This is a genomic window from uncultured Campylobacter sp. (assembly GCF_937959485.1).
GTDB lineage: Bacteria > Campylobacterota > Campylobacteria > Campylobacterales > Campylobacteraceae > Campylobacter_B.
Genome location: NZ_CALGPY010000005.1, coordinates 57,672 through 173,014, shown reverse-complemented (window position 1 = coordinate 173,014; position 115,343 = coordinate 57,672). Strand labels below are relative to the sequence as shown.

At 47.2% G+C, this 115,343-nt stretch carries 101 protein-coding genes and 12 tRNA genes (2 of these 113 cut by a window edge); 60 read left to right on the top strand and 53 right to left on the bottom strand.

Annotated features, from left to right (window positions below; translation table 11 throughout):
- From Q0380_RS02785 to Q0380_RS02765, 5 genes are all read left to right on the top strand, one after another.
- A protein-coding gene (locus Q0380_RS02785) for an ABC transporter substrate-binding protein (RefSeq protein WP_298959877.1) crosses the window boundary here: on the top strand, positions 1 to 385 show its end. Its footprint begins 575 nt before the window's first position; 385 of the gene's 960 nt are visible here — the last part of the coding sequence; its start codon lies beyond the left edge, outside the window; it ends in the stop codon at positions 383 to 385.
- Complete coding sequence (locus tag Q0380_RS02780; RefSeq protein ID WP_298959874.1) at positions 379 to 1,176, top strand: ABC transporter permease subunit; 798 nt, start codon at positions 379 to 381, stop codon at positions 1,174 to 1,176. The genes Q0380_RS02785 and Q0380_RS02780 overlap by 7 nt, the downstream gene beginning before the upstream one ends.
- Positions 1,176 to 1,865 carry an ATP-binding cassette domain-containing protein gene (locus Q0380_RS02775; RefSeq protein ID WP_298959871.1) on the top strand — a complete coding sequence of 230 codons (690 nt, stop codon included), beginning with the start codon at positions 1,176 to 1,178 and terminating at the stop codon, positions 1,863 to 1,865. The genes Q0380_RS02780 and Q0380_RS02775 overlap by 1 nt, the downstream gene beginning before the upstream one ends.
- Positions 1,858 to 4,110, top strand: a complete 2,253-nt coding sequence (locus Q0380_RS02770; RefSeq protein ID WP_298959868.1) for an NnrS family protein — start codon at positions 1,858 to 1,860, stop codon at positions 4,108 to 4,110. Before Q0380_RS02775 ends, Q0380_RS02770 begins: the two co-directional genes overlap by 8 nt.
- Positions 4,111 to 4,176: 66 nt before the next feature.
- Entirely contained in the window at positions 4,177 to 4,506 is a 330-nt protein-coding gene (locus Q0380_RS02765; RefSeq protein WP_297894722.1) for a cupin domain-containing protein, read from the top strand.
- Between the two features lie 20 nt (positions 4,507 to 4,526).
- Here the strand turns inward: Q0380_RS02765 and Q0380_RS02760 are convergent, their stop codons facing one another.
- From Q0380_RS02760 to Q0380_RS02750, 3 genes are all read right to left on the bottom strand, one after another.
- Complete coding sequence (locus Q0380_RS02760; RefSeq protein ID WP_298959864.1) at positions 4,527 to 4,679, bottom strand: hypothetical protein; 153 nt, start codon at positions 4,677 to 4,679, stop codon at positions 4,527 to 4,529.
- 362 nt (positions 4,680 to 5,041) lie between these two features.
- Positions 5,042 to 6,622 carry a single-stranded-DNA-specific exonuclease RecJ gene (gene recJ / locus Q0380_RS02755; RefSeq protein ID WP_298959860.1) on the bottom strand — a complete coding sequence of 527 codons (1,581 nt, stop codon included), beginning with the start codon at positions 6,620 to 6,622 and terminating at the stop codon, positions 5,042 to 5,044.
- On the bottom strand, positions 6,612 to 8,243 hold the full coding sequence (locus Q0380_RS02750; RefSeq protein WP_298959857.1) for a CTP synthase: 1,632 nt from the start codon (positions 8,241 to 8,243) through the stop codon (positions 6,612 to 6,614). Before Q0380_RS02750 ends, recJ begins: the two co-directional genes overlap by 11 nt.
- A 137-nt stretch (positions 8,244 to 8,380) precedes the next feature.
- Here Q0380_RS02750 and Q0380_RS02745 point away from each other — a divergent pair, with 137 nt between their 5' ends.
- From Q0380_RS02745 to Q0380_RS02735, 3 genes are all read left to right on the top strand, one after another.
- On the top strand, positions 8,381 to 9,829 hold the full coding sequence (locus Q0380_RS02745; RefSeq protein ID WP_297996776.1) for a DUF945 family protein: 1,449 nt from the start codon (positions 8,381 to 8,383) through the stop codon (positions 9,827 to 9,829).
- A gap of 380 nt (positions 9,830 to 10,209) precedes the next feature.
- On the top strand, positions 10,210 to 12,582 hold the full coding sequence (locus Q0380_RS02740; RefSeq protein WP_298959853.1) for a ribonucleoside-diphosphate reductase subunit alpha: 2,373 nt from the start codon (positions 10,210 to 10,212) through the stop codon (positions 12,580 to 12,582).
- A 19-nt stretch (positions 12,583 to 12,601) separates the two neighbouring features.
- A complete protein-coding gene (locus Q0380_RS02735) occupies positions 12,602 to 14,389 on the top strand; it encodes an AAA family ATPase (protein ID WP_298959850.1) in 1,788 nt (595 codons plus the stop codon).
- Between the two features lie 111 nt (positions 14,390 to 14,500).
- On the opposite strand, the gene Q0380_RS02730 is transcribed toward Q0380_RS02735, so the two are convergent.
- The 14 genes from Q0380_RS02730 to Q0380_RS02665 all read right to left on the bottom strand — a co-directional run bounded on the left by Q0380_RS02730 (position 14,501) and on the right by Q0380_RS02665 (position 26,055).
- Positions 14,501 to 16,294 carry a GTP-binding protein gene (locus Q0380_RS02730; protein ID WP_298959847.1) on the bottom strand — a complete coding sequence of 598 codons (1,794 nt, stop codon included), beginning with the start codon at positions 16,292 to 16,294 and terminating at the stop codon, positions 14,501 to 14,503.
- Positions 16,287 to 17,438: an MBL fold metallo-hydrolase gene (locus Q0380_RS02725; RefSeq protein WP_298959845.1), complete on the bottom strand. Its 1,152-nt coding sequence runs from the start codon at positions 17,436 to 17,438 to the stop codon at positions 16,287 to 16,289. Before Q0380_RS02725 ends, Q0380_RS02730 begins: the two co-directional genes overlap by 8 nt.
- A gap of 10 nt (positions 17,439 to 17,448) precedes the next feature.
- Complete coding sequence (locus tag Q0380_RS02720; RefSeq protein ID WP_298959842.1) at positions 17,449 to 18,840, bottom strand: hypothetical protein; 1,392 nt, start codon at positions 18,838 to 18,840, stop codon at positions 17,449 to 17,451.
- A 105-nt stretch (positions 18,841 to 18,945) separates the two neighbouring features.
- The gene (locus Q0380_RS02715) at positions 18,946 to 20,118 is read right to left on the bottom strand and encodes a PAS domain-containing sensor histidine kinase (RefSeq protein WP_298959837.1); all 1,173 of its coding nucleotides are present in this window, start codon (positions 20,116 to 20,118) and stop codon (positions 18,946 to 18,948) included.
- A complete protein-coding gene (locus Q0380_RS02710; protein WP_298959834.1) occupies positions 20,109 to 20,807 on the bottom strand; it encodes a response regulator in 699 nt (232 codons plus the stop codon). Before Q0380_RS02710 ends, Q0380_RS02715 begins: the two co-directional genes overlap by 10 nt.
- A gap of 97 nt (positions 20,808 to 20,904) precedes the next feature.
- Complete coding sequence (locus Q0380_RS02705) at positions 20,905 to 21,819, bottom strand: DUF3137 domain-containing protein (protein WP_298959832.1); 915 nt, start codon at positions 21,817 to 21,819, stop codon at positions 20,905 to 20,907.
- Positions 21,820 to 21,977: 158 nt separating this feature from the next.
- On the bottom strand, positions 21,978 to 22,454 hold the full coding sequence (locus tag Q0380_RS02700; RefSeq protein WP_298959828.1) for a hypothetical protein: 477 nt from the start codon (positions 22,452 to 22,454) through the stop codon (positions 21,978 to 21,980).
- Positions 22,455 to 22,518: 64 nt separating this feature from the next.
- Entirely contained in the window at positions 22,519 to 23,271 is a 753-nt protein-coding gene (locus Q0380_RS02695) for a hypothetical protein (RefSeq protein WP_298959825.1), read from the bottom strand.
- A gap of 40 nt (positions 23,272 to 23,311) precedes the next feature.
- A complete protein-coding gene (locus Q0380_RS02690; protein WP_298959822.1) occupies positions 23,312 to 23,686 on the bottom strand; it encodes a hypothetical protein in 375 nt (124 codons plus the stop codon).
- 48 nt (positions 23,687 to 23,734) lie between these two features.
- Complete coding sequence (locus tag Q0380_RS02685; protein WP_298959819.1) at positions 23,735 to 24,124, bottom strand: hypothetical protein; 390 nt, start codon at positions 24,122 to 24,124, stop codon at positions 23,735 to 23,737.
- A 10-nt stretch (positions 24,125 to 24,134) separates the two neighbouring features.
- Positions 24,135 to 24,656, bottom strand: coding sequence for a hypothetical protein (locus tag Q0380_RS02680; protein ID WP_298959816.1), 522 nt, complete (start codon positions 24,654 to 24,656; stop codon positions 24,135 to 24,137).
- Positions 24,649 to 25,038, bottom strand: a complete 390-nt coding sequence (locus tag Q0380_RS02675) for a hypothetical protein (RefSeq protein WP_298959813.1) — start codon at positions 25,036 to 25,038, stop codon at positions 24,649 to 24,651. Before Q0380_RS02675 ends, Q0380_RS02680 begins: the two co-directional genes overlap by 8 nt.
- 121 nt (positions 25,039 to 25,159) lie before the next feature.
- Positions 25,160 to 25,525 carry an Imm40 family immunity protein gene (imm40, locus tag Q0380_RS02670; protein ID WP_298959811.1) on the bottom strand — a complete coding sequence of 122 codons (366 nt, stop codon included), beginning with the start codon at positions 25,523 to 25,525 and terminating at the stop codon, positions 25,160 to 25,162.
- A 454-nt stretch (positions 25,526 to 25,979) separates the two neighbouring features.
- Positions 25,980 to 26,055: transfer RNA gene (locus Q0380_RS02665), tRNA-Ala, on the bottom strand.
- A gap of 133 nt (positions 26,056 to 26,188) precedes the next feature.
- On the opposite strand from Q0380_RS02665, the gene Q0380_RS02660 reads away from it, so the two are divergent.
- From Q0380_RS02660 to Q0380_RS02630, 7 genes are all read left to right on the top strand, one after another.
- A tRNA-Gly gene (locus Q0380_RS02660) sits at positions 26,189 to 26,263 on the top strand.
- A gap of 27 nt (positions 26,264 to 26,290) precedes the next feature.
- Positions 26,291 to 26,377, top strand: a tRNA-Leu gene (locus tag Q0380_RS02655).
- A gap of 16 nt (positions 26,378 to 26,393) precedes the next feature.
- Positions 26,394 to 26,467 (top strand) — tRNA-Cys (locus Q0380_RS02650).
- 20 nt (positions 26,468 to 26,487) lie between these two features.
- Entirely contained in the window at positions 26,488 to 26,643 is a 156-nt protein-coding gene (locus Q0380_RS02645) for a hypothetical protein (protein ID WP_177387338.1), read from the top strand.
- A 58-nt stretch (positions 26,644 to 26,701) separates the two neighbouring features.
- Positions 26,702 to 26,789: transfer RNA gene (locus Q0380_RS02640), tRNA-Ser, on the top strand.
- A gap of 787 nt (positions 26,790 to 27,576) precedes the next feature.
- Positions 27,577 to 30,318, top strand: a complete 2,742-nt coding sequence (locus Q0380_RS02635) for an insulinase family protein (RefSeq protein ID WP_298959809.1) — start codon at positions 27,577 to 27,579, stop codon at positions 30,316 to 30,318.
- Between the two features lie 672 nt (positions 30,319 to 30,990).
- Positions 30,991 to 33,375: a TonB-dependent receptor plug domain-containing protein gene (locus tag Q0380_RS02630; protein ID WP_298959807.1), complete on the top strand. Its 2,385-nt coding sequence runs from the start codon at positions 30,991 to 30,993 to the stop codon at positions 33,373 to 33,375.
- A 254-nt stretch (positions 33,376 to 33,629) separates the two neighbouring features.
- Here Q0380_RS02630 and Q0380_RS02625 read toward each other — a convergent pair whose 3' ends face one another.
- The 9 genes from Q0380_RS02625 to Q0380_RS02585 all read right to left on the bottom strand — a co-directional run bounded on the left by Q0380_RS02625 (position 33,630) and on the right by Q0380_RS02585 (position 44,453).
- On the bottom strand, positions 33,630 to 34,361 hold the full coding sequence (locus Q0380_RS02625) for a hypothetical protein (protein ID WP_298959804.1): 732 nt from the start codon (positions 34,359 to 34,361) through the stop codon (positions 33,630 to 33,632).
- A gap of 487 nt (positions 34,362 to 34,848) precedes the next feature.
- A complete protein-coding gene (locus Q0380_RS02620; protein ID WP_298959801.1) occupies positions 34,849 to 35,733 on the bottom strand; it encodes a hypothetical protein in 885 nt (294 codons plus the stop codon).
- Between the two features lie 219 nt (positions 35,734 to 35,952).
- Positions 35,953 to 36,198: a hypothetical protein gene (locus Q0380_RS02615; protein WP_298784065.1), complete on the bottom strand. Its 246-nt coding sequence runs from the start codon at positions 36,196 to 36,198 to the stop codon at positions 35,953 to 35,955.
- A gap of 79 nt (positions 36,199 to 36,277) precedes the next feature.
- A complete protein-coding gene (locus tag Q0380_RS02610; RefSeq protein WP_298959798.1) occupies positions 36,278 to 36,892 on the bottom strand; it encodes a hypothetical protein in 615 nt (204 codons plus the stop codon).
- 31 nt (positions 36,893 to 36,923) lie between these two features.
- Positions 36,924 to 37,877: a Dyp-type peroxidase gene (locus Q0380_RS02605; RefSeq protein WP_298959795.1), complete on the bottom strand. Its 954-nt coding sequence runs from the start codon at positions 37,875 to 37,877 to the stop codon at positions 36,924 to 36,926.
- 352 nt (positions 37,878 to 38,229) lie between these two features.
- Positions 38,230 to 38,317, bottom strand: a tRNA-Ser gene (locus tag Q0380_RS02600).
- A gap of 400 nt (positions 38,318 to 38,717) precedes the next feature.
- Complete coding sequence (locus Q0380_RS02595) at positions 38,718 to 40,175, bottom strand: efflux transporter outer membrane subunit (protein WP_298959791.1); 1,458 nt, start codon at positions 40,173 to 40,175, stop codon at positions 38,718 to 38,720.
- On the bottom strand, positions 40,162 to 43,320 hold the full coding sequence (locus Q0380_RS02590; protein WP_298959789.1) for a multidrug efflux RND transporter permease subunit: 3,159 nt from the start codon (positions 43,318 to 43,320) through the stop codon (positions 40,162 to 40,164). The genes Q0380_RS02595 and Q0380_RS02590 overlap by 14 nt, the downstream gene beginning before the upstream one ends.
- Positions 43,320 to 44,453, bottom strand: a complete 1,134-nt coding sequence (locus Q0380_RS02585) for an efflux RND transporter periplasmic adaptor subunit (protein WP_298959785.1) — start codon at positions 44,451 to 44,453, stop codon at positions 43,320 to 43,322. The genes Q0380_RS02590 and Q0380_RS02585 overlap by 1 nt, the downstream gene beginning before the upstream one ends.
- Positions 44,454 to 44,625: 172 nt before the next feature.
- On the opposite strand from Q0380_RS02585, the gene thiD reads away from it, so the two are divergent.
- The 8 genes from thiD to Q0380_RS02545 all read left to right on the top strand — a co-directional run bounded on the left by thiD (position 44,626) and on the right by Q0380_RS02545 (position 51,992).
- Positions 44,626 to 45,726 (top strand): bifunctional hydroxymethylpyrimidine kinase/phosphomethylpyrimidine kinase, encoded by a 1,101-nt coding sequence (gene thiD / locus Q0380_RS02580; RefSeq protein WP_298959782.1) that lies wholly within the window; start codon positions 44,626 to 44,628, stop codon positions 45,724 to 45,726.
- Positions 45,727 to 46,071: 345 nt separating this feature from the next.
- The gene (locus tag Q0380_RS02575; protein WP_298959779.1) at positions 46,072 to 47,373 is read left to right on the top strand and encodes a PQQ-binding-like beta-propeller repeat protein; all 1,302 of its coding nucleotides are present in this window, start codon (positions 46,072 to 46,074) and stop codon (positions 47,371 to 47,373) included.
- Between the two features lie 201 nt (positions 47,374 to 47,574).
- The gene (locus Q0380_RS02570; RefSeq protein WP_298959777.1) at positions 47,575 to 48,987 is read left to right on the top strand and encodes a hypothetical protein; all 1,413 of its coding nucleotides are present in this window, start codon (positions 47,575 to 47,577) and stop codon (positions 48,985 to 48,987) included.
- A gap of 240 nt (positions 48,988 to 49,227) precedes the next feature.
- The gene (locus Q0380_RS02565; RefSeq protein WP_298959774.1) at positions 49,228 to 49,704 is read left to right on the top strand and encodes a hypothetical protein; all 477 of its coding nucleotides are present in this window, start codon (positions 49,228 to 49,230) and stop codon (positions 49,702 to 49,704) included.
- 176 nt (positions 49,705 to 49,880) lie between these two features.
- A complete protein-coding gene (locus Q0380_RS02560; RefSeq protein WP_298959771.1) occupies positions 49,881 to 50,453 on the top strand; it encodes a flavin reductase family protein in 573 nt (190 codons plus the stop codon).
- A 120-nt stretch (positions 50,454 to 50,573) separates the two neighbouring features.
- Positions 50,574 to 51,332 (top strand): SDR family NAD(P)-dependent oxidoreductase, encoded by a 759-nt coding sequence (locus Q0380_RS02555; protein ID WP_298959769.1) that lies wholly within the window; start codon positions 50,574 to 50,576, stop codon positions 51,330 to 51,332.
- A 134-nt stretch (positions 51,333 to 51,466) separates the two neighbouring features.
- Positions 51,467 to 51,604 carry a hypothetical protein gene (locus Q0380_RS02550; protein ID WP_298959767.1) on the top strand — a complete coding sequence of 46 codons (138 nt, stop codon included), beginning with the start codon at positions 51,467 to 51,469 and terminating at the stop codon, positions 51,602 to 51,604.
- Positions 51,591 to 51,992: a hypothetical protein gene (locus Q0380_RS02545; protein ID WP_298959764.1), complete on the top strand. Its 402-nt coding sequence runs from the start codon at positions 51,591 to 51,593 to the stop codon at positions 51,990 to 51,992. Before Q0380_RS02550 ends, Q0380_RS02545 begins: the two co-directional genes overlap by 14 nt.
- A 60-nt stretch (positions 51,993 to 52,052) precedes the next feature.
- Here Q0380_RS02545 and Q0380_RS02540 read toward each other — a convergent pair whose 3' ends face one another.
- On the bottom strand, positions 52,053 to 52,262 hold the full coding sequence (locus Q0380_RS02540; RefSeq protein ID WP_298959762.1) for a 4-oxalocrotonate tautomerase family protein: 210 nt from the start codon (positions 52,260 to 52,262) through the stop codon (positions 52,053 to 52,055).
- Positions 52,263 to 52,451: 189 nt separating this feature from the next.
- Here Q0380_RS02540 and Q0380_RS02535 point away from each other — a divergent pair, with 189 nt between their 5' ends.
- From Q0380_RS02535 to Q0380_RS02525, 3 genes are all read left to right on the top strand, one after another.
- On the top strand, positions 52,452 to 54,224 hold the full coding sequence (locus tag Q0380_RS02535; protein WP_298959760.1) for an aryl-sulfate sulfotransferase: 1,773 nt from the start codon (positions 52,452 to 52,454) through the stop codon (positions 54,222 to 54,224).
- A gap of 129 nt (positions 54,225 to 54,353) precedes the next feature.
- Entirely contained in the window at positions 54,354 to 55,208 is an 855-nt protein-coding gene (locus Q0380_RS02530) for an aldo/keto reductase (RefSeq protein ID WP_298959758.1), read from the top strand.
- A 249-nt stretch (positions 55,209 to 55,457) separates the two neighbouring features.
- Positions 55,458 to 56,111, top strand: a complete 654-nt coding sequence (locus Q0380_RS02525) for a thiol:disulfide interchange protein DsbA/DsbL (protein WP_298959756.1) — start codon at positions 55,458 to 55,460, stop codon at positions 56,109 to 56,111.
- A gap of 318 nt (positions 56,112 to 56,429) precedes the next feature.
- Here the strand turns inward: Q0380_RS02525 and Q0380_RS02520 are convergent, their stop codons facing one another.
- The 4 genes from Q0380_RS02520 to Q0380_RS02505 are packed head-to-tail and all read right to left on the bottom strand — an operon-like array spanning position 56,430 to position 60,096.
- Positions 56,430 to 57,116, bottom strand: a complete 687-nt coding sequence (locus Q0380_RS02520) for a response regulator (protein ID WP_298959754.1) — start codon at positions 57,114 to 57,116, stop codon at positions 56,430 to 56,432.
- 1 nt (position 57,117) lies between these two features.
- Positions 57,118 to 58,767: a sensor histidine kinase gene (locus tag Q0380_RS02515; protein ID WP_298959753.1), complete on the bottom strand. Its 1,650-nt coding sequence runs from the start codon at positions 58,765 to 58,767 to the stop codon at positions 57,118 to 57,120.
- 39 nt (positions 58,768 to 58,806) lie between these two features.
- Entirely contained in the window at positions 58,807 to 59,430 is a 624-nt protein-coding gene (dsbI, locus tag Q0380_RS02510; RefSeq protein ID WP_298959752.1) for a protein-disulfide oxidoreductase DsbI, read from the bottom strand.
- A gap of 9 nt (positions 59,431 to 59,439) precedes the next feature.
- Positions 59,440 to 60,096: a thiol:disulfide interchange protein DsbA/DsbL gene (locus Q0380_RS02505; protein WP_298959750.1), complete on the bottom strand. Its 657-nt coding sequence runs from the start codon at positions 60,094 to 60,096 to the stop codon at positions 59,440 to 59,442.
- Positions 60,097 to 60,330: 234 nt separating this feature from the next.
- Between Q0380_RS02505 and Q0380_RS02500 the strand changes: the two genes are divergently transcribed.
- Both Q0380_RS02500 and Q0380_RS02495 read left to right on the top strand, forming a co-directional pair.
- Complete coding sequence (locus Q0380_RS02500; protein ID WP_298959748.1) at positions 60,331 to 62,178, top strand: aryl-sulfate sulfotransferase; 1,848 nt, start codon at positions 60,331 to 60,333, stop codon at positions 62,176 to 62,178.
- Positions 62,179 to 62,631: 453 nt separating this feature from the next.
- The gene (locus Q0380_RS02495; protein ID WP_298959745.1) at positions 62,632 to 62,769 is read left to right on the top strand and encodes a hypothetical protein; all 138 of its coding nucleotides are present in this window, start codon (positions 62,632 to 62,634) and stop codon (positions 62,767 to 62,769) included.
- 491 nt (positions 62,770 to 63,260) lie between these two features.
- On the opposite strand, the gene menA is transcribed toward Q0380_RS02495, so the two are convergent.
- On the bottom strand, positions 63,261 to 64,163 hold the full coding sequence (gene menA / locus Q0380_RS02490) for a 1,4-dihydroxy-2-naphthoate octaprenyltransferase (protein ID WP_298959742.1): 903 nt from the start codon (positions 64,161 to 64,163) through the stop codon (positions 63,261 to 63,263).
- Between the two features lie 174 nt (positions 64,164 to 64,337).
- Here menA and Q0380_RS02485 point away from each other — a divergent pair, with 174 nt between their 5' ends.
- Positions 64,338 to 65,168, top strand: coding sequence for a pyridoxamine kinase (locus tag Q0380_RS02485; RefSeq protein WP_298959739.1), 831 nt, complete (start codon positions 64,338 to 64,340; stop codon positions 65,166 to 65,168).
- An 893-nt stretch (positions 65,169 to 66,061) separates the two neighbouring features.
- Here the strand turns inward: Q0380_RS02485 and hcp are convergent.
- Positions 66,062 to 67,390, bottom strand: coding sequence for a hydroxylamine reductase (hcp, locus tag Q0380_RS02480; protein ID WP_298959736.1), 1,329 nt, complete (start codon positions 67,388 to 67,390; stop codon positions 66,062 to 66,064).
- Positions 67,391 to 67,868: 478 nt separating this feature from the next.
- On the opposite strand from hcp, the gene Q0380_RS02475 reads away from it, so the two are divergent.
- Together Q0380_RS02475 and Q0380_RS02470 are read left to right on the top strand one after the other, a co-directional pair.
- Positions 67,869 to 71,135, top strand: coding sequence for a S8 family serine peptidase (locus Q0380_RS02475; protein ID WP_298959733.1), 3,267 nt, complete (start codon positions 67,869 to 67,871; stop codon positions 71,133 to 71,135).
- Between the two features lie 155 nt (positions 71,136 to 71,290).
- Positions 71,291 to 71,413 (top strand): hypothetical protein, encoded by a 123-nt coding sequence (locus Q0380_RS02470; RefSeq protein ID WP_298959731.1) that lies wholly within the window; start codon positions 71,291 to 71,293, stop codon positions 71,411 to 71,413.
- Positions 71,414 to 71,718: 305 nt separating this feature from the next.
- On the opposite strand, the gene Q0380_RS02465 is transcribed toward Q0380_RS02470, so the two are convergent.
- The 7 genes from Q0380_RS02465 to Q0380_RS02435 all read right to left on the bottom strand — a co-directional run bounded on the left by Q0380_RS02465 (position 71,719) and on the right by Q0380_RS02435 (position 72,979).
- Positions 71,719 to 71,793 (bottom strand) — tRNA-Asn (locus tag Q0380_RS02465).
- Between the two features lie 14 nt (positions 71,794 to 71,807).
- A tRNA-Leu gene (locus Q0380_RS02460) sits at positions 71,808 to 71,892 on the bottom strand.
- A 49-nt stretch (positions 71,893 to 71,941) separates the two neighbouring features.
- Positions 71,942 to 72,018: transfer RNA gene (locus Q0380_RS02455), tRNA-Arg, on the bottom strand.
- Between the two features lie 15 nt (positions 72,019 to 72,033).
- A tRNA-Arg gene (locus tag Q0380_RS02450) sits at positions 72,034 to 72,110 on the bottom strand.
- A 6-nt stretch (positions 72,111 to 72,116) separates the two neighbouring features.
- Positions 72,117 to 72,193 (bottom strand) — tRNA-His (locus Q0380_RS02445).
- A 5-nt stretch (positions 72,194 to 72,198) separates the two neighbouring features.
- A tRNA-Pro gene (locus Q0380_RS02440) sits at positions 72,199 to 72,275 on the bottom strand.
- Between the two features lie 74 nt (positions 72,276 to 72,349).
- Positions 72,350 to 72,979: a non-canonical purine NTP pyrophosphatase gene (locus tag Q0380_RS02435; protein WP_298959729.1), complete on the bottom strand. Its 630-nt coding sequence runs from the start codon at positions 72,977 to 72,979 to the stop codon at positions 72,350 to 72,352.
- Between the two features lie 105 nt (positions 72,980 to 73,084).
- Between Q0380_RS02435 and Q0380_RS02430 the strand changes: the two genes are divergently transcribed.
- The 4 genes from Q0380_RS02430 (at position 73,085) to Q0380_RS02415 (ending at position 77,806) form a co-directional block, all read left to right on the top strand.
- On the top strand, positions 73,085 to 74,383 hold the full coding sequence (locus tag Q0380_RS02430) for an MFS transporter (protein WP_298959726.1): 1,299 nt from the start codon (positions 73,085 to 73,087) through the stop codon (positions 74,381 to 74,383).
- A complete protein-coding gene (locus Q0380_RS02425; RefSeq protein WP_298959724.1) occupies positions 74,380 to 75,591 on the top strand; it encodes a molybdopterin molybdotransferase MoeA in 1,212 nt (403 codons plus the stop codon). The genes Q0380_RS02430 and Q0380_RS02425 overlap by 4 nt, the downstream gene beginning before the upstream one ends.
- 341 nt (positions 75,592 to 75,932) lie before the next feature.
- Positions 75,933 to 76,442, top strand: coding sequence for a DNA-deoxyinosine glycosylase (locus Q0380_RS02420; protein ID WP_298959720.1), 510 nt, complete (start codon positions 75,933 to 75,935; stop codon positions 76,440 to 76,442).
- A 158-nt stretch (positions 76,443 to 76,600) separates the two neighbouring features.
- Positions 76,601 to 77,806: a toxin-antitoxin system YwqK family antitoxin gene (locus tag Q0380_RS02415; protein ID WP_298959717.1), complete on the top strand. Its 1,206-nt coding sequence runs from the start codon at positions 76,601 to 76,603 to the stop codon at positions 77,804 to 77,806.
- A gap of 1,345 nt (positions 77,807 to 79,151) precedes the next feature.
- Here Q0380_RS02415 and Q0380_RS02410 read toward each other — a convergent pair.
- Genes Q0380_RS02410 through Q0380_RS02395 form a run of 4 tightly spaced genes read right to left on the bottom strand, consistent with a single transcriptional unit; the run spans position 79,152 to position 82,797 of the window.
- The gene (locus Q0380_RS02410; RefSeq protein ID WP_298959714.1) at positions 79,152 to 79,883 is read right to left on the bottom strand and encodes a superoxide dismutase; all 732 of its coding nucleotides are present in this window, start codon (positions 79,881 to 79,883) and stop codon (positions 79,152 to 79,154) included.
- Positions 79,883 to 80,056, bottom strand: a complete 174-nt coding sequence (locus Q0380_RS02405; RefSeq protein ID WP_005870938.1) for a hypothetical protein — start codon at positions 80,054 to 80,056, stop codon at positions 79,883 to 79,885. Before Q0380_RS02405 ends, Q0380_RS02410 begins: the two co-directional genes overlap by 1 nt.
- Positions 80,049 to 82,163 (bottom strand): mechanosensitive ion channel family protein, encoded by a 2,115-nt coding sequence (locus Q0380_RS02400; RefSeq protein ID WP_298959710.1) that lies wholly within the window; start codon positions 82,161 to 82,163, stop codon positions 80,049 to 80,051. The genes Q0380_RS02405 and Q0380_RS02400 overlap by 8 nt, the downstream gene beginning before the upstream one ends.
- On the bottom strand, positions 82,129 to 82,797 hold the full coding sequence (locus Q0380_RS02395; RefSeq protein WP_298959707.1) for a carbonic anhydrase: 669 nt from the start codon (positions 82,795 to 82,797) through the stop codon (positions 82,129 to 82,131). Before Q0380_RS02395 ends, Q0380_RS02400 begins: the two co-directional genes overlap by 35 nt.
- A 131-nt stretch (positions 82,798 to 82,928) precedes the next feature.
- On the opposite strand from Q0380_RS02395, the gene Q0380_RS02390 reads away from it, so the two are divergent.
- The 6 genes from Q0380_RS02390 to Q0380_RS02365 all read left to right on the top strand — a co-directional run bounded on the left by Q0380_RS02390 (position 82,929) and on the right by Q0380_RS02365 (position 86,602).
- Positions 82,929 to 83,624: a Bax inhibitor-1/YccA family protein gene (locus Q0380_RS02390; protein ID WP_298959705.1), complete on the top strand. Its 696-nt coding sequence runs from the start codon at positions 82,929 to 82,931 to the stop codon at positions 83,622 to 83,624.
- Positions 83,625 to 83,718: 94 nt separating this feature from the next.
- Positions 83,719 to 84,240, top strand: coding sequence for a preprotein translocase subunit SecG (gene secG / locus Q0380_RS02385; protein ID WP_298959702.1), 522 nt, complete (start codon positions 83,719 to 83,721; stop codon positions 84,238 to 84,240).
- Between the two features lie 101 nt (positions 84,241 to 84,341).
- Positions 84,342 to 84,899 (top strand): ribosome recycling factor, encoded by a 558-nt coding sequence (frr, locus tag Q0380_RS02380; protein WP_297895901.1) that lies wholly within the window; start codon positions 84,342 to 84,344, stop codon positions 84,897 to 84,899.
- Positions 84,900 to 84,902: 3 nt separating this feature from the next.
- The gene (gene pyrE, locus Q0380_RS02375; protein WP_298959698.1) at positions 84,903 to 85,514 is read left to right on the top strand and encodes an orotate phosphoribosyltransferase; all 612 of its coding nucleotides are present in this window, start codon (positions 84,903 to 84,905) and stop codon (positions 85,512 to 85,514) included.
- Between the two features lie 102 nt (positions 85,515 to 85,616).
- Positions 85,617 to 86,042, top strand: a complete 426-nt coding sequence (locus Q0380_RS02370) for an RDD family protein (RefSeq protein WP_298959695.1) — start codon at positions 85,617 to 85,619, stop codon at positions 86,040 to 86,042.
- Positions 86,039 to 86,602 carry a ribonuclease HII gene (locus Q0380_RS02365; RefSeq protein WP_298959692.1) on the top strand — a complete coding sequence of 188 codons (564 nt, stop codon included), beginning with the start codon at positions 86,039 to 86,041 and terminating at the stop codon, positions 86,600 to 86,602. The genes Q0380_RS02370 and Q0380_RS02365 overlap by 4 nt, the downstream gene beginning before the upstream one ends.
- Before the next feature lie 521 nt (positions 86,603 to 87,123).
- Here the strand turns inward: Q0380_RS02365 and Q0380_RS02360 are convergent.
- Together Q0380_RS02360 and Q0380_RS02355 are read right to left on the bottom strand one after the other, a co-directional pair.
- Positions 87,124 to 87,876 carry a hypothetical protein gene (locus tag Q0380_RS02360; protein WP_298959689.1) on the bottom strand — a complete coding sequence of 251 codons (753 nt, stop codon included), beginning with the start codon at positions 87,874 to 87,876 and terminating at the stop codon, positions 87,124 to 87,126.
- A 109-nt stretch (positions 87,877 to 87,985) separates the two neighbouring features.
- Positions 87,986 to 88,192, bottom strand: a complete 207-nt coding sequence (locus Q0380_RS02355; protein WP_298959686.1) for a hypothetical protein — start codon at positions 88,190 to 88,192, stop codon at positions 87,986 to 87,988.
- Positions 88,193 to 88,201: 9 nt separating this feature from the next.
- Here Q0380_RS02355 and Q0380_RS02350 point away from each other — a divergent pair, with 9 nt between their 5' ends.
- Both Q0380_RS02350 and Q0380_RS02345 read left to right on the top strand, forming a co-directional pair.
- A complete protein-coding gene (locus Q0380_RS02350; protein WP_298959682.1) occupies positions 88,202 to 88,921 on the top strand; it encodes a TerC family protein in 720 nt (239 codons plus the stop codon).
- 35 nt (positions 88,922 to 88,956) lie between these two features.
- Positions 88,957 to 90,387: a hypothetical protein gene (locus Q0380_RS02345; protein ID WP_298959679.1), complete on the top strand. Its 1,431-nt coding sequence runs from the start codon at positions 88,957 to 88,959 to the stop codon at positions 90,385 to 90,387.
- A 343-nt stretch (positions 90,388 to 90,730) separates the two neighbouring features.
- Here the strand turns inward: Q0380_RS02345 and Q0380_RS02340 are convergent, their stop codons facing one another.
- The 3 genes from Q0380_RS02340 to Q0380_RS02330 form a co-directional block, all read right to left on the bottom strand.
- On the bottom strand, positions 90,731 to 91,759 hold the full coding sequence (locus tag Q0380_RS02340) for a DUF3137 domain-containing protein (RefSeq protein WP_298959676.1): 1,029 nt from the start codon (positions 91,757 to 91,759) through the stop codon (positions 90,731 to 90,733).
- A 379-nt stretch (positions 91,760 to 92,138) separates the two neighbouring features.
- Positions 92,139 to 92,699: a Fe-S-containing hydro-lyase gene (locus Q0380_RS02335; RefSeq protein WP_040303892.1), complete on the bottom strand. Its 561-nt coding sequence runs from the start codon at positions 92,697 to 92,699 to the stop codon at positions 92,139 to 92,141.
- Between the two features lie 10 nt (positions 92,700 to 92,709).
- Positions 92,710 to 93,555 (bottom strand): fumarate hydratase, encoded by an 846-nt coding sequence (locus tag Q0380_RS02330; protein ID WP_291940162.1) that lies wholly within the window; start codon positions 93,553 to 93,555, stop codon positions 92,710 to 92,712.
- A 199-nt stretch (positions 93,556 to 93,754) separates the two neighbouring features.
- On the opposite strand from Q0380_RS02330, the gene Q0380_RS02325 reads away from it, so the two are divergent.
- From Q0380_RS02325 to Q0380_RS02310, 4 genes are all read left to right on the top strand, one after another.
- Positions 93,755 to 94,312: a NapC/NirT family cytochrome c gene (locus tag Q0380_RS02325; RefSeq protein ID WP_291940163.1), complete on the top strand. Its 558-nt coding sequence runs from the start codon at positions 93,755 to 93,757 to the stop codon at positions 94,310 to 94,312.
- Positions 94,313 to 94,322: 10 nt separating this feature from the next.
- The gene (locus Q0380_RS02320) at positions 94,323 to 95,723 is read left to right on the top strand and encodes a multiheme c-type cytochrome (RefSeq protein WP_298959672.1); all 1,401 of its coding nucleotides are present in this window, start codon (positions 94,323 to 94,325) and stop codon (positions 95,721 to 95,723) included.
- 280 nt (positions 95,724 to 96,003) lie between these two features.
- Positions 96,004 to 96,420, top strand: a complete 417-nt coding sequence (locus tag Q0380_RS02315) for a hypothetical protein (RefSeq protein ID WP_295150107.1) — start codon at positions 96,004 to 96,006, stop codon at positions 96,418 to 96,420.
- 147 nt (positions 96,421 to 96,567) lie between these two features.
- Positions 96,568 to 96,702 (top strand): hypothetical protein, encoded by a 135-nt coding sequence (locus Q0380_RS02310; protein WP_298959669.1) that lies wholly within the window; start codon positions 96,568 to 96,570, stop codon positions 96,700 to 96,702.
- A gap of 962 nt (positions 96,703 to 97,664) precedes the next feature.
- Here Q0380_RS02310 and Q0380_RS02305 read toward each other — a convergent pair.
- Positions 97,665 to 97,883: a hypothetical protein gene (locus tag Q0380_RS02305; RefSeq protein ID WP_298959665.1), complete on the bottom strand. Its 219-nt coding sequence runs from the start codon at positions 97,881 to 97,883 to the stop codon at positions 97,665 to 97,667.
- A 314-nt stretch (positions 97,884 to 98,197) separates the two neighbouring features.
- Between Q0380_RS02305 and Q0380_RS02300 the strand changes: the two genes are divergently transcribed.
- The 3 genes from Q0380_RS02300 to Q0380_RS02290 all read left to right on the top strand — a co-directional run bounded on the left by Q0380_RS02300 (position 98,198) and on the right by Q0380_RS02290 (position 101,277).
- The gene (locus tag Q0380_RS02300) at positions 98,198 to 98,788 is read left to right on the top strand and encodes a DUF6803 family protein (RefSeq protein WP_298959663.1); all 591 of its coding nucleotides are present in this window, start codon (positions 98,198 to 98,200) and stop codon (positions 98,786 to 98,788) included.
- Positions 98,789 to 99,179: 391 nt separating this feature from the next.
- A complete protein-coding gene (locus Q0380_RS02295) occupies positions 99,180 to 99,869 on the top strand; it encodes a response regulator transcription factor (RefSeq protein WP_298959661.1) in 690 nt (229 codons plus the stop codon).
- Positions 99,859 to 101,277, top strand: a complete 1,419-nt coding sequence (locus tag Q0380_RS02290; protein WP_298959658.1) for a DUF3365 domain-containing protein — start codon at positions 99,859 to 99,861, stop codon at positions 101,275 to 101,277. Before Q0380_RS02295 ends, Q0380_RS02290 begins: the two co-directional genes overlap by 11 nt.
- A gap of 25 nt (positions 101,278 to 101,302) precedes the next feature.
- On the opposite strand, the gene Q0380_RS02285 is transcribed toward Q0380_RS02290, so the two are convergent.
- From Q0380_RS02285 to Q0380_RS02275, 3 genes are read right to left on the bottom strand one after another with little or no spacing between them, the layout of a single operon-like run.
- On the bottom strand, positions 101,303 to 102,025 hold the full coding sequence (locus tag Q0380_RS02285; RefSeq protein WP_298959656.1) for an ABC transporter ATP-binding protein: 723 nt from the start codon (positions 102,023 to 102,025) through the stop codon (positions 101,303 to 101,305).
- A complete protein-coding gene (locus tag Q0380_RS02280) occupies positions 102,022 to 103,032 on the bottom strand; it encodes an iron ABC transporter permease (RefSeq protein WP_298959653.1) in 1,011 nt (336 codons plus the stop codon). The genes Q0380_RS02285 and Q0380_RS02280 overlap by 4 nt, the downstream gene beginning before the upstream one ends.
- Entirely contained in the window at positions 103,032 to 104,114 is a 1,083-nt protein-coding gene (locus tag Q0380_RS02275; protein WP_298959651.1) for an ABC transporter substrate-binding protein, read from the bottom strand. Before Q0380_RS02275 ends, Q0380_RS02280 begins: the two co-directional genes overlap by 1 nt.
- 280 nt (positions 104,115 to 104,394) lie before the next feature.
- On the opposite strand from Q0380_RS02275, the gene Q0380_RS02270 reads away from it, so the two are divergent.
- The 10 genes in view from Q0380_RS02270 to Q0380_RS02225 are tightly spaced (at most 51 nt apart) and all read left to right on the top strand, a layout consistent with a single transcriptional unit that may run on beyond the window.
- Entirely contained in the window at positions 104,395 to 106,470 is a 2,076-nt protein-coding gene (locus tag Q0380_RS02270) for a multiheme c-type cytochrome (protein WP_298063156.1), read from the top strand.
- 51 nt (positions 106,471 to 106,521) lie between these two features.
- Positions 106,522 to 107,295 (top strand): FKBP-type peptidyl-prolyl cis-trans isomerase N-terminal domain-containing protein, encoded by a 774-nt coding sequence (locus Q0380_RS02265; protein WP_005870892.1) that lies wholly within the window; start codon positions 106,522 to 106,524, stop codon positions 107,293 to 107,295.
- Between the two features lie 28 nt (positions 107,296 to 107,323).
- Positions 107,324 to 108,031: a 4Fe-4S dicluster domain-containing protein gene (locus tag Q0380_RS02260; protein WP_298959647.1), complete on the top strand. Its 708-nt coding sequence runs from the start codon at positions 107,324 to 107,326 to the stop codon at positions 108,029 to 108,031.
- Between the two features lies 1 nt (position 108,032).
- Positions 108,033 to 109,004, top strand: a complete 972-nt coding sequence (nrfD, locus tag Q0380_RS02255; protein ID WP_298959645.1) for an NrfD/PsrC family molybdoenzyme membrane anchor subunit — start codon at positions 108,033 to 108,035, stop codon at positions 109,002 to 109,004.
- Positions 109,005 to 109,019: 15 nt separating this feature from the next.
- Positions 109,020 to 111,710, top strand: coding sequence for a cytochrome c biogenesis protein CcsA (gene ccsA, locus Q0380_RS02250; RefSeq protein ID WP_298959641.1), 2,691 nt, complete (start codon positions 109,020 to 109,022; stop codon positions 111,708 to 111,710).
- Between the two features lie 10 nt (positions 111,711 to 111,720).
- The gene (locus Q0380_RS02245; protein WP_298959638.1) at positions 111,721 to 112,554 is read left to right on the top strand and encodes a tetratricopeptide repeat protein; all 834 of its coding nucleotides are present in this window, start codon (positions 111,721 to 111,723) and stop codon (positions 112,552 to 112,554) included.
- A gap of 32 nt (positions 112,555 to 112,586) precedes the next feature.
- Positions 112,587 to 113,708, top strand: a complete 1,122-nt coding sequence (locus tag Q0380_RS02240; RefSeq protein WP_298959635.1) for a nitrous oxide reductase accessory protein NosL — start codon at positions 112,587 to 112,589, stop codon at positions 113,706 to 113,708.
- Positions 113,705 to 113,893, top strand: coding sequence for a hypothetical protein (locus Q0380_RS02235; protein ID WP_297994894.1), 189 nt, complete (start codon positions 113,705 to 113,707; stop codon positions 113,891 to 113,893). The genes Q0380_RS02240 and Q0380_RS02235 overlap by 4 nt, the downstream gene beginning before the upstream one ends.
- A complete protein-coding gene (locus Q0380_RS02230; protein WP_298959632.1) occupies positions 113,883 to 114,992 on the top strand; it encodes an FtsX-like permease family protein in 1,110 nt (369 codons plus the stop codon). Before Q0380_RS02235 ends, Q0380_RS02230 begins: the two co-directional genes overlap by 11 nt.
- Positions 114,989 to 115,343, top strand: partial view of an ABC transporter ATP-binding protein gene (locus Q0380_RS02225; protein ID WP_297900413.1) — the 5' portion only. 323 nt of this gene lie beyond the right edge of the window; the window shows 355 of its 678 coding nt (coding positions 1-355); it begins with the start codon at positions 114,989 to 114,991; its stop codon lies beyond the right edge, outside the window. The genes Q0380_RS02230 and Q0380_RS02225 overlap by 4 nt, the downstream gene beginning before the upstream one ends.

Below are 115,343 nucleotides of genomic sequence, written 5' to 3'. Positions count from 1 at the left end.
GGGTATCGCCGTGCAACGAGGAGCAAATTTAAGCGATATGTGGGCGCAGGCGTTTTCGGTAAAGCCCATCATCCCGCAGGCTGGCATCATCGCAGATACCGATTTTTACGTCGCGAAAAAGGCGGATTTTGAAATTTTAAACGCCGATTTGGCAGACGCGCTTGCGTGGATCAAAGCGAACAAACAAAGCGCCGCGGCGATCGGGACGAATTTCTTTCCCGCGCCGCCGCCTGCGATATTTATGAGCATCGATACGTCGAATTTGTGCGTCAAAAAGCCTAGCGAGATCAAAGACGAGCTTTTGAAATTTTATGAAATTCTGATGGAATTTAACCCTAAGCTCCTCGGCGGCGCGATGCCTAAGGACGAATTTTTTCTATGCTAAAAATCGATAAAATTCGCAAAGCTCAAAACCCCGCGTTTTACGTCATAGACTATCTGTGGGGCGGCTTTGCGAGCCTAGGGGCGGTGTGCTTTTTTATAGCCGTTTGGCAGGTGGCGAGCGAGGCTTACGGGCCGCTTATTCTTCCGGAACCCGCGACTGTTTTTTCTAAGGCGTGCGAAATTTTAAAAAATTTCGCCGCAAACGATCTGGCCTTATCGCTTAAGCGCGCGCTTGCAGGCACCTTCCTCGCGCTTTTTGCGGGGATTTGCAGCGGGCTTGCGGCCGGGTATTTCAAAAGCCTGCGAGCCTTTTTAAACCCGCTAATTACCGTACTTCTCTCGACGCCGCCCATCGTTTGGATCGTGCTTGCGATATTTTGGTTTCATTTCGGCGATACGAGCGTGCTTTTTACCGTCGTTATCGTCGTCGCGCCGATGACTTTTGCGTCCGCGGCGCAGGCGATGGCTAGCGTGAGCGCCGAATACACCGAGCTTTTCGACAGCTACAAAAGCCCAATTTTAAAAAAACTGCGCTACCTCTACGCGCCGCACCTAATCGAGCGGCTGCTCCCTGCGATCTACGTCGCGGTCAGCAACGGCGCGAAGGTGCTTGTGATGGCGGAGCTTTTGGGTGCTAACGACGGCATCGGCGCAAAGATCGCCGAAGCGCGCGTAAATATCGATACGATCGAGGTCATGGCGTATGTGTGCCTAGTCATAGCCTTTACGGCGCTTTTCGATTATCTCGTGACCAAGCCGCTTGAAATTTTACTGATGCCGTGGAGCAGATGATGCTAAAAATTTCAAATCTGCGCTACGAAATTCTGCGCGACGTTATAATTTCCGATTTTTCGCTGCGGCTGCGTGCGGGCGAAGTAAAGACGCTTTTTGGCCCCAGCGGCTGCGGCAAGACCTCGCTTTTGCGGCTGGTCTGCGGGCTGGAGGATAAAAAAAGCGGGCAGATCGAAAACGGCTTTAAGAAAATCAGCTTTTTGTTTCAAGAAAACCGCCTGTTACCAAACCTCACGGCGCTTAAAAATATCGAAATTTTTAGCCCCGCGGGCATGAGCGAAATTTACGCCCTCGCCGCAAAGATCGGGCTAAGTCCGAGCGATCTGAATAAATTCCCGCGCGAGCTAAGCGGCGGCATGCAAAAGCGCACGGCATTTTTGCGCACGATCCTTAGCGGCTGCGATCTAGCGCTGCTTGATGAGCCGTTTGTGGGTCTGGATCGCGATCTGCGCGGCGTGCTGATCGAAATTTTAGTATCAAAGATCGAACGTGAGGGACTTGCCTGCCTTTTAGTGACCCACGACCGCTTCGAAGCTACACGCCTAAGCTACGAGATCATCGAGCTTGATCCCAAAGGGATGGGGCTTAGGCGCGTCGTGAGGCTTGATGAGCCGCTAAGCGCGCGCGACGATCGGTACGAAGAGCGCGTGGTAAGCGAGCAATTCGGGGGAGTGAGCTATTATGAGTAGAAATTTTATCTTTGGTGCGCGTAAGCAGGGAGACTCCGCACAAAATTTGAACTTACGTTGCAGCCTAGGTGCGAACAAGCGGGGCTTTGGCGTGCATCGCGATCCATGCGTATGCAACCACAGGCTTCTGTTGGACGCTAGATGCGACGATTTCGGCGCATGCAAGCATGGGTTCTTACAAAGTATTAGATGTCGCGATGTCGGTGCGTGCGGACACAGGCTCTTGCGAGATACTAAATGTTATGATTTCGTTGCTTGCATAGACAGGCTCTTTCGGGACATCGGGCGCTGCGATCTTAGCGTAAGCGGATATAGCCTTTCGCAGGACGCCTGGCACCGTCGTTTTATCGCACCAAAATATGGGCTGCGCAGCCGTTTGAGCTGCGATTATAGCGTGAGCGTGCTCTTGAACGGCGCAGTGCGCTGCGGTTTTGCAGCACAAAATTCGTCGAAATCTAGCAGAGATATGTACTGCGGCTCTAGCGCGAGTACTTACTTACGGCGCGTTAACGCAAACCGAGATACCCGCTCACGCCGTGACTCCAGCGCGAGTGCTAGCTTGCGACGCAGCTCTAACGCGAACGATCCTTTGCAGCGCGTATCCGACCGCCCCGCTCGTGCCGCCTGCCCGCATTGCAGATTTGGTACGAACCCAGACGCCCGTCTGCGTTGTGGATTTGGCGCAGATTATTTTAAAAATTCAGGCGGAATTTCTACGCGAAATTTCAAAAATTCCGCTCGCAGCTTGGAAGCGGAACCCGTGCAAAGTTTCAAAAATCAAAATTCCGCACATGGCTTCTCACAAAACGGCAGAAGCGCCGAGCCAAATTCTGCACAAGGCTTCTCGCAGAGCATTAAAAATTCCGAGCAAAATTTACCGCTAAACCTCTTACAAAGCGCCAAGAATTCCGATCAAAGTCAAAATTCCAAACCCGCCTCCGCGCAAAGCTATGCCGAGCCAAATTCTGTTCAAAACTTCTCGCAAAGCACTAAAAATTCCGATCCGAATTTCAAAGCTAATTCCATGCAAAATCAAGCAGGGCCCGTTTTGCCACGGGATCCCAAAAATCCGAAGCCGTGCGGGGCGCAGCAGCAAGAGCTAGGCTTTTACGCGCCTAAATTTAAAGATGAGCGCGCTAGGAATTTTTTCTCCCATCCGATGCGCGCTTTCGTTCTTTGCGCCTGCTTTTTTGCGGCGCTGGGCGCGCTTAGTTTTTTAGCGCCAGATGCGCTGGCGATCGATTACGTCGCCGCGCATAAGTTTTACTTTCTGTTTTTGGCGCCCTCGTGCATCTACGCAGCGTTTTTGCTTACCGCGCTGCCCGATTGGACGAACTTCGAGGGCTCGCTAAAGCCCGTCTCGCTTGCTTTTGCCGCCTGCCTGATCGCAGCTTTTATCGCGAGCTTTTTAAATTTGCGGCTTGCGGCTGCGATTACGGGGCTGTTTTGGGCGGTATTTTTCATCTTTGCGGCATGGCTTTTGTGGCTGGATAAAAACTCGAATAATTTTAGCATCCTGGCGGTCCTTGCGGCGTTTTGCGCCTGCTCTGCGGCCTATGGCATAAGCGGGGATGAGAAGTTTTTGCTTAGCTTCGTGCATATCAACGTCGCGGCGATCGCCGTCGTAAGCTACCGCATAAGCGTCGTCATCGGCAACGAAGCGTTAAGGGAGGCGGGGCTAAGCGACGCCGTTTTTATTCCAAATTTTATCTACAAAAATTTAGCCGCTTTCCTCGCCTTTGCCTTGGCGCTCGCGACGCCCTTTTTAAGCGAGCCGGCATGCGGATTTATCGCGCTTGGCATCGGGTTTTTGTTTTTGGCGAAGCTTCGCGAGCTACACTACGCCGAAATTCTAAGCCGCCACTATATGGCGTTTTACTACGCGTTGCAGGCTGCGTGCGCGGCGGGATACCTGTGGCTGGGTTGGGAGCTGATCCGCGGGGGATACGCTGCCGCGCCGCTGCACGTCATCGCGATCTGCTATATGTATGGAGCGATACTTTTCGTAGGGATGATCGCCGGACAGCGCCACAGCGGAATTTCGCCGCTAAATTTTCCGCGCCTAAGCCGCGCGGCGCTCGTTTTGGCTCTGAGCGCGGGAGCTTTAAGAGCCGTTTTTGCGGGCGAGAGCTTTATTTTATACGTGATGATCCCCTCGGCGCTTTTCATCGCCGCGGTCGCGCTATATCTGATAAATTTCATCCCGATCTTTCTGAAAAATCCTTTCAGCGCGGATCCGGATTGATGCTCATCAAAGCGGGCTTGCTAAATTTTAGCTACAATCGATCAAATTTCATTTCAAGGAGAGCTTATGCAACACATCAAAAATATCGACGCCGCTAAGGCCGTAGAGCTTGCTTCGCTAGTCGAAGTATCCCCTCATAAGGTGATTTCGCGCACCCTTGCGCAAAATCCTGCGCTGAATATGACGCTTTTCGCCTTCGACGGCGGCGAGGAGATCAGCTCGCACAAATCCGACGGCGACGCGTTCGTTTATGTGCTTGAGGGCGAGGGCGATTTCACGATCGACGGGCAGAAGCACCGCGTAAAAGCGGGGCAAAGCATCGTCATGCCTGCGGGCTTGCCGCACGCGATCTCCGCGCCGGTGCCGTTTAAGTGGTTTTTAGTGGTGGTTTTTTAACCTCTAAGCTTAAGGACGGGTCAAATTTTAAAATTTAGCCCGCCCGCCGCTTCATAAAATTTTATCCAAAATTCCATTTGCAGGGTCGTTTTGTTTGTTTCCGCCTGCTCCCGCTCGCCTTCGCAAAATTTTAAAATTCCAAAACGTTTAAATTTTACTTTTACCGCGCCCAAAAATTTCGCCGAGTTTGTAAACCGCGCGGGAGCTGAAAATAACACATCGCGTTTGCGCGCTGTGTCTAGCCCCGAAATCGCACGCTTGAGTTCGCATCGCAAGTCAAATCCATAGCTCGCGCGTTAAATTTCAAAGTCGCGTCAAGCATGCAAATGCGCGCCAAGCTAATCGAGCAGATAGGCGCTGTAATAGGGCAATGCGCCAGGCGCGCAATACATATCGGGCGAGTAGAGCAGACGGGCGCTGTAGTAGGGTAAACCCGCCGAGTGCGCAATGCGCGGCCTAGCTCATAGATCGAGAGTTAAATTTAAAGGCCGTGTCCGGAGCGAAATGCACGTCAAAGTAGCCTAAATTTTAAAATTTAGCTTTCGCTCGGGGTTAGCTCCTTGATGATGAGCTCTGGCGTGATCGTGCCGCGGAAGTTGTTTTTGCTAATCGTAAAGATCACGTCCACCCGCTCGCCCGCGCGCGGCAAAAAGTCGTAGTTGAAAAACAGCGCCTCGACGCTGCTGCCGTTTTTATCAAGCGCCATTTTGATATGCTTGCCCTCCTTGCCGATCTCCCTGATATTGCGCGCGCGCGCGCCTTTGATACAAAAGAGCGGGCGAGGATTTTTCTGCCCGTACGGCTCGTAAAATTCTAAAATTTCAAGCAGCTCGAAATCTATCTGCGACGCGTCCAGCTCGCCCAGCAGATCGTCTTGCGCGCTAAAATCGCTCAGATCCTTAGGTGTAATGCGCTCATTTACGCGCCGCTTAAACTCCTGAAGTAGCGCAGGATCGATCCCCACGCCCGCAGCGCCCTTGTGCCCGCCGAAGGTCGTTAAAATTTCGCTTTGCGAGGAGATCAGTTCTAAAATATCGAATTTACCGATGCTGCGCGCGCTTCCTTTGGCGCGCGAGTCGCTTACGCTAAAGACGATCGCGGGCTTTTTGTAGGTCTTGCTTAGGCGGCTTGCGACGATGCCGATGATCCCTTCGTGCCACTGCGGACCCCACACGACGATGACGTTGTCACTCGGATCGACGCTTTTTACGATCTCGTCGTAGAGGTTTTTCTCCTCCTCTTTGCGCGAGTTGTTGATCGAATTTATCGTCTCTAGGTAGTGGTTTGCCTCTCTGATATTTTTGGCGCATAAAAAGTTATACGACATCGTAGCATCGTCCATCCGCCCCGTGCAGTTGATTAGCGGCGCGATCGTGTAGCTGATATCGTCAAATTCGAAATGCTTTTTAAAATAATGCTCTTTAATCGCCTTGAAGCAGGCGCGGTTTGAGCTATTTAGCCGCTTGATGCCGAAGCGCAAAAGCGCGCGGTTCATATCGCGTAGCTCCATCATATCGGCGATTATGGCGATAATGAGGATATCCATTGAGCTTGCCATATCGTAGTTTACGCCGAGGGTTTCTTTTAGCGCGCCTACGAGATACCACGCTACCTGTGCGCCGCAAATTTCGATATTTGGGAAGGTGCAGTCAGGCTGCTTCGGATTGATTATCGCGTAAGCTCTCGGCAGCACGGGCGGGGGCATGTGATGATCGGTGATGATGAGATCGATCCCCTTTTGGGCGCAAATTTCGGCGGCTTCCGTCGCGGAGGTGCCGTTATCTACGGTAATGATGAGATCTACGTCCTCAAGCTCTTCTATAATCTCGCTGTTTAGCCCGTATCCGTCGGTGAAGCGGTTTGGTATCTTAATAACGTACTCCGCGCCTATTTGATTGAAAAAATCGCTCATTATGACGGTGCTTACGATACCGTCGACGTCGTAATCGCCGACTACGGCTATGCGCTGGTTTTCTTCGATGGCAGTTTTTATGCGCAAAGCCGCCTTATAGGTATCCTTTAGCTCGCAGGGTAAGGGAATTTCAGAAATTTTAGTATGCCGATCGTTCGCAAATCTCGATTTTAGAATTTCCCTTATCTCATTTTTACCTAGCATTTTTTATAGATGCTTCGATAAAGCCCAAAATAGCGGGATTTGGGCGCACTAGACGGCTGGTAAATTCCGGGTGAAACTGCACGCCCAGAAAAAACGGATGGTTTTTTAGCTCGACCGCTTCGATAAGCCCGTCGCTCTCGCCGCAGACGATAAGACCGTGCTTTTCAAACTCGGCGCGGTACTTCGGATTGGCTTCGTAGCGGTGGCGGTGGCGCTCGCGGATGGTTTTTTGCTCGCCGTAAATTTTACCCAAAAGCGAGCCTTTTTTGACGTCGCAGTCATAGCCGCCCAACCGCATAGTGCCGCCCATAGGGGATTTGTGCGTGCGAATCTGCTTTTTGCCGCTTGCGTCGATAAAGCTGTCGATGAGGTAGATCACCGGATCTTCGGTCTGCGGGTCAAATTCCGAGGAGTTAGCGTTCTTTAATTTTAAGACGTTGCGCGCAAACTCCACCATCGCAAGCTGCATCCCCAGGCAGATGCCCAAAAACGGCACCTTATGCACCCGCGCGTAGTTTATGGCTAAAATTTTACCCTCTATCCCGCGCGAGCCGAAGCCGCCCGCGACTAAAATTCCGTTTACGTCTCGGAAAATTTCATCTACATTTGCAGCTTCAATTTTTTCACTATCTACCCACTTTAAGTTTATCCGCGTATCAAGCGTCGCGCCAGCGTGGATGATCCCCTCGGTGAGGGATTTGTAGCTTTCTTTCAGATCGATATATTTGCCGACGAAGGCGATCGTGGTTTCGTTCGTAGGCACGATGACACGCTTAACGAGGCTGTCCCAGTTGCTCATATCGACTTCGAGTTTATTTAAGCTTAGGGTCTCTGCGATCGGCGTTAAAATATCCTGTTTCAAAAACGCAAGCGGGATCTGATAGATGCTCGCGCTATCCGGGCTTTCGATGACGCAGTTTTTATCCACGCCGCAGCTTAGCGCGATCTTATCTTTAAGTGCGCGATTTAGCGGCATTTCGGAGCGGCAGATTATCATATCGGGGCTGATACCGATGCGGCGCAGCTCGCCTACACTGTGCTGCGTGGGCTTAGTTTTGAGTTCGCCAGCTACCTTGATGAAAGGCACGAGCGTGAGGTGGATATTCATCGTATTTACCCTACCAAGCTCCACTCTCATCGCGCGGATCGCCTCTAAAAACGGCAACCCCTCGATGTCACCCACGGTGCCGCCGATCTCGACGATCAGCACGTCGTTGCCCTCGCCCGCCTTTTTTATGCGGCGCACGATCTCGCCTACGATGTGAGGGATCACCTGGATCGTCTTGCCCAGATAATCGCCTCTGCGCTCCTTTTCGATGACGGAGCTGTAAACTTTGCCCGTGGTGAAGTTGTTGTCTTGGCTTAAATTTTCATCCAAGAACCGCTCATAATGCCCAAGATCCAGATCGGTCTCCGCGCCGTCGTCGGTGACGAAAACCTCTCCGTGCTCCAGCGGGCTCATGGTGCCCGGATCGACGTTGATATAAGGATCCGCCTTTAATATGCGCACTTTAAGCCCAGCGTGCTTTAAAAGCGTCGCGATCGACGCCGCCGCAATACCCTTACCCAGCGAGCTCAGCACTCCGCCGGTGACGAAAATATATTTCGTTTGTTTTGCCATAAGTTTTCCTAAATTTTGATATTAATGCTACGATTATAACTTCTTTTAGGTTAAAGCACACTAAGCTAGAATTTGAAAATTTTAGAAATTTACGGCAAAATACGACCCAAATAAATTTTAAATTTAAAGGAGAGATGATGAAAAAGATCATCGCGGCTTTAGTGCTCATCGTAGCGCTTATAGTGGGCGTTTTTGTAGCGACAAAGGACGCTAAAACGGGAGTAGCTAAAAGTGTAAACGATAGCATAACCAAAACGGTTGACGGTGCGGTCGGCAAGAGTGCCAGCGCGGCGATTGAGCAGCAGATTGCGGAATTTATCGCTAGAAACGAAATTTTCGAGACTAAGAGCGCTAAATTTTATCCCGGAGATAGCAACTCAAGCGGCTTTATCGAAGGCGTAGTAAAAAAAGAGAAACTACAAAAAAGCCTTGCTGAGGGCTTTAGCAAGCTAAAGGAAAAAGCAGGCGCGCAAGATAGCAACGATACGGACGAGCCAGATCCTGCTAAAATTTTCCCGGAGGATTTTGCTTTTCGCTATGACTACACTATTAAGCATAGCGTAAAAAACGCTGCGGATGGATTTGAGAGCGACGGAATTTTAACAATTAAGACACCATATTACGCGGAGCCTTGCAAGAAGCTGTTTAAGACTGACGCGCCGCTTAGCACGCATCTAAACTACGGACCTACAGAGGTTAAATTTAGCGCAAAGCTAGCCGATATAAATGTGCTCGAAGATGGCGGAATAGGACGTCTTGCAGGCCTTAGTCTAAATGGCACAAGCGATATGAGCGGTAAAACGATAAAAGCCTTGGGTTTTAAAATCGGTGAAATTTTTATAGACGACGGCAAGGATTCAGGGCTTGATGTGAAGGATCTTATCTATGAGGCAAACTTTAAAAACGGTATCCAAGATCTAGACGATAATATAACTAAGCTCTTTTTGAATGACATAGATTTTGCAGGCAGCACAAAAGAGCTCGTCGTAACTGTAGATAAACAGCGCTTCGTCGTAGTTACGGATATGAGCACAGAAGGTAGCTATCGCGTAAAAGATGGAATTTTAAATTTCAACGAAAGCGATAAAGCCCAAAGCCTAAAAATCGCCGATGTGCTAGTGCGAAACATCCATTTAGGCGTCGATACCAGCTTTAGCGCCGCACTTTTCGAAAAATATCTGTCTGTTATCTCAAATCCGCAAGAAGGCGAAAAATTAGCGGAAAATAAAGAGCTTTTTATGAAGCTGCTAAAAGATGATATGAAAATCAACGTGAATGATTTTTCGTTTGAAAATAGCCTCGGTAAGAAATTTGCTTTTAACGCAAGCGCGCTAGTAGGCGGCTACATCGACGAGACGCAGCTTTTTAAGCGTATGAGCTTGGACGGCAAAGCTACGATAAATACGACCATCACGGACTTCCTATCGCCTTATGACAGCCTGCGCGATTTTGCGCCGATGGCGGAAGTTTACGGCTCGCAGTTTCTTAAGCCTGATGGAGATGGAGTTAAGATGGAGTTTAGCTTCGATAAGGCAAGCAACTCTATGATCTTAAACGGCAAACCTATCCCACTACCGCGCAACTAAATTCTTAAGCTTTGCGGGCGGATTTTAAGCCTGCCCGCAAAGATTTTTGTTTTCCTGCTTTTTCGGCGCAAAATTTCGCAAAGCTTTGCGTAAATTTTTACCTGCAGAATTTCGTGCCGCTACCATAAAATTTCGCTCAAATTTTACCGCATCGTTTCTGCATGCCTTGCTAAATTTTAAAACTTACAAGCCAAAATCTCATACTTACAATGACAGATAGACTTAAGCAATTTTGGCTATAATGCGCGCTTTTGCAGCGCAGCTAGCGTAAATTTAAAAGACGGCGGATTTGAGGCATTTATTATGCCGCCTCTTTTGACGACGTATTTTATATTGGGAAACTAACGCTAAATTTGCATTTTTAAATTTCAAGGAACGATATGAAAGTAATCAAACGCAACGGCAGAACCGAGGAACTTGACGTAAGCAAGATCAAAAAATACACGAGCGAGGCAGTGGAGGGGCTGGAAAACGTAAGCCTTAGCGAGCTTGAGGTGGACGCAAAGATCCAGTTTCGCGATATGATCACCACGGAGGAGATTCAGCAAACCCTCATCAAAACCGCAGTCGAGAAGATCGATGTGGATCGCCCGAACTGGACTTTCGTCGCCGCACGGTTATTTTTATACGATCTGTATCACAAAGTAACGGGCTTTAGCGGTTACAACAGCCTAAAAGATTACTTCGCTCGCGGCGAGGCGGCGGGTCGCATAATGCTTGGCTTAAAGGAAAAATACGATCTAGAGGATCTAAATTCTTATCTGCAGCCGCAGCGCGATTTGCAGTTTAACTACCTAGGCATCAAGACGCTTTACGATCGCTACCTCATCAAGGATAAAAGCGGTGCGCCGATCGAGCTTCCGCAGCAGATGTTTATGGCGATCGCGATGTTCCTTGCGCAAAACGAGCTTGATTGCCAGAGCTGGGCGAAGAAATTTTACGATCTCATATCTAAATTTGAAGTCATGCTCGCGACCCCTACGCTTTCAAACGCCCGCACGACGCGACATCAGCTAAGCAGCTGCTACGTGGGAAGCACGCCCGATAATATCGAGGGAATTTTCGATAGCTACAAAGAGATGGCGCTTCTGAGCAAATTCGGCGGCGGTATCGGCTGGGACTGGTGCAAGGTGCGCGCGATGGGCGGCAGCATTGACGGGCATAAAAACGCTGCGGGCGGCATCATTCCGTTTTTAAAGATCACGAACGACATCGCCGTCGCCGTCGATCAGCTGGGTACGCGCAAGGGCGCTATCGCCGTGTATATCGAGCCGTGGCATATGGACGTGAGCGACTTTTTAGATCTGCGCAAAAACTCGGGCGAGGAGAGGCGCCGCGCGCATGAAATTTTCCCCGCGCTGTGGATAAACGATCTGTTTATGAAAAGGCTTCAAAGCGGCGGCAAGTGGACGCTATTCGATCCTGCAGAAGTAAGCGATCTGAGCGATCTGTATGGCGCGGAATTTCAGGCGCGCTACGAGCAGTACGAGGCCGACGATAAAATTTCAAAATCTACGATCCTGGCAAAGGAGCTTTGGAAGAAAATTTTAACGAGTTATTTTGAGACGGGCATGCCATTTTTGTGCTTCAAAGATAACGCCAACCGCATCAATCCAAACGCGCATCAAGGCATAATCCGAAGCTCAAATTTATGCACTGAAATTTTTCAAAACACGGCGCCGAACCACTACAAAATCAAAGTCGTCTTTGCCGACGGCAGCGAGAGGCTGTTTGAGGAAAACGAATATGTAAGAACCGACGCGGGCATCGTAAAAAAGGCGAAAAAGATCACCGCGCTAGACGCGCTGGGCGGCAAAGAAATTTTTATCGTAGAAAAGGGCTGCAGCGAGGGCGCGACGGCGGTTTGCAACCTCGCAAGCGTAAATTTAAGCAAAATCAACAGCCGCGAGGAGATAGCTCGCGTGATGCCGATCGCCGTGCGGATGCTCGATAACGTCATCGATCTAAATTTTTACCCGCACGCCAAGGTCAAACACACTAATCTAAAAACGCGCGCGATAGGGCTCGGCGTAATGGGCGAGGCGCAGATGCTCGCCGAGCGCGGCGTGAAGTGGGGCAGCTACGAGCACTTCGAGCTGATCGATAGGATAATGGAAAACGTGAGCTTTAACGCGATCAAGGCAAGCTCAAATTTAGCCGTAGAAAAAGGCAGGTATCCTGATTTTACGGGCTCGAAGTGGAGCGAAGGAATTTTCCCGATCGATTTAGCGAACGAAAACGCCAAGACGCTCGTTAAGCGCGGCGGGCTTTTTGAGCAGAGCAGCTGCGACTGGGGCGGACTGCGCGAGAAAGTAAAGCGCGACGGCATGCGAAACGGCTATCTGATGGCAATCGCGCCGACATCGAGTATCAGCATACTCGTAGGCACCACGCAGACGATCGAGCCGGTGTATAAGCGCAAATGGTTCGAGCACAATCTAAGCGGTATGATCCCAGTCGTCGTGCCGAATTTAAGCCCGAAAACGTGGCAGGCGTACGTGCCTGCGTACGAGCTCGATCAGCGCCTGCTCGTAAAGGCGGGCGCCATCCGCCAAAAATGGATCGACCAAGGCCAGAGCCTAAATATCTTCATGAGCCTGGATAAGGCAAGCGGCGGCTATCTGAGCGAAATTTACACGCTTGCATGGCAGCTGGGGCTAAAATCGACCTACTATCTACGCTCCGAAAGCCCCGATAGCGAGAAGCTAAACAACGTCGCGGACCGCTCGATCGAGTGCGAAGGGTGTCAGTAAAAGGCAAAAGGGTTAATATATGAAACTAGATAGATTTGAAATAAAAAATTTTCGTTCAATAAAAGACATGACGATAAATATTGAAGAGAGAAATGGTAAAAAATGTATAATATTAGTAGGCAAAAATGAGGCTGGAAAAAGTAATATATTAAAAGCTATATCCGCAGTATTTAATGGATATAAGGTTGGCATAAAAGATCAAAGAAAAACAGCTTCGGATAATGATGAATATTATATTGATGCTATCTTTAAGCTTACACAAAAAGACATTAGTGATATTAAAGAAAAATTAATCGAAGAATATCATATAGAAAGTCTAGATATTTTTGAAAATAATTTAAGTATTGAAAGCTTTATTCAAGAAGCTTTTGGTGAAATGATATTAACATTGAGTATAAAAGATAATGATACACCGAGCTTAAACTACCGGAAATATGAAGAATTAAATGATAAATATAAAATATCTAACTTATTCTACTATAGTACAGATAATCGGCAAATTACAAAATTAGAAGGCGAAAGTAATAGTCCTTTGCTTGAGCCTTTGACGTATGATCACATGAAGACAATTGTGTTTGAAATAATAAAAAATATAAAACCCATGGAGAATATTTATAAGCGAGTTATGTTTTGGGAATATAGTGATAGTCATTTATTGCCATCTAACGTAAATATAGGAAACTTTAAAAATAACCCAGACATATGTATGCCTTTAAAAAATATTTTTTATTTAAGCAATATAAAAGATATTCAACAAGATATTGAAAATGCAGCCAAGAAAGATAAAGGACTACATAGCTTTTTAGACAATATATCTAATAAAGCAACAAAAGAATTTAGAGAAATATGGCCTGACTTAAAAAATATAAAGTTTGTTATAAGAAAAGATGGTGAAGAGTTTGATATACGAATACAGGAAAAAGAGTTTTATTCTAATGAAGATAGAAGCGATGGCTTTAAGAGGTTTATAGCAATATTGCTTATATTATCAATTGAATATAGAACACAAAAAGAATATAGTAGATTAATCTTATTTGATGAACCAGATGCTTTTTTATATCCAACCAGTGCGAGATTTTTAAAAGAAGAGTTACTAAAAATTTCAGAAAAAGCTGTTGTAATTTACTCTACGCACTCTCCTTTTATGATAGATAACGAGTGCATAGAGAGACATCTGGTTATAGAAAGAAAGGATGATATTTCAGAAATAGTCCCACAAGGTAAATCACCATTTCAAGAAGACGAACTTTTAAAAAGAGCAATTGGAAGTCATATATTTGAAAGCATACAATCGAAAAATATTATTTTTGAAGGCTATATGGACTATAAAATTTTTAAAATGTTTTGTAACATAAATGATTTTAAAAATTGCGGGATAGTTTATATGGGCGGCATAAAAGACGTTGATATGATAACTACGATGATGATGCTAACTGGTAAGAAATTTCTTATAATATCCGATAGTGATGAAACTTCAAAAAATAAGAAAAAAGACTTTGAGGAAAGATTCCCGGAATTTAAAACTAATTGGATTGAATATGATATTGCGGGTACAGAATTTAAAACTATTGAAGATTTTTATAGCGATAAATATGTATTAAATAATTTAGAAAGTGAAAAATTTGATATAAAAGAGTATGATAATGGTAAAGCTTGCATGGCCAATATAAATAAAATTATAAAAGATAAAAACAAAATTAAAGAATTTAAAAATAGGCTCATAAATAATATTTCCAAAAATGATATGAAAAAGGATAAATATACTATATTTATGGATATTATAAAAAAGATCTTAACAAACCTATAGGGAATAATAAATCCAAAGTCGCAGCCTATTTTGCTCTTGTTTCGAATTGTCGGCTGTTTATACAATAGTTTTGATCAAAACCCTAAAATGCGTTTACTTGTCTATTTTTGATTAATTATTTATAAATTTATCCAAAACCAAAGCGCTTTTATCTATCCCTCGCCCGATGAAGACCAAAAAATTATCGCAGCGTTTACAATCGCTAAAAGGCGTTATCTCAAATTTGCCGCCTACGAACTGCACTACGTATTGCGCTTCATCATCTTTAAAGCTCGCAAGCCCTTTGATGCGGTAAAAATTTTCTGGCATATCGCTCATAAATTTGATGAAATTTTGCCTATCGATGGCCTCAGGAAGATCCTTTTTAAACGAGGCTATCCCCTCGTCTTCGTGCGTCACATGCATTTTGCCCTCGAGCAGGACGGACGCCATATACGAGGTGTCGCTCTGGCGGTAGAGCAGATAGTTTGGATTTAGCTCGGCGCCCACCGTCTCGAATATCTCGGCGCAGCGGTTGTTTTGGATCAAAGCTTGCCGTATCCGCTCCTTCTGCTCGGGCGAGATCAGATCGATTTTATTGAGCACTATGACGTCGGCGGCTTTGATCTGCTCGAGCATTATTTTTGATCTGCCGCGCTCTTTTAAAAAATTCGCTCCATCGACGACGGTGACGATGGCGCATAGATTGACCGCGTCCTTGATCTCGTTTAGCTCGCTTAAGATATTGAAAGGATTGGCGACGCCCGTGGTTTCAAGTACGATACTGTCGGGCTTTTTGGGCTTTAGCTGCGAAATTGCGAGCTTAATCTGCCCCGCCATTGAGCAGCAAACGCACCCCTCGTCGATCTCTACGAGCGCGTATTTGGCATCCAGCAGTGCGCCGTCGAGACCGATCTTGCCGATCTCGTTTTGGATGATACCCGTAAATCTATTTTGCGCCGTTTCGTGCTCGATGAAATTTTGGATAAATTTCGTCTTGCCCGAGCCCAGATAGCCGGTGATGATGAAAAAATTCGGTCGCTCGCCGCCTTGCATAAAAATTTGCTTTTTATCCTCCTTGGCTAAGCGCAGCAAAAATTCAGACAAAGGCGCCGAGCCGGGCAGCTTTTTAAAGGATTTATCGTTAAATTTAAAGCGCCGCTCGCCCGCGTCTTTTGCGTCTTTGTCGCTCGCATCCTCGCCGTAGATTAAATTTACAAAAATTTCGCCGCAGAGCGGATCTGCTTTGCTTTTTAAATTTCGATCTTTGTCGTAGATCACGGCGTGCGCCGCTTTTTTGTAAATTTCAAAGCTCTCGTAGCGCGGCTCGTAAATTTTACAAAGCGCGATATGCAAAAAGTTCATAAACGCAAGCGATACCTTAAAGCAGGGGAAATTTTTATCGAGCCCCTCTTTTGCGATGATCTGCTTGCCCTCTACGCGCACACCGTCCTTTGCGTACGATCTATCTCTGAGCTTTGTTTTAAAAGATAGCGTCAAGCCCCGCTCTTGCGGCTTTATGTAGATCGTAGCGACGCCGAAGTTATTTAAAAGCTCCTCGTGCGCGGAGAAATTTCGCACCTTCGTCAAAAACTCCGGCTCTCCGGCTAAAACGGCTTCAAAAAGCGAGACGCTACCGAGCAGTTCGTCGTTTGCGGAGGGGAAATAATAAAGCTCGAACGCGCCCGCGCCCTCTTCCACCTCCCGCAAAACGATGCCGTAAATTCCGCCGTAAAAGCCGAATTTTATGCTCCAGCATTCGTTAAAATAGTTCCCCTTATACATCCCCTGATACCTGCTTGAGGATTTTACGTCGCTATCGTATAGAGACTTCATCAATATACATCTCATAAGCGACCTGTAATCCTCAAACGAGTATTTAAATTTCAAAGGGAAAATATCTTGAAATTCCATGCTTCTATCCAAATTTAACCTTATCGCCGTTGCCGAGATAATCGGACGTTTTGGTTCTAAATCTAGCCGTGCCCTTTACGATCGGATAGCCCTCGCGGACGAATTTTTGCACGGTCAGAAGACCCGTGCAGTGGTTGCACGCCATGACCTGGTAGTTCCATCTTTTCAGCCCGATAACCAGATCGTCGTATTTAGGATCCCAGTCGTCAAACGGCGAGATATGAAGTCCGCCGTAAAGCCCGTAGAGCTGATCGTTGTCATATTTTAGCTCTTTGTATGCGGAATCAGAGAATGTAATAATACCCTGATGACAACATCCCGTAATGCTCACAAGACCTTTGTCTTTGACATTTACGAATATTGATTGTTCGCCAAAAACCCTCGTAATGATAGGGCAGTCATAGCAAAACGTACACATTCCGGGCTCAATCTCGTTTCTGCCCTTTTTAAACACTACAAGCTCGCCTTTATGACCTGAATCTTTAATATATTGTCTGCCCTCCGGGTAAAATCCTTCGTGTATGATGATCCTGATATCGGGCTTATACTTTAAAACGACGGGTAGCGCCCAAAAGTGATCGTAGTGCTCGTGCGACATTATGAGGGTGTCTATTTCGCCGCTTTGCAGCATCTTATCGATCCCCTCCCGCTTAAAACACTCGTGCATCCATTTGTAGGACCAGCCGCAATCAAGCAGATATTTTTTCTTTTCTCCGTTTAGACGCTCTATCTCTATGAGAGCAGAGTAGCCGCCGGCGTTATCGGGATTTACGGAGAGCTTTTTGGTTACCTCCCACGCCTCATCGATCTTATCGGGTAGAAGATGCTTGATTTGTGAAATTCCCTCTTCGTAGCTGCCTTTGGCAAGCCCTTTGCCGTTACCGAACGGAGGCCAGTTAAATAGATATTGATTGACTAGCAGTCCGCCTGCGCCTTTAATATCTCCCATCAGCATCGAGTTGTCAAACCAGCTAGTTTCGGAGATATTAGTAACCTCGACGCTTTTAATCGCGCCGAAATCGGTCATCTTTCGCACTTCATCCGGAAGAAACAATTCTCTCGCAGGAGAGTATGAAAACACTCCCATCGATGCGAGCGCGCCGAGTCCTATGCCCGCCGCACCGCCTTTTATAAAATCTCTTCTAGCTTCATTCATCTCAGATCCTTTATTTAAAAATTGTAAGCATATTGCCCACGGCAGGCGCTAGATAAACTACGGCGAGATAGATGGTCACGCCTATGATAAAGCCTACCACCAAGCCTTTAATGGAATTTTTATTTCCAAAATCATCTTCCTCGCCCGCTTCATCCGCTTCTTCTTTTTTACCAGCAAGCCTCCAGCCCGGCCAGCCGTCCATAAACCAGTAATTTATCAGCATGACGTTGATAAACCAGATCATCGGAATCATAGGGAATTGTTGCGGATGCGAAAAGCCCTTTTGAGTGCCTAGTAAAAAGTGAGAGACCTGATAATAGACATAGTATAGGACGATAGCCGCTACCATACTTATGATCGTTCTAAGAAGGATATTTACGGGCTTTGAAAATTTATTGACTGCGTTGTTGCAGTAAAATTTAATAAATAGCACCGGCACCAGCCAAAATATAGCTATCTCGCCTACGTGCAGCCATCGCCAATCGGGCGCAAAAAGCCTTCTGTCGCCTCTAATATGCACGCCCCAGATGAGCTCTTGTAGATAGTAAAAGAAGAACGAAAAGCAAAACGCCATCGCTATAATGCCGAAAAACGACGCTGTCCTTCTAAGCCAGTTCGTCTTAATAAGGCTAAAAGGATACCTCTCCCAGATGGTCTCATACACCCACACCATAACAGTACAGCACATGATCCACGCGATATTGAAATTTCCGTGCACGGTATCGGCGAAGTTGTGCCACCAAGGCGGAGTGATGGATGTGTATTTTTGCCACGGATCGAATAAAATTCCCATTTGCGAGTGGAAAAATACGAAATATACGATCATACTTAGTAAAAAGGTCCAGATAAAAACGGTAAAGCCTTTAACGGGCTGCTTTAGCTTCTGCCACGGCGAATTATCCGCAGCCACCACCCAAGAAGGGCTGAGCCACGACGCGATAGCGGCAAACATCAAAATAGCCTGTGCCGAGTACTCAAGCGCGTAAAAATCGGTTATGCCAAGCTCTGCAAGCCTTCGCGGACTAAAATACGATATGGCAAGCTCGCCTAGAATAAATTCGAAGAATATCTTTAAGAATACGAAGAAGGTAAAAAACACTATCACTGTAAAGATAATGCCCTTTTTCGCTGGTCCCGCCGTATAGAGCCACTCTCTTTTAAAAGGCCAAAAATCAAAAATATACGCGATCCAGATGATAACTACAAGTAGCCATCTGCACCACATATATCCCACGTAAGGGGTATACATCCTCATCAGCCCCCTAGGATCTTGAAAGATCCACCACGATGCGTAAAACACCACAAACAAAAACAGAGTATTTACAAGCACCGATGTGAGCGGAGAATATCTTCTAACAAGCTTCCGCTCCTCCAGATAAATTTTCTCTTCAGGTTCGCTCATCGCTCCCTCCTTACATAAAATTTAATCTTTGTTAATTATATAAAAAGAGTGCAGCCCATTTGTAGCGTAAATTTGGATTAAATTTTAAATTGTCTCAGAAAAGCTTCATTTCGGAAGTTTGATTATAAAATTTGAGCCGTTCTTTAGGCTCTCTACGACGAGCGAGCCCTTGCAGTGATCTTCGATGATGATCTTTGACATATATAGCCCGATGCCGGTGCCGTTTTTGCTGGCTTTGGTAGAAAAATACAGATCGAAGATTTTATCTGCGATCTCCTTTTTGATGCCGCCGGCGTTATCTTTTACGCTTAAGCAAAGATATGACTTTTCGATGTAGGTTGAAATTTCGATAACGCCGTCGTCGATATTTCTTTCCAAAAAGGCGTCCTGTGCATTTTTTATGATGTTTAAAATAACCTGCGAAACCTCGTTTTTATATGTGAGCAGAGTCTGGTTGCAGCCGTATTTCGCGTAAATTTTAATCTTTTGATTTTGCAGTATCGCTTTTGCGATATTTATCGCCATAGTGCAAAGCTCCTCCAGGCTCGTAACCTCCTTAATCTTGGCGGGCTTAAAGAAATTTCTAAATTCATCGATCGTTTCGGACAGGTGCTTGGAATACTGCTCGATCTTGCCGAGCTCCTCCAAAAGAGTCGTTTTGTCAAATTTATCCGCCATCAAGCAGCTAGTGCTTAAATATGAAGCCGTAGCCGAGATAGCGGATAGCGGCTGCCTCCATTGATGCGCTATCATATTTAAAATTTCGCCCATCTGAGCGAGCCTTGATTGATACTGCAGCTGCTCGTCTTGGCGCCTTATGAGCTTTAGCTGCTCCTCGATCTCGTGGTTGAGCGTTAAATTTAGCCGTTTGACCTTTAGCCTGCTTTGTTTTAATTTCTTCTCCGCCATCACTCTTTTGGTGATATCCACCACTATCCAAAGCACCTCGTCGTTTCCCGATATGGAGTCGCCCGAAATTCTAATCCATAGCCCTTTGCCGCTTTTGTGCCTTAGCTCGTAGTTTAGCTGCAGAGCCTCATTTTTCCTTACTTTATTAAAGGCGATGTCTGCGAAATGCAGGTATTTCTCCTCGCTTAGATGTATAGTTTGCGCGGATTTGCCGATGATCTCGTCGTATTCGTAGCCGAAAATTTTACAAAAGGTCTCGTTGCACTCCATAATATTTCTTTTCTTGTCCACGATGAAGATGCCGACGCCGGAATTTGAAAATATCGTCTCAAATCTCTGATGGTTTTTCTTAATGTCCACTATCGCCATTTTATTCTGTATCCTTGCGAGTAGATGTTTTCTATCAGCTTATAGCCGATTTTTCGGTGAAATCTGGATATGATATTTCTTACCCGTTTATCGTCATACTCGTCGCAGCCCTCGAACAGCTCGTTTTCTATCTCAAGGCCGCTTGCGATCCGCGCGCTAGAGCTTAAAAGCAGCTGCAACAAAGAGGTTTCGTTTTTGGTTAATTTGATAATTTCGTCCGCCTTGGATAGGGTTAAACTCTGCTTATCCCAAACGAAATCGCCGCTTAGATAAATAAACTTTGCGGGTTTGGTTTCGATGCTCTGCGTGATTTTTTCAAGCACGCCTAGTAGATCCTCGGTCGTAAAAGGCTTTAGTATGTAGCCGTCCACGCCGATGGATATGGCTTTGGTGAAAAATTTAGACTCGTCGTAGGCTGAGAAGATGACTGTTTTTACCGAAGGATCGATCTGTTTGATCCGCTCTAGCATCTCAAGCCCATTTATGCCCGGCATATTAATATCGGTAAAAACAATGCCCGCTTTGCTTGCTTTAAATTTATCGATGCCCTCTCGCCCGTCGCCGCAGCTGGTAACTTGATGAAAGAATAGTTTTAAAATTTTTGCAGTCTGCTGCCTTACCTCATTATCATCCTCGACATATAGGGCGCGCATACTGCGAGTTTGAGCTTGTATTTCGTTTATATCCATAATGCAGCCCCTTCTCTTTAAATTTATCCGTTATCGTAAATTTTATTCTGCCCGCCGCGATCGCGCTTTGAGCTTTAAATTTTAAATCGAAATGTTTCTACTCTACCTGTCCGAGCTTTTTGAGATAGGCAAAAATTTTAGCGATCTCGATCATTTTATTTAGGCTTTCGAGCAGCTTCGCGCTTTGCGAGCTCGGCGCAGATTTGAAAATTTCGCTATTTTCAACGCCGATTACAAGGCTGTTTTCGCCCAGATAAAGCTCGGTTTTACCAAATAAATTTACGGTGATCGTCTGCATATTTTCTAAAATTTTTTTGTTTTGCAAAAATGCGGCGGCGGCGGGATTGTTGAGATAAACGTCAAACGACGCGCTTAGATGCGGGCTGTCTTTAAGCAGCTTCAGATCCGACGCGCCGAAGATGAACTCTCCGCGCGGCACGACCAAAATTTGGCTATCGAAGGTTTCGCTAAAATCAAATTTTGCAAAAAGCCCGTCGAAGATCGCAGTATCATCCTTTTTTTTAAGATGCAAAATTTTATCCAGCTCAAATACCCGATTTTCTCTGTTTTTATCGAAATCGCGACTTAGGCAGATATCGCCGATTTTTATGCCAAATTCGGGCGTCTTGCCCACTATAGCGTGCTTGCAAGTGCATAGATTTGCCTCTTTACGGAGCGGATTTTTGTAAATTTCATCGAGTAAAAACGCGCCGAAAGGCTGAAAGGTAAGACGCAGCTCCTTTGCAATCCAAAGCAGAAATTCGTTTTTAAAAGCCTCTTCACTGAGCGATTCAAATTTACGCGAAATGCGCACGGCTAGGTATTTGTAAGCAGGATAAGCAAGAGCTAGCAACACTAATAAAAACAAGAATGAGAAATCTCCGAAATCCTTGCGCATAGCGATAAACAACGTCAGCACTACTGCCGCCACGCCGCCACGCACCTTCCAAAGCGCCACATTGCGCGCTCCATCTAGTTTTTGCTTTTTTAATTCGTAAGAAACAAGGCTCATCGCTATCCCCGTGAGTGAAATTTGACGCTCATTATAGCGAAAAATGGGATTAAATCAAGCTCGGTGCATAGATAGGTACTATATTTATTTTGTCAGGACTTAAAAGATACGAAATTTTAGAAAATACCTCTTTCCTCAAATATTTTCATTATAAAATTTTAAAAGTAATACACATAGCAGCCTCGGTCATCGTATATATCAAATAAAATCGAAAATTTCTCTTTATTGTTTGCGGCTAATTGAACTCTGATATTCAAAGATGGCTCTTTTGCTAGCTCAAAATTAAAATGGTGCAGCAGTATGGACCTCAAAAAATTTGGCTCAAGCGCTTTTTCTTTTATAAAGATAACGCCCGCTCTGGCGCCGTTTTTATAGGGCCTAGCTTTTATGTATCGCCCCTTCATATTTTTAAGAAGATACTCCTCTATTTTCTCATCTCTTTCCCAAAAAAGAATTTTATAAACTACGCTATCTAAGTGGCTTGCTTTTGAAATTAAAAACATAATTAATCTGATTTTGGCCTCTACATCGATATTTTCAAAATCTATTCTCGATCTGGCTACGCCTCTTTTATTTCTACTTATTTTTCTAAATTCTATATCGAAATTAGTTGGGTCTATAATGCTTTTTATCATTGTCGCCACCTTTCAAAGCGCTTTTGCTGCGTGATACTATACAAGCTCGCTTTAAAATCCTTATCTACTTTTTCCATTTAAATTTTAATTTCTTTCGCTTAATTTTTATAAAATTTTCCAACTCTTTATCGGTAAAATTTAAAACCTCTTTTCGATTTTGTAAATTTACATAAGTGTGCCTTATATCGCAATTACCGACAAAGGCGGCTTCCCAGTTCTTAATTAGCCAACTCGAGCTTATCGCATATTCCCGTCCTTTATTCGAGTGCATTTTATCGCTATAGCCAATAGGCGCAAACATACCGGAATAAAACCCCTCCAGATAGGGTAGTCTCGGGCATCCTTTCGTATCGGTTGCGACGATAAATTTTATCTTTCGATCATATGGACGAAAAGCCTTGTGACACTCTATAATATCTCCATTTTTTAGATCGTCTTTGAATTCTAAAAATTTATAAGTAAATTTTGCAGGAATTTTATCATTTATCCTTTTGTATTCGGCTAAAAAACTATCGTAATAAGAAAATATGCTTATATTTCTGGGCGACTCCGGATCACATACAAAATCTAAATTCTCCAATATCCACTTTTTAGAAATCAGACCATTATTATTTTTCGCATTAGCTTCGGGCGGCAATACTATAAACTCCCCCGAATTATCGCCGTTTATACGTAGCAGATTATTCCAGCTACAAAATAAAAACCGCCTTTGACCGATTTGCAGTATATCGCCCTCCGCGAAAATTTCTCTAAAATTGTTAATCGAAAATTTCCTTCTACCTCTTACGGGTATTATCTTTTTATAATTTCTTTTCATGGTCTTTCTTCCGTTTTATTATTAAATCGTCGCGCACTCGCTAAATTCCTAAATGCAAAATATATAAATCGTTTTTAATTGCCGAATCGATTAGTTCCAATAGGCCGTCTAATTGCTCGATAACCGAGGATTTATTTAGCGCGCAATTTTTATCAAAAACAATCTGCCCATCTGCGCTAAAGAAAAGCGACCTCCAAGAGCATATTATATCTCTAAATTTAGCTTTATCTTCTATCCAGCTATAGCCATAGTAATTTAGACCTTTTTTCAAATTTACCTCATCGTTCCATGTGGTTTGTACCCACTCAAGAGAGTACGAAATACGAAGTATCAGATCATCGCTAATTACTACGCAATGCTCTTTAGAGAAGATATTTTCTTTTGTCTTTTTGAGTAAAAATTCATGTTTAGGCATATGGCTCCTTATTGTTTTAAAATATGACTTTAATAAAGCTCGATCTAGCTATTTGCCAAATTTCATCCAAGCGGCGGCGTATTCTAGCGTTTCATTCCTAAAGTATTTGCTAATTATATTATATTCGTCTTCTTTCGCAATATTTATAATTGTCTCAACAAAGCCGGTGCAAAACGCCGTGCCGATATATTCGTCTTCGCTTGCTGCTCCCTTTTCCACAAAATCAAAAATTTCATTTCTCGTCTTTTCGTCCAAATCATCAAAAATTTTAATCGTAGTTTCTGCAAAAGATGCAAGCAACCACAATAAGCTAGGTATGTACTCCATATCGAAAGGAAATATCTGCTCTTGATAGGCGTTAAAATACGCCCTGTTTTTCTCTATAAAGAAATAGATATATTCCTCATATTTGCCCAAATCGGTCTTTGTTAAACACATTTGCCAATTCTTATAAATTTTTGCCCTTATAATACTTCTCCCAAAATTTTATCGCATTTTTTATCTCTTTTTCAAAATGTTTGAATGGTATATAAATTTCTTCTTGCTCATAAGGTTTTAACTTTTTATATTTCTTGGAATGCGTAATTCTCGCAATATCTTCATAATTTTTTTGTAAAAAATCTATGATTATTCTTACCTCATCCCTGCTAAATTGTTCCGCTCGCGCCCGCCATATAGGCGGCATAAGCGCTTGAATGAACATATCCTCTATAACCTCCTCATCGCCGAAGCGCTCGTAAAAATCAATAAAATCCAGTATATAATACCTAAAAGCATAGTCATTGAAAACCTGTAAATCTCCCGATAAGAGTTTGATCGTGCTATGGTCTAAGTCGCATAGATCTTTACCACACAAATCTTGCTCGACAAACTTATCCTTTTGTACAGGATTTGTTATAATTTCCGGCTTTTGTAGTTTAAGCCGCGTCTTTAGCGCTTTTATTTTAGTATGCAATTCAAATTTATTCATCTAAAAAATACACGTCATTATCTAAACTTATATCGTTATCCGCTAATAGCCTTAGCAAATCCGTATCGTAGTATAGACCCGGCAAGCTACCGTGGCTGTAAATCACGACTCTTAGCAGCTTTTTTACGCTTTGCAATTTTATACTCCTCGCGACATTTATATCTGCTAAGAATTTTTTAATTAGATCTCCCGCAGAAGGTATATCATAAAATTTTTCCTCTATGCTAAAGCCAAAATTTCTGTATTTTAAAATAGAGCCTTTTAGTTTAAAATCTCCCCTGCGCCAGGTTTTTGTTGCAGATATGCCGCTGCTGCTTATTGTCTCGGATAGATCTCTATCGCTTTCGATCGATAGTATTAAAACTACTTCGTTGCCTTTCAAAGCTACTCCTAAAATCTTTTATATCCCATCTACGCACATATTGTCATTTAGTTTGACACACATTTTATATTTATCAGAATATGAGCAAAACCAGCATATTCTGCATTGGAAGTTAAAATTTTCATTTGGACACTCGCCCGGGGCCAATGGCTGGGCAGTATGCAAAATCATCTCCGTTTCTAGCGCGATACTTAGTGATATATTCGATCGCCACTTCGAATGCATCGTCATCTTCCGCTTTAATACTCCAGCCGTCGTATGTGATTATGGGCTTATTGTCGCTTAGGCGATATACATCCCCTCCGACGATAAGCATATCTCTATCTCTTGCGATTTTTAGCACCTCCATTACATCGTCAAATTTCCAAGCTATTTCATAAAATCCGAGCTCCTCTCTTAGGCGTATGCCGCGCTCTAGCAGATCCTGCGGCACGATATTTACATAATCTTCATCTATAAACGCCGCGCCATCTTCTTCAACTGACATAATCTCTCCTTTCATTAAAATTTAATTTATTACAAAGACTTTTCTATATCGTTTATTAGGCGATGAAGCGTTTCTAGACGACTAGAACTCGGATTATTTTGGTTCAAAATTCTAAAATATCACTATATTTCATCGTCTTTATATGGCGCTCGTCAAAAAGATGGAAGTATATATTTTTCGTTCATCTTAACGATTTTTGCGATATAGCTCTCGCTTATGCTGTTTTTTTGGTTTTTTGTGCGATATACACATTAAAAATGTTTTTATAGCGATATTTATCGCTCTTTCTGTAAACAGATTTTAACTAACCTAATAACTAACTGAATTATTTTAAAATAATTATAACATAAAAAGAAACAAAAATAATTAAAATTACTAAAAGCCATAAATATCCGTATTTAAAGGAAGCAAAATAGATCTAAAAGAAGTGATTAAAACCCAAAAATAGCTTAAATGGTGGAGTTAAGCGGGATCGAACCGCCGACCTCTTGAATGCCATTCAAGCGCTCTCCCAGCTGAGCTATAACCCCAAAAGATTTTGTAATTTTACATTATTTTACTTACAAAATTTTTAAATTCCGGCGCCACGCCAAAATTTTCTCCGCAAAAGCCGCTATAAAATGAAATTTTAAGCTTGCATTGGGTAATATTTCATTTCTTTGCGCGGGAATAGCTCAGTGGTAGAGCGCAACCTTGCCATGGTTGATGTCGCGAGTTCGACTCTCGTTTCCCGCTCCATTTTACATTCTGTTTTGTATTAAACGTGCCCGGATGGCGGAATCGGTAGACGCAAGGGACTTAAAATCCCTCGGAATTTTTTCCGTGCCGGTTCAAGTCCGGCTCCGGGCACCACCTAATAAGCCGGCGCGGCGACATAGCCAAGTGGTAAGGCATGAGCCTGCAAAGCTTTGATCCCCGGTTCGAATCCGGGTGTCGCCTCCAGATCCTAAAAAGGAGTTATTATGAGATACATACTAGCGGCTCTTTTGGCATTAATGGTTTTTAGCGGGTGCTCTAATACTTGGCACGGCGTAAAAGAGGATTCGCACAACGCGGCTCAATGGACCAAAGAAAAGGTTCACAACGGCGCCGAGTGGGTCGGAGAAAAAACCGAATAAATTGCGCGCGTAGGTCTTGATCTGCGCGAACCTACGGCGGGGTCTACCCGCCCTTAATCGGGAGATGGCTGAGCGGTCGAAAGCGGCGGTCTTGAAAACCGTTGAGGTGAAAGCCTCCTGGGGTTCGAATCCCTATCTCCCGGCCATTTTAATCTAATCCGAAATTCCCTTTTAACTTCAAAAAATTCACATTTTATTTATACTAATTTTCATTTAATGCTCTTTAGGCTAAAATTTTATTTCGCAGTAGGCGGTGTAGGCGGCAGCTCGTGCGCGCGCCAAATGTTATACGGCGGTATGTGTCAAAATATGCCGAGCAGCTTTTAGTCGGTTCGTGTTAAACTCGAGTGCATTGCGGCCGTATTGGTGGATGAAGCATCGGAAGTTTTTTGATCGATCAGTATTAAAACAGCGCGCAGTAAGAGCAAGGACGATGCTAAATTTAAACACTCGTCCGTCCGGATATAAAAGCGGTCGTGAAAGCTAGCCGCAGAATTTAGCTATGAAATTTCAAAGCCTAGTAGTCTGCCGCGCGAGGCGCAAAATTTTAAAATTTACCGACTCGCGCTTTTAAATTTAGCCAGAGTCCAAGTAAATTTCAAAATTTATCTTGCGCGGGCGCGCCACCGTGTCGCCGCGCGGATGTGTAGATCAAGATCAAATGCGCCTGCGGACTTCCGCGATAAAATAAACGATAGAAGCCGCGTAGCGCAAGCCTAGAACCGATGCGCTCGCGAAATAGATCGGGACTAGCGCGGCGAATAGGCGGGTTAAAAGTTGGCAAATTTAAGAAATATCGCAGGCTGACGGGTCGAAGCGAATAAATCTAAAAAATAGCGCAGAATGGCGCAGGCGGGCAGATTGATAAGCCGAAAGAGAAGAGCCTGCCGAAAGGTTTGCGAGCGAATTTTATTAGAAAAATAAAGGGCTTAAATGCGAAAAATTTTACTATTTTTACTGCTTTGTGCGGGGGCTTTTGCGCTTGATTGGGACGAAGCCGTCCTGCGAGGATCGCTGCCAAACGGGCTTAGATACTATATTTTAGAAAATTCCGTGCCTAAAAATTCCGCCGTTTTTTATCTCATCGTGGATGCGGGCTCGATTGATGAGGGCCCTAATGAACGCGGGCTTGCGCATTTCATAGAGCATATGTCCTTTAACGGAAGCCGCGATTTTAGCAAAAACGAGCTCATTAAAAAGCTGCAGAGCCTGGGCGTGAAATTCGGCGCCGACGTAAATGCGCAGACGGGCTATGACAGCACGATTTACACGCTTAACATCGCGGTTAGCGAAGAAAATTTAAAGGACGTTTTTAAAATTTTTGCTTCGATTGCGGACGGAGTGGAGTTTAATCCGCTCGAGCTCGTAAAAGAAAGAGGCGTCATAATCGAGGAGGCGCGCAGCCGCGATACGCCGATCGCAAGGCTTTACGAGCGGATGGATGAGGAGCTTTACGGCGGCAGCGCGTATTTTAATCGTGCGCCGATCGGCGATATGGCGGTCGTAAAATCCGTAAGCGCGCAGCAAATCAAGGAGCTTTATCAAAAAATTTACCAGCCCAGGTCTATGAAATTTATAGCCGTGGGCGATTTTAAAAGGGATAAAATTTTAAAACTGCTAGAGCAAAATTTTTCGCCTCTTAAAAATACAAACTCCTACGCCCGCCAGAATATGGGCATTCCGTCTAGGCAGGGTTTGAAAATTTACAATTACGATACGAACGAAACATCGCTAAATTCCGTTAAAATTTCGTTTTGGGAGGAATTCGCGCCGCCGAGTAGCGAGGTGAATGCGAGAAAAATTTTAAAAAGCGAACTCATCTCAAGCCTTATTTCTACGATTTATGAGCGAGCGAAGGCTAGCGAAGGCGCACTGCTGCGAGTTAATTTTTCCAGGTCGAATTTGCAGTTTCAAAAAACGATCTATAACTTCGACGTCGCCGTTTTAGGCGGAGATTTTGACGGCGCGATCTCGCAGGCGCTTGGGCTAATCAAAGGCTTGCGAGATAGCGGCTTTGATGCGCGCGATTTCGCCCTTGCGAAGGATGCTTTGATCAGCTCGCGGCACAGCGCCTTTGAGCGCAAAAAAAGCGCAAATTCCGCGTTTTTTGCAAGGGAGATTCTTCATGCCGTAAAATCAGGAGCCGTCCTGCCTAGCGCCGCAAAACAGCGGGATTTGGAGGTAAAGCTGCTGCGCGAGATCAGCCTGGAGGAGCTAAATTTAGAATTTAGGCGCCTTACGGATCTGGGCGAGGTGCATGCAAGCGTCTTTAGCGGCTCCGGATATAATCTTAATGAGGCTAAATTTAAGAAGCTACGAAGCGGCGCTAAGGCGATAAATACGCATGCCGCGCATAAAAAGCTACCGGATAGCTTGGTTTCTAAAAGCCTGCCGGAGGGCAAAATTTTAAGCAAGAGTTTTGAGCCGCGATTTAAATTTTATACCTACCTGCTTGAAAATAACGCGACCGTGATCTTAAAGCCGCTTAAGACGCGCAAGGATTTCATCTCGTTTGCTGCGGTAAGCAGAGGCGGAATGTCCAATCTGGCGCATCCAGGGCTCGGCAGTTTTGCCGCAATGCTTGCAAACGAAAGCGGCGCGGGCGAGTTTAACAATTATGAAATTTCGCAAATTTTAAGCGGGCGGCAGGTAAATTACCGAAAAAATATCTCCGCATTCTCGCACGGATTTTACGGAAGCTGCGGCTCGCAGGATCTAAAATGGCTATTGGAAGCGATAAACTTAGAGATTAGCTCTCCGCGCACGGACGAGAAAGCGCTGCAAAATTTAAAGATCAAATCGCTCGACGAGCTTGCGCGAAACGAGAAGCTGCCCGGATATAAATTTAGCAGGGAATTTAGCGAGTTTTTTTACGGCGGCAATGCGCGAATGCGCCCGCTAAGCGCCGCGCAGATCAAAGCTCTTAACGCGGAGGAGCTAAAAAAGATCGTCTATGATAAATTTAGCAACGCCGCATCCTACACTTTCGTGCTTAGCGGCGATTTTGAGTTAAAAGACGCCGAAGCCCTCATAAAAAAATATCTGGCGAACCTGCCCGCTCGCGGCGAACGCGAGGATTTTAAAGACGACGGTATCCGCAGCTTAAGCGGACGGCACGTTTTTATGCGCAACTATCAAAACTCCCCTAGAAGCGACGTTGCGCTTACCGCGATAAACAGATCCGCTCCGCATTCTCTTGAAAATGCGATAAAAATTTCCGCCCTAGCTTTGGTGCTTCAGGAAGCACTTAGAGAGCGCATCAGAGAGGACGAGGGGCGTACTTACGGCTTTTCGGTCGCTTCGAGCCTAAGCCGCATCCCGTACGAGCACTCGAGTCTTCATATTTCGTTTTCCTGCGCGCCGCAAAATACGGATCAAATTTTATCCGCAATCAGAGAAATTTTTGCAGAGATCGCAGGCGGCGGATCGGACGTAGCGCGGCATCTTGAAAATTTTAAAAAATCCCAGATCATCACGGCGCGTACCGCTCGCGAAAGCCCTGAGTTTTGGAACGACGCGCTCGTAAAATACGCGCTTTGGAATGAGGAGATCGCCGATTTTAAGACCTTTGAAAAGATCATAAATTCCATCTCGCCGAAGGATATCGCGGAGGCGGCGCAGACATATATTTTTGACACCGATGAAACCGTAAGGATAAACGCGCCGAAATTTTAACAGGCTCGGCGCATCTAAATTTTGCTCGTTAAATTTACTAGCCGCGTTTAAATTTAACGGCGCTTGCACGGTAAATTTTGGCGCCGCAAATTTACGTACTTTAAAAATATACCCAAGAATAAAACTCAATTAAGCCCATCTGTACCGTGCATAGATTTTAGATAAATTTTATTTTGAAATAGATTTATCTCGCCTATATATCGCTATTTTATTACATTTTTTCTATTGATTGCATAAGTCGTATAATTGTTATCACTTTTATTGAAATTTAAAATATTATTGGCTAAATTTCCTAAGTCTTAATTTTTATTTTCAAAAAAGGAGAAAAGATGATTGTCGGTTTTTGGGCCTGTAAGCCATGTAAAAGCGGCGCAGGCCGCAATTATTCCGCTTCCGTAAAAGGCGAGAAATCCACTCAAAATCGCTGCGGGGGGGGGGCTTGCACGCTCCTTAATAGTCGCGGCGTGCCTTTGCGGTCTAAGCATCGCGCAGGATTCGTCTGAAAATAACACAACAAGAAGCGTTGCTATCAAAGAAAGCTCGGAGGCACGAAGCTCGGCTGCGGCGATAAATAGTTATAAATTTCCCGAAATAGTCGTCGTTGGCAACATCGACTCGAGTCTGACTAGCGTCGGCGATAGCTACGGCGGTACGCAAAAGATAAGCAGGGCGATGATCGAGTCTATGCCTAGCGGCAACGGCGACTTCGTGCAGCTTTTGCGTACCAATCCAAACGTGCAATTCAGCTCCACGAACCGCCAGAGCACGACGCTAGGCGAGATCAGCCCCGCAAATATCAGTATCAACGGCGCGAAGTATTGGCAAAACAACTTTATGCTTGACGGCGCGAATATGAATAACGATCTCGATCCCGCTAGAAACCCCGGCGGCAATCCTACGCGCTTTTCGGCGTTTGATACGATGAATTCCGTCTCGCAAGGTATGGCGATCGATAGCGATTTTTTACGGAGCGTCGAGGTGCACGATAGCGGCGTCTCCGCCAAATATGGCGGATTTACCGGCGGCGTGGTGGAGGCTAAGACGCGAGATCCGCGTGCGGGCTTTCACGGCAAGTTTTCGATGCAGCACACCGAGGATAGTTGGACTAGATACCATATCTACGGCGATGAACAGAGCTTTGAAAACTCCGCTACGCCGCTAAATCAGCCGAGATTCGATAAGTGGATCACTAGGTTAAATTTAGAGGGCACCGTTACCGAGGATCTGGGCTTGATGTTCGGCTACACCAACACTAGAAGTAAAATTCCGCTTAAGGCCTACGACAGAAGATATAACGCAGATACGACCATCACCGAGCGAGTTCAGAGGCGAAATATAGACAACTACTTTCTAAAAGCGCTTTGGTATGCAAACGACCGCCTAACTATCACGCCTAGCGTAACCTACGCGCCCGAGCGAAACAAGATGTTTAACGACCACGTCAAAGACTCCTACGCCGATATGAAATCGGGCGGTTTAAATTTAGCGCTTAAAGCCGACTACGATGGCGATTTTGCTAGATTTAATCAAATTTTATCCTATAGCAAGCTGGAGAGTTCGCGCGATGCAGAGAATGAATATTACAGGGCTTGGCAATACTCAAACGTAAAGAATTGGGGCAGTAAAATTTTATCTGCTTCGGCGATAGAGGGCGGCTTTGGGGATCTCGATCAGACTCAAAAGAGCTTTTCATACAACGCGGATCTGGAGTTTAACGAATTTGATCTCGGCGGCAGTAAGCATAGATTTATCACGGGCTTTGAGTTTAAAAAGCAAGAGGCTAAATTTAACGTAAGAAAAGAGTTTATGACCGCCAGCGGAATAGCGCCGCTACCTGCGGGCGTACATGCTTGCGATCCGAATGACGAGCTCTGCTCTATAGACGATTCTTTTGCGAGGCTCGGTAGAAGCGGCCAGTTTTTTACGCGAAAAAGCTATTACAAGGGTAATACCAAGGTGGATATGAAGAGCTTGGCGGTTTATCTGGAGGATGAGATAAAAATCGGTGATCTTACCTTACGACCGGGCGTAAGATTAAATAGGGACGATTATATGAAGCAAACGACCGCAGCGCCGAGATTTAACAGCTACTACGATATTTTCGGCGACGGCGATTCGATTCTTAGCTTCGGTGCAAACCGCTACTACGGACGCAATCTCTTTACATACAAATTAAGAGAAGGTCGAGAGGGTCTCGCTACTACCTACACGCGCCCGCGCAATGCCTATACGCAAAATTGGACGCAACTGCCAAAAGACCCGTCTCTAACTAAATTTAACGAGATAAAGGTGCCTTATGAGGATGAGCTAGTATTCGGGGCAAAGCAAAAGCTTGGAAATTTTGAGTTTTTCGGCAAATATGTAAGCCGCAAGGGTAGGGATCAGATCATCAAATCCACGCGAAGAGATCTAGGCCTAGCGCCGAATCCGAACTACCAAAACAACTATCAAACCTTTACTAATGACGGCAGAAGCGAAAATAAAATTTTAACCTTCGGCGTTAAAACGATCGATGATTACGAGGCTTTCGGTACGCTAAACGGCTTTGAACTTGGCTTTGAGCATATCAGGATGAAGACCAATAATACCATTTACGATGAGAAGCTTGATAGAGAAACGCTTGAAGATGAAAAGATCGTCGAATACGACGGGAAGTTGATGAGGTTATCGGAGCTTCCGGCGCAGGACTATGCTAGGCCTTGGACTGCAAGCCTAAACATCATCACGAAAATCCCAAGCTACGGTATCAGCGTGAATAACTTCCTCTCGTTTAAAGGCTCGCAAGAAGCGATTGCCCGCACCGGCAGGACGCCTGCGGGCAAGTATCCTGCCAGATACGACAAATACGAAAAGGTAAATCTCGGCAAAAGCTACAGCTGGGATGCGCGCATTGGATACGCCAAAAAGATGGCGGGCGAGGTGGAATTTTTTACGAATTTAGACATCTACAACGTCCTAAATAAGCGCAACAAAGCAAGACTTAGCAGCGACACCTCGCTCGATCTAGTCTATGAGGCGGGCAGGCAGTTTTGGCTGGAAGCGGGCATTCGGTGGTAGCGTGAGCTAAATTTGCGGAGCTTTTCAAATTTCAGGGCTCCGCAAAATTTTGTGAAATTTTCTGAAATTTACAGCATTTTGCAGAATTTCAAATTTCACGCCGCGCGTCTTAAAATTCCGCATCGCACTCCATAAAATTTTAGTGCGTGCAAGCCGTAAAATTTTAACGTATGTGAAATTATAAAATTTACGCCCAACCTAAGAAGCCGAAACGACTTTTTAAATTTAACGCCGATATCGTTTAATAGGCTCTTTCATCGAAATATCACAAACTGCTTTTGAAATTTTGACGGGCTGATCTGCCGCTCTTTTGGCATGTAGCGGCAAACCCTTTCAAAGTCCGCCCCGCTCATAATAAAACTGATAAATTCGCCCTTGCCGTCATAGATGATCAAAGTATCGATCGCACGAAAGCTAAATTTCCCCTCCGTGATCTTTGAAAAAATCAGTTTGGAGATGAAAAAAGGCAAAACCAATGCCGTCAGGCTCATAATAAAAATTATAAATCCCCCTAAGGCTCTGTAAAATCCGGCAAACGCGATACCTATCACGATGAACGAAAGCACAATGTCTGCGGAATTTCTAGCCGGCACGATATGTCCGAATAGCGGCGTAGCGGTGAGCTTTATGAGCGATATTTCATCAAATTTTATAGATTTCGTGATTTTGCCTTTATTTACGTAGTTGATACTCCTGTTCGTCAAATGCACAAGGCGCGTATGGGCGCTGTTTAGATACGATATGACGGCGAATACTACGGAAACAAACGGCGTATAGTATGGGAAAATATCCCCTATGTATAGAAATACCGGTACCGCCAAGGGAGCGAAGAATAGATTATAAATAAAGAATACCGCGATGTTGTAGTCTTTGACGATGAGGGGTTTATTGCCAAATTGCGGCGGATTTTGGCGCTCGGCGTCTTGCCTAGGCTTCGACTGCTGCAGCTTTTGCGACTTTTGCGGCTCGTCTTTTAAATTTAGCATTAAATTTTTGCTCCTATTTTAATTTTGCCGCTAGCGGTTTGGGTGTTTTGCGGCGCTAAATTTGCCGACCTCGTCGCGCGCCTTAGCGACGTAATCCCAAGTAGAGCGCGTTTGCGTCCTTTCAAAATTTTATTTCGTTCAATTTTATCAGCGTCGCGTGTGCTTACTGCACCGCCGCATGAAATTTCGAGGTCTCACGGCTCGAAATCAAAGCAGTAAAACTCATCTGCCTCGTCCCAGAGCTACTCTAACGAGCGTCCGTCTCTTTTTCATATTCTTTAAAATAAGCGGGTAATCAAAATAGATGATTATCGCATACTCACTGCTGTGCAGACGTAGGCTTGGTCTTCTATCCTATAATAATTCATTTTAATTGCGTCGGCTCCACGTTTTTGAATGAATAATTTTAGCATTTGTCCACTTTGGGTCATTCAAGTATTTACGACAGAATAGCAATGCATAATGCTGGATTTTATAATCCTTTTTCTCATGAAAATATGAGTTTAAGTTGATATAAAATTCCTGCAGCAATAACGTTTCCAGTAATTCCTTCAAGTATATTTCTAAGGGTTTTTAACGATTGACTTAAAACTACTTTAGAGGGACTTGCTTTTTTTACTTCATTATTAACCGCGTCTAGTTCTTGTTCAAAATCTTTTGGATTGTCTAGCGATACCAAAATGTCTTTTTTATGGGTGTTAATTAATTCTAGGACTTTAACTATTTTATCAATATCCAAACTATTATTAATTGTTTGCGAAGAGTAATTGCTATTCTGCTGAATTTGGCTGTTTGAAACATTGCCATAAAAATTATTTACCGTGTAGTTCTTTTCACTTGAAATTTTCTTTTCTTCATCTGTAAATTTCATATCCACTCCTATAATACCATCTTCTTCCAATTTTAATATCCATTCCATAATAATATTTTTTACGGTCTCAATAATGCCGATTATACTAGTGGGGCTTAACTCTTTTCTATATTTAGTTGAAACACCATCGCTTATAAGTTGGTTAAACGAGTCTGGTAAATTTATACTTATGATGCTCTTATTTTCAGAGCGATTGATTATATTTTCCAATCCTGGAATTCCTTGTCCAATTTTAGACATAGTTAATTTATTATACATTTCAATATTCTCAATTATTACAGAAACCCAACCATGATACGGATTCCACCCTTTAATATCTCCAAAAATATTTCTATACTCTGGAATACTAGCGTCTTCCTTATATCCGTTCAACTCATTATTAATCCAAATTTCAAAATCCTTAATCTTTAATTTTCTAGCAATAATATATGCTTGCCTAAGAACATCCGTAGTACTTTTACTCAATATTTGCTTTTGTATATTGATAACTATTGGATCCATAAAATTTATCCGTATTCAAATTAATTTTTTCGCTTTCGTATCTTCTTAGTATAATTAAGCTCATTATATAATAATTTTACCATTTTATACACTAAGTTCACTTTCAATAACAGATTTTGAACCTTGAAATAAGGCTATTAAGAAGTTTAAATTTTTCCGATATATTATGCAATTCAACATTAGATCCTTAGCGCATTGGATTGATTGTTACTTGCTCTTTTATTCCGCCAAAAACCCGAAGCGCTCGATCATATCCAAAAGCATATCGGCTCTGCAAATTTCATCGTCCAGCAGATCGTCGTATTGATCTCGCAGTCGCTCGGTGTCTTGCGCCACGGGCCCTAGATATTCCCTAGCCTGCGCGAAATCCCCTTTCATTACGTAGTATTCGCCTAAGATCACGCGAGCTCGCGTCTTGCTAACCTCGTCGCCGTCGCCCTCTAGTGCCGCTTTTAGGCTCTGCACGCCGCCCTCCTCAAACCCTCGCGAGAGCTGCGTTACCTTCTGTAAAGCTTCGCATCCATTTTCGCTCCTTAGCTAAATTTCATTTGAAATAATAGAACAAATTTCCGCCGTACTCAAGATCCACGGACTCCTTACTGTCAAAAAACAGCTTAAATTCCATGTGGCTCAGATATTTGGCGTCCTGCGCTTTCTCTATAAAATTTCTTATCAGCCGTTCTATCTTTCCGCCCCCTTCGCGGCGCGCCGCATCCTGCCTCGTGAAATAAAAAACTACGGGCGCGTCGGACACCGCTGCGATATACCAAATTTTAAGCGGCGCTAAAAGCTCGCTTCGGTTTCGAAGCAGCTCCTCTACCGCGCCTTGGATCAGATCAGTGCGGATCTGCGACTCGAAGGACTCGACCGAGATATAAAAGCTCTTAAGTCCGTTTAGTTTCTCGAAAAGCGGCGTGCGGGCAAGGTAGCGCTCGATGCACTTTTTATCGGTGATTTTCGCGGCATCTTTATCGAAGCGAAGCACGATCTTAAGCCACGCCGAGTCCCTGCCCGCGCCGTAAAACGCGCTGATCGCTCGAGTTTTAAATTTAGCGTCTATGAACTCTCTCAGACCCCTGACGTTTTCACTATTTTCGACTTTGCCCTCTATGATCTCTTTGCAGCGCCTGCTCTGATACGGGCTTAGATCGCAAAACATCGCATGCCTTTAAATTTAAAGTGATTTAAATTTAGCCCGCATCGTAAGCCTCGAGCATATCGAAAGTCGGAGCGAAAAAGAGCGCGCCCGTCTTTGCCGTGCTAAAATCTAGCAGCCGGTCGTAGTTACCTCGCGGACGGCCGACAAACATACTCTCAAGCATCAGCTCCAGCGTGCTAAAGGTGCTTGCGTAGGCGATGAAGTAGGTTCCCGTCTCGCCGCCCTGCATAAACGGCATATTGTCGCGCACGACCTTTTTATCGTCGCCGACGTTGGCTGCGGCGGAGTGCGAGTTGCTAGGCTTTAGCTCCTCGCTCATCTCGATGTCGTTTTGCTTGCTACGCCCGATGACGCGCTCCTGCTCGGCGACGCCCGCGGCGTTCCATGCGCTCATATCGTGGATGTATTTTTGCACGAAAAGATAGCTGCCGCCCTTATAAGCCGCATCCTCGTCGCCTACCTTAGCAAAAAAGTCGCGATCTGCGCCCTGCGGATTTTCGGTGCCGTCCACAAAGCCGATGATAGCGCGTCCGTCGTAGTATTTAAAGCCGCAGATCTCCTCCTCGCACGTCGCGACATCCTTTAGCGCGGCTCTGATCTCGCTTGCCATATCGTAGCAAACGGCCTGATTTGCGGCTCTGATGTGGATATGAATATCGCCTCCGGTAGCGGGCGCAGCGTGCTTATCACCTCTAATCTCTTCGAAATTTTTTAGCTCCTTCGGCAAAGGCTTTGGTAAGCCGAGCATTTTCCACGCTTCAAAGCCCACGCCCAGCACACAGCTCGTCTCGCTAGCCGCGCCGAATCTCGTAACGGCGGTTTTGTTTAAATTTATCACCAGGCCGCAAAGACCCTCGAAAGCCTTTTTACAGGCGGCTTTGTCTGCGCTAAAGCGCCAGATCATAAACACGGTGTTATTGCCGGGCGCGTCGGTTACGTTTTGGGATTTGACATGCGCACAGGCGCAACTTTTTTCTTCACTCATTTTTCTCTCCTTCAAAGTAAAATTTAAAAGGAATTTTAGCGCAATATCGGTAAATAACATGCGTTTGGACAGAATTTGTGCAGGATTTAGGTACGAAATTTTGTGGATAGAATTTTGCAAGCGTAGCCCCAGATCTAAATTTGAAACGAGTAGAATGCCGTAGAATGGAATTTTATGAAATTTTAAGGCGCGACGCGCGAAATTTTATTTCGGCGGCGGAACGATGATTTAAAAGCGTGGAATTTTTATTTGCGCGGACGAGAGCCGCTTGCCGCCAACGAGCACTGCCGCGTCTCGAGGCTTTTTTGCGATTGAGGCGCTTGTGTCTAAGAATATGAATTGAAGTAAGTAGTGGCAGATGGGAAGGGATTCGAACCCTCGAAAGCTTGCACTTTACACGCGTTCCAGGCGTGCTCCTTCAACCGCTCGGACACCCATCTAAATTAAAAGTCGCGATTATAGCGAAAATCTAAAATTTTGCCAAATTCCGTTTCGACGCGCAATCCGCCTCGCCTTTAAATTTAAAACGCGGCGCTTAGAATTTTACCGCAGCGTTTGGAATTTTATCGCGCTGCTTGTAATTTCGCCGTGCCGCTTAGAAATTCTGCCGTGCCGCGGAGCCAAGCCGCTTTGCGCCTTCCAGTCGAGCGGCGATTTTACCTTGCTGCGGCTATTTTGAAATTTAGATTATATTTGAAATTGGAATTTGCCGCCCGCCGCAGGGCTAAATTTAAAAGGCGCAAGCAGTTTTTTTAAACGATCTGCTTGCGCCGTAAAAACTGGGCTGCCCTTTAAATTTACGGATATTTTAAAATTTCGCGCCGCTCGTAAATTTATAAACTAATTAAAAATTCTATCCTTCGGGAAGGCGGACATATCGGGCTGCACGTCCTGCTCTGCGCCGATAAGCGCCTTTATTTCGCTATCTTCTATGCTAAAGCCGCCGCCGAGCGCCTTGTAGGCGTTTACCGTCGCGCTTAGCACGTCAAGATCGGCCTGTGTCTTATTTAGCTGCGCGCTAAGTAGGTTTCGCTGCGAATCCAAAAACTCCAGATGATCGCTGTAGCCCGCCTGATACCTGCTCGAGGCATTTGAATAAATTTTGCTCTGCGAAGCGACGAGATCGGCGAGGCTTGCCTGTCTTAGCTTGGCGTTTTGCACGCCTATAAGCGCGTCGCGAACGTCGCCGAAAGCTGTTTTAAGAGCTTTGTCGTATGCGATGAAACTCGCGTTTTGCTCTAAATTTGCAAGCTCTACGCGCCTTTTCTGGCGGCCGAAGTCAAGCAACGGCCCTACGAGCGAGCCGCCGATACTCCACGTGCTCGCGTTTGCGGTAAACAGCCTGTCAAATTCTCCGCTTGCGTATCCCGCCGAGCCCGTAAGCGAGAAAGTAGGGAAGTAGCCTGCCTTGGCGACGCCCACTAAGAAGTTGCTTGCGCGTAGATTTTCGAGCGAGCTTGCGACGTCGGGGCGGTGCAGGATCACGTCGCTAGGGATTCCGCTTGGGATCTGCGGTGCGCTAGGCATTTTCGCGGCGGTCTGCGGCGCGCCGCGTAAAATTTCATCATAGCTCTTGCCCGTTAGGATATTTAGCGAAGTTTGAGCTGCGGAGAGCTGATTTTGCACGCTTATGAGGCTTGCCTCGGCGCTTTGAACCGCAGCCTTGGCTTGATAAAATACGATCTCGCTAACCGCGCCCGCATCGAGCTGCTTTTTGCGGTAGTTTTGCGTATCTTGATAGCTTTTTAGGCTATCTTTTAAAATTTTCTCCTGCTGCTTTAACGCTAGTAGCGTAAAATAGGTCGTCGCAACCGTGCTGGTGATCGTGTTTTTGGCGGTTTCGTAGTCGTATTTCGTCGCATTAAATCGCGATCGCGCCGAATCTACGCTGTTGCGCACGCGCCCCCAAAGATCGATCTCGTAGCTTAGCACGGCGCCGATCTGATACGCGCCGTGGGAGTTGCGATCGGGCCGGTTGCCGAAATTATTTTGGCGCACCGCGCTGCCGCTTAAATTTACATTCGGCAGGTATTCAAGCTTGTTTAACCCTAAATTTACGCGCGCATACTCGACGTTATTCAGCGCGGTTTGCAAGTCGGAATTCTGCTCCAGCGCGCTTTGGATCAGGGCGTTTAGCTGCGGATCGTTAAAGCTTTTCCACCACTGCGTGCTAACGTTCGTGCTCGCGTAATCCGCCTTAAAGCCGGTTTGCTTTTGCGGCGTGACGGGCTTGAAGTTGCAACCGCAGAGTAAAATTCCAAGCGTCAAGGCGCTTAAAAGAGCGTTATTTATTTTCATCGTTCACCTCGTTAGTTTGGACTTTTTTGCCGCGTCTATCAAGCCAAGCGTTGAAGCTTTCGAGCAGGTAGAAAAACAGCGGCACGAAAAAGATCGCGATCGTAGATGCCGCGAGCATGCCGCCTACGACGCCGGTTCCTAGCGCGTGGCGGCTAGCAGCGCCCGCGCCGGTAGCGATAACCATCGGAAGCACGCCGAGGCCGAACGCAAGGCTCGTCATCACGATAGGGCGGAACCTCATCTTGGCGGCCTCTACGGCGGCTTCAGCGATAGGGCGGTGGTTGTTTAGGTGCTCATTCATCGCAAATTCCACGATCAAAATCGCATTTTTCGCCGCCAGACCGATTAGAAGCAAAAGTCCGATCTGAAAATATATGTCGTTATTTAGCCCGCGGAAATGTGTAAATACGAGCGCGCCGAATACCGAAAACGGCACGGCGGTAAGTACGGCAAGCGGCATGAGCCACCTTTCGTATTGAGCCGCTAGGATCAGAAACACGAAGATCATTCCAAATACGAATGCCTGCGCGCCCTTGCCCGTCTCGCTGACCTCTTGATACGCAGAGCCCGCCCAGCCGATCGAGTATCCGCTAGGAAATTCCTCTTTTATGACCTCTTGGATCGCGGCGATCGCCTGACCCGAGGTGTAGCCCGTATTTGGCTCGCCCATAATTAGCGCGGCAGGGAAGGCGTTAAATCTATTAACGGAATCCGGGCCCAAAGAGCGCTCAAGCCTCACTAAAGAATTTAACGCGATCAGATCGCCGCTGCCGCTGCGGACGTAGAGCGATTTTAGATCGTTAGGATCGTCTCTGTAGTCTTGCGTAGCGCGGATATAGACCTTAAACGTGCGGCCCAAGAGGTTAAAGTCGTTGATGTAATACTGCCCGACGGTGGAATTTAGCACGGTGAAAATGTCAGCTATCTTAACGCCTAGCATCTTTATTTTCTCTTTATCGAGATAGAGCTTATACTGCGGGAAATCGGTATCCAGCGTCGTTCGCACGAGTTTTAAAGCGGGATGTTGATTGGCTTTGGCGGTTACGCGATCCATATCGGCGCGAATTTCATCATAGCTCTTGCCCGTCGTGCTTTGCGCGTAGAGCTCAAATCCGCCCGTAAGCGAAAGACCCATAATAGGCGGCGGCGTGACGACGTAGGTCATCGAGTTGCGATCCGCGCCGTAGAGTTCGCGGTTTAGCGCGGCGGCTATGGCGAAGTTGGAATTTTCATCGCCGGGGCGATCTTTCCAGTCTTTTAGCTTCATAAAAAAAGCTCCCGCATTTTCTCTAAGCGCTCCGGCTAGCATATCGTATCCCGTGATTTGGGTTATATCTTTTACGTTTGTGTGCTTTTTAGCGATACTTGCGATGAAATCCTGATCGGCTTCCGTCCTGGGCAGCGTAGATGCAGACGGAAGCGTAGTCATCGCCATAATCGAGCCTTTGTCCTCGTTAGGCACCAGGCCGCTAGGAGTGAGCACAAGAAGCTTCACCATCGCATAGATGATGATGCCTACAAAAATGAGGCTGATTAGTACGTGGCGAAGAACCATGCCGACGCCTGCGGCGTAAATTTTAGTCGAGACGTTAAAAAGATTATTAAACCATCTTACGAAGAAAAACGGCTCAGATTCCTTTTTTTGCAAAATTAGAGCGCAAAGTGCGGGCGTTAGCGTAAGGGCTACGAAGCCTGAAAAACATACCGAGGCTACGAGCGTTAATGCAAATTGTCTCTGCATAACCCCGGTAAAGCCCTCCATAAACGCAACCGGCACAAAAACCGCCGAAAGCACGAGCACGATGGAGATGACGGGCGCTACGATCTCGCCCATCGCCTTCGTGGTGGCCTCTTTGACGCTAAGATCCGGCTCTTCGTGTAAAATTCTCTCTACGTTTTCGATCACGATAATGGCGTCGTCCACGACGATGCCGATAGCTAAAATAAGCGCAAAAAGAGTGATTAAATTTATAGAAAATCCGAAGGCGTAAATTCCGATAAACGCGCCGCAGATCGACACCGGAGCGGCAAGCGTCGGAATGATCGTCGCTCTAAGATTGCCTAAGAACATATACATAACTACGATGACGAGGATTAACGCTTCAATAAAAGTATGAATGACCTCTTCGATCGATACTTTTACGAAGCTAGTCGTATCGTAGGCGACGTCGTAGGTCAGCTCGCCTGGGAAATTTGGTTTAAGCTCGTCTATGCGCTTATTTACCGCTTCAACTACGGCTAGGGCGTTGGCGCCGCTTTGCATAAAGATAAGCACAGGCACCATCTCTTTACCGTTAAATTTCGCCGAGATATTGTAGCTTGCGCCGCCGAGTTTGACATCGGCGACATCTTTTACGCGCAAGAAATTCCCATCTTTTTGCGCGCGTATGATTATATTTTCAAACTCTTCGACGGTTTTTAAACGACCCTCAGGCTTGATTGCATAGACGTAGGGATTGCCTAAGTTCATCGGCTGCTCGCCCATCTTACCCGCGGCGTATTGGCTATTTTGCTCGCTTATTGCGGCGATTATCTCGGCGGTCGTAACGTTAAATTTCTTAAGCAGCTCAGGCTTAACCCAGATCCTCATCGCATAGTCTTTCGTACCCAGTGCCTGAGCCTCGCCGACGCCCGGCACGCGCTTTAGCTCATCTACGACGTTGATAGCTACGTAGTTTTGCATCTCTACGACGTCCATTTGCTCGCTAGGATCGTAAAACGCGAGCACTTCCAGCATCGTGCTGCTGCGCTCAGTGACGGTTACGCCATAGCGGCGCACTTCGTCGGGAAGTAGCGTAAGCGCGGGCGTTACGCGGTTGTTTACATTGACTTTCGCATCTGCTGGATTTGTGCCGATTTGAAAATATACGTTGATACGAACGTCACCGGAGGAGCTTGCTGAGCTTTCCATGTAGATCATATTTTCAACGCCATTGATTGCGTTTTCAAGAGGAGCCGCGACGACGTCGGCAATCGTTTGCGCATCCGCGCCGCTATATGTAGCGCTAACTACGATTTGCGGCGGCGTGAGTTGTGGATACTCCTCGACGGAAGAATTTTTAAGAGCCAAAACGCCCGCGATTACGATGATGATCGAAACGACGCAGGCAAAAACGGGGCGGTTGATGAAAAATTTAGAAAACATTATTTCCCGCTTTCCGCATTGCTCTGAGACGGTTGCTCGTTAGGCTGCCCTGCTACGTAAGGATCGGTGCTTGCGGGTATCGGAGTGACCTTGGAGCCCACGTTGATCTTTTTAAAATTATCCAAAATAATCTGATCGCCGTCTTGCAGTCCGCTTGAGATCGTCGCCGTGCGGGTATCTTGAGCCGCGATTTTGACCACCTTTTTAGCGACCTTTCCGTCTTGCACGACATAGACTATGGTGTTGCTAAGATCTTGCTTGAGCGCAACTTGCGGAATTTTAAAGCCGTTTTTCTGATAAAAGCCATCGACGCTTATTTTGGTAAAAACGCCCGGGCGAATTTCTAAGCTTGGATTTGGAATTTGAGCTTTGGCGCTGACGGACGCGGTATTTGTATTGATGACGCTATCGATAAAGCTTAGCGTGCCGTTGTAGTCCTTGCCGCCGAGATTTACGCTCACCCTGCGCCCTAGCTGCTTCCATTGCCCGTTTCTTAAATTTGCATCAAGCTCCAGTCTATCAACGTCTGCGATACCGAATTCCACGTCGATCGGATCAAATTTGCTAAGACGCACCAGATCCTCGCCCACGTTTACGTATGCGCCTACGTCTTTTTGCGTATCGCCAGCCATGCCGTCAAAAGGCGCGGTCACGAGCGAGTGGTCAAAATCGATCTTGGCGCTTTTAAAATTTGCTTCGGCTACCATAAACGCGGCTTTTGCGGTGTCGAAGTCCTTTTGAGAGATCGTGTTGCTAGCTTTTAGCGCCTTAGCTCTTTTGTAGTCCGCCGAGGCGTTTTGCAGATTAGCGTTTGCGCTGTCAAACGTCGCTTGGTAGCGCGAGCGATCGATCTCGTAGAGCACGTCGCCCTTTTTGACGCTGTGCCCCGGCTCGAAAAGCTGCTTTTCGATGGTGCCCGAAACCTGCGGCTTCAGCATTATCTCAAGCTCGCTCACGGTCTGTCCGTTAAATTTCAAAATTATCGGCACGTCGGCGGATTTGGCGATAAATACACCTACCGGCAGCGCGGGGGTCCCGCCGCCTTGCTTCGCGCCGCTTTCCTCCTTTTTTTCGAAATAGGAGCAGCCCGAAACTAAAAACGCTGCGAAAATCAAACTAGCGACTTTTTTCATGTAATTTCCTCTATTTGGGTTAAAATTTTGTATTTGTAATAGTCATTACGAATAAATTATAAATTATATAAAAACTATATAAATAAAACTTAAATTTAGCCCGTAAAATAATATATCTGGGGAATTATAGCGGAATTTCGATATAATCGCGCTAAAATTTTAAAGGCTTTTTATGAGAAAAATTCTTACTATCGCGGGATCTGATAGCGGCGGCGGCGCGGGCATCCAAGCCGATATCAAGACGATTAGCGCGCACAAGATGTTTGCTATGAGCGCTATTACGGCGCTTACGGCGCAAAATTCGCGCGGCGTATTCGGCGTGCTAGATGTTTCGCCAGATTTTGTGGAGGCACAGCTGGATGCGATTTTTAGCGATATCTTTCCGGACGCCGTTAAAATCGGAATGATCTCCAATGAGGGGGTTGCCGAGGCTATCGCAAAGAGCCTGAGCAGGCACGGCGCAAAAAACGTCGTCTTAGATCCCGTAATGGTCGCCACCAGCGGCGGAGTTTTGATGAAACAAAGCGCGCTGCATGCGCTAAAATACGAGCTCGCTCCCACTGCGGAGATTATCACGCCCAACGTGCGCGAGGCCGAGGTTTTGGCGGAGATGAAAATTTTAAGCTTAGCCGATATGCGTGCCGCGGCAGTTAAAATTTCGCAGTTTTTCGGCGGCGCGATTTTGATCAAAGGCGGCGATCTTGCGGGTGCGAGTGTAGCTTGCGGCGCGGCGGGAGCGGCGCGAAATTTTAATGCTTCGCAGCGTAAAACGGATGAGAATGGCGCACGCGAAAATTCTGCGTGTTTGACGGAGCGCGCAAATTTCGCAAGTGAAAATTTTACTAGCGAATGCAAAAATTTAACTGCGGGCACGGAGCCTTCTTTTGAACAAAATTTATCCGCAGCACCTTTAGATGCGGGTTTTGAACTGAGCGGCGAGGACGAGGACGGGGATGTGAGAAACTTAGCGGTCGATATTTTATACGAAAACGGCAAATTTTATGAGTTTTCCGCGCCTAAAATTGCTACGCGTAACACCCACGGCACGGGTTGTACCCTCTCAAGCGCGATCGCGTGCGCGCTGGCGGCGGGGCTTAGCCTGGCCGCAGCCGTCGCCCATGCCAAGGGCTTCGTGCGCAGGGCGCTTGGCTGGGATGAACAGATCGGGCACGGATGCGGCGCGATAGATCATTATTTCACGGTCCAAGATCCCTTCGGCGCGGACTTTGACGGATCTTGCGCGAACGAAATCAAAATCATCTCTCGAGACTAAAATTTCAAGCGCTCGTCCAGATCCCTGCATTCGTTAAAATTTCAAGACTTCACCGCGAAAGCATAGGCTTTAAATTTAACCAAATGTCGCGACCTGCAAAATCGCGCGACGGACGAGCCAGATTCTGCGTACTGCTCGGGCGCCGTTTTTAGCGCGAGCCGCGGGTCTAAGTCCTGCTTTAAATCCGATTTTGCCGCAGAGTGCGGGCTAGCCTAGATGCTTTGATCTTAAATTTAGATGCTTTGCATGCCTGAAATTTATCTCTAAATTCAGCCCTTTTTGCTAAAATTTCACAAAACGCGCCGCCCGTAAAAGAGGCGGCCATACTAAGCTTAAGGAGATAAGATGCGCGAGCAGGACTACGAGACGCTTAAGGCGGAGTGGCAAAAAGAGTGGAACGAAAAGGGCGAGAAATACGCCAAGGCCGTAAACGATATGGTGGCGTTTGCGGAGGTGCACGGCTGGGACGCCTACGAGGGCGAGGATGCGGTCGATGAGCGCGAGGGTGTGACGCAGCTTTGCGAGGCGGTTTTTGAGCTGCTAAAGGATGCCAACGAGCGCGGCGAGACGGCGAAATTTAGAGCCGATTTTCCGCCCTCAAACGTCATTTTCGATAAAAAGTTGAGAAAAAAGCTAAGAGACATCGATCAAATTTGCCCTCTTGGCGGCGAGAACGTCCTTTTTATCGCCTCAAACGACGACGGCAAGACGCTGTATCTGCTGGAGGGCGACCGCGTGAGCGAGGTGGCGGACGACGTCATCGCCGTGGGCAAGTCAAAGCGAAACGAAATTTACGCCCTGCTAAATCAAGACGAGGTATGGCTGATCAGGGGCTACGACGGCAAGAGCGGCGGCGAGCTGGTGGCGAGATTTAGCCACGAGCTTGAGATCATCTACGACGAGGCTGAAATTTTACCCTTTAACGACGGCAGCAAGGTGCTTTTGGCCGCCCATGACGGAATTTTTTTGATTTCGCAAAGCGGCGCGAAGCTCATCCATCCGATCTACGAGGATGAGGGCGAGGACGAGGACGAATATGAGCTCGAGATAGCCATGGCAAATGCGACCATCTCAAACGACAACGAGTTAATCGTCGCGGGTGAGCAAGATACCGATGAGCACGTCCTGATGGATCGCGAGGGCGAGCGACTGGGCGGCATCGGCGCGCAGAGCGCATATCCACACTTTTGCCTATTTAGCGCGGACGATACGCAGCTCATCACGAACTCCTGCCACTTTTACAACGGCGTTACGATCGGCGTGGGCAGGGCGGCTCTAAAGCGAGGGCTGGAGGTCGAGGCTTATTCGTATGACGAAGAGGGCGAGAAAAATTTCACGCTGATCGACGATGCGATGAGAGTTTACGCGGGCGTAGCGACGCGGGACTTTTACATCCTCGGCGATGCATACGGCTACATCAAGGCAGTCGGCAAGGACGGGCGTAAAATTTGGCGCCACTATCTGGGCGGTACGATAAAGTCTATGGCGTTAAGCGAGGACGGGAGAGTGCTTTTTGTGGGCACTTACGGCGGCAGGCTGCATAAGCTACGCCTAGGCGCGGGCCAAGACAGCCACACGATCGGCAACGGCAACCACAAAGAGGAGTTTAGACTGATCGCTTACGAGGATAAAATTTATCGGTGGTAAATTTCGCGGTACGGGCTTCCGCGATAGTTTTGCGCTCTTAAGCGCGCTTAAAACGTGGCGCGAGTAGCTTTGAGCGTGGATGAAATTTGATTTGAAGTAGCGCCTTATGGCGGAGCGGATTTGGGCTAAATTTAGTTCGCGGCTCCGCCAGACCTGCGCCCATCAAATGGGCGCGGACAGATTAAAATTTAAAGGACGGAAATGACCGAGCCGAAAATCGGCGATCTCTTCGCCGTAAAGCTTAAGAGGCGGAACGCGTATTTTACCGCGCAGATCCTAAGCGCTCAGAGGGGGCTCGTCGCGCTCGTTTTGGACGGCTTTACGAGCGCGCCGCCCGGGCTAAAAGAAGCGGTTAAGCTTAAGCCGTTTTACTTCGATCATCACTTTTGGAAGCGCGGAGAATTTTATCTCGGCACGGATGAAATTTTGGACGCCGAACCCGTTTTTATCGGCAATGCCGCTTTGATTTGCGAGCCGCCCGAGTGCGTGAGCCTGCAAAGCATCGAACAGATCTATATGCAGCTTGCGTGGAACGAGCTTCCGAAGGATATTCGCGCTAAATTTAAATCCGTCCGCAAGCAAAAACTTGAAATTTCGCAGCCCCAAAGCAGGGAATTCTACACCGATCTAGCGCGTAAAAATCCATTTTGCTACGAGATAAAAAGCAAAATTTGGGATGAAAATTTAAAAGATTTTTTAGAAGCGACGCCGATGATGACGCAGCTTGAGCTAAACTGCGCCGGCAAAAGCCCAGATATCTCGCGCACGCATTTGCAGCAGTTCGTCTTGCACGCGAGCGGCACGGAGGAGATCACGCTAAACGGCTCGCTGTGGCGGCTCGTGATAAACAGCGATATCGCGCGGCTAAAAAGCGTGCGCTGCCCCTTTGACGGCGAGCTTTTGAGCGTTCAGCTAGAGCTAAACGGCGGCGGATTTTGCATTCGCGGGCTTGAAAAACTGCGCGATCTACGGATATTTTCGCAACGCGGCGAGTGCATTGATCTCGCATGCGTTGCGGCGAGCTTTCCGAATTTGCGCGAAATTTTTATTAACGCGCAGGGCGGCACGCTAAAAAACATCGACGCGCTCGCTAAATTTGAACATCTAAAAGACGTCTGGCTTAGCGAGGTTTACGGATTTGAACGCTTTCCGACGAGGGCGCAACTACCGCATCTAAAGCGCCTTTGTTTCTGGTCGGTGCCCAAAGGCGCCTGCGAGGCGGCTAGAGCGCAGTTTAAAGACATAGAAAGCCTCGTAATCAGGCAGCCGCGAAGCAAGCAGTGGCTGGCGGCGAATTTAAACAACCCGCTGCGCGGCTGGGACGGCAGAGATGGAGTGGGCGCTGCGACTGCCAGAAAGGCGATGAGGGCTTATGTAGGCGCGCACAAGAAACTAAGTGCGCTAGAAGCAGAATCCGCAAGAGACGAGCTTAAGACCGAGAAAACCGAAATTTTAAAAGAATTTATCGCCGTTTTTAACGCGATAGACGCCAAGCATAGCATCGACACCATGGAGCGCGAGGAGATTTGGGAGGCGTTTTGCAAGCTGGCCGAGCTTGCGGCGATGGACGGAAAGTCGCAAGAGCGCATCTGGGAGCAAAACGCGGAATTTTGATCGATCAAGCGCTGTGGGCGTTGCGATAAAAACGGCATGGGGATATCGCGCAGATCGGGCTTTGTTTGGGCGCGACGCATGAGATTTAAAATTTAGCGCCGAAGCGAGCTTTTGCGGGCGTATGGATAAAATTTAAGCAGAGCGGCGGTAGAATTCGCGGTTTTAATGAAAGCGTTAATTTGCGCCTTTTTGGCATGTAAATTTACGCTTATTAGGGCGGAATAAATTTAAGGAGCAAAGATGAGAAGTAAAATTTTAATCGCGACCTTTGCGGCGGCGTTTTTGTGTGGCTGCGCGGCGCACGATACAAAGCCAGGCGAGGAAATAAGCGCAATGGATAAGAGGGGCGAAAGCGCGGCTGCGGACTGCGGCGCTAGTGAGGGCGTCTGCAAAGTGCCCGTCGTGCAGGGGCCGATGATAGGCGGCGGCACGGATAAGCACGGCTGCTTAGTCGCCGCGGGGCAGAGCTTTTCAAAGATTAAGAATGGCTGCGTGCAGGTTTTTGATATCGCGGACGTGAGGTTAGCTGATCCGGATAACGCCGCGCTTGCGATCTACGGGATATTTTCCGCGGATAAAAGCAGGGTAGAAATCTTTTGGGCGAGCTTGCCGCAGAGCGAAATTTTAAGCAAAGTTAAGGGTGGCTGCTACGTCTCGAAGGACGGCAAAATTTCGCTGCTAAAAAGCGGCAAGGGCTATAAGATCCACAGAAAATAGCAGGTGAAATTTTAAGTCAGCCAAATTTCGCGCGCCGCGGAGAAATTTAATCCAAGCGCGCCAAAGCTTGGGCTGGTCTAGTAGAGCCTAAGGCTTAAATTTAAAGGCAAGTTAATACCAAACATTCGGTTATTTGCGGCATCTGCCGCCGATAAAATTTAATCAAAGGAACAAAAATGGCGATCATAAAAGTCGATCTACAAAAATCATACCGTATCCTAAATCCGGGCGCGACCACGCTCGTATCGGCCAAATACGATGGCGACGTCAACGCGATGGCGATAACGTGGGCGCAGGCGCTCGACTACGATAAGGTTACCATCGTGCCGCACAACGGCTCGTACACGAGGACGCTCATCGAAAAGAGTGGGTATTTCGCCGTGCAGATCCCCACGGCCGCGCAGGCGGAGCTGGTTAGCGAGCTGGGCGCCGAAAACAACTCGCGCTTTGATAACGCGGACAAGATGAAAAACGTGGAAATTTTTTATCAAGATGACTCCCGCGTACCGCTGATCGCGGGCTGCGCTGCATGGCTCGTTTGCAAGCGTATCCCCGAGCCTCGCAACGAGCAGAGCTACGATCTTTTCATTGGCGAGGTCGTCGCGGCATACGCGGACGAGCGGATATTTGACGGCAGGCACTGGCTGTTCGAAAAGATCCCTGACGAGCTAAAAACGCTCCACTACGTCGCCGGCGGTCGGTATTATCTTGACGGCAAAGCGGTAGATACCAAGCGCACGCCCCCATAAGCGACGAATAAACCGCTCGCAAAATGCTGACAAATTTGTAAATTTAAGACGAGCGCGCGCGTGAATACGCGGCGAGCTTTAGTAAAATTTTAAACTGAAAAAACCAAGAAAGGATAGAAAATGAAAAAATATATCGTCATCACCGGCGCAAGTTCGGGTATCGGAGCAGCTACGGCAAAGGCCTTTGCCGGGCGAGGAGAAAATTTGATCCTAATCGCGCGCAGAGCGGAGCTGCTGCAAAACTTAAAGGACGAGATCGCGCAGATCGCGCCCGAATCGGACGTAGTCATTAAAATTTGCGACCTTGCGCGCAACGAGAACGTCCTAGCGCTTTGGGGCGAGCTAAAAAGCTACGAGCTGAAGGCGCTCATAAACAACGCGGGCTTCGGGGATTACGGCGCGGTCGGCGAGCGCGATCTATCCAAAATCTCGCAGATGTTACAGCTCAACGTCATTTCGCTCACGCTGCTAAGCCACCTCTTCGTGCGCGATTACAAGCGCAAGCCCGCCCAGCTCATCAATATATCCTCTGCTGGCGGCTACAGCATGGTGCCAAACGCCGTCACCTACTGCGCGAGCAAGTTTTTCGTAAGCGCCTTTACGGAGGGCTTGCACCGAGAGCTGGTGCAGGATAAAGAGGCCAAAATGCAGGCTAAAGTTCTAGCGCCCGCCGCGACTAGGACGGAATTCGGCCCCGTGGCGACGGATGACGCGGGCTACGACTACGACGCGGCTTTTAAGCGCTATCACTCGAGCGAGGAGATGGCGGAATTCCTGCTCGCGCTTTACGATAGCGACGCGTGTGTGGGCGCGGTGGATCGAAACAACTTCGAGTTTAGCTTACAAGCCCCGCGATTTGACTATGCAGGTAAACGCTAAAATTTATGCATTACGCGCCGCGCGGACGATATGCGCGTAAAATTTAGAATAACGTAGCGCCGGAGTTAAATTTGACCGTAAAGTGCGTTAAAATTTAAAGAAATTCAGGGAACGAAAATAAGAAATCCGCCCTTGTGCTAGGTACTATAGGGGTCGTGGGTAAGGAGCTGGTGCGCGAGCTTTGCGAGAGCCCGGGTTACGATGAGGTAGAGGCATGGGCGCGCCGCGAAATAGACTTTTGCCACCCCCAAACTTTGCGTGCAGATCATTGATTTTGAGGGTATTTCGGATATCGCGCCGCATAAATTTGACGAAATTTTTTGCGCGCTTGGCACGACGATGAAGCAGGCAGGTTCGCGCGAGGCGTTTTTGCTCATGGATGTAGACTACGTCTATGCAGCGGCGAAGTGGGGCAAAGCAGCGGGCGTGTGGCGCTTTGTGCTCGTATCAGCTCCGGGTGCGAGCGAAGGTTCGCCAAGCTTTTATCTGCGTGCCAAAGGGCAGATCGAGCGGCGCGTGAGCGAGCTCGGCTTTGAGGGCCTTCAGATCGTCCGTCCGCCGATAATCTTGGGCGAGAGACCTGATGCTCGCCCGCTAGAGCGGCTTGCGGCGGCGGTTTTTAAACTGCTACCTGTTCGTTCGGTAAATTTGGCCGCTTAGCGGCGCAAGTATCGCCCGCTGCGAGCGTGATTTTTGACTCAAAATCCTATAAAAATTCGCTCATTTTTTCTCTTTATTTTGTTTGACCTCCTCAAGACTTAGACCGCTTTTACCGATGCTGTCCATACCGAGCGTTTCGATCATCACGAGTATTGCGGCTGGGTCTTTGTCTAATACGCGTGCTAGCGTGTCCGTAATCTCGGCGATGATTTGCTTTTTTTGCTCTTTTGTAGGCTCTGGAGCGGCTACTTTTATATTTACGAATGGCATTTTCTCTCCTTAAATTTGATAAAGCAGGGCTAATTATATCAAAATTTTAGCCTGTTACCCGTCTCGCTTGCGTTCTAAAATTTAAGTAGATATATTAGAATTTAACTTTAAATTTGATTTAAAGCTAGTATGATTATTATGTGATTTGGTAGTAGTAAAATTTGATAAATTTACCCAAAAGGAGCGAATATGCGTAAGAATTTTTTCGGTTCTATCGTTTTGGCTGCAGCCTTGGCAAGCGGCGCGTTTATAGCGGTGCCGCAGACTGCGAGTGCGGGCGTTTTGGCACATCAGGTAAAAACCCAAGGCGAGCTTGGCTCGGTGTTTATCAACCCATACGACGTGGCGCCTCTAACGGCCGTTATTGATCGCGCGGGCAAGGACATCAAGGATATCCACGTGCGGGTACTAGGAAAACCTAACGGCGGCATCGACATCGCCTATAACGTCTCCGAGCATGCGCTACTGACGCACGACGGCGTGCCGATCTGGGGGCTGTATCCCGACTATCTAAACGAGGTCGAGGTAAGCTACGTTTTTAACGGCGAAAAGAAGGTCGAAAAGTATAAAATTTACGCTCAGCCGATCGTGACGTATAGCCGCGATTATAGATTTAGCCACATGCAAAAGATGAAGGTTAAAAAGGTCGATCCCGCCTTTAAAAACAGGCTCTACCTCATCAACAACACCATAACGAGCGTCTATAAGCCGCTTGATTGGAAAAACGGCGGTGCAGCTAGCTGGAACGACTTTACAGAAAATTTCGTCGTCGATACGCAAGGCGAGGTCAGATGGTATCTGGACTATCAGAAATTTTACGACCGCAGCGAGCGCAGAGTGATGGACGGCGGCATGATGATGGGCTTTCATCAGCTGCCAAACGGCGATCTGAGCTGGGGCATGGCGCAGCGATATATGCGCTACGACATGATGGGCAAGGAGGTGTATAACCGCGAGCTGCCGCGCGGCTACATCGACCTTAGCCACGAGGTGATGCCGCTAAAAGGCGATCATCTGCTGCTTCGCGTCGGTAAATATAACTACCATCATCCTGACGGCAGAATTTCGCACACGATCAGAGATCATATCATCGAAGTGGACGGCAGCGGCAAGGTCGTGGACGAGTGGGATCTGAATGAAATTTTCGGTAAAAACGTCTACCGCAGCAACCTCATCAAGGCTCTTGACGCTCGTGCCGTATGCCTAAACATCGACATGGACGCCAAAGAGATTAAAATCAGCGACGATCTGCCATTCGGCGACGTGACCTCGACCGGCACGGGACGCAACTGGGCGCATGTAAACTCGATCTCGCACGATCCTAGCGACGACGGCATCATCCTCTCGCTTCGCCACCAAGGTATCGTTAAGATCGGTCGCGACAAAAAGGTAAAATGGATCCTCGCATCGCCTGAGGGCTGGAGCGCGGACTTTAAAGAAAAAGTGCTAGTGCCCGTGGATAAAAACGGCAACAAAATTAAATGCGAAAACTCAAAATGCGAGGGCGATTTCGACTGGTCGTGGACGCAGCACACCGCGTGGCTAACTCCGCGCTACGATAACAAGGGCAGTGTAAAGCACATCAGCGTATTTGACAATGGCGACGGCCGCGGCATGGAGCAGCCTGCGCTAAAAGAGCAAAAATACTCTCGCGCGGTCGAGTACAAGATCGACGAGAAAAAGGGCACGGTAGAACAGACGTGGGAGTTTGGCAAGGAGCGCGGATTTGATTTTTACAGCGCGGTTACTAGCAACGTGGAGTGGCAAAAGGATAAAAGCACGTACTTCATCTCAAGCTCGAACGTCTATCTGCTAAAGCCCGATAAAACGATCAAAATGGTGCTCGTGGAGATCGATCCGAAGAGCAACGACATCAAATTTGAGATGGACGTGGAGTCTGCGTCAAGAGACGACGTGGCATACCGCGCGATAGTGATCGATCCGAATATCTTTGATTATTAAAATTTCGCGGTGGGTTGGAATTTGGCTTTTAAATTCCACCTGTCGCTTTGGTGCGGATAGAATTTTACGACTTAAGCGCGAAATTTTAATTTTTTATATAAGATGAATTTTTTTAGCAAAGGAGCAAAAATGGAATTTGTAATCTTAAACGACGGCAACAAGATGCCGATTTTAGGATTTGGCGTATTTCAGGTAGATCCGAAAGAGGCTCAAAGATGCGTTGAGGATGCGATCTCGGTCGGCTACCGCAGCATCGATACGGCAAAGGCGTATCAAAACGAAGAGAGCGTTGGTGCAGCAATTAAGACGGCTCTTGCAGGTGGGTTAAAGCGCGAGGAGCTGTTTATCACTACTAAGCTTTGGATCAGCGATGCGGGCGAAAAACAAGCGCTAAAGGCCTTTGATGCGTCGATGAAAAAGCTAGGGCTTGACTACCTCGACCTTTATCTCATTCATCAGCCATATGGCGATATTTACGGCGCGTGGCGAGCGATGAAACGTTTGCGCGATGAGGGCCTTGTTCGCTCTATCGGCGTTAGCAACTTCTACGCTGATCGGATCGTCGATCTGCGCGAAAACAGCGGCGTCATCCCTGCGGTAAATCAGCTTGAGTGTCATCCATTTTTTCAGCGTGAAGCATTAAAGCGCGTGCTTGATGGCTACGGCATAACATTTGAGTCGTGGGCTAGCTTCGCCGAGGGCAAAAACGATATATTTAAAAACGCCGTACTAAGCGGTATCGGTGAAAAATATGGTAAAAGCTCAGCTCAGGTTATTTTGCGCTGGTTAATTCAGCGCGGCATCGTCGTCATTCCAAAGAGTGTAAAAATAGAGCGAATGAGGCAGAATTTCGATATTTTTGATTTTGCGCTTACGCCTGATGATATGGCTGCTATCGCTGCGCTGGATACAGGCAAGACGCTATTTTTTGATCATAGAGACGCCGAGCGCGTAAAATGGATAATACATGCTTTTGATAAGTAAAATTTATTGAATTAAAGTGGATTGCATACTTTAAAATTAAGCTGCGAGCGTGCAATCCTTGCTATTAAATTTGAGCTTGAGCGAGATCAGAGATAGAGCTGGCGATAAATTAGCCTGCTCGCTCAAGCGGCGTGATGGCGTAGCCTACTATTTTATATATTTTCTGTGGGAAGCCCTGCTTTATTCGCTTTAATCTCAAATTTACCCTTTATTTTATACAATCCTTAAAATTTACCGCAAAGGAATTCGATGAAAAAGGTTTCCAAATTTATACAAATTTTAGCCGCCGTTTGCTTGATTAGCGTAGGTGCAAACGCACTAGAGGAGGGCGTTAATTATCAAGTGTTGCAAAAGCCGCTAAACGTGCCGAAAAACAGCGTCGTCAAAATTTTTAACTACGAGTGCCCGCACTGCTATGCGTTTGATAGGACGGTCACGCCGCAGCTGATGAAAAAGCTCGAAGGGGCGGAGTTTTTGCCGTGGCATCTAAAGACCAAGGGTGTGTTCGGACAGACGGCGAGCGGTATATTCGCAGCCCTTATCGTGCTTGATGAAAAGGACGATGTGAGCCTACTAAGCGACGAGTCGAAATTTAAAAAGGCGAAATTCGCGATTTACAAAGCGGTCCACGACAAAAAGGACGATTTTGGCGGCGGCAGTGATAAACAAAGGTTCATCAAAACCGCGCTGGATGCCGCGGGCGTGAGCGAGAGCGAATATGAAGCGGCGCTTGCCAGCAAAAAGGCGCAGGCTCTGCTCGCGCAGTGGGACGCGGGCTACGAGGTCGCGGTGATTTCAGGCGTGCCAGCGTTCGTCGTGAGCGGCAAGTATCTCTTAAACACCTCCTCGTTCGGTTCCGTCGATGAAATGGTCGCCGCAGTAAAGGAGCTGCTAGCGAAATAGGCTTCGCCGCGCCAAAGCAAGCTTTGTTTTATGCACCGCGTTAAATTTGGCCGCAGGGCTTCTAGTAAATTTTATCGCTAAGCCCTGCGGCACGATAGCGACTAAATTTTATGTTTTCAAGGCGCGGGTCTCGGCGAGTAAAATTTGAGCTAAAATTTACAAATTTGACTTCAAAATTTGAACGTAAAATTTCAAGGCGAAGTATTTTTGTCATAGACGAGGCGGATGAGCAAGGGCAAAGGAGCGTATAATATAATACGCGACTGCAGCCCGCAGCGAAATCCAACGAAGTATAGGGCAAAAAGCCAAGCCGCAAAGTTAAATTTGATCGTCGCTTAGTAGTATATACCCACTCTCGCTAATGTTTTTAAATTTAACCCCCAGCTCCCGCTTTAGCCTCAGCACGACGTTTTGTATTGCGCCTTTGCTCGTTTGTTCGCCCTCATAGACGAACTCCTCGATCATCTCGTAGCTCACGAGTTTGTTTAGATTATACGCAAATAGCCAAAAGAGCTTGTTTTGCAAAAATGATAGATAGATCTCCTCGCCGTTTTTGTAGATCTTTTCTTTGGCGAGATTTATGCTGGTTTGCGGACCCAGGCGTACGAGCTTTTCGTCCTTTTCGTAGGTTAGAGCCACTAGTAGGCGGCAGAGCGCGGCGATATCGACGGGCTTTTTTAGAAACGACGCCGCGCCGTGCTCGATGCTTTTGATGAGATTGTCGTCGGTGTCGTAGGAGGTAAAGACGATAAATTTTTGCGCGGGCTTTATGCGCATCATCTCCTTCATCATCTCAAAGCCGTTCATCGCGGGCATGTGGATGTCGGTTATGACGATGCCGGGGGCTAGCTTTTTAAAACACTCCAGCCCCTCCAGCCCGTCTGCCGCGCCCCAGACGCTAAGGCAGTATGGCTTTAGCCCGCCTATTAGCAGTTCCCTTGCGATCTCGTCGTCCTCGACGATGAGGACGGTCAGGTCTTTAAGCAGCTTTAAGTGCTCTTGCATCTCACTCCTTTAAATTTATCTCAAAGCCGAGCTCAAACGTTGTCGGATCGCCCGCGCTTAGCAGCCTGATGTCGCCTGCGAGCTTTTCGTTTGCTAGCTTTTTGCCAAAATACAGCCCGATACCGCTTCCTTGCTTTTTGGTGGTTTTTGGCTGGGTCAAAATTTTATCTCGAAGCTCCTTGCTCACGCCGCTGCCGTAGTCCGTGACGGATATTTTGCACGTGCCGTTTTCAAATTTGACGTCCAAAAAAACCTGCCGCTTGGCGATCTCGTCTTTGTATCGCTCCACGACCGCGTCTTTGGCGTTGTGAATGAGGATGAGTAAAATTTGCTGCACGATGCCCATCCGCTGCGTGGCCTCTTCGTCTTGAAATTCGCGCAAGCTTACCGCGACGTTTGCCTTGCTAAGCTCGGTGTGCATGAGCTTTAGTAGGTCTTTTATGCAGCGCTGCACGCTAAATTTTTGCGGACTGTCGCTGCTTTTATAAAAATTTCTAAAAATCTCGATCGTATCGCTTAAAAGCACGGTCGCGGCCTGGCCTTTTTGCAGCATACTCTCTAGCGTCGCGGCGTCTAGTTTGCCGTCTTTTTGCAGCATGAGTAGGCTTGATATCATCAAATTTAGCGAATTAACCGGCTGAATAAACTGATGATTTATGCCGCTGATTAGCTCGCCCGCCTCGCTCATACGGGCTTTGTGCTTGAGCAGAGCCTCGTAGTCGTCTTGCAGGTTTTTGATTTTTGAGTACATAAAGTTATGTAAGAAATTTGCCACCAGTGCCAACGCCGCGAACGCAAAAAGCAGAGTAAGGGCGTTTTTTAGCGCGGAGTTAAGCAGCGCGGCAAGCTCCTTTTCGTTATCCGTTCCTGCGCCGATGAACCAGTTTAGCGTGGGGATCTCGGCGACGGAGATGAAATTTAATCCGATTTTTATGCTCGTGATATCCTCGTCGCGCAAAAAAAGCTCTTTAAATTTATCCTCGATCTGCTTTTTTAGCGCCGCGTCCTTCATCGGCGTTAAAATTTCGCCGCCGTGCGTGACGATAAAGGCGTAGGAATCGGGTGCGAGTTTAAATTTTTCCATATTTTTTAGTATGTTTTGCAGCTTCACCACGCCGCAAAACACCCCCGCAAACGAGCCGCCGTCCATGACGGGCACGCATAAATTTAGCGTCGGCTCGCCTAAGGTTTTATGGCGCTGCATAAAATTTACCGTGGGCGCGAGCGTGCTTTTGGTCTCCTCGAACCAAACAAGCCCCGTGCGCAGGCTCTTTGGCATCGCTTCATCGTCGCCCAGCTCTTTACCGTCTACGAAAATTTCTCCATCCTCGCGCAAAAACTGCAAAGCGTCGAATTCTGCGGAGTTTTCTTTAAAAAGCCGTATGAAGCCGCCGAGCTTTTCGTCGTCTCGTATCGCGCCTGCGTTTTGCATAAATTTAGCCGCGCGCACCAGGGAATGCAGCCGCTCGTCCAACCAAAACGAGAAGCTCCCGACGATATTTTCGCTCGCGGCGATCTTGTTTTTATCCGCGAGCGTCGTGATCTGCGCCTTGGCGTCCTCGTAGTTTTTCACGCCCAAAAGTACTACGAAAAGGCTTGCGAAAATGATGACGAAGTAAATTTTAAAATTATGTTCGCGTAAGGCTTTCATACGGCGAGTATAGCAAAATCGGTCTAAATTTAGACCGATTTAAGCTTTTTTGAGGGTTAAAATTTTGCAAATAAACATCGCGGCAAGCACGACGAAGCAGACGCTAAAGCCTATGAGCGTGCAGTCTGCCATCGACATAAATTTGCTTGATGGGATCAGATACCAGCCGTCCTCATAAAGATCGACTAAATACTTCTGAAAGCCGTCTAGCGTGACGCCCTCAGGCACCAGCGGATTATCGTAGCCGCAGTCGCCCGTAGGCAAGAACCAATCAGGCGCCCACCGCTCAAGCGGCAGGCCGAACGGATAGTGCGGCTCGGTCGAGCAGCCCTGCACGCCGAACGGATCGTCTCCGTGTACGGCGTCGTGGATCCTGGCGAGCTTGACGCTATACATTATGCCCTGCACCACGCCCCAAAAGGCTAGCAGGTAGCCCGCGAGCGCGAGGAGCAAATTTTTGGGATTTATGATCGCGACTAGCCCTCCTAGCGCCATGCACAAAAAGGCAAAGCGGATATAGACGCACTGCTCGCAAGGCGGCATATAGACGTAGTTTTGAAACAGCGAGTGCGCGAGGATAACAAGCCCCACGCTCACTGCTACGAGGATCGCCCACGACAGGCGGCTATCTGCGAATTTTGCTATTTTTTCCGCAAATTTCATGCCTGCGCCCTATTTTTTGAGCAGCTCTTCAATTAGCTGCGCCATGCCGTCGATGGAGCTGATGGACTTCGTCATGATGAGGTATTTGCCGTTTACGACAAACGCCGGCACACCCTGGATCTTAGCTACGTCGTAGCTCTCGTCCCATTTTTTAAGCAGTTCGGCAACCTTTGGATCTTCCAGCTTTTTTTGATAGTCCGCTTCGCTGATGCCGGCCGCATCAAGCCCCGTCTTTAAAAACGCAGCCTCGTCCTTGCCGTCACTCCAGCGCTGCTTTTGATCGTGATAGGCCTTGTAGTAGGCAAATTTTGCTTTTTTAAACAGCGAGTTTTCATCTAGCAAGCTTACGCCTTTTTCCTCGTCCATCACGGCTAAGACGGCAAAAATTTTACTCGCTACCTCGCCGTATTCGCCCTTGGTTTTTAGATGAAACGGCACGTATTTTAGCCCTGCGACCTTTTCTACGACCTTCGGCGTGACGGTTTTGTCGTATTTGTAGCAAAACGGGCATGCATAGCTAAAGACCTTAACCAGCGTGTTTTGCTCTACGGGTAGCGGTTTTTGCAGCTTTACGTAGTCCTCACCCTCGGTAAATGCTGACGCGCTAAGGGCGCCAAACATCGCTACGGCTAAAAAGCCTTTGCTAAATTTAGAAAGTAGATTCATGAAATGCTCCTTAAAATAATTTTGTTTGGGTTAATTTTATATCCTCTCGCCGCCGCAAAACTCACGCTAAGATAAATTTTAGATTAAATTTATAAAATTTCGACTAAATTTTGGCACAAAAGCCAAAATTTGAAATTATTTTTTATAATTAAGCAAGTTTTAATAAACGCGTGATTTCTACGTTAGCGAGGTTGATTAAAATTACGGTATCAAATTAATTCAAAGGAGAATAAGATGAAGCGAACTCTTTCCTCATTTGCGCTAGCTGCGGCGCTTTTAGGCGGTCTAAGTACGGCTGCGCTGGCTATCGGCGGACCTAGCGGCGCGCACATAGACTACGCCGTCCCGGGCAAGATCGGCGAAGTAGTCGTTAATCCATACGACATCGCGCCTCTAACGGCGGTCATCAAAAACGGCGGCTACACGCTAGCAAACGCAAAAGTCACCATCGTGCCGAAACCGGACGGCCAGACGATCAGCTATAAAGTCGCCGATAAGCATCTGCGTACGCACGGCGGAATCCCGGTTTTTGGGCTCTACCCAGACTATCAAAACACCGTCGAGGTCGAGTATGATAAAATTTATAAGGGTGGGACCGAGCACGTAAAAGAAAGCTATAAAATTTACGCTCCGGCGATTTATCTAGAGAGCTCCGGTATGCCGTCTCAAAAGGGCGCGCTGTTTGATAAAATCGAAGTCGTGAAGGCTCCGAGCGCGAAATTTGCCAACCGCCTCTACTACGTAAATAACTTCGTAAATAAAACCGGCAAGGGCACCAAAGTCGTGTGGAACAACCCCGCAGGCGGCGCGATCGAGTGGAACTACAGCCCAAATAACTTCGTGCTAGACACCAAAGGCGAAGTACGTTGGTATCTAGAACCTAGTAAAATTTACGACCTCAAGCAGCCTTTTTCTGCGGGCGTCATGATGGGCTTTAAACAAAACGACGACGGCGCGATGACGTGGGGCTACGGCCAAAGATACGCCAAATACGACATAATGGGCCGCGAAATCTTTAACCGCGAGCTACCTGCGGGCTACAACGACTTCTCGCACTCTATGGACGTTGCGCAAAACGGGCACTACTTCCTCCGCGCGGCAAACGCCAACTATAAACGCGCCGACGGTAAAAACGTCCGCACCGTACGCGACGTCATCGTCGAGGTCGATAGGGACGGCAACGTCGTAGATGATTTTAGGCTGTATGAAATTTTAGATCCTTACCGCGACATCGTGCTAAAAACGCTCGATCAGGGCGCGGTATGCCTAAACATCGACGCTAGCAAGGCGGGCCACACCGCGAGCGCGGACGAGCTAGCCGAGATGGATACGAACGAAAAATGGGGCGATATCGTGGGCTCGGGCCCTGGACGCAACTGGGCTCACGTAAATAGCGTGGATTATGATCCAAGCGACGATAGCATCATCATCTCCAGCCGCCACCAAGACGCCGTCATCAAGATCGGCCGCGACAAAAAAGTCAAATGGATAATGGGCGCGCACAAAGGCTGGAAGGATCAGTTTAAGGGCTACTTGCTCCAGCCGGTAGATAAAGACGGCAAAAAGATCGTCTGCGAGGACGAGTACTCAAAATGCCCGGGCTACGAGAGCGAAACGGGCGGATTTGACTGGCAGTGGACGCAGCATACGGCATTTCGTATCGATAGCAAGTCTAAAAAAGGGCTCGTCTATCTAACCGTCTTTGACAACGGCGACACCCGCGGCATGGAACAGCCTGCGATGGCGGGTATGAAATACTCCCGCGCGGTCGTTTATAAAATCGACGAAAAAGCTAAAACTGTCGAGCAGGTCTGGGAATACGGCAAACAGCGCGGTAGCGAGTGGTACAGCTCGGTTACTTCGCTAGCGCAGTATCAAGACGACCTAGATAGCGTGATGGTTTACTCGGCGGTTGCCGGCATGCAGTTTGACATCGCCAAGGGTCGCCCGGTCGGCGTGCCTAGCCCGCATATCGACGAGTTTGAATGGGGCGCAAAAGAGCCGTCGATCGAAATCAAAATGACCAACGCGATGGGCTATCAGGCGTTTCCGTTTAGCCTAGAAAAGGCGTTTGAGAAGTAAAATTTTAAAATTTAGCGGTCGCGTTTCGGGCGCGGCCGCTTTTGTTTTAGATTATGGTCAAATTCTACACATCTACTCGATAGAATTTCATCCGAATTTGCTAAATTTTATCCCTCGGTACGGCAAAATTTAGCCGAAAACATAGCTCTTTATTCTAGATAAAATTTAATCATGCGGATTTGCGATTTCGCGCTCTGTAAAATTAATAAGGATTATTTCGGTATAGACGAGGTAGCGCACGGTTTGGATGAAATTTGCATCCCGCTTGAGGGCGGGGGACGATAGGTATGAGGTTAATGCGCCCAAAGGATATTCGTGCGGCAAGGCGGCGTAGCAAAGGAGAAAGAGTGGAAAAATCTAGAAAAAAGGAACTCAAAAAGCTCGCGGCGTAGCGGCAGCGAGATGCATTTGAAAAGAGCCTGCCGATGAGTAGGGCGGAGTTTAAGGGGCTATTTGAGTTCTTGGGTTAGGGCTTGGCGCATAGCGACTGTGATGGCACGCATAGGCTCACGTTGGAGTTTTTGCGAGCAAAACGGCGGATATTGCGACCGCGAAGTTCTAAACAACGTGCAAGATTGCTTCGAGTTTTAGGGAGCTGTGCGCAGGGAGATATGGTTTCGCAAGCGTCGTTTCAAAGAGGCAGTGCGTAAAATTTAGTAAAATTTTAGCGGCGCGAAGGCTCAAAATAGGGCTAAAACAGCGTTTGCGGTGCGAACTGCCGCCGTGCAATAAGCACAAAGCCCACCGCGCCAAACACGCGGGCCTTTTGTAGAATTAATGCTCTAGTTTTTAAATTTGACGCAGAAAGCGGGCAACTCGCCGTCAAAACGGCAATTAAAGCGTGGTGTGACGGGGCTTGTATGAACTTAAGAAGCGGTATTGCCCCCTTAAATTTTATTGCGGTAGCCATCAGGCGGACAGAGATATGCTATGGACGTTTTCATTGAGCGAGCTTGCCGCAGACGCTTTGCTGTGCGACAAGCAGGTTGATTGCAAGATTAGGAGAACTCGCACAAAGCGCTTTTGCGCGAGAGGACTTTGCTGCGGTGCCGACGTAAATTCTATCTGCGCGGCATTTAAATTTAGCCTAAAATCTCCCCGACGAAAAACAGCGCCGACATCGCAAATGTGCAGAGTGCGACTACCTTTAGCTGCCCGTCGAAGTCGCGACACTCCCGCACCCGCGAAACGAAAAATAGGTGCCTAATAAGCGGCGCAAAGCTAATTATGTAGAGTAGTTTTACGCCAGGCTCGCCGCGCAAAAACGAGTAGCAGAGCATTAGCCCCGCCCCGCCCGCGATCAGCGCGTAGTGGTAGCGCTTAGCCGCGCGCAGTCCGATACGAACGGGGATCGTGCGCTTGCTCTTGAGCGCGTCGTTTTGGATGTCGCGCATGTTGTTTAGATTTAGCACGGCGGTGCTTAGCATACCGCACGCGCACGCAGGCAGCAGCAGCGCCGCATCAAGCGAGCGCGCGTATAAAAAGTACGAGCCCAGCACGCTAAGTAACCCAAAAAATAAAAACACGAAAACGTCGCCTAGCCCTTTGTAGCCGTATGCGTCGGCCCCCACGGTGTAGCGGATCGCCGCGTATATCGACGCGCCGCCCAGCGCCAAAAATAGAGCCACGAGATAAAACCGCTCGCCGAATGCCAAAACGCTTAGCGCGAGGCTGCAAAGCGCCGAAAGCAGCGCCGTAGCGACGATGACGCGCTTCATCTGCTCGGCGCTCATCTGTCCCGTTTGGATCGCGCGGCGCGGCCCCAGCCTACCATCGTCGTCGGTGCCTTTTACCGCGTCGCCGTAGTCGTTAGCATAGTCGCTTAGTACCTGAAACAGCAGCGTCGTAAGTAGCGCCAACGCGAAAATATCGGCTCTAAACGCGCCCGCGCCGTACGCCGCGCCGCTACCGAGCAACACGCCAGAGACGCTAAGCGGCAGCGATCTAAGTCGTGCGGATGCGTAAAGAGCCTTTACTGTTATCATTTTTTACCTTTTGTTGATTTTTGGAGCCGAATTTACGGCGGACCCGAGATAAAATTTAGCGGAAAAACGCCAAAAATATTATAAATTTAGACTATTCGTAGAGTAAATTTTATTTAAATTCGCCTTTTTAATATAAATAGCGGTAAAATAGAGCCAAAAATTTTAGGAATTGTGATGAAAAAAGTTCTTACCGTTCAAGATATATCCTGCGTGGGCAAGGTTTCGCTGACCGTTGCATTGCCGATACTTAGCGCGATGGGGATGAGCACGAGCGTGATCCCTACGGCGGTTTTATCGATGCATACGGGCTTTTCTGGCTACACCTTTTGCGATCTAAGCTCTCAAATACGCGCGATTATGGCGCATTGGAAAGACCGCGGAGTGGTATTTGACGGCATCTACACGGGCTTTTTGGGCTCGGCGGCACAGATCGAGATTATGAGCGAGCTATTTGCGAGCTTCGGCGGCGCGGGTAAGACCATTTTGGTCGATCCTTGTATGGGCGATAACGGCGTATTTTATCCTGGCTTTAACGAGGATTTTGCCCGTATGATGGCGCTTCTGTGCGCTCAAGCCGACGTCATTACGCCCAATATCACCGAGGCCTGCGCGATTACAGGCGTGCCGTACCGAGAGGATGCGGATAGGGATTTCATCATGGATCTGCTTACAAGGCTTCGAGAGCTGGGCGCCAGGCAGGTTATTTTAAAGGGCATCGGCTACATCGCCGATCAGTGCGGAGTTTTCAGCTATGATGCACGCACGGGCAGGACGAATGAGTATTTTCACGAGCTGCTGCCGGTTAAATTTAACGGCACCGGCGATATTTTCGCCGCCGTAGCCTTCGGCGCAATAATGCGTGGCAAGTCGCTGGAAACTGCGGTTCGTATCGCTGCGGATTTCGTCGTCAGCACGATCAAAGAGACGATGAGCGACGAGGAGCGCAACGGATACGAAGGGGTGGATTTCGAAGCGATAATTCCTGAGCTGGTGAGGAAAATCTAAGTTCTAGACGGATTTGGAACTCGCCGTGCGGACAGAGGATTTGTGGCAGAGCTTTAAAATTTTACCATAAAAAAATTTCTAAATTTTATCTACGATGTGGGATTTTAAAATTTTCAAAACTTATGTGTCGTGTGAGGCGTGGAATTCTATAGGCGATGTGGAATTTTAGAATTCATGCATTGCGCGGGCTTATAATTTTATCTCCTGCATAGAATTTTAAAATTTGCACCGAAGTAAAGATGCGAAATTTATCACTAGCGCGGAATTCTAAACGCAAGGCTACAGCGAATTTATCTGCTTGCAAGTTTGAGCTGCATTTTGAAATTTCGTACGAAATCTGCTTAAAATTTTATTCCCATAAGCCGTGCATTTATAAAGCATTCTCAAAATTTAGATTAAAATCCGTATTTAAATCCTATATTTATTTAAAATTTTAGCGATTATTAGAGAGGATGCTTGAAGAATTAAATAAAGATGGATATAAAATTAACGGCACTAAATTGCAATATCTGATAGCGAAAAATGAGATGATACGGAAAATTTTATGAGATACCAAGCATCAAGATGGCTACACTATAGCGGTTACTATAAGCGGTAGCGATACGGATAAGATAAATACTTACACAGAAAAAGAAGGATTGTAATAGCAAAGACGATTGGAATTTGAATGTGTAAAAAAGCACTTAATTAAATTTTTCTAAGCATTTGGCGAGATTATATGATTTTAAAATTTAAATTAAGAAGGACGACATAGTCATGAAATTTAAATATGAGCATCGGCGCAAAATAGCCGCGGAGTGGATCGGCTAGCTCCACTAAAAGCGCTATATAAAGGGTAAATTTAAAACGGAGCTTTGCCGAATTAAATTTACCCGATTTGCTCGTTACGAAATTTATTCGCCCAGGAAGTATTTCAGATCCGCCTGCGCGTCGCCGCTGATTAGGCGAAGGCTGAAATTTTGCACCAAAAAGCCCAAAATTTCGTCGTTGAAAAACTCAGGTACCGTAGGGCCCACGTTGATATTCTTAACGCCAAGGCTAAGCAGCGCAAGCAGTATGATGACCGCCTTTTGCTCCATCCACATCAGCACGATCGAGACCGGCAGGTCGTTTACGGCGATGCCGGTAGCCTCGCTAAGCGCCAAGGCGATCTTGACCGCGCCGTTGCTGTCGTTGCACTGACCTAGATCGATATAGCGCGGAAGCTCGGTGCCGGGCACGGTTCCAAAATCCACGTCGTTGAAGCGGAATTTGCCGCAGCTCGAGGTCAAAATCACGCAGTCCTTCGGCAGGCTAAGCGCTAGCTCGCGGTAATACTCGCGTCCTTTGCCGGGCGCGTCGCAGCCCGCGATGACGAAAAAGCGGCGGATTTTGCCAGATTTGATCGCGTCTAAAATTTGCGGTGCGAGGCTCAAAATCGTCTTGTAGTGTCCGCCCGTCACCAAGCTCTCGTCGCTGTCCATACTCACGTCGCCGCACGCAAGCGCGCACTCGATGAGCGGCGTAAAATCGTCGTTTTGGATATGTTTGATCCCGTCGGTGCCCGCGATAGAGTAGCCAAACAGCCTGTCCGCGTAGCTACAGGACGAGCGAAGCGGCACGATGCAGTTTGTGGTCATCAAAATCGCGCCCTTAAATTCGTTGAAAAGCTTGGTCTGATCAAACCACGCCTTGCCGACGTTGCCCTTTAGATGCGGATACTTGCGAAGCTGTGGATAGCCGTGCGCAGGAAGCATCTCGGAGTGGGTGTAGATGTTAATGCCCTTGCCCTCGGTCGCTTTTAGTAGCGCCTCAAGCGCGTGCAGGTTGTGTCCGCTAACCAAAATCGCCTTGCCCTCGACCTTGTTTTGGCTAACTTTAACCGGGGTCGGCACGCCAAATTTTGCGGTATGCGCCTCGCTTAAAATATCCATCATCTGCACGCCCGCGCCTCCGACGGCCATCAGTTGCGCGATATGCTCGTCAAAGTTAAAATTTGAGTTCGTCAGCGTGAAATACAGCGTATCTGCCATAACGGTATCGACCGCGCTAGTATCGGCGTCGAACTCGTGTGCGTGGTGGCGGTAGGCGCTAAGGCCTTTAAGCCCGAAAACCATAGTGTCTTGAAGTAACGCCAGCGTCGAGGTTTTGCCGCAGGTACCGCGGTCTTGGCCTTTGGCGCCGCAGCCCTCGGGTGCGCTCATTTGGCACTGATGACAGAACATCTCTAGATTGTCGCTCATAGAAAATCCTTTATAAAAAATTTAGTTGGTAATTTTAAGATTTTATTTAGGCAAAAAAATTGATTATAATCAATAAATGGCTAAATTTTATCAAAGTTGCTTCTAAAATGAGAACGATTTGAAATTTAAACCTATGCGGCGTGCGGTGCGAATAGCGCAACGAGCGTGCTGCTGTGAAGCAAACGCCTGCGGCTGGGCACTATCACGAAATAAGCGCTTAAGACCAAACCGCTGTCGAGCACGCGATTTCGCGACGAGACGTTCTCCTCTAGTCAAGTGTCTTGAGTTAAATCGTATCTAAGCCAACCTAAACGCGGCTCCGCATTATATCCTAGCACTTAATCGGAACCTGCAATATGGGTTTAAATATAAGTAAATTATTATAAAATCTTTAAAATATTTAATTAAATTTTCATTTAAAGGTTATTATAATTAAATAATTTTTTTATAAAAACCAAACCATAAAGAAAGGGATCGTATGAGAAAGCTAAATTTCAAAGGAGCCCATGTGCTGTCTGCAGCAGTTTGCGCCGTGCTATTTACAAATGTCTGTGAAGCACAGTATATAGAACCCGGCAAAGTAGGCGATATAAAAAGCTGGGAGACGGACGAGTATAAAGCGTACTGGGGTCTAAGCAGCATGAACGCATCGGTAGCCTACGCCAAAGGCGCCACCGGCAGAGATGTAAAACTGGGCGTAGTCGATTCGGGCATGCTTCTAAGTCATCAAGAATTCGCAGGAGGCAGGATTACGGGGACGACTGCGAAAGGCGAGTACTCCAAAGATGGCATGCGTTACCCAGACGCAGAATTCGGCAACGCACCCTTTAAACAAAAAGGCAGCGACGAAAAAGACAAGACGGACAAGGGCGAATTTAGAAAAGGACAAAAATTTGAAACTAACGGCGATTGGATAGCCGGCATAAACGACTCGCACGGTACTCACGTAGGAGGTACGATAGGGGCAAATCGCGACGGAAGCGGTACGCACGGAGTGGCATGGGAGTCGAGATTATACTCGGGAAATACAGGCGGAAACGACGGCATGACCTACGGTCCAAATCAAGACTACGGATACTTCTATGCCGTATATAACGAGCTTGCTAAATCGGGCGTAAGAGCGATAAATAATAGTTGGGGATCAAACAGAAGAGTAAATTCCTCCTATCTGGGCGCGGAAGGTTACAGCGGGATCCCCGGTACGGCGGCTAATCCTACTAAGCCTAATCATCATCTATACCTCAAAGATATAGATACCGCTAAAAAAGCTTATTATCAATTTGTAGTGGATGGCCAAAAAAGCTTCATAGACGCCGCATACGAAGTCGCTAAAAAATACAGAATAATCCAAGTCTTTACCGCGGGCAATAGAGACGGCATGGAGGAGTCCTACACAAGGGCGATGCTGCCGTATTTTCGCCCCGATGCGGAAAAGCTATGGCTAAACGTAACGGGGCAGACCGATAGCAATACTCAAAGATTTAACACCGCGGGACATTCGAAATGGTGGACCATAGCAGCACCCGGAGTAAAAGTAAAATCCTCCATCGTGGACGTCAAGACGGGCAAAGCAGGATACGCTTCTTGGGGCGGCACGTCGATGGCGGCGCCTCACGTAACGGGAGCTTTGGGCGTCATAATGTCTAGATATAGCTATATGACGAACGAGCAGGCAAGAGACGTCTTACTAACGACGGCGAGACAGACGAAATACTCGTTCAAAAAGGGCGATACTAGCAGGCTTTCAGGTTGGACGAGCGAGCTTGGAGTGCCCGATAAAAGATGGGGCTGGGGCATAGTAGATCTCGGCAAGGCGATGTTCGGACCGGGTCAGTTTCTAGGGAAATTTGACGTAAATATGGACGTAGATGACGTCTGGTCCAACGACATCTCGGACAAGGCGATAAAATTTAGAAAGACCGAGGACGATGCAGATGCGGCGGCTTGGGCGGTGCGCAAAGCACAGCTCGATGCTAAGGGCGGAAATTTGACCGCGGAAGAGAGAGCCGAATACAATGTAGAGCTAGCCAGAGAGCAAGCGCGAGCGCATAGAGCGGCGGAAGGCTATAAAGGAACGCTGATAAAAAGAGGCGGCGGTACGCTAACGCTTGCGGGCGATAACACCTACAGCGGCGATACGATCATAAAAGGCGGGCAGATCACGGCGCTAAATCAGTCTTTAAAAAATAGTAAAGTGACCGTAGAAAACGGCGGCGCTTTGAAGATCAAAAAGAGCCTAACCGTCCAAGAGGTCAAAACCGACGTATTCAATAAGCCGAAAGAATTCGTAAATAAAACCAGAACCGCCACCTCAGATACCGTCACGGCGACTATAAAGCAAGGCGGCAGATACGTCGTATCGCACGCGGGCATAGTCGGCATGTCTTCGGCAGGAGCTACGAATTTGAACCTCACGTTTGAAAAAAATTCCATCGTAGATCTAGAAAATCCTCTTTTCGAAGATGCGCAAAAGATATATAAAGACCCCGCAAAATCGAAGAAGTACTGGGTAGAGGGCAGCTTCAGAGGCTACGATCAGACGATCCTAAGAAAATACGCGTTTTTTGATTTAGTAAGAAATTTTAGCGATTCCAAGCTAGAGCTCACCTTCAAAAAGGGCAGCAAGGGCGTGGTGGATTTCGCAAAGGGCAAAAATCAAAAACTGATCGCCGCCGCGATAGAGGGCTCGAGCAATCAACCCGCCCTAATGAGCGTTTTTAGAAGCAGACCTGCGGTGCGAACGAGCGATCTGTATAGAAATTTCATCTTTGCTACGCCGCAGCAGGCCTCCGACACGCTAAAAACGTTCGCGAACGAGGCAAATTTCGCCGCACAAAATGCAGCTGTGATCGATAACGTACTGATCCGAAACGCCGTCTTAAACCGCAAAAGAAATTTTAATGCGTTAAGCATAGATGAGGAAATGGGGATCAACTTCTGGGCGAACACTGCGGGAAACGTCATGAAATTTAGCTCGGATGAGGGAAGCGGAAATTTCAAATCTACCTCCGTGACGCAGCTCGTCGGCCTAGACGGCGCGCTGAGTGAAAACTTAAGACTGGGAGCCGTAGTGGGCGTGGGAAAAACCAAGACCAAGGAAGACGGCAGCAAAGAGTTTGATCACACGAACAGACACGCGGGACTTTACGCGCAGGTGGGCTTAGAGACCGTTAAATTTGATCTAGGCGCCGTATATACGGACATAAAACGCAAAAAAACCGGCAGCTCCACGATAGTGCAACACACCGCTAATAATGGCGCTAAGAGCAACGAAAAGCTCATAAATATGTTTGCTAGCGCGACATACGGCGGCTTTAACGGCGAAAATTTTGAGATAAATCCGTATTTGGGCGTCTCTCGCATCTACGCTAGAACGGGCGGCATGAGCGAAAATGTGGGTCCGTTCGTGATGAGCACGGATAAAAAATCTAGAAACATGAATATCTTAACAGCGGGCATTAGTCCGAGCATGCCGTTTAAAATAGGCGGCATGAGTTCGTCCGCACAGCTCGATCTAGCCTACAATAGATTTTTCGGCGACACGAGACCGGGCGCGGGAGTGAATGTCGCAAACGCAGGATACGTGGATCTAGAGGGCAAAGAGCTTAGAGACTTCGTCACCGCGGGCGTGGGCGTAGGGACTATGATATTTAAAAACACGAGCCTTAGGCTATCGTACACCGGCGCGTTCGGAAACGACGTGAAATCAAATAGCCTAAACGCCAAGATCGAGGTTTCGTTTTAACCCGCTTCGCCCGGCTGCAAAGCGGCGGGCTAGAGTAAAATTTACTTTAGCCCGCGCGGCGCTTGAAATTTTAAAATTTAACCGCAGCAAAATACACATAAAATCGCTAAACTGCGATATTTGCGTAGCCAGAGAAAGGCGAAGAGCCTATTTTAATGCAATCTCGACATAAACTATTTCTGCAAGGCGAAGCGCCGAGCCCGTCAAGCGCTTTTGCGGACGGAGTGATCAAAAGCATAGACAAGATAAATTTAGCCGCATATCCTATCGCACAATGAGTTTTGAAATTTCACGGGGGCGAATTTCACTTTTAAAATGGCAATGTGAGCCAAAGCGGCAAAAATCGCAAAGATAAGGCGCCCGCCGAAACCTTAAAAGCAGGTCCCGTAAAACTAAATTTTATTCTTTGCGAGCACATGCACGACCGACGCAAATAACGACACTTTTTGCAACAATAAAATTCTAAATCTAGGCTTTTGTAGAGGAAAATTTTTAATTTTATTCGTATTAAAATTTAGGCTAGGAAAGCAATTTAACAGATGCTTTCAAACATCGTTGAATCTAAAGGGATTTTGAATACAAGTGGCTCCGGATGCTGGATTCGAACCAGCGACCAAGCGGTTAACAGCCGCCTACTCTACCGCTGAGCTAATCCGGAACGCGTAGAATGGATGGTGCGGATGAAAGGACTTGAACCTTCATGCCGTGAGGCGCCAGATCCTAAGTCTGGTGTGTCTGCCAATTTCACCACATCCGCAAAAAAGAAAGCGCATATTAGCTAAAAAGCTCTTAATATGAGCTTAATATGGTACGCCCAAGAGGATTCGAACCTCTGGCCTACGGCTTAGAAGGCCGTTGCTCTATCCAACTGAGCTATGAGCGCAAAATATCAAATCAGTGGTACGCTCGAAAGGAGTCGAACCTTCAACCTACAGATCCGAAGTCTGTTGCTCTATCCAATTGAGCTACGAGCGCACAAAGTGGGGTGAGTTGTGGGAATCGAACCCACGACCCTCAGGACCACAATCTGATGCTCTAACCTACTGAGCTAAACTCACCACAATGGTCGGAGCGAAAGGATTCGAACCTTCGACCCTCTGGTCCCAAACCAGATGCGCTACCAGCCTGCGCTACGCTCCGTAGATTTTCGTGGATTGAATGAAAAGCGTATTATATATATTTTTTCTTAAATTCCGCTTTTTGCGACTTTAAATTTAATGAAATTTAGCAAGTCTCATCTGTTTTTCTAAATTTTTCAACAAAATTCGCATCAGCGCTAGCCCCTTCGTGCGGTGCGAAATTTTAAATTTTACCGCAGCGGGCAGCTCCCCGATCGTGCGGTCAAATCCGCGCGGAATAAACATAAAATCGTATCCAAATCCGTTTTGCCCGCGCTGCTTCGTTATCGCCGTGCCGTGCATAAAGCCGTGCGTGCAAAACTCGCCCAGATCGCATTTTAGCGCAATCGCTGCCGTGTAATGCGCTAGCGATGAGTCTAAGCTTAAAGCTCTCAGCTTCCTTGCTAATTTCTCGCGATTACTCGCATCCGTTGCATCTGAGCCGCTAAAGCGCGCCGAAAATATCCCAGGAGCCCCGCCCAGCGCATCCACGCAGATACCGCTATCATCGCTTAACACAAAAAATTCGCTCTGCAAATTTTTACTTTTTAGCGCCTCGTGCACTGCGCGGGCTTTAATCAGCGCGTTTTGTTTGAAGCTCGTGCCGCACTCGTCGATCTCAAAAGGATCCAGCACCTCGCCGAGCGCACACACGTCGTATTCCGTGAAAAATTCTTTTATCTCTTTTACTTTATTTTTGTTACTCGTCGCAAGTAAAATTTTCATCCTCGCTCCTTAAATTTAAGCCGCCATTTTACCCAAAATCAAAGAATTCGTTACGATTTTTGGCTATAATCGGCACAAATTTCATATTATTTGAGGTCTAAGATTATGCTAAAAAGCGTCTTTCCGCTTAGTTTTATCATCGCTACGAGGTTTTTTGGATTATTTATTTTGCTGCCCGTGCTTAGCCTGTATGCGTTGAGCTTGCACGGCGCAAACGAAAGTCTAGTGGGGCTACTTTTTGGAATTTATGCGATTATGCAAGTGATTTTGCAAACGCCATTTGGAGTGCTAAGCGATAAGATCGGACGTAAAAAAACCCTTGCGATAGGACTGGCACTTTTTATCGTGGGCGCTTGCGTTTGCGCGGCGAGCGAGAGCATTTATACGATGATTTTTGGGCGTTTTTTGCAAGGCTGCGGTGCTGTAGGAGCCGTAGCTACCGCACTAATTAGCGATTTTACGCGAGAGGAGGAGCGTGGCAAGGCGATGGCTGTAATGGGCGCGATGATAGGCGTGAGCTTTGGCGTAGCAATGATTTTAAGTCCGCTTTTAAGCGCCAAATTTGGACTTGCCAGCCTATTTCATCTAAGTTCGGCGCTTACGCTTTTATGTTTGGTGCTGCTTTTTTTCGTAGTACCTACCGAACCGCATATCCGCTCCCTACGTCAAAAGGTCCCGCTCGGCTCCCTTTTGAGTGACAAAAATTTAATGCTTATGAATTTAACGAATTTTTTTCAAAAAGCTTTCATGACGGCAGCGTTTTTTCTAATTCCAATTTTGCTCGTGCAAAAATTCGGACTTTCCAAAAGTGATTTGACCAAAATTTATGCTCTAGGCGCGATATTTGGCTTTACTGCGATGGGTGCGAGCGGCGCTTTAGGCGAAAAGCGCGCGCTAGCTAAGCAAATTCTACTTATAGGCATCTGCTTTTTCATCGCTTCGTATTTGATTTTTGCGTTTGCTAGCGGGGCGAGCGCTTTCGTGGTGGGTGTGATGCTCTTTTTCGTGGGATTTAACGCGCATGAGCCCATTATGCAAAGCCTTGCGTCCAAATTTGCCAAAGTCGCTCAAAAAGGCGCCGCGCTTGGGATTTTTAATTCGTTCGGATTTTTTGGCAGTTTTTTGGGCGGGCTATGTGGCGGTGCACTTTTTGGCAAAATCGGCATCGAAGCGCTAGGCATTGGCGTCGCGGTTTTGGGTGTGATCTGGCTTGTGCTACTTTCTAGGCTGAGCGATCCAAAACTTTTTAAGAATTTATACTTTCCTAAAGGTGGCGATTTTTCCACACTACAGGGCGTAAAGGGCATTATTGAAATTTACGAGACCGATGGCGAACTCGTTGTGAAATTTAACTCGAAACTGATAAATGAAGATCAAATTTATAAAATCGTAGGAGGCAAATGATGGAATTTGAAAAATTTGAAAGCGCGATGGAGCGCTTCGCAAGCACGGTGCAAAAATCCTCACGCATCGAAAAAGTCGCGATCACGCAGGCGCTAGGGCGTATTTTGGCAGGCGACGTCGCGGCGCCTTTCAGTACTCCGCGTCGCCCGACCGCTGCGATGGACGGCTACGCGCTAAAGGGCGCGGATCTAAGCGAAGGAGCGAAATTTAAGATCGTCGGCACGACGCCTGCGGGCAAGATGCCTAGCGCCGCGGCAAAGGCGGGCGAGTGCGTCAAGACCTTCACCGGCGGGCTAATGTGCGAGGGCAGCGACACGCTTCTGCCTATCGAAAACGTGCAGGTGCAAGGCGGCGAAATCGTCGTCACAAAGCCCGTTCCCGCAGGCTTTGCCGTGCGCGCGGCGGGCGAGAGCTACCGCGAGGGCGAACTTTTGCTTCGTAGCGGCACGAAGCTCGGCTTTTCGCAGATCGCGCTGCTAGCGGAGTTGGGGCTATTTCACATAAGCGTATTCGTCCGCCCAAAAGTAGCAATTCTAGCCACCGGCAGCGAGATCAAGGATCTGGGCGAGAGGCTCGAAAACGACGCTCAAATTTACAGCTCCAACCACATCGCGCTTGCAAATTTAGTAACGCAGCTAGGCTGCGAAGCGATGATAATGCCTCTAGTACGCGATGACGAAAAAGAGCTAGAAGGCGCGATCTTATCGGCTTTACAGAGCGCCGACATACTTCTAACCAGCGGCGGAGTGAGCGTTGGAGACTACGACTTCGTGCAAAGCACGCTGCAATCAAAATTTGAGCTCATCGTAAAGGGTGCGGCGATCAAACCGGGCCGCCACGTGCGCGTAGCCAAAACCGGCGAAAAATATATCTTCGCGTTCCCCGGCTTTCCGCTCTCGGCGCTTATTACGTGCATTTTGTTTCTGCGCGTATATTTGCAAAAATCCTTCGGCGTGCGCGAAAATACGGAATTTAGCGCGATCTTGGATCACGACTACGTAAAAAAGACGCCGTGGCTGGAGTTTATGCCTGCGCTCTTGCAAAACAGAGAGGGGCGACTTTTTGTTAGCCTACAAAGCAAAAAGCAGGGTTCCAGCGCGATTTTGAACAATTTAGACGACGATAGCGTCCTGCTAGTCGCGCCGCTAGAGGTCAAAGAGCTCAAAAAAGGCGAGCTCGTGCGCGTGATCTCGGTACCTAAAATTTAGGGCGCAGCGGTTCGGAGACAGTTGCGAGGGCAGACGGAATTTAACTGCCGCGAGGGTTAAAATTTTGCCGCTGCGAGGCGTTAAATTTGGCTGCGAAGTTCGGCTTCGAGGTTTAAAAAGTTGAAATTTAGACCCAAATCGCACGCCACGGTAGGCTCATCATAATTTTTACTGCGCGGCGCTATACAGCGAGTGCGCTAAAATTTTTGCCGCCGCGCAACTTCAGCTTCAAGCTGCTTTGCGAGCGAAATTGCAAAATTTGCGGGAGATCAAGCAAAAATGAAAGATAAATTTTATGGCGCTCCGACGGGCGTTTTCGGCGAATACAAAGCGGGGATAAAATGAGCCAAACTCACCCTTTTAAGCCGATTTTCGATGAGAATTCTAAAATTTTAATCCTAGGCTCCTTCCCCTCCGCCCCCTCTCGCAAGCTGGGCTTTTACTACGCAAATCCGCGAAATCGCTTCTGGCGCGTGCTGGCGCAAATTTTAAACGCGCCGCCTACGAACACGGATGAGAAGATAAAATTCCTACTCGCCCGCCACATCGCCATCTACGACGCTGCGATCTGCTGCGAGATAAAGGGTTCAAGCGACGCCAAAATGACCGCCGTCGTACCTGCGAATTTAGAGCCGATCTTTAGCGGCGCGCGCATCGTGCAGGTATTCGCAAACGGCGGCAAGGCGCACGAAATCTGCGAAAAATATCTAAAAACTCAAATTTTAAACGCAACCGGCAAAGAGCCCGTCAAGCTACCGTACACGAGCCCAGCGAATGCAAATTTTAGCTTTGAAAGGCTCGTGCGCGAGTGGACGATCGTAGCGGATGTGTTAAAACATGCCGAAATTTAGCGCTCAGCTCCGTTAAACAGCGCGCGATAAGCTTACGTGCACGGCGCGCGTCCAGCGCCCAAAACCAAATCCACAGTCCAAACTCCGCGAGGATTTATCTAAAATTTAGCTTCAAATTTTAAAATTCTTCAAATTTAACCAAGCCAAGGAAGCAAAATATGAAAACCCGCAAAGCCGCGAAAAATTCGCTCAATTTGGGCTTAAATTTAATACGAAATTTCACTTTTTCAAGCGCATTAAAACTACTACTTCCGTTTTTAGCGCTAGGCGCGCAAGCTCTGGAGCCAAAAATCGTAATGAAGCCCGAGCCGAGCTTAAAAAACGGTATGTATTTCGTAGCGGACAAGCCCTATAACGGGACGCTCAAGGTGCTGCATTACAGCGCCGAGGATCTCTACGACGTAAATTTTATGGGCGTCGTCTATCCCAGGCTAAAGCCGCTGCCACCAACGCTAATCCGCGAGATCGACGTAAAGAACGGCACTGCGGTGCTTCAGCGCGATTACTTTGACGGCAGAGATAAGCCCTCAAACGAATATCCGCTAAAAAACGGCCTGTACGACGGCGTCGCGAAGAGCTACTACGCGGACGGCGGCGAGCTGAGATCGCAGAGCGAATACAAAGCCGGCAAGCGCGAGGGCTTTTACAAGCTGTATTATCAGGGAAGCGGCAAGCTAAAGCAGCAGGGCGCGTATAAAGCGGATAGGCGCGAGGGCGTTTTCACCGACTACTACGAAAGCGGCGAAGTAAGCGCGCGCCATCCGTATAAGGGCGGGCTGCGAAACGGCAAGGACGTGGATTATTACAAAAGCGGCAAAGTGCGCGGGGAGCGGAGCTACAAATGGGGCAAGCGCCAAGGTATGGAAAAATGGTACTACGAAAGCGGCGCGCTAAAGCAGACGGGCGCATACAAGGATGACCGCAAACAGGGCGTTTGGAAGTTGTTTTACGAGGACGGCAAGACGCGCGTAGTCGAAAATTTCAAAGACGGCGAGCGCGACGGCGCCGTGCACGAATACTACGGGGGCGGCGCACTGCAGGGCGAATACGAGTTTGAGCGCGGCAGGCAAACGGGCACAAGTAAGCAATACTACGCGAGCGGCGCACTTGCGGCGAAGGTGATGTTCAGAGACGGGCGCAAACACGGGCTTTATGAAACATACCACGAAAACGGCGCGCTCAAGGCTAGAGTTACGTTCAAGGATGGCCTGGAGACGGGCACGGCGAGGCACTACTATGCAGACGGCAAGCTAGAAGCCGAGGGCGAGTTTGAGCGCGGTAGGCTCGTGCGCGCCAAAAAATACGACGAAAGCGGCAAGCTAATCAGCGACAAATCCGATAAAAACGGGCTGGCAAGAGAGTAAGGCGGGCTAAATTTTAAAATTTTAAGCGGATTTGGAGCTTTGAGTGGGCTTAGAATTTTGAGTAGACGCAGCTTCGCGTTTTCAGTACTTACGGCTTCATGCTTTAAGCGAGCGAAATTTTTCATTTTGATTGAGCGTGGCTTTACGTCTTAAATAAATTTAGCTTTACCTTTCGAGCTAGCGCGGTTTTAAATTTTATTGAGTATGTCTTTGAATTTTAAGCAAGCGAGCCTTGCGCTTTTGGTTTTCGACACATATACCGCGCCGTCAAGTGTCGTCTTTAAATGATGTGGCTTTGTATTTGTAGAGCGACGTGCTGCGTTTAAACGAGTAAAATTCTACGCCTGGCGGCTTTATACGGCGCGCAAATACGGCTCGGCACTTTAATTAACGAGGTTTCGTGCAGCGCAGCTCGTCGCGCGATTTGAGCTGATGCGATTAAAATTCCGTGCCATATTTTGGCGCACGTAGTGTGCGGGTGCGTCCGGCGTGGCATAACTTGGCTTTCGATGCGGCTCTTTTTTTCGGCATGACGAGCTAACTTTGGCGCGACACAAATTTTAAAATTTAAAGTAGAATTTCAAGCTGAAACGGCGCTAAAATTTTAACCGCTGAAAGGATAAATTCGACGATCGATTTTCGCTAAATTTAGCCCGCGGTTCGCAAGCCGTGCTATTCGGGCGTAAATTTCAAACCCGCCGCGCCCCGCCTTTGACGCGGCAAATTTAATCTAGCTGATATTTTAAAATTTGCCGACCGCCTTACTAAACAAAATTTTACGAGTGCGGCGTGGGCGAGCAAGGCAGGGGGCAGAGAGAGTCGCCCCCTCCGTATAATTGCGAAGGCAAAGAATGGGCTGCTTATCTCGGTATGAAATTTAATGGGCTTATTTGCAACTTTAAAATTTTGCAAGATGCTCGCTCGTAGCGTTAAATTTCAATACGCGGGCAGTGGAAATTTTAAGAAAGCAGAGCTAGATAAAGCGAAATTTCACATAAGGTCTGTGTAACGCGGTATTTGCGCACAAGATATAAGCGCTGAAAAGGAGAAGCATTTGGAATTTGGCGCGTAACGAGCGGTGAACTATAGTCAAACAAACTTCAAATTAAAAATCTTAAATTTTAATCCGCAGACGCCAAATGAGCTCAAGATCAAAATCCACGTAAATTTTATACGGCTAGATAGCAAGCCTAAGGTCTTGCGACGCCACGGGCTGCGCGGTGCAGTATTCGCGAGGTAAAATATATAGACGCCAAGAAGCGGAAGGCGCTTGAAATTTAGCGCGCGGCGGGCATAGAGAACCGAAAATCCGCAGCGCTAAAGTTTACTCGGCAAAAGTCCGAATTTATCCGCAGCAGCCGCAATCGCAGCGCGAGGAGGCAGCGGGGTGAAGCTCGCTGATGTAGAGCTTTATGGAGTCAAGTCCTTGCTTTTTCGCCTGGAAGTAGGCGTCGCTTGCAAAGCCAAAGTCCGCAAAGCGTAAGAAATTCTCCACGTAGGATTTGCGCGCATTTTGATAATCTATGTAGTAGGCGTGCTCCCAAAGATCGCAGGCTAAAAGCGGAATTTTGCCGCGTGCGATCGGCGTGTCCGCGTTTTGTGTCGTCGCAATCTGTAGGTTCGCGCTGCGCTCGTCGCACACGAGCCAGCACCAGCCGCTACCGAAAAGCCCCAGCGCGCGCTTTAAAAACTCGCTTTTAAAATTTTCCATCTCGCCGAAAGTCTGAGCTAAAGCATCCGCTAGCTCGCCGCTAGGCTCGCTTGGCTGCGCGATACAATCGAAGTAAAAATCGTGGTTGTAAATTTCAGAGGCATTGTTAAAAATACGGCTAAAACCTAGGCAAATTTGATAAAGCTTTGAAATTTGCGAAAACTCGCACTTCTCGCCGTGCGCCTCCCTGAAAGACTGCGTGATGATCGTAAAAAGATCCGCATTTTGTATCGGCGTGTCCGCTATGTCTCGATTTAGGGTGGAGATGTAGTCCTCGCAAAGCCCGCCGTGATGGAATTTTAAGCTTTGTAAGCTCACGATTTTATTCGCGCGCGGATCGAAAGGCAGCGCCCTGGATCTAAACACTAATAATCCTCGCTGTCCAAATCGCTATAATCGTTGAAACCGTCGTCGTCTTCGTAGCTATAATCGTCCTCGTCGTAGTTGTAGTTGTAACTCTCGTCGCCTCCGATTAAATCATCGTCCTCGTATTCGTCCTCATCGAACTCTTCGTCTTCGAAGTCATCGAAATCAGCCATTTTGCTCTCCTTTGTCGTTGGAATTTACTTTTGATTTTACGCATTCACTTGCTATTTCCGGTATATTTTCGATATAAACGCTCTGTGATGGGAAGGCAAACGATAGTCCGTTTTGCTCCACGATCTCCATTATTTTAAATAAAACATCCTCTTTAGTTTGGATGAAATTTGCCCATATTACGGTTTTTGTGAAGCAGTAAACTAAAATATTAATGGACGAATCGCCAAAGCTATCTAACGCCACGAACATGGTGCTTTTATAGCCCGCTAAATCGTCGATAGAGACCATATTTTGTCTATAGCGCATACGAAAATCTTTAGAATTTAATGCCGTATCGGCAGACTGAGCGATGCCCGGGTGAGATTTTAGCATCTCTTTGATATCGTTTACGCACTTTCGAAGTTGAGCCGTGCTCGCACCGTATTCGACGCCTACGGTAAGCTTTAAATTCCGTCCTACCTTCCTGCGACTCCAGTTTTTGATATTTTGCGCCATTATGTTGGAATTCGGCACAAAAACAAGAGCGTTGTCAAAGGTTCTGATCGTCGTCTTTCTAAAGCCCGTTTCTACGACGTTTCCTTCTATGTCTCCTAATACGACCCAATCTCCTTGCGAGAACGAGTTATCGAATAATAGCATCACGGATGAGAAGAAATTTGCGATGATGTCCTTGGTCGCAAACGCGATCGCAAGTCCGCCGATTCCAAGCGATGCCATAAGCGCCGAGATGTCAAAGCCCAGACGCTTTAGCACCAAAAGTGCGGCGATGATGATTACGATGACATATAGAATTTTAACGACTAGATTTATGATGTCTTTTCTGACGCCTTTTTTCGTGATGTTTCCAAGCACGACAATGCCGTAACCATCGATGATTTCGATGATGAGCCATGCCCAAAGTACCACGTAAACGATCGAGAATAAATTTGCAAATTTTATCGGCACGGGCGCTGGATAATAAAAGATACTAAGACAGATATCAACTGAATAAGCGATCAGCAAAATACCCATCGGACGCTTTATGATGCCTACTACTTGCGTTTTTAGAGTTTCGCTATCTAGTGAAAAGCTTTTATTAAAGAATTTAAATACGAAATAGATGATGTTGGCAAGCAGCCTGCGAAGCGAGTAGAAAAATAGCGTAATTAGCGTGATTAGAATGAGCTTGCCGAAATTTACGTGGCTGAGCTTAAACGGAATTTTATCGTTGATATAATCAATCACCGATTTAAAATTTAAGCTCGTAAAAACCACGCTGCTTGCAAGCAGATCGCTATTTCGCGACAGATACGTAAGCACCTCGTCGTAGGTCTGTTTGTCGTTTTTCAAATCGTTGATTTTAGACTCTAAGGCGTCTATCTGCTCTTGACTGCTTAGATTATTTTTCAAATCATTAAGTTTGCTAAAATCCCTAGTTTGGATATTTAGTAGCGTGCTACTCAGCTCGCTTTCAAGCGCGCTTCTGCTTGCGCCGTTTACAAACATATCCTCAATTTTCATAAGTGAGGTATAAAAGATCTCCGCCATTTCCATTTTTTCCCAATCCGCGCTTGCATTTACGTATTCGGGAGAGCTCTGCTTTTTGGCGTATTTTTTTAGCGTAGTTTGGATGTTCTTTTTATTTTGCGCATACGACATTATGCTTTCGATATCCATATCCTGCTGCGTAATCGCGAAAGGTAAGCGATCAAAGAGCTTAGCTTTATTGCGATCGATGGCGTCCAGCTCGTTTTTGCTCGCGTTGGCGTCGCCGCCGTTAAGCAGGGAGCTACGCTGCAAATTTAGCTTTTTAATCTCTTTGATTACAGAGATAAGCGTCTCTCCGTTAGGAGCTTTTTTCTGCGAAGTCTCCGTTTTGGCGACCTTTTCTGCGATCATATTTATTACTTCAGTTTTATTTCCATCCTCCGCACCGAGGGATTTGGATAGAATTTTAGCGACTTCCTTTTTGATCTCGGTTTTGTTGTTTTCTAAAGTAAGATTTGCCTCGGGCGCGGAAGAATTTGTCTCTACAAAGCTTCCCTCGCCGGTCGTGTTGAGGTCTGCAAACGCTAAAGCGGCGCTAAAAAGACTAATCGTTAAAAAGCTGATTATAGATTTTTTCATAATCCATTCCCTTATTTAATAGCGTAAAATGCGCGCCTTCGTCGTCGTAGTTGAATAGCTCGCCCGTTTCGATGACGTAGTGCCAGCCGTAAATTTTAATCTCGCCGTTTTTGTAGGCGTCTTTAATGCCAGGAAAGCTAAGTAAATTTTGCATGGAATTTATAATATTTAATCTCTCGGTGATCCACTCGCGCTTGTCGGCGCTGATATCTTTGAGCTTTGCGACCTCGTCTTTTACAGGCTGCATTAAATTTAGCCAACGCCTTACGTTTGGAATTTTTTCGAGCTTTTTTGCGTCATAAAACAGCGCCGCGCAGCCACCGCAATTGCTGTGCCCGCAAACGATGATATTTTTGATTTTTAGCGAATATAACGCGTATTCAATCGCTGAGGTAGTCGCTAAAAATTCCTCGCTAATTCGGTATGGAGGAACGACGTTTGCGATATTTCGCACGACGAAAAGCTCTCCTGGAAGCGTCGAAGTAATTAGGCTCGGCACCACGCGCGAGTCGGAGCAGCCGATAAAAAGCGTGTGGGGCTTTTGATGATTTGCCAAACTTCCGAAAAGCTCGGCATGCTCGGCAAAATTTTCTTCCATAAATTTAATAGCTCCATTTATTAACTGGCTGGGCATACTTTCTCCTTAAAAAAGTCGGGAATTATATATTACTTTCATAAATAGATAGAATTCTGCGAATTTTTAATTATATATTTACCAAATTTTCGCTAAACTCCCCGCTCATAAATCATAAGAAGGAGAAAAATATGAGTCTATACGACAGACGAAATTATGCGGACGGCTATGAGCTATCGGACGCACCACTGGAACAAGGACGAATCTCTCAGACCATTAAACAAACCTACGCGCTTCTAACCGCTTCGATGATAGCTGCGGCAGCAGGAGCTTTTGTGGCGATGAGCTTTGGTGTGAGCTTGGCTATTCATCCATTTTTATATCTAGTGCTTTTAATGGGGCTGATCTTCGGTATGCAAGCAGCTGTAAATCGCGGTGCTAATACGATTGCGCTAGTTTTGCTTTTTGCATTTACCTTTATTACCGGTCTTACTCTAGGTAAATTGATCGCTATTTATATCGCAGCGGGTGCCGGAGACGTGGTAACGCATGCGTTTGTGGCTACAGCGATTACTTTCGGTGCTCTTACCGTTTATGCGATGAATACAAAGACAAATTTTGACCCTTGGGGCAAACCGCTATTGGTATCGCTTGTGGCTATTATCGTGCTAAGCCTTTTGAACTACTTCTTTTTCAAAAGCACAGTGCTTGATATAGCAATTTCAGCTTTTTCGGCTTTAATCTTTTCGATGTATATCATCTACGATACTAAAAATATTATAAACGGCACCTACACTTCACCGATAATGGCTGCCGTAGATATGTATCTAAACATCTACAACCTCTTCCTTTCGCTGCTAAGAATTTTCGGCGCAAGCAGAGACTAAATTTTACGCACCGCTTCGTGCGGTGCACTCTTAACTTAAAATTTATAAATCTTTTATTATAATCGCAAATTCAATTTTTTCAAAAGGTTTTATAGTGACTACGTTATTTTTGGTTTTACAAGTCGTCTTCGCCGTGATAATTACGATCTCCGTTCTGTTGCAAAAGAGCTCTTCTATCGGGCTTGGCGCATACAGCGGAAGCAACGAAAGCTTATTCGGAGCGAAGGGGCCTGCGGGGTTTTTGGCTAAATTTACCGCTGCAATGGGAATTTTATTCGTGATAAATACACTTGTGCTCGCATATTTCTATCAGCAAGATGCTAAATCTTCCGTAGTAGATCGCGTAAAGATCGAAGCAAATGCTACTAAATCCGTGCCAAACGCTGTCCCTGGCGTGCCATCCATACCAGCTTCAGGCGCAAAGCCTAATTTCGCTCCGACAAGCACCGAAGCAAATCCTGTAAATAGCAGCGAGGTAAATTCAACAGCTCCGAAGATCGAAGCACCCGCAGCTCCTGCGACCGATACTACCGCAGCTAGCGCGCCTGCTCGGTCGCAAGCATCAAGCGATACCAATGCGAGCGCCGCTTCCGCAGATCAAAACACAACCAAATAAACTCTAAATTTTAAAATTTAAAAGCGCAAAATCCGCGCTTTTAAATGCTATTCTTATTTTTTTAACGCTATAATTTCGCAAATTTTATTTAAAGGATTTGAATGCTAGAAGCTATCTACAAAGAGCAAAGAGCAAACGGCGATCGAGCTATCGAGGCTTTGAAAAAGGACTTTACGACGCTACGCACCGGTAAAGTGAGCGTGGCGATCCTAGATCATATTTTCGTGGATTATTACGGCTCGCAGACTCCGCTAAATCAAGTCGCGACCGTCCTTTCGACCGATGCGGTAACGATTTCGATCACGCCGTGGGAGAAACCGATGCTAAAGGCGATCGAAAGCGCGATCGCAGCGGCGAATATCGGCGTTAACCCTACTAACGACGGCGAGAGCGTGAAGTTATTTTTCCCGCCGATGACGGTCGAGCAACGTCAAGAAAATGCAAAAAAGGCCAAAGCGATGGGCGAGAAGGCCAAAATCGGCATTCGCAATGTCCGCAAAGACGCTAACGACGAGATCAAAAAGCTCGAAAAGGACAAAGCGATCTCCGAAGACGACGCTAAAAAAGGCTATGACGAGGTGCAAAAGATCACCGACTCTTACTCAAGCAAGATCGACGACGCAGTCAAGGCCAAAGAAGCCGAGCTTTTGAAGGTTTGAGCTGTGAATATAGAAAAAATCTATCGCGACTGCGGCGCATATCTACGAGGGCATTTTCTGCTTTCAAGCGGCAACCACTCAGAATTCTATCTGCAAAGCGCCAAAGTGCTTGAAGATCCGCAGCTCGCGGGACAGCTCGCAGACGAGCTCGCCGCTATCATCGAAAAAGCGGGCGTGGAGTTTGATAGCGTCTGCTCGCCCGCGCTGGGCGGAATTTTAGCGGGCTACGAGCTAGCTCGCGCGGCAAAAAAACGCTTCATCTTTACTGAGCGCGTAGATCGCGTGATGAGCCTGCGCCGTGGCTTTGAAGTGCATAAGGGCGAGAGATTTATCGTCTGCGAAGACATCGTCACGACGGGTGGCTCGGCGCTTGAGAGTGCGAGGCTCATCGAAAACCTCGGCGGCGAGGTCGTGGGCTTTGCTGCGCTTGCCAATCGCGGATTTTGCAAGGTCGCAAATTTAGCGGACAGCAGTGCAAAGGCTGGCGCCAAGCTGCCTGCGGATAAGCCGTTTTTTGCGCTAGGCAATTTCGAGTTTGAAATTTACGAGCCCGCGACCTGCCCGCTTTGTACTGCCGGTAGCAAGGCGATCAAGCCCGGCAGTCGCGGAAACTAGCGCCGATTTGCTGCTAACAAACCGCAACGAGATTAAATTTTATCCTCTCGGCTCTAAATTTATCGCGCCGAAATTTTAAAATTTAATCTAAAACGGATCAAAATGGCAAAACAAAAAGCTAAAATTTCACCGATTTTTCTGCGCGTAAAGGCCTTCATCGTCGATCTTTTCATCATCGCGATGCCCCTATTCTACGGCGTTACCTATCTCGTCTTGGGCTCGAAAGAGGCTCTGTGGCGCAACCAGACCGCAATCGCACTTATCTGGCTTGCTTACGGCGCTATTTGCGCGGCATTTTACGCCCGCAGCGCCCAGACGCCCGGCTACAAGCTCGCGGGGCTTTACCTCATCGACGTTCGCAGCGGACGCAAAGTAAGTTTTTTTAGGGCGCTGGTTCGCTTTGGATGCTTCGTGTTTGCAGGCTTTAGCGTCATCGGGCTTTTGATCTGCTTTTTTCGCAAAGATAGATTAAATTTACACGACCTGCTAAGCGGCGCTACACCAGTCGTGCGAAAGGATGCGCAGTGAGCGGGCAAATTTGCGGTATAGATGAGGCGGGGCGGGGCTGTCTTGCGGGACCGCTTTGCGTCGCAGGATGCGTGCTGCAGCGCGAGATCGCAGGACTTACCGATAGCAAAAAGCTAAGCGAAAAGCGTCGCGAGGAGCTCTACGCCGTAATCACCAAAAACTCGCGCTACAAAATCGTCGAAATTTCAAGCGCGCAGGTCGATGAGATTGGACTCAGCGCATGTCTAAGATCGGCGCTTGAGCAGATTCTCGCGTATTTTATGGGTTTTAGCGGACAGATCATCTACGACGGTAACGCAACCTTCGGCGTACGCGGGCTTCAGACGCTCGTAAAGGCCGACGCGCAAATCGCCGAAGTAAGCGCGGCGAGCATCCTCGCCAAGGTCACGCGCGACCGCACGATGTATGAGCTCGCGCAGCGCTACCCGCAATACGGCTTCGCGCAAAACAAAGGCTACGGCTCGCGTACGCACATCGCGGCGATCGAGCGGTACGGGCTCACGCCTTTTCACCGCGCAAGCTACAAGATCAAATCGCTGCAACCCTCGCTGTTTGATTAACGCGACAGCAAGCTTGCTCGATCAGCGAGACAAAGTCTGCCGTTCGGTTGATACTCCGTTGGCAAACGGCGCCGAAACTCATACCCAAAGGCACAAACTTCCAATTTTGGTTAATACAGCGAGTCGCTAGTTTCGGCGGGCGGAATCCGCTTTTTGGCTAGCTCGTCAGAATTTTAATCTAAACGCGCGCCTCGCAAGAGCCCGTATGAAGCTGTGGCGGTAGGGACGTGGGCGGAGGTTAGCCTCATATCTCGCAAAAGCTCGTGTAAAGCCAAATTTTATCTAAAACCGCAAGCTCGGCTCGCTCGCTTATCCGCGCCCGAATAAATTTTAAAATTCCGCGCAGCGTAAATTCAGTCCGCGCGCCGCAATAAAGCTAAAATTTAAATTTAGCCTTGACGACGAGAAGGCATTGCGTTTTAAATTTAAAACCGCGGGTAAAATTTTGAATGAAATTTTGATATAAAAAAGCGGCTAAATTTTAAAATTTCATCAAATTTAGCCGCGAGTAAAAAGTGTTTTTATCTTTCGTAGAAGCCCGTAAGAATCTTTTTTGAGCTTATTCTATTATTAGAATCTTCTTTGCCGTCTTGGGTAAATTTAAATTTATCGGACAAACTCACGCTCTTGTCGGCATTTACCACAAAATTTAGTTCAATCGTGGAGGATGATAGCTTTGCCGCTTTTCCTAGCTGCGCTTTTTCTTGTTCAGGCGTTAGTTGCGACAAATAAGCGGCTTCTTTCAAAAACATCATAATCTCACCAATAGAATTTGTTTCGTTAATCCTCGAATCGCCGGGCTTTAGTATTTCATCTTTTAGCTTATCATCACAATCAACTAGCATTTTTTGATCGTCATAATCTATTTTCCCTTTAGTCTTGATCGTTTCTTGAAATTTCGCATCGTTTATTTTGCAATGCTCGTTCGCTATCTTAAGCAGATTTTGCTTGTCATAAGTCTTTCCTCCATAAAAGATCATAGCGCTATCTAAAATACGGCTCAACATATCTTGCTCGCGCTTTTTATTTGATTCTATAATATTTGCCAGTACTTTCTCCATATCCAAGTCGCAAACCATTTTGACCGTCTTTAATCCGCCGTTCTCCTCTTTGCTCCACGTGATATTTTTACACATTTTCGAGCCCTCGATCGCCGTGCCGATACTCATAGATTTAAAATCGGGCAAAGTGTAGTTTTTCACGAGCTCTACTTCGTCTGCGCCGCATCCTGTTAAAATCAACGTCGCAAGCGCGACACCTAGTGCATATTTCATCTTCGCTCCTTTGAGATAAATTCTGAAAATAATGCTACCCCCCCCCTGCTTAAAAACGTATAAATTTAGAGCCTAAATTTTAAAATTTCGCCACCAAAATTCCGTTCTCTCAATCCAAGAAATTCTGCGCGCCGCAATTTTGCCGCGCATGCGGCGCTTTGCGTCTTTTAGCGAAATGGTCTTGCGGTAAAATTCCAAGATAAACCGTCCGCATCGCATCGCCGAAATTCCACGCGCTGTTTCGCGCGCAAAGGTCGCAAAATTTAGAAATTTTAACCAAACTTTCGCTATCATCACGGCTTAAATTTTCACCCAAAGGAAACCGATGTTTGAATGGATCGCCTCACCCGAGGCATGGATCAGCCTGGCGACGCTCACGGGGCTTGAGATCGTGCTTGGCATCGATAATATCATCTTTATCGCGATTTTGTGCGGCCGCCTGCCCGAGGCGCAGCGCGGACGCGCCCGTATAATGGGGCTTGCGCTTGCGATGTTCACGCGCATACTGCTACTTCTTAGCCTAAGCTGGATCATGGGACTAACTAAGCCGCTATTTAGCGTGCTCGCGCGCGATTTTAGCGGACGCGACCTCGTGCTGATCGGCGGCGGATTGTTTCTGCTCGTCAAATCCACGCTCGAGATCCACTCCAGCGCCACTGGCGAGGCACACGAGCGCAGCGCTAGCAGCGGCAAGGCAAGCTTCGGTGGCACGCTCGTGCAGATCGCCGTTTTGGACATCATCTTTTCGCTCGACAGCGTCATCACCGCCGTGGGCATGGCGCAGCACCTGCCCGTGATGATCCTCGCAGTCGTTATCGCCGTGGGCGTGATGATGCTCGCTAGCGGCGCGATTGCGCGCTTTGTGGACGCAAACCCGACGATCAAAATTTTAGCGCTTGCGTTTTTGATTTTGGTGGGCGTTTCGCTGATCGCCGACGGGCTGGGCTTTCACATACCTAAGGGCTACATCTACTTCTCGATGGCGTTTTCGCTGCTTGTTGAGCTCATCAATATCCAGATCCGCAAAAAATCCGCCGCGAAATAGGAGGAGTGGAATTTTGCGAGATCTGAAAGGCGCGCATGGGATTTGCTAAATTTCTTTCGCCGCGACGTATAAAGCTTGCTCGCGGCACGGCTAGGGATTTGAAGCTTGAGCCCGCAGCTGCAGACGCGGCTAAATTTAGCTTTACGCTGGAGCGCTTGCGCTTTGCGGGAAATTTGGACTTAAAACGCGACGGACTTTATCTGCCGATACGCGAGGGCGACGAGCTGGCGGTGATATATGAGGCTTCGAGTTTAAATTCCAGCCGCGAGGCTTTGAGGAGCTTAAATTCTAGCCGAAGCGCTTTAAACGGCGCCGATTTAAGCGGCGAAAATTCCATGCTGTGCCTTAGCTGCGAAACTCCAAATAGCAAAAATTCCACCGCCACAAATTCAAACTGCGACGCACATAGCGATACCGCGACAAGTGCACGTCAAAATTCTGTGGTATCTGATTTAGTGGGCAAAGATCGTAGCGGTATAAATTCCGCCGCTTTGAGCCTGATCCGCGAAGGCTTTAACGAGCAGGCGAGCGCCGATACGAAGTTTTATGCTTCGAATTTAAATTGCAAAGATTTAAGCGGCTCCCTCTCTTTAAATTCTACCCGCGAGGAGCACGGCGCCCAGGCAAACCTCGCCCTCTCTCCGCTAGATTTCGTTAATCTTAGCCTAGGCGCGCAGCGCTGGAGGGACGCCGGCAGCACGGCACTCGCCGCGATATTCGCAGCCTTCGGCGTAGCGCTAGCCGCGATGAGCATCTACTGCATAATTTTTATCTTTGATGCAAGGGCTCCTGCCGGACTGCTAGCCCTGCTCATCCTCGCGCCTTTTGCGTATTGCAGCTTTAGATTTATGCGAAGAGACTGGCACGCCGCGAAGTTTGGACGCATATTTGCGGCTCTCGCGCACTCCAAAGAGCCCAAGCGAAGCGGCGAAGCGGAGGGCTATGCTAGCGGCGTGCGCGTGCTGCAAAGCGGCGACGTTTATTACTATGGCTTCGCGCTGGATTGGCTGTATTTATCGGGCGACAGCAAGCGGCGTATCGTCTCTGACGCGCTACGTGCGGATCAAAATTTAGCGGAGCTTGCGGACGGCGAGAATTCTGCGGAATTTAAGAATTTAAACGCAGAAAATTCTATAAATTCCGCCAGCTCTGCCGAAGCCGCGGCACCCGTCAAGGCAAAGGACGCCTCGCAGAGCTTCGAGCTGCAAAACGGCGATGTTCTCCGCGCTCGCTACAAAGACTACCGCGTAAGCGGACTATGGAATCAAAGCCGCGGCATGAAGCTCGGCGATACGCGCAGCGGACTTTGGCGCGTGATAGATTTTATCGCGGGCGTGGCGCTACAAATAGGTCTGCGTTTAGGCGGCGCGCTCGTGCTGACGTGGCTCGGTGATCACATCGGCGGCTCCTTCGGCAACGCCCTAAGCTTCATCGGATTTTTGCTGCTGCTTAGCCTTATGCTTTAAAGGCGAATTTCAAATGGCAGCCTCACGAAATTTTGCAACTTCAAGCAATTTCAAATTTCGGAATTTTGCGGAATTTTATAGCGTAAATTCTCGCGGCGAAGTTGCCGCCTAAATTTATAAAAGCGATTTTACGTTTTAAATTTTGCGGTGCAGAATTCCTCAGCGTGGATTAAAATTTTAAATTTCAAAACGCGCGGGATTTTAGGGCACGTAAAATTCCAAAGTGCAAAATCAAAAAGCGGAATTTTAAAATTTCAAATTTTACGGCGTGCGAGGTCGCAGCACGGAGCGTGAAGCTATAGTGCGCGAGGCTGTGACACGCAAAGCTGCGGCGAGTCGCCCGCTAGCTCCAAATTCTTTCGTTTAGTTTTAGGTTTTTTACGATCGCCAAAAAGTGCGAAAGCTCGCGCTTGAGCTGCGCGGCAGGGTCGCGGCGCAGCACGCTTTCGTCGATGTCGGGCTCGAAATTATCGCGCCCCGTATTTACGAAAATATAAATTTTGCTATCTAAAAAGCTAAGGCTAACGGGCGCGGCTACGGCGCCTGCGAAGCGCAAGAGCCTCCGCATAAAGGCGGGCGTTAGAATATACATCGCGCCCGCCGCGTCCTCGCAATACACGGCGAAGGCGGCGTTAAACTCCGCATCGTCCATATCGATCTTTTTTAGCCCGAGGGTGTTCGGCGCGCCGGCATGAGCGGGAAAAATCAGGGTTTTGGCGCTTATGCGTTTGTTAAATTCCGCGTAGAAAAAGGTGCCGAGGATTTCGCTTTCCGAAAATCTATTAAATAAGCTCACGTCGCAAAATGCGAACTTCACGCCGTCATAAACGCCCGAGACCCTGTCGTTGCCGCCTAGATATCTGTCTAGTCGAAAAAAGAGCCCGGAGAGCTTGAGTTTGGCGGGATCGATATCGCCTGAAATTTCATATCGGTAGCCGAACGCCTTAAAATAGGGCATTAAATAGTGCTCTTTAAAAGCGCGCCGAAATTTTATCGAATAATCTCGTTTGAAGACTCTAAATAATACGAATAAGCTCGAAGCAGCCAAGATTAAAATTATAATCGCGAGTAAGATATATTTGGAAATCGTGGGGCGATTTTGTAAATCGTTTAGAAATAGGCTCATAGCAAAAAGGCAGGCAGCGTAGATTATCTTAGCTTTTATGGAGCTTTCATCGCACAAAACGGCTACTATAAGAACAACCGCGAATAATCCGATAAGAGGCAACAAATCTGTCATCTCTCCTCCGTCGCGTAGCTTGTATAACAAAAACACGCCATAGCCGAGCATGCACGCCGCCGCTAAGATCGTATTTCTTTTCGCCTTATACAAAAGCCCCAGTCTGATCTTCTCCAGCTCGCTCGCGCCCATTTTGCCCCTTTTAAATTTAAGATGGATTATGACGCCTGCGGGCTTTAAATTTGCTTACGAACGGCGCCAAAATTTTGAAATTTAGACTTGGATAAATTTTCGGTTAAATTTTAGCAGCGGATTGTTTAAATGAAACAAAGACGGAATTTTTGTAGGAATTTAAGCGGCGCGAAATTCTAAAAATTCCATGCCGCAAATGGAGATAAAATTTTACGAACGCGTTTAAATTTCGCTATAAAATTTCACTGCGCCGAGTCGTAAAATTTCGCGAAACAAACGCCGCAGATTATGCTGCGAAATTTAGGGCGCCCGAGCGAACGCCGATAAATTTACGAACGCTCGCGCCGCAAAAAGCGCCGCGCGGACGCCGCTAGCAAATTTAAATTTTTCTATAAGGCGCCTGTCCGACTTCGTAGAAGTTATTGCCCTCGCTGTCGATCGCTACGATAGCCGGAAAATCCTCTACGGTAAGTCGCGCAACCGCCTCGGGGCCGAGCTCGGGATAGGCCAATACTTCATATTTTTTGATACTTTGGCTGATTAGCGCGCCCGCTCCGCCGATAGCGACCATATAGACGCAGCCTGATTTTTTCATCGCCTCTACGACGGCGTCGGAGCGGTAGCCCTTGCCGATCATGCCGTTGATGCCGACTTCGTTTATCATCGTCGGAGTGTATTTGTCCATTCGTCCACTAGTCGTAGGTCCCGCAGCACCGATAGCCTGACCCGGTTTGGCGGGGGTCGGTCCCAGATAATATATCGTCTCGCCTGCTAAATTTACGGGTAGCTTCTCGCCGCGAGCGAGGGTTTCGGTTAGAGCCTTGTGCGCGGCATCGCGAGCTGCGATGATGGTGCCACTGATTAGGACGTTATCGCCCGCCTTTAGGCTTTTTACTACGCTTTTATCGAAAGGTGCGGTAATTCTTTTAACTTCTGACATGATTTCCTCCTTATAGTTCAGCGTCGGCATGGCGAGCCGCGTGGCAGTTGATATTAACGGCGACCGGAAGCCCCGCTATGTGGGTCGGATACCACTCTACATTTACCTTAACAGCGGTGTTTATGCCGCCCAAACCTTGCGGACCGACGCCCGTAGCGCGCGCCATCTCCAGTAGTTCATCCTCTAGTTTGGCGTAGCGCTCGTCGGGATTTCTGCTGTCGATCGAGCGAACCGCGGCTTGTTTGGCTAAAAGCGCCGCCTTATCCATCGTGCCGCCGATACCGACGCCTACGACCATAGGAGGGCAAGCGTTAGGGCCTGCGTATTTAACCGCCTCTAAAAATACTTTTTTTACCCCCTCGATGCCGTCTGCGGGAACGAGCATTTTTAGCACCGATTTGTTTTCGCTGCCGAAGCCTTTTGGGGCTACTTTGATCTTAAGTTTGTCGCCGGGAACGATGCGGGTATTGATGACTGCGGGGGTATTGTTTGTGGTGTTTTTACGCTCAAAAAGCGGCTCTGCGACCACGGATTTACGCAGATAGCCGCCTACGTAGCCGTCCGCAACGCCTGCATTGATAGCATCCTCCAAATATCCGCCCTCGATATGCACATCCTGACCGAGTTCGACAAAAACCACCGTCATACCGGTATCTTGGCAGATCGGTGCGACCTCTTTTGCCGCCAAATCGGCATTTTGTAAGAGCTTGCCTAAGATATCTTTGCCGATAGGCGAAGTCTCGTTCTCGCGCGCTTTCTCAAATGCTGCGCGCATATCGGGCGTGACTTGATAACAGGCTTTTTTGCAAAGCTCGCTGACTACTTTTGTAATCTCAGCCGCTTGGATCGTTTTCATGATCTCTCCTTGTATTGAAATTTTAATGGATTATATTCCGTTAAACTAAAAACTTAGTTTAAAATTTTATATTCATTTAATAAATTTTAACAAAAGGCTAGAAAATAAGCGGTTTTTAATCTTTTTATAATAAAATATCGCTTTTCGAATTATCAAATACTAAAAATTTTGCGAAGAAATTTTAAAATCAAGGAAACCTATGAAAAAGAAAACTCTTGTGCTGCTCGTGGGCGCTTGTGTGCTTATAGGAATGATACTTTCTCTTGGGATTGCAGAGATGGTTCACCTTACGGGCACCGATAAATTCTGCGTATCCTGTCATACGATGCAGCCGATGGCAAACGCCTTTCACAACGACGTTCACGGCGGCAATAACCCGCAAGGTTTCAAAGCCGATTGCGTCGCCTGTCACGTCTCTCATGAAAATACCTTTATGTATCTTTGGACCAAAGCTCTAACCTCCGCAAATGATGTCTACAAGACGGTCTTTACCGATGCCGATAAGATCGACTGGCAAGAAAAACGCAAGGAGCGAAATCATTTCGTCTATGAAAGCGGCTGTCTAAGCTGCCACCGAAATTTAAAAGAGCAGAATAATCAAGTAAATAAAGCCTGGCTCGCGCATAGGGATTATTTCGCGGGCACTACCGGCAAAACCTGCGTGCAGTGCCACGAAAACGTCGGTCACAAAAATATGGGTATAGAGATTACCAAATATTGGGATAAATACAACCGAGAAAATAACAAAACCAAGTAAAGGAGAAGCAATGCTAAAAAAAGTCGCTATTTTAATAGCCTGTATCGCATCGTTTGCATTCGCAGAAATGCCCGCGCAGCATGCGAATATGTCCGCGTCGGACGCGAACGTAAGCAATTCCGTAAACGTTAGTCTTACGAAGAATTTAAAGGTAAATAGGCAGCTTACGCCGCTAGCTAGACGCTGTGTCGAGTGCCATGCCGAAAAAACTCCGGGCGTCGTTGCGGATTGGAAGATGAGCCGCCACGCTCACGTAGGCGTTAGCTGTACCGACTGCCACTCGCAGCCAGCAGATAGCCCTATGGCAGCTAAAGAGCCGCATCCGAAAGACACAGACAATCATATTTCGGTGCTAGTTAGCCCAAAAACCTGTGCTAAATGCCACAGCAACGAGGTTAAAGAGTTTGAAAACAGCGGTCACGCAAGAGGTGCTATGCAGATGCAAGCCAACAAAGGAATAGTTGATCTAATGTATCACTACGAAGGACGTGATATCCCTGATCTTAAACATGCGCCTGATATTACCGGCTGCTCTCAATGCCACGGTAGCGTCGTTAAAATGGATGAGCATAACAAGCCTACCAAAGAGACCTGGCCCGTTTACGGCATTGGTACGGTTTATCCGGACGGTAGCGTAGGCGGATGCAAATCGTGCCACTCGGGTCATAAATTTTCGATTGCTGAAGCTCGTAAGCCTGCTGCTTGCGCATCTTGCCACTTAGGACCTGATCATCCGGATATCGAAATTTACAATAACTCAATGCACGGACACGTATTTAACGCTGAAGGCAATGAGTGGAAATTTGACAGCGCTCCTGGTACTTGGGCAGTTCCTGATTACCGCGCTCCTACATGCGCGACCTGCCATATTAGCGGCGGTGTGGGCGATCTAAACTCCACTCACAATGTATCTCAACGCTTGAAGTGGAATTTGTGGCTGCCTAAGAGCAATCTACGCACCGGCGGTAATGAGACCGCGGTAAGCGAGTTTTTAAATACCGGCAAGTTAAACATTGGTAATCCTTTGGCGGGTAACCTCAACGGTCCTGAGGCAGCGCGTGCCGAGATGAAGCAAGTCTGCAAAGAATGCCATGCAAGTACCCACACGAATAATTTCTTTGAGGCGGGCGATAAGCAGGTACTTCTATATAACGTTTACAACGACGAAGCGACTAAGATGCTAAAAGAGCTTAAGGAAAAGAAACTTCTAAAAGACGATCCTTGGGCGGATGCGTTCCAGCGAATCTACTATGTTTCATGGCACCACGAGGGTCGCAGAATGCGCCAAGGCGCGCTAATGGGCGGACCTGATTATTCGCATTGGCACGGCGTATTCGAGGTCAAAAATGATATCAGAGAGATGCGCGAAATCTACGAGCGCCGCATCAAAACCGGCAAGATCGAGGAATAATCCTTCTTAGTCTGCTAAATTTGCCGGACTAAACAGATCAAGCTTGTAAGCCCCTGCACTTCGCAGGGGCTTTTTTGTTTGGATAAAATTTTGGAATTTTATTTTGTAATCCGCGCAAAGCCCATCGAAAATCGCCCCTAAAAGCCACTTACAAAATCACTATCTAATTATTTAAGATTATTGAGAATTTATGACGGAAGTAGCTGATAAATTAGAGTAAATTTATCTCTTTGCAATCCAAAATTAGCTACAATCGCGCATATCATTTAAAAGGAATTTTATGGACAAGCAAACGGCATTAGACTTTTTGAGACTTCATCAGCCGATGCCTGCGCAGCTTTCGGATCAGCTCGCGGCAGAGTTTCGCGCGGTGCGGGAGTTCTTGCGTGATAATCCCTGCGACGAGGCGCTTGAGCCGCTTTTGCGCTCGCTAAACGAGGGCGACGGCGCAGGTGAATATCCGCTCGTGGACGAGGTATTGGGCGCGGCGGACGATGCTGCTGCGGTAGCTGCGATTAGAGCGGTCTTGGAGGATCCGAGCACTGGCAGCGGAGCGCGATTTTGGGCGACGCTTTTTAGCGTGAGCTTCGTCCGTAAGGAGCTCATCGCAAGTCTGGAGACATCGCTTAAATACGCAAACGATGATTTGATCGAGCTTACGAAGGAACAGATCGAAATGTTTAAGCAGCTGGCGTAAAGCTAGCTGCGTAACTTATGGTTGCGCCTTGCTCACCAGATTGCGCCGCTACAAAGCAAATCCAAATTTATGAAAATTGGTCTAATTGCAAGCTGCTTTTAAATTTTAAAATTTTGCGGTCGCTTAAAATTTCTAGAGACGGCGATTATGAAAGAGACGCGCTTTGTTTTCTACGCGCTGTGGCAGGCGCCCTGTGCGAGGGTTGCTATCGGCAAAGATATAGCGTCGCCGCTAAGTGCGAGCGGCGCAGGCACCGAGAGATATGTGCCTAGGCAAGGGTAGAAATTTTACGGCGTCGTTTGAAGTAAAATTTTAAATCTGCGGGCTTATGATAGAATTTAAGTCGTAATAATGAAGCATAATTTAATATCGCTACGAGCTCACCGCTGAAATTTTAAGATTACGTCGCGCAGTGATTGGATTTCGCTCGGTGCGATCCATACGAAATTTTAAGCCGTAAAGATAAAGCGGAATTTCTCATACGTGATTTTTTTTGAGACGTAATTTTAAGTAATGAGTTTGAGGGGAATTCTAAGGCGCGAGTTAGACTATAAACTCGCACCGTCGGTAGAGGATACCGCGCCTTTTTTGCTCTGAGAACTCCTACCGCACGGCAAAGAATTTTGCGCCATTTTGCACTACAGTTATGGACCTGGGCTATGCAGCGAGTAAGGCTGCGTTGCGCTATGCGACTAAGGCTGCTACGCCATTTCGCAAGCGATCTTGTGGCGATATAGGCTATGGGTTTGGGTGCACGATATAGAAATTTGTATAGTGCGATCCGCGTGGGATTACACGGCGCAGATTTTGCGCCCCCATCTGCACCGCCAAAAATTCTACTTAGCGGAGTTGTGATCTAGAAATTTTGCAGCGGCACAAAATTGCCTGGCGCGGATTTTGAGCTTGCGCGAAATTTTGCACCGCTAGCATTCAAGAAGCGTAAAATTTTAAATCGCATGTCGTTTTAAAATTTTAAACTTATTAAATTTGAGCCGCGCTTACTTTTAAATCCTAATTCCGCGCCATGTTTGGCGATGAAATTTTAAAATTTCATCGCGCCAAGAGCAACTCGATCAATCGGCGGGCGCAGCTAAAATAAGATAGATAAAATGCATTAGCGCTTGAAGCGGGGCTAAATTTAAATTGCAAGCAAAATTTTAAAGCGCGATTTAGACCGCTTGCGGGCGCTCGATCTTGGCTCTAAAATAGTTAAATTTAGCGCTGGCACTCGCAAGACGTTTCGGCTACCTGATTTTTGCGGTGCCGAAGCAAAGTCCGTTTTCGTTGCACTGCATATTTTCGATTTGCGGATCTTCGCTTTCGCCGCAAATTTGAATCATCTGATGCGACGCCTTGTCCATTTTGGGCTCGCTGCAATGCGAAACGCCTGGCTTTGGCTGCTGTGGAGCGGAGCAAGCGCATATAAATAGCGCTGCGCAGGCGAACAAGAGGGCGTTTTTCATTTTAAATCCTTTTAAAAAAATTTCGTAATTTTATCTTTGTAAAACTGAAATTTTACGAAATTTAAAGCGTTTCGGATAAATTTAAGGCATCTGCATCTGCAAATATAAATTTTCTAAATTTTGCGTTAGATACGAAGGGGCGGTGTGCGAGGCGAGATTAAAAATTTAATATTTGCGGGCGAGCTTTAAGACGCAGCTCAAATCATTTTGCGGAAAGATAAGATTAAAGGCGCACTTAATCTTATCTATCGTTTTAAAATTTTTTACCGAAAGCCGCTAGAATTGCGCCTTTTAAACCAAAATAAGGAGAAAACATGGCAATGACGAATTACATGGAACTTTTGATGGCAAATCAGCCGTGGAATTTGATTTTATTTATGGCGGTGCCGATGGGCTTAGCAGAAGCGATAGTAGCGAGCGAATTTTTTAGCTTGTACCGCGCGAAGGAGGGCTCTTTGGCGCTAAAAATCAATAAATGCCTTAGCATCATTCTCGGCGCTTATTTTACGATATTAATCATTTACGTAGCGGTTAAAATTTTGCCCGCTATTCATTTGCGTGGCGCTGCGGACACTTTAGCTTTGGCGGCATACGTAGCGGCGGCGCTGCCTGCGCTGGTGCTGCTACTTTTGGAGCTCGGAGTTATCGCAAAAGGAGCGGAATTTAGAGCTAGGCTTAAATTTCATTTCTTGGCGCTGATTGTATTTTTGGTGTTAGGACACGTCGCGATGATTTTTGGAATGACCGATCCAGGTATGAGCGGCATGGAACATTCTATGATGGATCATGGCTCGATGAGCGGGATGAGCCACGATATGGGTTCGATGGAGGGGATGGATCATTCGCATATGGATCATGGCTCGATGGAGAACATGGATCACTCAAAGATGGAGCATTCACATTAACTTTAGTATGCCCGGCTTGGGCTAAATTTTAAATTCTATTCCGCCGAGCTGCGGAGCTGAGATTTTATGTTTTAATTGCCTTTCGTCTACAAAATGCATATGTAAGCCCCTCTAAAATAGAATTTTACCGCCTTTCATATGCCGCCTGCGAGGCGGTAAAATTTAATATCAAGCTTATCGCCCCGCCTTTTTATGTTCTTGTGATATTTTTATTCGACTTATACAAGACGTAAAGCTCACGTATAGGTAGTTTTCAGTTTAAATTTGCGTGCAAACCGCTTTGGTATATTTTTTAACGTTAGTTTAATGCTAAATTTATATAATCTAAGTCTAGTTATATTTTAAGAGACGACTAAGAATGAAATGCGCTAAACTTGGAGGCGGATAGAGTATGCAAGATTACGAATTATTGGACGTTTTGTCCAATAAAAGGGTTCTTTGTCTAGAGGATGAGCCTGGGATTTTAAAAAATATAACCGAATCGCTGCAGCTGTTTTTTGGCGAAGTAGTGGGGGTTAAGGACGGGCTGGAGGCGCTCGATGAGGCGATGAGCGGCTCGTACGACGCGCTGGTTTTTGATATCGGCGTGCCGCATATGGACGGGCTAGAGGTCGTTAAAAAGATCCGAGCTGCCGGCATCTCGGTGCCGATCGTGATACTTTCGAGCCACACCGAGCAGGAGTATCTGTGGCGGGCGGTGGAGCTTAAGATCACCAGGTATCTGCCTAAGCCGTACGACAAAAACGCCTTTATAAAGGCGCTGCAAGACGTCGCTGCGGAGCTGATAAGTCACGCGCCGATATTTAACATAAACGATGAACTGAAATATGATTTTGCCAAAAAGATCATCTATGTCAAAGAGAGTGCCTGTCATCTTTCCAAAAGCGAGAGCAAGCTTTTGGAGTACTTCTTAGCGCGCAAAAATCAAACCGTAACCTACGAGCAGTTATTCGACTATATGTGGGAGTTCGAGCAGCCCAGCAAGGAAGCGATCAAGGCGATCGTCAAAGAGCTACGCCGCAAGATAGGCAAGGACGTGATCAAAAATTTATATGCGGTGGGGTATCTCTTTGAAGTATAAATTTAAATTTATCGTAGCGGTTTTCGTGCTGCTATATATCGTAATTACGGCTTTGGTTTTTAACTTCTACCGCGAGCTTGCGCTAAAGGACACGAGGCGCGAGGCGTTTTATATCCTAGATACGATGAATGCGGTGCGCGATTACGTCTCGACCGTGCAGCGCCCGCTAATAAACGAGCTTAAAGAAAAAAAGCTTCTGAGTGAGGATTTTTTCGATCCGAGGCTGATGTCCTCGACCTACATAACGCGCGAAATTTATAAAATTCAGCTCGCCAAAGAAAACATCAACTACGACTACAAGCTCGTCGCTACCGATCCGCTCAATCCCGAGCACGAGGGAAGCGAGTTTGAGAATGAAATTTTAGAGGGCTTTAAAGAAAACAGATATAAAGAATACTCCAGAATTGTCTACGATAAAGGTGGCGCCTCGTATCTTTTGAGCTTGCCGATAACAAACTCCCAGCCTTCGTGCACTGAGTGCCACAGCATCAACGCAGCACCTAAAAAGATGCAAGAGCTCTATGGAGATGTGGGAAATTTCAAAGGCGGCCTGGGCGATACGATCGCGATGATAAGCTTTAAAATTCCGATAAAAAGCATTCTGCTCTATCACACCAAAGAGTTTGTCGTCAGCGGCCTAAGCTTGCTTGTGGTATTTTTGATCTGTATATTTTGTATCTATAAAATTCACAAAAAAAACGCGACTTTAAAGATGCAAACTCAGCTTTTATTGATAAATCAAAGCCGCCTCGCGCTAATGGGCGAGATGATCGGCAATATCTCGCATCAGTGGCGCCAGCCGCTATCGCAAATCAGCTCCACGCTCATAAATTTAGAGCTTTACAACGAGCGGGGTAAGCTTTCAAAAGAGAGGCTCGAAGGCGGCATTAGGGACGCGGGCGAGCAGGTGAAATTTATGAGCGATACGATCGAGGATTTTAAAAATTTCTTCAATCCGAATATGCCTAAGAGGGAATTTAGCGCCGGCGAAGCGATCGAGCAGGCGCGTAAAATTTTAAACGCCTCGCTTAAGAAGCACGTCATCGACATAAGCGTGCGGATAGAGGAAAATTTCACCCTTTACGGCAACGTAAACGAGCTCATCCAGGTGCTTATAAACATCATAAACAACGCAAAAGAGGCATTTTTGGACGTGCCGCTTAAACGGCGCGAGATTAAAATCCGCTCGTTTTTAAAGCAGGGCGAGCGAGTAATCACGATCGAAAATAACGCAAGCCGCATCGACGACGCGCGGCTCGGTAAAATTTTTGAGCCGCACTTTACTACAAAGCAGCAGGGCAGCGGGCTCGGACTATATATGAGCAAGATGATAATCGAAAAAAACGGAGGGAGCATAAGCGCTGCGAATTCCGACGAAGGCGCGATATTTACGATCTCTTTTCGTTAAATTTGATCAAGTCCGCGCAGAAGCGCTAAAAATTTGCGATAAATTTTTTGCCGCTTCTGTTTTGAAACAGTTCAAACTCCACGCCGAAAACCTCGCTCAGTAGAGCCGTATCAAGATCTTTCGGCGCGCCTAGAAACGCTATCTCGCCGTCATGCAGCACCATTATTTTATCGCCGTAATTCAGAGCGTGATTGATGTCGTGGATATTTATGACGGTCGAAATTTTATAAAATTTCGTGTAGTCTCTTATTAAATTTAATATATCTTTTTGATGAAGCAGGTCTAAATTTGCGGTAGGCTCGTCCAAAAGCATGATTTTAGGCGTTTTTGCAAAAACCATAGCTATGAGTACCAGCCTCTGTTGGCCCCCGGAGAGCTCGCTAAAGCTTCTTTTTGCGAGGTGCTCGATGCCCACGTGCTTTAGTACATGCTCCACCCTTTGCAGATCGCTGCGGCTTACTTTAAAATTTAGCTTCGAAATGCGACCCAAAAGCACTAGCTCAAATACGCTAAGTCCGCCCTCTTGCATAATATTTTGCGTCAGATAGCCGATCTCCTTGACGCTCGCGCCGCACAGATCAATCTTAGCATCCGTCTTTAAGATGCCCGCTAAGCATTTCATCGTCGTGCTTTTGCCGGCGCCGTTTACGCCCAGGATCGTTAAAATTTCGCCTTCGTTTACGGCAAAGCTTATGTTTTTTAAAATTTCTTTATTTTTGTATGAAAAGCTTAAGCCTTCAACCCTCATCCGCGCCCCTTATTTAGCACGATCGCTAGGAAAAACAGCGCCCCGATGAAGGAGGTGATTATGCCGATAGGAAAGATTACGCCGCTTATTAAATTTTTGCTCAAAATAGATGAAAATGAAAGAAGCAGAGCTCCTATCAGAGCCGAAAATGGAAGGAAAAATCTCTGCTCCGCGCCTATTAAAATTCTAGATATGTGCGCTCCCAGCAGTCCAACAAAGCCGATCGTGCCTACGAAACAGACGCAAGTAGCGGTTAGGACCGAGGCTAAGATCAGCATTTTTATTTTAAAAGAGTGCACGCAAACGCCCATGCTCTGAGCTATTTCGTCGCCTAGTAAGACCGCGTTAAAGCTCCAAGCATTGTAAAGCGATATGAAAAATGCCGCCGCAAATACCGCGAACATGATCGATAAGCTCGCGTAATTCGCCTTTGAAAGCGAGCCGAAGGTCCAAAAGACTATACTCGAAACCTCCGCTTCATCCGCGACGTATATCACGAAGGCCTGCAGGCTCTGATAGATAAAAACCAAAATGATCCCTATTAAAATGATGCCCGAAGAGCCTAGATCTATGCGATTTGATAAGCGGTATATGAAAACGATGCTTAAAATAGCGAAGAAAAATGCAAAAAATCCTATGCTTAAAAAATTCCCCGCAAAAAACACTATGCCGACGGCAGCTCCAAAGCCCGCCGCAGAGCCCACTCCTAGAGTATAGGGGCTAGCGAGCGGATTTGCTAGCAGGGTCTGCATGACGGCGCCGCTAAGTCCTAGACTCGCTCCCGCTAAAACGGCCGCTATAGCCGCGGGCAGCCTCATATCAAAGACTATAACGCTTAGATTTTTATCTGTGCTGCGCGAAAAAAAGGATTGTAAAATTTCAAAAAAGCCGTAGTTTGCGGGCCCGTTTGCTATATCAAGTACGAATAAAACAGATAAAAGCCCCGTGCCGCAGCATATTAGTAAAATTTTTCTAAAGACGAGGCTTTTATAAAATTCTGCGGACATTAAAAATCGATCATCCACGTTCCGCTAAATTCGACCGGATAAAATTTATCGAAAAATTCCTTCAGCTCCGCGGCAGGATCTATATCTGCAAAGAGCTCGGGATGTATTTTTTTCGCGAAAAATAAAATCCCCGCAAAATCGAAAATATGCCTGCTTAGATCGTGATAGATCGCGTAAATTTTATGATTTTTGACGGCGTTTATGTTTTGCCAGCCGCTCCTTTGGGCGTAATCATTAAAATTTGCCGCGGCCTCCTGCTTGCTTACGCCGTAGCCTAGCGGGATGTTCTTGCCGCCGTTTGGAAAATAATTCCCCGCAAATATGATAATATCGGGATTTTTATTGACTATAAATTCCGGATTGAGCGGCGAGGAGGCGCCTTTTATCAGCCCTTTTGCGATATTTTCTCCGCCGGCGGCGCTGACGAAGGCTCCCCACATCTTATCGTCATACGATACGCCGAAAACGCTAGCGCCCGCCTTTTCGCTAAATTCTACGTAAACTTTGGGCTTGGTCGTATTTTTGGCTTTGGCGAACCTTTGTTCTACGAGCTCGAATTTTGATTTATAAAATTTATTCACTTCGGCTATCCTGCCTTGCTTACCAAAAATTTCGCCTAGAATTTCCATGCTTTTCATGTGGTTTTGTAAATTTTCATCATGAAAATCTACGAACACCGCAGCAATGCCCGAGCTATCTAAATTTTTCAAATTTTGCTTAACTTTTTCGTAATCGTTTTTTGCAAACAAAACCACATCGGGCTTTAGCGAGACGATGCGCTCGAACGATAGAGTGTTTTTGCCGACGTAGCCCACATCGGGGATCTGATCTATGCTCGGAAATTTTTTCAAAAAAGCCTGCCACGTCGCTTCTCTGCGACCTTTCCAGTATCCTTTGGACCATCCTGCGATTTTCGAAACGCCCTCTTCACCCGTGGTTACGAAGTACTCTTCGAAATAAAACGTCAAAACGACCTTTTCTATCTTGTCCTTTACCTCAACCTGCCTGTCTAAAACGTCGGTGAGCGTAGCGGCGTTTGAAAAAACAAGCAGCAGCGATATAAATAAAATTTTTCTAACCATAATGAGACCTCCTTAAAACGGTTAAATTTCACCGCTATTATACCATAAATAATATTTTTTATAAAATAGTATTATAAAATATCTTTGCCGAAGGGTTAAATTTTACGACGCGCGATTTTGAATAAATTTCAATAAAATAATAAAAAGTATCAATATTTACGATATCTTTTCGTTAAATTTAGACTTCATTAAATTTCTCCCTTTTTCACCCTTTTTTGTTGATATTATTTCGAACGTAGAACTTTGCTAATTTAAAATTTCGATTTTCAAAGGAGGAGCCATGAAAAAATGGAATAAGATGCTACTAGGCGCGCTAGCCTGTATTAGCATTTTTGCCGCAGGAGCCTGTGCTGATGAAGGCATGGGGCATGAGATGGAAATGTCGCAAAAATCGCGCGATGTCATCGCAAATCCTAAGGGCACGTTGCAAAGCAGAGGCGTCATATCCTTGCAGGACTACGTCGTAGAAGAGCGAGAGATGTATGACTGGCTATTTAAAAATCACCCGATTTTTACCAAATACGGCGGTAAGACAGTCGGTAAGATGGATGTACACGACCGAGGTTTGGAGTGGCTTGCGGAAGGGCATGGATTTGACTTTTCAAAGGCTAGTAAAAGAGACGACGGCAAGGGCTATAGCTCTATGATGTATAGAATCCCTGCGGGCTCTTCTTTGCAATTTCCGAATAAATTCATAGGCCCTGAAAAATGCGGCGAGTGCCACCCTGCGCAGTATGAGACATGGAGCAGATCGCGCCACGCCACTACTATCCGCTTCCCGGGCGAGCACCCGGAGGTTAATAATAACTTAACCGATCCGGTATTTAGCCCCGACACTGCGTCGATCCTTCCAAAAGGTATTACCCCTGACGTAATTTATGCGACCGTGGGACACCTAAGGACAAAATTCGGCTACGTAGATGCATGGCTTCTACGCGGAACCTATCACGTAGAGGGCGGCTTGCTAAGAGATGGTACCGGTCAAATCGTAGCCGGCGGCAACCAATTCCAAAGGACTTGGGCGTTAAATTTAGACGATGAGACGGTCAAAAAGATCAAAAAGATCGTTCCGGAATTCCCAGGCACGCTTGAGGAATACGGCGATAACGGCGGTTACGTAAGAGGTCTTGCGTCGTATGCTGCGAAATACAAAAAATCGATGTTTTTCCAAGCAAACAGCTCGTATTGCGAAGTCTGCCACCCATTCAAATTCGATTTTAAAACTAAAAAAGAATTCTATGCCGCTTTGGGTAACGCAAAAGAGCTTCAAAAGCACACTATCTCCAAGGGTATCACCTGCGAAGAGTGCCATGGAGCGGGCGGTCACTTGGATGGCGCTACAAATTTTAGAACCTCAAACTGCGAACGCTGCCACCAAAGATTTAACTATAGCCCTGATTTAGCTCGTGCTAATCCGCTAAACAACGGCAAGCCCGATCTATCTCTAAGCTCTAAATTTAAATCTATGGGACCAGGATGCGGCTCTGAAGGCTCTCAGTCCTACTTTACCGCTCACTACGAGAAAGGTATGCGCTGCGTAACCTGCCACGATCCGCACGATAACACTGGACCGGTAGTTGGCGATAAAACCGTCAAGGGCGTAAATTACAACTCAGAGCAGGGCTATTTGAGCGCGTTTTATACAAAGCCTAAGATCACAAAAGAGTGCAAGGATTGCCACCAAGAGCAAGCCTACATCGCTGCAAGAGCCGATACGCATAAAGACAACACCTGCGCATCTTGCCACATGCCGTTTATGATGAGCTGCGAGAACTTCTACGCTATTCAGTTCCAAGACAACGCGGGATTTGATACTCAAAGAAGATCGCACATCTGGAAGATCGACATCGATCCTGCTAGAAAATCTCTAGTCGCAGGCGATGCCGCCAAAGGTCCAAGAGATGCGAAAGATTGGCACTTCCAAAGAAATAAAGACGGACGAAATTTCGTCGATCTTATGTGGTCGTGCGCACGAACCTCGTGGGCAGATAAAGATATGCAAGATACCAAAGGCTGCCACAGCCCTGTCGTTTCTGAGCTAAAAGAGACGCTTCACTTCAAGAACCAAAAGCAGGTTTATGATGAGGTTATGGGCTGGCAAACTCCGATTAAGAGCGATTTCTCGCAAGTTAAGATCGGTATTCAAGGGATTTACTCGATCCTTGAGACTAAAAAGCTTAACTCCAGCGATAAAACTCGCGTCTATGAGCTAATAGAAAAAGCTCAAGACACCGTCGATCTTATCGAAAAAGATGGCTCATGGGGTATGCATGGCTTTAAATATACTAAGCAAAGGCTAGAGGCCGCTAAAGAGTATATCAAAGAGGCTCAAAGAATTCTAAATAATAATTTATAATTCTTTCGGGGTCGCGTAAGTTCGCGGCCCCGAAATTTAAAAGGCAAATGTATGCAAAAAAGACTAAAAATTTTCTTGCCTATCGTTTTGGCAAGCTGCGCGTTGGGCGCGAATTTAACTACGCAAGAACAAAAAGAATCTTATAGCATTGGAGCTTCCACCGGAAGCTATGTTTCAAACCAGCTGCATTCACAAGCCGCATTGGGCGTCAAATATGACTTAGATGCGGTAATAGAGGGGTTTTTGGACGCTCTTAAAAAGCAGCAGAAACTAAAAGATGAGGAAATTATTGCGCTTTTGAATCAAAGAGCCGATAAACTAAATAAGATCGTAGAAACAAATTCCAAAGCGGAGCTTGATAAAAATTTAAAAGCGGGCAAGGAATTTATGGCGAAAAATGCCAAAAATCCGGACGTTAAAACCACAAAATCCGGTCTTCAATATGAAATTCTAAAGCTAGGTATGGGCGAAAAGCCAAAGCCTGAGAGCGTAGTGGTGATGAACTACAAGGCGTATCTGACGAATGGTAGCGTATTTGACGATACTTTCGCATCTAAAATTCCGGCGCATCTTTCTATGATAGGCTTAATCGACGGATTACGCGAGGGGCTGCTTTTGATGAATACGGGCTCGAAATATAAATTTACAATCCCTAGTAATTTAGCCTACGGCAACGTGGACGTAGATAGAATTCCTGCGGGTTCTGTGGTGATTTTTGAAGCCGAACTACTAAAAGTTTTAAAGCCCGGTGAGCTTGCCGATGCGGCGAAAAAGCTTAGCGAGAGCGAGGCTAAAAGCTTTCACGACGCGAATAAAACAAAGTAGTTTTGCTTAAATTTAGTCGGAGGAGAATATGCAAAAGCAAAGAAGAAATTTTATAAAATCCGCCGCATTAGGCTCTTTGGGGCTTGGCGCAATCACCTCAAGCTTACTCGCGCAAAACAGCGCGGATAAAAGCGCGCAAGACGCAAATGCAAGTGCTAAAAAGCAAGAGCCGAAAAAGCCACACTACGGCATGATATTCGATCAAAATAAATGTGTGGGCTGCACCGACTGCGAGATCGCTTGCAGGAAGGTAAATTTGGTCCCGAAAGGCCAAATGAGGCTTTTTATCCAGGACAAAACCGATCCGCTAAATTTGAAAGAAAAGCGCTATGTCAGGGTCTCCTGTCAGCAGTGCGAGGACGCGCCGTGCGTAAAAGTTTGCCCGACGAAAGCCTGTCACAAGGACGAAAAAACCGGCATTACCACGATGAATACCGATGATTGCATCGCCTGTAAATACTGCATCGTTGCCTGTCCTTACGACGTGCGCTTCATAAATCACGAAACTAAAGCTGCAGAGAGCTGCAACTTCTGCTTAGATACGAATTTAAAAGACGGCCACGAGCCTGCCTGCATCGAGGCATGCAGATACGAGGCGATCGTGTTCGGCGATCTAAACGACGAAGGCTCGCACATCAGCAAGCTGCTTCGCGTAAAAGATAGCCTGCGCATGCATCCTGAGTGCGGCACGAAGCCGAGCCTGCGCTATATTCCTGCGGTAAAACTGGGGGTGTGATATGAACGGAGCTATAAATTTCACTGCGACCTTCTCGCACGGCGTTGAGTGGGGCTGGCCGATCGCGGTCTATCTTTTGCTAGCGGGTATGAGCGGCGGCGCGTTAGTAGTCGCGATCCTCGTTAAGCTTTATAAAAAGCAAACCGAAAGCACGCCGCTGTTTAAGGCCGCGTCGTTGCTATCTTTCATAGCGATCTTACTCGGTATGGTTTGCCTCGTAGCCGATTTGGAGCGACCGCTTCTTTTCTGGAAAATTTTGATTAATTACAACTTCACATCGGTTATGTCCGTGGGCGTGGCGGCACTTTGCGTCTATATCCCGCTTACCTTCGTTGCCTGCCTTTATGCGTTTGAAGCTGATCTTAGCGGATTTTTATCGCGCAGACTTACTTTTTTAAAAGGGCTTTTCACGCTCGTAATGAAAATTTTAAACGCGCTTCGCCCGCTGCTTCTTGCGCTTACGCTTGTTTTTGCGGTCGCGATCTGTGCTTATACGGGCTTTTTGATCTCGGTTTTAGTTAGATTTCCTATCCTTAATACCGCCGTGTTACCTGCGCTTTTCGTGGCGTCGGGCTTATCGGCCGGCATTGCGGGCTCAAGCCTAATAGCCGCGCTTTTCTTTAAAGCTGACCCGCACGGAGGCGATCTAAAAACCTTGCACGCAGTCGAGTGGCCGGTTTTAGCGATGGAAATTTTACTAATCGGCATGATTTTCGTTTCGCTAGTAACGGGCAGCGACGTGCAAAGAGCCGCCAGCGTCGCCTTTAGCGAAGGCGTTTATGCTCAGCTATTTTGGCTAGGCGTCGTGGGCGTGGGCTTTTGCGTACCGCTAGTTTTAAATTTCGCACTGGGCAAAAAGATCGCTCACACTGCGTTTGCGTTCTATGTTAGCGCGCTTGCCAGCGTGGTCGGAGTATTACTTCTTAGAATGTTTATACTATACGCGGGACAAACTTACGATATAATAATGTAAAACTGCGGAGGGTTAATGAGCGCGCTAAAAATATTAAAATTTTTCATCTCTTACAAGTTCGCGCTCTGCCTCCTTTTTATCCTAGCCGCAGGTGCCGGCGTCGCAACCTTTTTAGAGAGCATTTACGATACGCAAACGGCTAAAATTTTAGTCTATGAGGCGCGCTGGTACGAGTGCGTCATGGGTGCGGCGACGCTGAGCCTGCTCGGCATTATAATCAAAACCAAAATGTGGCGCCGCTTCGGCTCCTTCGTCCTTCACGCGGCATTTATCGTTATCTTTATCGGCGCGGCGCTGACGCGCTATTTCGGCACCGAGGGCGTGCTGCACGTAAGAGCGGGCGAGAGCGAAAGCGAGATGGTAAGCGTCAAACCATACTTGCAAATCCGCACGCAAGACGCGCTGTTTGAGCATCCGCTAAATCTATCTCAGATCGGCGATAACGATTTTAGCTTCACGCAAAGTATAAATTCCAAAAGCTTCACCGTCAAATTTGACTCCTACAAACCCGCGCCCAAAGGCGAACAGGGCACGCTTGCGGTAAAGGCGGGCTTTGAGGGCGGAAGCGAGCAAGAAGCGCAGCTGCGCGGCGGCGCGGGCTGGCTGGGCGAGCCTAAAATTTTAAACTTTGACGGCGAAGAGATAATGCTAAGCTGGGGCTCGAAACTCATAGAGCTTCCGTTTGCGGTAAAGCTTTTGAAATTTAAGCTCGAGCGCTACCCGGGCTCGCAAAGCCCATCGTCCTATGCTAGCGACGTTGAAATTTTAAAAGAGGGCAAGAGCGTGGGGGAGCATGAAATTTATATGAACCACCCGCTAAGCTTTGACGGCTTTAAGCTCTTTCAATCCTCCTACGACACGGACGAGCTGGGCACGGTGCTGGAGCTTAACCGCGATCCTGGTAAAATCCCCACTTATTTCGGCTATTTCTTGCTTTGCGTCGGATTTATCGGCAATCTTTTTACCGTGGGCAGCAGGTTTAAAAAGCTCGCTAAATTTATCAAAAACAATGCGCCCGCCGCGCTTCTTCTAATCGCGCCGCTTTTTTTCAGCATTGAGCTTCGCGCTGCGGATGAAAACTATCTGGCAAACCTTAAAGCCAACTCGCGCGTTCACGCAAACGGCGCGTTCGCGGAGCTTTTGGTGCAAGATTATATGGGCAGGATCAAGCCGCTTAGTACCGAAGCAAGCGAGATCGTAAATAAAATTTCAGGTACGGAGGGGCTTTACGGCTTAAGCGCCGAGCAGATGATCCTAGGAATGAGCCTAAATCCCGCGTTCTGGCGCGATCAAAAGATCATCAAGATCAAAAACGACGAGATCAAAAAGATGCTAGGCTTGGCGCCACAGGAGCGATATGCGAGCTTCAATTCGGTCTTTGATGAAAACGGCAACTACAAGCTCGCCCACGCCCTGGACGAGGCGAATGAAAAAAGCGCCTCGCGCCGCGGCGTGCTGGGTAACGAGCTGATTAAATTCGACGAGCGGCTCAATATCGCGTATCTGACCTTTAGAGGGGTGTTTTTTAAATTTATCCCCGTGCCGAACGACCCGCAAAACGCGTGGCTTTCGCCGAACGACGCCTTTGCGGATTATAGGATCGCTCCGCAGATTAAAGGCGTGCTAAATGACTATCTAAATGGCTTGCAGGATGGAATTTCGGATAATGATTGGGCTAAAGCGGATGCAGCACTTGCGGAGCTGAAGAACTACCAAAGAGCCACCTCGGCAGCTATTCTTCCAAGCGTTAGTCGCGTCAAGGCCGAGGTGTTTTATAACAAAGCTTCGGTTTTCAAAAAGCTAGTTTATTGCTATATGATCCTAGGCGGCGTAGCTATAATACTGGCGCTTTTGGGCGCGCTTTGCGGCAAGCGCTTCACTCTCGCGCAAAAAATTTTATTTGCAGCCTTTGCCGCAAGCTTTGCGGCACATACCCTCGCGCTCGCGCTGCGCTGGTACGTAGCGGCTCACGCGCCGTGGAGCGATAGCTATGAGTCGATGATCTACATCGGCTGGTCGGCGGCGCTTGCGGGGATCATATTTTTTAGAAAGTCCCTACTTACGCTAAGCGCGAGCTGCCTGCTAGCTAGTATCGTAATGCTCGTAGCGCATATGAGCTTCGTAAATCCACAGATCACCAACCTCGTGCCGGTGCTAAAGTCCTATTGGCTTAGCATCCACGTCTCGGTTATCACGGCTAGCTACGGATTTTTAGGGCTTAGCTGTCTGCTCGGTCTTTTGGCTCTTATTTTGATGGCGCTTAAAAACAGCGCCAATCGCGAGCGGCTCAACGCTCAGATCAGATATATAACGGCGATCAACGAGATCAGCCTTATCGTGGGGCTTTCGATGCTGACGCTCGGAAATTTCTTCGGCGGCGTATGGGCGAATGAGAGCTGGGGGCGATACTGGGGCTGGGATAGCAAAGAGACCTGGTCATATGTCTCGATCATCGTCTATGCGATCGTGCTGCATCTAAAATTTATCCCGAAACTCGGCTCGATCTATGTTTATTGCGTGAGTTCGACGCTCGCGTATAGCTCGATCATAATGACCTATTTCGGCGTAAATTTCTACCTCACCGGCATGCACTCTTACGCCGCAGGCGATGCGCCGCAGATACCCGCGCCGTTTTATTGTATAATAGCGGCGGTCTTTTTAATAATCGCTCTTGCCTTCAGGGGCAGGGACGTAAAAACGATATAAAGGAGTAAATTTGAAAAAATTTCTAATAGCGCTGGTTTTGGCTGCCGCGGCAAATGCGGGCTTTATCAGCGAGGGCATTCAAGCTCAGCAAAGCGGCGATCATAAAAAACTCGCAGAAATTTACGAGCGAGCGTGCGGTTTGGAAAATAAAGCTTCGGGATGCTATAATCTAGCCGTTTTGTATTTTGAGGGCACCGGCAACGTAGAGAAAAATTTCGAAAAAGCTATCAGCCTCTACGAGAAGGCGTGCAGCGCTAAATTTGCGCTTGCGTGCAATAATCTAGGCTATATCTACGAAAGCGGTAACGGCGCGGATCAAAATTTTACCAAAGCCGCGGCTTATTACGAAAAAGCCTGCAAAGATAACGAAGGCTGCACCTCGCTCGGGCTTTTATACGCAAACGGCGCCGGGCTTGCAAAGGACGTCGCCAAGGCGGCGAGCCTTTATGAAAAAGCCTGCACCTACGGCGATATGATGGGCTGCAACAACCTGGGCTATTTGTATCTGAAAGGCGAAGGCGTGCAGCAAAGCTTCGCAAAGGCTAAAATTTTTTACGAAAAGGCTTGCGGCGGCGACATCGGCATCGGCTGCAACAATCTAGGCTATCTATACGCCTTCGGACAGGGGGTAAGCCAGGATTATAAGCAAGCAAAGCAGCAGTATGAAAAGGCGTGCAACCTCAGCCACTTCGACGGCTGCAACAACCTAGCCATAATGTACGCCGAAGGAAAAGGGGTGAAGTCCGATAACGCCAAAGCAAAAGAGCTTTTCAAAAAAAGCTGCGACGGCGGCATCAAGATGGGCTGCGAGAATTTGGAATTTTTAAATTCGATTAGTAAGTAAATTTGAAATATTAAAATTTTTAAGGAGATAGTATGATTTTACGTTCGTTTTTAGCTTCGGCCGCGCTTGTTGCGCTCGTTTGCGGCGCCTCGATGGACGGGGCCAATAAACCGGCAAAGCCTATGTTTCAAAGCGTGGATCCAAGCAAGGCTACGCTTGTAGGAAGCGGCGAGGGCAAAGAATACTGCGCCGTTTGCGGAATGAGCCTGGTAAAATTTTATAAAACCAACCACGTTTGGAACGGCAAACAAGTAGCTTCTCTGCACTGCTTGTATGAGCTAACGGAGGGAAAAATCCCAAGCGATGCGCAGGTCGTCGATACAAAAAATCTAAATTTGATCGACGTAAATAAAGCCTTCTACGTCGTAGGTAGCAAGGTCAAAGGCACGATGAGCCGCAATAGCAAATATGCCTTCTCAACCGAAGCCGACGCTAAAGAATTCCAAGCCGAAAACGGCGGCGAGATAATGAGCTTCGCCAAGGCCTACGAGATTGCGGGGCAGGACTTCGCGGGCGATAATAAGATGATCAAAGCCAAGCGCGAAGGCGGCGTTTACGCGCACGGTAAGGAATTTTACGAAACAAACTGCGCTAAAACGGATGCTAAAAGCTTCAAAGCCATCTCCGAGCTCAAAGCTCATCTCAAAAAGACTTGCGACGCAAAGGGCGCTAGTAAGGCTCCTGAATACGACAAACACCTGCAAGCCGCGGCGCTGTATCTATGGGATGCGCCGGCAGATTTAGGCAGCAGCGACAAAAACGCAAAAGCGAAAAAGGCTGAAAAGATCGTCGTACCTGAGGGCGCTAAATGCCCGGTCTGCGGTATGCTAGTGGGTAAAAACCCTAACTGGGCGGCGATGATAGAGATTCAAGGCGGTGAGAACTTGTATTTTGACGGCGTGAAAGATATGATGAAATACTACTTCGAAAAGGGCAAGGGCTTTGATAAAATTTATGTAACCGATTACTATAAGCTTCATAAGATCGATGCTAAAAGCGCTTTTTACGTGCTCGGCTCCAACGTCTTAGGGCCGATGGGCGACGAGCTCATTGCGTTTGAGAGCGAGAGCGCGGCTAAGACCTTCGCCAAAGATCACGGAGGCAAGATGCTTAAATTTGACGAAATTCAAGAGAGCGTAATAGAAGGGCTATGAGGCTCATTTGCGCTTTGACGATCTTTTTTGCCGCTCTTTACGCGCTCATTGCGGTGCATTATGTAAGCTTTGATCGCGCAAAGGGCGAGCAGTGCCTGCAAAAGCTCGCGCGCGAGATAAAGGACGTGCGGCTCTCGAGCAGCTTTAAGAGCAAGGCCTACGCGGAGTTCGTCTATGATAAGTAAAAATTTCATCGACTACTCCGTAACTCTGCTGCGAAAAGATAGAGCCGATCACGCTTTTAGCTTCGCGATATTTGCCTTTATCGTTTTTATTTTAAGCTCGGTGTTTTTCATCTCGGGCTCCATTCAAAACGATCTTGAAAAGGTCATCAAGCTCAGACCCGACATCGTCGTAGAGGCTCTGCGCGCGGGCAAACGCGATCTGATGCACGACGGCTATATCTACGACATTTCTAAAATTGCGGGCGTCAGCGAAGTGCAGGGCGCCGTGGACGGGATGTATTACTTCGCTCAAAAGCGCGTTTGGTTTCATATCGTAGGCGACGAAAATTTGAATGAAAACGAAATGATCGTAGGCGAGGGGGTGAAGGCGGCGATGGGCGAATGGTACTACGAGGATGAGTTTCACTTCCTAACCGAACAGCGCCTAATCGCGATTAAGATCAATAAAATTTCGCCGCACGAAAGCAGCATCGTCTCAAACGACGTGATCTATCTAAATCCCGCCACCGCGCGCGAGGTGCTAAGTCTCAAAGAGGGCGAATACACCAAGCTCTACGTAAGCGTGCCCAACCCCAACGAAGTAAGCGAAGTAGCGCTTAAGATCGTAAATTTATACCCCAACACGCAAGCTCTCAGCGCCGAGGACGCGGTAGCCGAAGTGAGGCATCTGTATTATTACAAGGGCGGAATTTTTATGGTGCTTTACGCCGTGGCGATGATCTCGTTTTTCATCTTGCTGAAAAATCAAATTTCGCTCGCATACGGCGAGAAGAAAAAGGAGATCGCGATCTTGCGCAGCATCGGCTTTTGCATAAAAGACATCATCGCGATGAAATTTATCCAAAATTTCATCGTCTCACTAAGCGCCTATCTGCTCGGCGTCGCGGGCGCTTATGCTTATGTTTTTGTTCTAGACGCACCGCTTTTGCGCGATATATTTTTAGGCGGCGAGCTACGAAATTTCATCACCTTCACGCCCGCGGTAAATTTTAATATGCTCTTTTTGATCTTCGTCTTTAGCGTGATCCCGTTTTTGGCGTTCGTCATCATCCCATCCTGGCGCATCGCTATAGGCGATATGAGCGAGGCGGTCAAATGAGCAAGATAGAGATCAAACAGCTTTTTAAAATTTACAACGAGGGCAGGGCGAATGAGTTTCGCGCTTTAAAAAATATAAGCTTAAGCGTCGAGGAAGGGCAGATCGTAATCTTAAAAGGGGTCAGCGGCAGCGGCAAAAGTACGCTTCTATCCATCATAGGCGCGCTTGCTAAGCCTAGCAGCGGCGAGGTTTTAGTTGACGGCGCAAACGTCTCCAAGCTCGCCGATATTGAAAGCTCCGCGTATCGCCACAAAAAAATCGGCTTTATCTTTCAGTCTTTCAACCTGCTTGAGGCGCTTAGCGTCTATAAAAACGTCCTTGCGCCGCTTAGCCTTGAGCGGCTGAGCAGGG

Coding starts and splice junctions, on each gene's coding strand:
- Q0380_RS02780 (WP_298959874.1), top strand. CDS start 379: ATGCTAAAAATCGATAAAATTCGCAAAGCTCAAAACCCCGCGTTTTAC.
- Q0380_RS02775 (WP_298959871.1), top strand. CDS start 1,176: ATGCTAAAAATTTCAAATCTGCGCTACGAAATTCTGCGCGACGTTATA.
- Q0380_RS02770 (WP_298959868.1), top strand. CDS start 1,858: ATGAGTAGAAATTTTATCTTTGGTGCGCGTAAGCAGGGAGACTCCGCA.
- Q0380_RS02765 (WP_297894722.1), top strand. CDS start 4,177: ATGCAACACATCAAAAATATCGACGCCGCTAAGGCCGTAGAGCTTGCT.
- recJ (WP_298959860.1), bottom strand. CDS start 6,622: ATGCTAGGTAAAAATGAGATAAGGGAAATTCTAAAATCGAGATTTGCG.
- Q0380_RS02750 (WP_298959857.1), bottom strand. CDS start 8,243: ATGGCAAAACAAACGAAATATATTTTCGTCACCGGCGGAGTGCTGAGC.
- Q0380_RS02745 (WP_297996776.1), top strand. CDS start 8,381: ATGAAAAAGATCATCGCGGCTTTAGTGCTCATCGTAGCGCTTATAGTG.
- Q0380_RS02740 (WP_298959853.1), top strand. CDS start 10,210: ATGAAAGTAATCAAACGCAACGGCAGAACCGAGGAACTTGACGTAAGC.
- Q0380_RS02735 (WP_298959850.1), top strand. CDS start 12,602: ATGAAACTAGATAGATTTGAAATAAAAAATTTTCGTTCAATAAAAGAC.
- Q0380_RS02725 (WP_298959845.1), bottom strand. CDS start 17,438: ATGAATGAAGCTAGAAGAGATTTTATAAAAGGCGGTGCGGCGGGCATA.
- Q0380_RS02720 (WP_298959842.1), bottom strand. CDS start 18,840: ATGAGCGAACCTGAAGAGAAAATTTATCTGGAGGAGCGGAAGCTTGTT.
- Q0380_RS02715 (WP_298959837.1), bottom strand. CDS start 20,118: ATGGCGATAGTGGACATTAAGAAAAACCATCAGAGATTTGAGACGATA.
- Q0380_RS02710 (WP_298959834.1), bottom strand. CDS start 20,807: ATGGATATAAACGAAATACAAGCTCAAACTCGCAGTATGCGCGCCCTA.
- Q0380_RS02705 (WP_298959832.1), bottom strand. CDS start 21,819: ATGAGCCTTGTTTCTTACGAATTAAAAAAGCAAAAACTAGATGGAGCG.
- Q0380_RS02700 (WP_298959828.1), bottom strand. CDS start 22,454: ATGATAAAAAGCATTATAGACCCAACTAATTTCGATATAGAATTTAGA.
- Q0380_RS02695 (WP_298959825.1), bottom strand. CDS start 23,271: ATGAAAAGAAATTATAAAAAGATAATACCCGTAAGAGGTAGAAGGAAA.
- Q0380_RS02690 (WP_298959822.1), bottom strand. CDS start 23,686: ATGCCTAAACATGAATTTTTACTCAAAAAGACAAAAGAAAATATCTTC.
- Q0380_RS02685 (WP_298959819.1), bottom strand. CDS start 24,124: ATGTGTTTAACAAAGACCGATTTGGGCAAATATGAGGAATATATCTAT.
- Q0380_RS02680 (WP_298959816.1), bottom strand. CDS start 24,656: ATGAATAAATTTGAATTGCATACTAAAATAAAAGCGCTAAAGACGCGG.
- imm40 (WP_298959811.1), bottom strand. CDS start 25,525: ATGTCAGTTGAAGAAGATGGCGCGGCGTTTATAGATGAAGATTATGTA.
- Q0380_RS02645 (WP_177387338.1), top strand. CDS start 26,488: ATGAGATACATACTAGCGGCTCTTTTGGCATTAATGGTTTTTAGCGGG.
- Q0380_RS02635 (WP_298959809.1), top strand. CDS start 27,577: ATGCGAAAAATTTTACTATTTTTACTGCTTTGTGCGGGGGCTTTTGCG.
- Q0380_RS02630 (WP_298959807.1), top strand. CDS start 30,991: ATGATCGAGTCTATGCCTAGCGGCAACGGCGACTTCGTGCAGCTTTTG.
- Q0380_RS02625 (WP_298959804.1), bottom strand. CDS start 34,361: ATGCTAAATTTAAAAGACGAGCCGCAAAAGTCGCAAAAGCTGCAGCAG.
- Q0380_RS02620 (WP_298959801.1), bottom strand. CDS start 35,733: ATGGATCCAATAGTTATCAATATACAAAAGCAAATATTGAGTAAAAGT.
- Q0380_RS02610 (WP_298959798.1), bottom strand. CDS start 36,892: ATGTTTTGCGATCTAAGCCCGTATCAGAGCAGGCGCTGCAAAGAGATC.
- Q0380_RS02605 (WP_298959795.1), bottom strand. CDS start 37,877: ATGAGTGAAGAAAAAAGTTGCGCCTGTGCGCATGTCAAATCCCAAAAC.
- Q0380_RS02595 (WP_298959791.1), bottom strand. CDS start 40,175: ATGAAAATAAATAACGCTCTTTTAAGCGCCTTGACGCTTGGAATTTTA.
- Q0380_RS02590 (WP_298959789.1), bottom strand. CDS start 43,320: ATGTTTTCTAAATTTTTCATCAACCGCCCCGTTTTTGCCTGCGTCGTT.
- Q0380_RS02585 (WP_298959785.1), bottom strand. CDS start 44,453: ATGAAAAAAGTCGCTAGTTTGATTTTCGCAGCGTTTTTAGTTTCGGGC.
- thiD (WP_298959782.1), top strand. CDS start 44,626: ATGAGAAAAATTCTTACTATCGCGGGATCTGATAGCGGCGGCGGCGCG.
- Q0380_RS02575 (WP_298959779.1), top strand. CDS start 46,072: ATGCGCGAGCAGGACTACGAGACGCTTAAGGCGGAGTGGCAAAAAGAG.
- Q0380_RS02570 (WP_298959777.1), top strand. CDS start 47,575: ATGACCGAGCCGAAAATCGGCGATCTCTTCGCCGTAAAGCTTAAGAGG.
- Q0380_RS02565 (WP_298959774.1), top strand. CDS start 49,228: ATGAGAAGTAAAATTTTAATCGCGACCTTTGCGGCGGCGTTTTTGTGT.
- Q0380_RS02560 (WP_298959771.1), top strand. CDS start 49,881: ATGGCGATCATAAAAGTCGATCTACAAAAATCATACCGTATCCTAAAT.
- Q0380_RS02555 (WP_298959769.1), top strand. CDS start 50,574: ATGAAAAAATATATCGTCATCACCGGCGCAAGTTCGGGTATCGGAGCA.
- Q0380_RS02540 (WP_298959762.1), bottom strand. CDS start 52,262: ATGCCATTCGTAAATATAAAAGTAGCCGCTCCAGAGCCTACAAAAGAG.
- Q0380_RS02535 (WP_298959760.1), top strand. CDS start 52,452: ATGCGTAAGAATTTTTTCGGTTCTATCGTTTTGGCTGCAGCCTTGGCA.
- Q0380_RS02530 (WP_298959758.1), top strand. CDS start 54,354: ATGGAATTTGTAATCTTAAACGACGGCAACAAGATGCCGATTTTAGGA.
- Q0380_RS02525 (WP_298959756.1), top strand. CDS start 55,458: ATGAAAAAGGTTTCCAAATTTATACAAATTTTAGCCGCCGTTTGCTTG.
- Q0380_RS02520 (WP_298959754.1), bottom strand. CDS start 57,116: ATGCAAGAGCACTTAAAGCTGCTTAAAGACCTGACCGTCCTCATCGTC.
- Q0380_RS02515 (WP_298959753.1), bottom strand. CDS start 58,767: ATGAAAGCCTTACGCGAACATAATTTTAAAATTTACTTCGTCATCATT.
- dsbI (WP_298959752.1), bottom strand. CDS start 59,430: ATGAAATTTGCGGAAAAAATAGCAAAATTCGCAGATAGCCGCCTGTCG.
- Q0380_RS02505 (WP_298959750.1), bottom strand. CDS start 60,096: ATGAATCTACTTTCTAAATTTAGCAAAGGCTTTTTAGCCGTAGCGATG.
- Q0380_RS02500 (WP_298959748.1), top strand. CDS start 60,331: ATGAAGCGAACTCTTTCCTCATTTGCGCTAGCTGCGGCGCTTTTAGGC.
- menA (WP_298959742.1), bottom strand. CDS start 64,163: ATGATAACAGTAAAGGCTCTTTACGCATCCGCACGACTTAGATCGCTG.
- Q0380_RS02485 (WP_298959739.1), top strand. CDS start 64,338: ATGAAAAAAGTTCTTACCGTTCAAGATATATCCTGCGTGGGCAAGGTT.
- hcp (WP_298959736.1), bottom strand. CDS start 67,390: ATGAGCGACAATCTAGAGATGTTCTGTCATCAGTGCCAAATGAGCGCA.
- Q0380_RS02475 (WP_298959733.1), top strand. CDS start 67,869: ATGAGAAAGCTAAATTTCAAAGGAGCCCATGTGCTGTCTGCAGCAGTT.
- Q0380_RS02470 (WP_298959731.1), top strand. CDS start 71,291: ATGCAATCTCGACATAAACTATTTCTGCAAGGCGAAGCGCCGAGCCCG.
- Q0380_RS02435 (WP_298959729.1), bottom strand. CDS start 72,979: ATGAAAATTTTACTTGCGACGAGTAACAAAAATAAAGTAAAAGAGATA.
- Q0380_RS02430 (WP_298959726.1), top strand. CDS start 73,085: ATGCTAAAAAGCGTCTTTCCGCTTAGTTTTATCATCGCTACGAGGTTT.
- Q0380_RS02425 (WP_298959724.1), top strand. CDS start 74,380: ATGATGGAATTTGAAAAATTTGAAAGCGCGATGGAGCGCTTCGCAAGC.
- Q0380_RS02420 (WP_298959720.1), top strand. CDS start 75,933: ATGAGCCAAACTCACCCTTTTAAGCCGATTTTCGATGAGAATTCTAAA.
- Q0380_RS02415 (WP_298959717.1), top strand. CDS start 76,601: ATGAAAACCCGCAAAGCCGCGAAAAATTCGCTCAATTTGGGCTTAAAT.
- Q0380_RS02405 (WP_005870938.1), bottom strand. CDS start 80,056: ATGGCTGATTTCGATGACTTCGAAGACGAAGAGTTCGATGAGGACGAA.
- Q0380_RS02400 (WP_298959710.1), bottom strand. CDS start 82,163: ATGAAAAAATCTATAATCAGCTTTTTAACGATTAGTCTTTTTAGCGCC.
- Q0380_RS02395 (WP_298959707.1), bottom strand. CDS start 82,797: ATGCCCAGCCAGTTAATAAATGGAGCTATTAAATTTATGGAAGAAAAT.
- Q0380_RS02390 (WP_298959705.1), top strand. CDS start 82,929: ATGAGTCTATACGACAGACGAAATTATGCGGACGGCTATGAGCTATCG.
- frr (WP_297895901.1), top strand. CDS start 84,342: ATGCTAGAAGCTATCTACAAAGAGCAAAGAGCAAACGGCGATCGAGCT.
- Q0380_RS02370 (WP_298959695.1), top strand. CDS start 85,617: ATGGCAAAACAAAAAGCTAAAATTTCACCGATTTTTCTGCGCGTAAAG.
- Q0380_RS02360 (WP_298959689.1), bottom strand. CDS start 87,876: ATGAAATATGCACTAGGTGTCGCGCTTGCGACGTTGATTTTAACAGGA.
- Q0380_RS02350 (WP_298959682.1), top strand. CDS start 88,202: ATGTTTGAATGGATCGCCTCACCCGAGGCATGGATCAGCCTGGCGACG.
- Q0380_RS02345 (WP_298959679.1), top strand. CDS start 88,957: ATGGGATTTGCTAAATTTCTTTCGCCGCGACGTATAAAGCTTGCTCGC.
- Q0380_RS02340 (WP_298959676.1), bottom strand. CDS start 91,759: ATGGGCGCGAGCGAGCTGGAGAAGATCAGACTGGGGCTTTTGTATAAG.
- Q0380_RS02335 (WP_040303892.1), bottom strand. CDS start 92,699: ATGTCAGAAGTTAAAAGAATTACCGCACCTTTCGATAAAAGCGTAGTA.
- Q0380_RS02330 (WP_291940162.1), bottom strand. CDS start 93,555: ATGAAAACGATCCAAGCGGCTGAGATTACAAAAGTAGTCAGCGAGCTT.
- Q0380_RS02325 (WP_291940163.1), top strand. CDS start 93,755: ATGAAAAAGAAAACTCTTGTGCTGCTCGTGGGCGCTTGTGTGCTTATA.
- Q0380_RS02320 (WP_298959672.1), top strand. CDS start 94,323: ATGCTAAAAAAAGTCGCTATTTTAATAGCCTGTATCGCATCGTTTGCA.
- Q0380_RS02315 (WP_295150107.1), top strand. CDS start 96,004: ATGGACAAGCAAACGGCATTAGACTTTTTGAGACTTCATCAGCCGATG.
- Q0380_RS02310 (WP_298959669.1), top strand. CDS start 96,568: ATGAAAGAGACGCGCTTTGTTTTCTACGCGCTGTGGCAGGCGCCCTGT.
- Q0380_RS02305 (WP_298959665.1), bottom strand. CDS start 97,883: ATGAAAAACGCCCTCTTGTTCGCCTGCGCAGCGCTATTTATATGCGCT.
- Q0380_RS02300 (WP_298959663.1), top strand. CDS start 98,198: ATGGCAATGACGAATTACATGGAACTTTTGATGGCAAATCAGCCGTGG.
- Q0380_RS02295 (WP_298959661.1), top strand. CDS start 99,180: ATGCAAGATTACGAATTATTGGACGTTTTGTCCAATAAAAGGGTTCTT.
- Q0380_RS02285 (WP_298959656.1), bottom strand. CDS start 102,025: ATGAGGGTTGAAGGCTTAAGCTTTTCATACAAAAATAAAGAAATTTTA.
- Q0380_RS02280 (WP_298959653.1), bottom strand. CDS start 103,032: ATGTCCGCAGAATTTTATAAAAGCCTCGTCTTTAGAAAAATTTTACTA.
- Q0380_RS02275 (WP_298959651.1), bottom strand. CDS start 104,114: ATGGTTAGAAAAATTTTATTTATATCGCTGCTGCTTGTTTTTTCAAAC.
- Q0380_RS02270 (WP_298063156.1), top strand. CDS start 104,395: ATGAAAAAATGGAATAAGATGCTACTAGGCGCGCTAGCCTGTATTAGC.
- Q0380_RS02265 (WP_005870892.1), top strand. CDS start 106,522: ATGCAAAAAAGACTAAAAATTTTCTTGCCTATCGTTTTGGCAAGCTGC.
- Q0380_RS02260 (WP_298959647.1), top strand. CDS start 107,324: ATGCAAAAGCAAAGAAGAAATTTTATAAAATCCGCCGCATTAGGCTCT.
- nrfD (WP_298959645.1), top strand. CDS start 108,033: ATGAACGGAGCTATAAATTTCACTGCGACCTTCTCGCACGGCGTTGAG.
- ccsA (WP_298959641.1), top strand. CDS start 109,020: ATGAGCGCGCTAAAAATATTAAAATTTTTCATCTCTTACAAGTTCGCG.
- Q0380_RS02240 (WP_298959635.1), top strand. CDS start 112,587: ATGATTTTACGTTCGTTTTTAGCTTCGGCCGCGCTTGTTGCGCTCGTT.
- Q0380_RS02235 (WP_297994894.1), top strand. CDS start 113,705: ATGAGGCTCATTTGCGCTTTGACGATCTTTTTTGCCGCTCTTTACGCG.
- Q0380_RS02230 (WP_298959632.1), top strand. CDS start 113,883: ATGATAAGTAAAAATTTCATCGACTACTCCGTAACTCTGCTGCGAAAA.